General features: G+C 63.7%; 102 protein-coding genes (1 of these 102 running past the window's edge). 40 read left to right on the forward strand and 62 right to left on the reverse strand.

Going from position 1 to position 114,590, the window contains the following annotated elements; all coding sequences use genetic code 11:
• Positions 1 to 1,156 (reverse strand): ComEC/Rec2 family competence protein (locus JAB6_RS23410; RefSeq protein ID WP_139143488.1); only part of this gene is annotated, 1,156 nt, incomplete at its 3' end.
• 203 nt (positions 1,157 to 1,359) lie between these two features.
• Here JAB6_RS23410 and JAB6_RS23415 point away from each other — a divergent pair.
• The 3 genes from JAB6_RS23415 to JAB6_RS23420 all read left to right on the forward strand — a co-directional run bounded on the left by JAB6_RS23415 (position 1,360) and on the right by JAB6_RS23420 (position 5,310).
• Entirely contained in the window at positions 1,360 to 2,193 is an 834-nt protein-coding gene (locus tag JAB6_RS23415; RefSeq protein ID WP_070304948.1) for a class I SAM-dependent methyltransferase, read from the forward strand.
• A 149-nt stretch (positions 2,194 to 2,342) separates the two neighbouring features.
• Entirely contained in the window at positions 2,343 to 2,636 is a 294-nt protein-coding gene (locus JAB6_RS29145; RefSeq protein ID WP_139143489.1) for a hypothetical protein, read from the forward strand.
• A gap of 688 nt (positions 2,637 to 3,324) precedes the next feature.
• Entirely contained in the window at positions 3,325 to 5,310 is a 1,986-nt protein-coding gene (locus tag JAB6_RS23420) for a helicase-related protein (protein ID WP_070304950.1), read from the forward strand.
• Between the two features lie 3 nt (positions 5,311 to 5,313).
• On the opposite strand, the gene JAB6_RS23425 is transcribed toward JAB6_RS23420, so the two are convergent.
• The 11 genes from JAB6_RS23425 to JAB6_RS23475 form a co-directional block, all read right to left on the reverse strand.
• A complete protein-coding gene (locus JAB6_RS23425; protein WP_070304952.1) occupies positions 5,314 to 5,787 on the reverse strand; it encodes a T6SS effector amidase Tae4 family protein in 474 nt (157 codons plus the stop codon).
• A 180-nt stretch (positions 5,788 to 5,967) separates the two neighbouring features.
• Positions 5,968 to 7,200: a sorbosone dehydrogenase family protein gene (locus tag JAB6_RS23430; protein ID WP_070304954.1), complete on the reverse strand. Its 1,233-nt coding sequence runs from the start codon at positions 7,198 to 7,200 to the stop codon at positions 5,968 to 5,970.
• 7 nt (positions 7,201 to 7,207) lie between these two features.
• Positions 7,208 to 8,005 carry a TatD family hydrolase gene (locus JAB6_RS23435; protein ID WP_070305060.1) on the reverse strand — a complete coding sequence of 266 codons (798 nt, stop codon included), beginning with the start codon at positions 8,003 to 8,005 and terminating at the stop codon, positions 7,208 to 7,210.
• A 16-nt stretch (positions 8,006 to 8,021) separates the two neighbouring features.
• Complete coding sequence (lolD, locus tag JAB6_RS23440; protein WP_034788536.1) at positions 8,022 to 8,747, reverse strand: lipoprotein-releasing ABC transporter ATP-binding protein LolD; 726 nt, start codon at positions 8,745 to 8,747, stop codon at positions 8,022 to 8,024.
• Between the two features lie 16 nt (positions 8,748 to 8,763).
• Positions 8,764 to 10,029, reverse strand: a complete 1,266-nt coding sequence (locus JAB6_RS23445; protein ID WP_070304956.1) for a lipoprotein-releasing ABC transporter permease subunit — start codon at positions 10,027 to 10,029, stop codon at positions 8,764 to 8,766.
• A 65-nt stretch (positions 10,030 to 10,094) separates the two neighbouring features.
• Positions 10,095 to 11,372 carry a lipoprotein-releasing ABC transporter permease subunit gene (locus JAB6_RS23450; RefSeq protein WP_034755457.1) on the reverse strand — a complete coding sequence of 426 codons (1,278 nt, stop codon included), beginning with the start codon at positions 11,370 to 11,372 and terminating at the stop codon, positions 10,095 to 10,097.
• A gap of 105 nt (positions 11,373 to 11,477) precedes the next feature.
• Positions 11,478 to 12,776: a TolC family protein gene (locus JAB6_RS23455; RefSeq protein ID WP_254671767.1), complete on the reverse strand. Its 1,299-nt coding sequence runs from the start codon at positions 12,774 to 12,776 to the stop codon at positions 11,478 to 11,480.
• Positions 12,776 to 14,089 carry an HlyD family type I secretion periplasmic adaptor subunit gene (locus tag JAB6_RS23460; RefSeq protein WP_070304960.1) on the reverse strand — a complete coding sequence of 438 codons (1,314 nt, stop codon included), beginning with the start codon at positions 14,087 to 14,089 and terminating at the stop codon, positions 12,776 to 12,778. The genes JAB6_RS23455 and JAB6_RS23460 overlap by 1 nt, the downstream gene beginning before the upstream one ends.
• On the reverse strand, positions 14,086 to 16,239 hold the full coding sequence (locus JAB6_RS23465) for a type I secretion system permease/ATPase (RefSeq protein ID WP_034755452.1): 2,154 nt from the start codon (positions 16,237 to 16,239) through the stop codon (positions 14,086 to 14,088). The genes JAB6_RS23460 and JAB6_RS23465 overlap by 4 nt, the downstream gene beginning before the upstream one ends.
• A 103-nt stretch (positions 16,240 to 16,342) precedes the next feature.
• Complete coding sequence (locus JAB6_RS23470) at positions 16,343 to 17,014, reverse strand: PEP-CTERM sorting domain-containing protein (protein ID WP_070304962.1); 672 nt, start codon at positions 17,012 to 17,014, stop codon at positions 16,343 to 16,345.
• 115 nt (positions 17,015 to 17,129) lie between these two features.
• Positions 17,130 to 20,633, reverse strand: coding sequence for an SdrD B-like domain-containing protein (locus JAB6_RS23475; protein ID WP_070304964.1), 3,504 nt, complete (start codon positions 20,631 to 20,633; stop codon positions 17,130 to 17,132).
• Between the two features lie 388 nt (positions 20,634 to 21,021).
• Here JAB6_RS23475 and JAB6_RS23480 point away from each other — a divergent pair, with 388 nt between their 5' ends.
• The 8 genes from JAB6_RS23480 (at position 21,022) to JAB6_RS23515 (ending at position 26,689) form a co-directional block, all read left to right on the forward strand.
• Complete coding sequence (locus tag JAB6_RS23480) at positions 21,022 to 22,074, forward strand: hypothetical protein (protein ID WP_070304966.1); 1,053 nt, start codon at positions 21,022 to 21,024, stop codon at positions 22,072 to 22,074.
• Positions 22,071 to 23,771 carry a single-stranded-DNA-specific exonuclease RecJ gene (gene recJ / locus JAB6_RS23485; protein WP_034755437.1) on the forward strand — a complete coding sequence of 567 codons (1,701 nt, stop codon included), beginning with the start codon at positions 22,071 to 22,073 and terminating at the stop codon, positions 23,769 to 23,771. The genes JAB6_RS23480 and recJ overlap by 4 nt, the downstream gene beginning before the upstream one ends.
• A 198-nt stretch (positions 23,772 to 23,969) precedes the next feature.
• Positions 23,970 to 24,386 (forward strand): fosfomycin resistance glutathione transferase, encoded by a 417-nt coding sequence (gene fos, locus JAB6_RS23490; RefSeq protein WP_034755435.1) that lies wholly within the window; start codon positions 23,970 to 23,972, stop codon positions 24,384 to 24,386.
• Between the two features lie 80 nt (positions 24,387 to 24,466).
• A complete protein-coding gene (locus JAB6_RS23495; RefSeq protein ID WP_034755432.1) occupies positions 24,467 to 24,904 on the forward strand; it encodes an MbcA/ParS/Xre antitoxin family protein in 438 nt (145 codons plus the stop codon).
• A gap of 2 nt (positions 24,905 to 24,906) precedes the next feature.
• Positions 24,907 to 25,614 (forward strand): RES family NAD+ phosphorylase, encoded by a 708-nt coding sequence (locus JAB6_RS23500; RefSeq protein ID WP_034755430.1) that lies wholly within the window; start codon positions 24,907 to 24,909, stop codon positions 25,612 to 25,614.
• Between the two features lie 42 nt (positions 25,615 to 25,656).
• The gene (locus tag JAB6_RS23505) at positions 25,657 to 25,977 is read left to right on the forward strand and encodes a DUF2288 domain-containing protein (RefSeq protein WP_070304968.1); all 321 of its coding nucleotides are present in this window, start codon (positions 25,657 to 25,659) and stop codon (positions 25,975 to 25,977) included.
• A gap of 107 nt (positions 25,978 to 26,084) precedes the next feature.
• Positions 26,085 to 26,357 carry a type II toxin-antitoxin system Phd/YefM family antitoxin gene (locus JAB6_RS23510; RefSeq protein ID WP_034756273.1) on the forward strand — a complete coding sequence of 91 codons (273 nt, stop codon included), beginning with the start codon at positions 26,085 to 26,087 and terminating at the stop codon, positions 26,355 to 26,357.
• An 8-nt stretch (positions 26,358 to 26,365) separates the two neighbouring features.
• On the forward strand, positions 26,366 to 26,689 hold the full coding sequence (locus JAB6_RS23515; RefSeq protein ID WP_070304971.1) for a type II toxin-antitoxin system RelE/ParE family toxin: 324 nt from the start codon (positions 26,366 to 26,368) through the stop codon (positions 26,687 to 26,689).
• A gap of 72 nt (positions 26,690 to 26,761) precedes the next feature.
• Here JAB6_RS23515 and JAB6_RS23520 read toward each other — a convergent pair whose 3' ends face one another.
• The 4 genes from JAB6_RS23520 to JAB6_RS23535 form a co-directional block, all read right to left on the reverse strand.
• Positions 26,762 to 27,484, reverse strand: coding sequence for an ABC transporter ATP-binding protein (locus JAB6_RS23520; RefSeq protein ID WP_046682988.1), 723 nt, complete (start codon positions 27,482 to 27,484; stop codon positions 26,762 to 26,764).
• 10 nt (positions 27,485 to 27,494) lie between these two features.
• On the reverse strand, positions 27,495 to 29,438 hold the full coding sequence (locus tag JAB6_RS23525; protein ID WP_034755420.1) for an ATP-binding cassette domain-containing protein: 1,944 nt from the start codon (positions 29,436 to 29,438) through the stop codon (positions 27,495 to 27,497).
• Positions 29,439 to 29,445: 7 nt separating this feature from the next.
• On the reverse strand, positions 29,446 to 30,336 hold the full coding sequence (locus JAB6_RS23530) for a branched-chain amino acid ABC transporter permease (protein ID WP_010398938.1): 891 nt from the start codon (positions 30,334 to 30,336) through the stop codon (positions 29,446 to 29,448).
• A gap of 85 nt (positions 30,337 to 30,421) precedes the next feature.
• Positions 30,422 to 31,579 (reverse strand): ABC transporter substrate-binding protein, encoded by a 1,158-nt coding sequence (locus tag JAB6_RS23535; protein WP_034755418.1) that lies wholly within the window; start codon positions 31,577 to 31,579, stop codon positions 30,422 to 30,424.
• A gap of 377 nt (positions 31,580 to 31,956) precedes the next feature.
• On the opposite strand from JAB6_RS23535, the gene JAB6_RS23540 reads away from it, so the two are divergent.
• Together JAB6_RS23540 and JAB6_RS23545 are read left to right on the forward strand one after the other, a co-directional pair.
• A complete protein-coding gene (locus JAB6_RS23540; RefSeq protein WP_070304973.1) occupies positions 31,957 to 32,865 on the forward strand; it encodes a hypothetical protein in 909 nt (302 codons plus the stop codon).
• A 24-nt stretch (positions 32,866 to 32,889) separates the two neighbouring features.
• Entirely contained in the window at positions 32,890 to 33,303 is a 414-nt protein-coding gene (locus JAB6_RS23545) for a hypothetical protein (protein WP_070304975.1), read from the forward strand.
• A 1-nt stretch (position 33,304) separates the two neighbouring features.
• On the opposite strand, the gene JAB6_RS23550 is transcribed toward JAB6_RS23545, so the two are convergent.
• On the reverse strand, positions 33,305 to 33,793 hold the full coding sequence (locus tag JAB6_RS23550; RefSeq protein WP_070304977.1) for a tetratricopeptide repeat protein: 489 nt from the start codon (positions 33,791 to 33,793) through the stop codon (positions 33,305 to 33,307).
• On the reverse strand, positions 33,790 to 35,820 hold the full coding sequence (locus JAB6_RS23555) for a bifunctional 2',3'-cyclic-nucleotide 2'-phosphodiesterase/3'-nucleotidase (protein WP_070304978.1): 2,031 nt from the start codon (positions 35,818 to 35,820) through the stop codon (positions 33,790 to 33,792). Before JAB6_RS23555 ends, JAB6_RS23550 begins: the two co-directional genes overlap by 4 nt.
• Positions 35,821 to 35,911: 91 nt before the next feature.
• On the opposite strand from JAB6_RS23555, the gene JAB6_RS29450 reads away from it, so the two are divergent.
• The 4 genes from JAB6_RS29450 (at position 35,912) to lysS (ending at position 39,373) form a co-directional block, all read left to right on the forward strand.
• Entirely contained in the window at positions 35,912 to 36,106 is a 195-nt protein-coding gene (locus JAB6_RS29450; RefSeq protein ID WP_070304980.1) for a hypothetical protein, read from the forward strand.
• A protein-coding gene (prfB, locus tag JAB6_RS23565) for a peptide chain release factor 2 (RefSeq protein WP_115057524.1) occupies positions 36,023 to 37,127 on the forward strand; the annotation gives its coding sequence in 2 pieces (ribosomal slippage) (positions 36,023 to 36,103 and positions 36,105 to 37,127; 1,104 coding nt in all). Before JAB6_RS29450 ends, prfB begins: the two co-directional genes overlap by 84 nt.
• A gap of 2 nt (positions 37,128 to 37,129) precedes the next feature.
• Positions 37,130 to 37,825: an HAD family phosphatase gene (locus tag JAB6_RS23570; RefSeq protein ID WP_070304981.1), complete on the forward strand. Its 696-nt coding sequence runs from the start codon at positions 37,130 to 37,132 to the stop codon at positions 37,823 to 37,825.
• 18 nt (positions 37,826 to 37,843) lie between these two features.
• Complete coding sequence (lysS, locus tag JAB6_RS23575) at positions 37,844 to 39,373, forward strand: lysine--tRNA ligase (RefSeq protein ID WP_034755402.1); 1,530 nt, start codon at positions 37,844 to 37,846, stop codon at positions 39,371 to 39,373.
• 68 nt (positions 39,374 to 39,441) lie between these two features.
• Here lysS and JAB6_RS23580 read toward each other — a convergent pair whose 3' ends face one another.
• The 11 genes from JAB6_RS23580 to ppnN all read right to left on the reverse strand — a co-directional run bounded on the left by JAB6_RS23580 (position 39,442) and on the right by ppnN (position 49,971).
• Positions 39,442 to 40,443 carry a Gfo/Idh/MocA family protein gene (locus JAB6_RS23580; protein WP_070304983.1) on the reverse strand — a complete coding sequence of 334 codons (1,002 nt, stop codon included), beginning with the start codon at positions 40,441 to 40,443 and terminating at the stop codon, positions 39,442 to 39,444.
• Positions 40,444 to 40,455: 12 nt separating this feature from the next.
• Positions 40,456 to 41,478: a porin gene (locus JAB6_RS23585; RefSeq protein ID WP_070304984.1), complete on the reverse strand. Its 1,023-nt coding sequence runs from the start codon at positions 41,476 to 41,478 to the stop codon at positions 40,456 to 40,458.
• Entirely contained in the window at positions 41,475 to 42,464 is a 990-nt protein-coding gene (locus JAB6_RS23590) for a D-glycerate dehydrogenase (protein ID WP_070304989.1), read from the reverse strand. Before JAB6_RS23590 ends, JAB6_RS23585 begins: the two co-directional genes overlap by 4 nt.
• A 20-nt stretch (positions 42,465 to 42,484) precedes the next feature.
• Positions 42,485 to 43,432, reverse strand: coding sequence for a sugar kinase (locus tag JAB6_RS23595; protein WP_070304990.1), 948 nt, complete (start codon positions 43,430 to 43,432; stop codon positions 42,485 to 42,487).
• On the reverse strand, positions 43,429 to 44,175 hold the full coding sequence (locus JAB6_RS23600) for a sugar phosphate isomerase/epimerase (RefSeq protein ID WP_070304992.1): 747 nt from the start codon (positions 44,173 to 44,175) through the stop codon (positions 43,429 to 43,431). Before JAB6_RS23600 ends, JAB6_RS23595 begins: the two co-directional genes overlap by 4 nt.
• Positions 44,172 to 44,906, reverse strand: coding sequence for an amino acid ABC transporter ATP-binding protein (locus tag JAB6_RS23605; RefSeq protein WP_070304995.1), 735 nt, complete (start codon positions 44,904 to 44,906; stop codon positions 44,172 to 44,174). The genes JAB6_RS23600 and JAB6_RS23605 overlap by 4 nt, the downstream gene beginning before the upstream one ends.
• Positions 44,893 to 45,543 (reverse strand): amino acid ABC transporter permease, encoded by a 651-nt coding sequence (locus JAB6_RS23610; RefSeq protein WP_034755387.1) that lies wholly within the window; start codon positions 45,541 to 45,543, stop codon positions 44,893 to 44,895. The genes JAB6_RS23605 and JAB6_RS23610 overlap by 14 nt, the downstream gene beginning before the upstream one ends.
• A gap of 1 nt (position 45,544) precedes the next feature.
• A complete protein-coding gene (locus JAB6_RS23615; RefSeq protein ID WP_070304996.1) occupies positions 45,545 to 46,237 on the reverse strand; it encodes an amino acid ABC transporter permease in 693 nt (230 codons plus the stop codon).
• Between the two features lie 90 nt (positions 46,238 to 46,327).
• Positions 46,328 to 47,134 carry a transporter substrate-binding domain-containing protein gene (locus JAB6_RS23620; RefSeq protein ID WP_070304998.1) on the reverse strand — a complete coding sequence of 269 codons (807 nt, stop codon included), beginning with the start codon at positions 47,132 to 47,134 and terminating at the stop codon, positions 46,328 to 46,330.
• A gap of 222 nt (positions 47,135 to 47,356) precedes the next feature.
• Positions 47,357 to 48,406: a LacI family DNA-binding transcriptional regulator gene (locus JAB6_RS23625; RefSeq protein ID WP_070304999.1), complete on the reverse strand. Its 1,050-nt coding sequence runs from the start codon at positions 48,404 to 48,406 to the stop codon at positions 47,357 to 47,359.
• 194 nt (positions 48,407 to 48,600) lie between these two features.
• Positions 48,601 to 49,971, reverse strand: coding sequence for a nucleotide 5'-monophosphate nucleosidase PpnN (ppnN, locus tag JAB6_RS23630; RefSeq protein ID WP_046683005.1), 1,371 nt, complete (start codon positions 49,969 to 49,971; stop codon positions 48,601 to 48,603).
• 311 nt (positions 49,972 to 50,282) lie between these two features.
• Here ppnN and JAB6_RS23635 point away from each other — a divergent pair, with 311 nt between their 5' ends.
• The 3 genes from JAB6_RS23635 to JAB6_RS23645 all read left to right on the forward strand — a co-directional run bounded on the left by JAB6_RS23635 (position 50,283) and on the right by JAB6_RS23645 (position 54,309).
• Entirely contained in the window at positions 50,283 to 51,788 is a 1,506-nt protein-coding gene (locus JAB6_RS23635; protein ID WP_034755379.1) for a peptide MFS transporter, read from the forward strand.
• Positions 51,789 to 51,918: 130 nt separating this feature from the next.
• Positions 51,919 to 52,596 (forward strand): UPF0149 family protein, encoded by a 678-nt coding sequence (locus JAB6_RS23640; protein ID WP_070305001.1) that lies wholly within the window; start codon positions 51,919 to 51,921, stop codon positions 52,594 to 52,596.
• A 12-nt stretch (positions 52,597 to 52,608) separates the two neighbouring features.
• Complete coding sequence (locus tag JAB6_RS23645; RefSeq protein WP_070305003.1) at positions 52,609 to 54,309, forward strand: hypothetical protein; 1,701 nt, start codon at positions 52,609 to 52,611, stop codon at positions 54,307 to 54,309.
• Positions 54,310 to 54,332: 23 nt separating this feature from the next.
• Here the strand turns inward: JAB6_RS23645 and JAB6_RS23650 are convergent, their stop codons facing one another.
• Positions 54,333 to 54,560: a hypothetical protein gene (locus JAB6_RS23650; protein ID WP_034755374.1), complete on the reverse strand. Its 228-nt coding sequence runs from the start codon at positions 54,558 to 54,560 to the stop codon at positions 54,333 to 54,335.
• Between the two features lie 146 nt (positions 54,561 to 54,706).
• Between JAB6_RS23650 and JAB6_RS23655 the strand changes: the two genes are divergently transcribed.
• Both JAB6_RS23655 and JAB6_RS23660 read left to right on the forward strand, forming a co-directional pair.
• Positions 54,707 to 55,888, forward strand: coding sequence for a hypothetical protein (locus JAB6_RS23655; protein WP_083292941.1), 1,182 nt, complete (start codon positions 54,707 to 54,709; stop codon positions 55,886 to 55,888).
• On the forward strand, positions 55,881 to 56,807 hold the full coding sequence (locus JAB6_RS23660; protein ID WP_070305004.1) for an AAC(3) family N-acetyltransferase: 927 nt from the start codon (positions 55,881 to 55,883) through the stop codon (positions 56,805 to 56,807). Before JAB6_RS23655 ends, JAB6_RS23660 begins: the two co-directional genes overlap by 8 nt.
• Positions 56,808 to 56,818: 11 nt before the next feature.
• Here the strand turns inward: JAB6_RS23660 and hepB are convergent, their stop codons facing one another.
• Positions 56,819 to 59,632 (reverse strand): heparin/heparin-sulfate lyase HepB, encoded by a 2,814-nt coding sequence (gene hepB, locus JAB6_RS23665; RefSeq protein WP_070305006.1) that lies wholly within the window; start codon positions 59,630 to 59,632, stop codon positions 56,819 to 56,821.
• Between the two features lie 167 nt (positions 59,633 to 59,799).
• Positions 59,800 to 62,067 (reverse strand): OPT family oligopeptide transporter, encoded by a 2,268-nt coding sequence (locus JAB6_RS23670; RefSeq protein WP_070305007.1) that lies wholly within the window; start codon positions 62,065 to 62,067, stop codon positions 59,800 to 59,802.
• Positions 62,068 to 62,278: 211 nt separating this feature from the next.
• Here JAB6_RS23670 and JAB6_RS23675 point away from each other — a divergent pair, with 211 nt between their 5' ends.
• Complete coding sequence (locus tag JAB6_RS23675) at positions 62,279 to 64,606, forward strand: penicillin-binding protein 1A (RefSeq protein ID WP_070305009.1); 2,328 nt, start codon at positions 62,279 to 62,281, stop codon at positions 64,604 to 64,606.
• Positions 64,607 to 64,664: 58 nt separating this feature from the next.
• Here the strand turns inward: JAB6_RS23675 and JAB6_RS23680 are convergent, their stop codons facing one another.
• Positions 64,665 to 65,321, reverse strand: a complete 657-nt coding sequence (locus JAB6_RS23680; protein ID WP_070305063.1) for a TetR/AcrR family transcriptional regulator — start codon at positions 65,319 to 65,321, stop codon at positions 64,665 to 64,667.
• Between the two features lie 361 nt (positions 65,322 to 65,682).
• Between JAB6_RS23680 and JAB6_RS23685 the strand changes: the two genes are divergently transcribed.
• Positions 65,683 to 66,597, forward strand: a complete 915-nt coding sequence (locus JAB6_RS23685; RefSeq protein WP_070305010.1) for a triacylglycerol lipase — start codon at positions 65,683 to 65,685, stop codon at positions 66,595 to 66,597.
• Positions 66,598 to 66,607: 10 nt separating this feature from the next.
• Positions 66,608 to 67,528 carry a lipase secretion chaperone gene (locus JAB6_RS23690; RefSeq protein ID WP_070305012.1) on the forward strand — a complete coding sequence of 307 codons (921 nt, stop codon included), beginning with the start codon at positions 66,608 to 66,610 and terminating at the stop codon, positions 67,526 to 67,528.
• A gap of 3 nt (positions 67,529 to 67,531) precedes the next feature.
• Here the strand turns inward: JAB6_RS23690 and JAB6_RS23695 are convergent, their stop codons facing one another.
• The 4 genes from JAB6_RS23695 to JAB6_RS23710 all read right to left on the reverse strand — a co-directional run bounded on the left by JAB6_RS23695 (position 67,532) and on the right by JAB6_RS23710 (position 75,002).
• A complete protein-coding gene (locus JAB6_RS23695) occupies positions 67,532 to 70,318 on the reverse strand; it encodes a winged helix-turn-helix domain-containing protein (RefSeq protein WP_070305013.1) in 2,787 nt (928 codons plus the stop codon).
• Between the two features lie 51 nt (positions 70,319 to 70,369).
• A complete protein-coding gene (locus tag JAB6_RS23700; RefSeq protein WP_070305015.1) occupies positions 70,370 to 71,269 on the reverse strand; it encodes a bifunctional diguanylate cyclase/phosphodiesterase in 900 nt (299 codons plus the stop codon).
• On the reverse strand, positions 71,269 to 72,864 hold the full coding sequence (locus JAB6_RS29890; RefSeq protein WP_070305017.1) for a methyl-accepting chemotaxis protein: 1,596 nt from the start codon (positions 72,862 to 72,864) through the stop codon (positions 71,269 to 71,271). Before JAB6_RS29890 ends, JAB6_RS23700 begins: the two co-directional genes overlap by 1 nt.
• Before the next feature lie 356 nt (positions 72,865 to 73,220).
• Entirely contained in the window at positions 73,221 to 75,002 is a 1,782-nt protein-coding gene (locus JAB6_RS23710) for a methyl-accepting chemotaxis protein (protein ID WP_070305018.1), read from the reverse strand.
• Between the two features lie 340 nt (positions 75,003 to 75,342).
• On the opposite strand from JAB6_RS23710, the gene JAB6_RS23715 reads away from it, so the two are divergent.
• The 7 genes from JAB6_RS23715 (at position 75,343) to JAB6_RS23745 (ending at position 83,572) form a co-directional block, all read left to right on the forward strand.
• Positions 75,343 to 76,287: a 5'-nucleotidase gene (locus JAB6_RS23715; RefSeq protein WP_070305020.1), complete on the forward strand. Its 945-nt coding sequence runs from the start codon at positions 75,343 to 75,345 to the stop codon at positions 76,285 to 76,287.
• 87 nt (positions 76,288 to 76,374) lie between these two features.
• A complete protein-coding gene (mfd, locus tag JAB6_RS23720; RefSeq protein WP_070305021.1) occupies positions 76,375 to 79,818 on the forward strand; it encodes a transcription-repair coupling factor in 3,444 nt (1,147 codons plus the stop codon).
• Positions 79,819 to 79,873: 55 nt separating this feature from the next.
• Entirely contained in the window at positions 79,874 to 80,716 is an 843-nt protein-coding gene (gene serB, locus JAB6_RS23725; protein WP_070305064.1) for a phosphoserine phosphatase SerB, read from the forward strand.
• A gap of 109 nt (positions 80,717 to 80,825) precedes the next feature.
• Complete coding sequence (locus JAB6_RS29455) at positions 80,826 to 81,554, forward strand: nucleotidyltransferase domain-containing protein (RefSeq protein WP_175444607.1); 729 nt, start codon at positions 80,826 to 80,828, stop codon at positions 81,552 to 81,554.
• Positions 81,551 to 82,474, forward strand: coding sequence for a TIGR04222 domain-containing membrane protein (locus tag JAB6_RS23735; protein ID WP_070305024.1), 924 nt, complete (start codon positions 81,551 to 81,553; stop codon positions 82,472 to 82,474). The genes JAB6_RS29455 and JAB6_RS23735 overlap by 4 nt, the downstream gene beginning before the upstream one ends.
• Entirely contained in the window at positions 82,464 to 83,318 is an 855-nt protein-coding gene (locus JAB6_RS23740) for a DUF692 family multinuclear iron-containing protein (protein ID WP_070305066.1), read from the forward strand. The genes JAB6_RS23735 and JAB6_RS23740 overlap by 11 nt, the downstream gene beginning before the upstream one ends.
• On the forward strand, positions 83,315 to 83,572 hold the full coding sequence (locus tag JAB6_RS23745; RefSeq protein WP_070305026.1) for a hypothetical protein: 258 nt from the start codon (positions 83,315 to 83,317) through the stop codon (positions 83,570 to 83,572). Before JAB6_RS23740 ends, JAB6_RS23745 begins: the two co-directional genes overlap by 4 nt.
• Positions 83,573 to 83,576: 4 nt before the next feature.
• On the opposite strand, the gene JAB6_RS23750 is transcribed toward JAB6_RS23745, so the two are convergent.
• A complete protein-coding gene (locus JAB6_RS23750; RefSeq protein WP_175444608.1) occupies positions 83,577 to 85,469 on the reverse strand; it encodes a serine hydrolase in 1,893 nt (630 codons plus the stop codon).
• 86 nt (positions 85,470 to 85,555) lie between these two features.
• Here JAB6_RS23750 and JAB6_RS23755 point away from each other — a divergent pair, with 86 nt between their 5' ends.
• Positions 85,556 to 85,918: a membrane protein gene (locus tag JAB6_RS23755; RefSeq protein WP_034755352.1), complete on the forward strand. Its 363-nt coding sequence runs from the start codon at positions 85,556 to 85,558 to the stop codon at positions 85,916 to 85,918.
• A 36-nt stretch (positions 85,919 to 85,954) separates the two neighbouring features.
• Here the strand turns inward: JAB6_RS23755 and JAB6_RS23760 are convergent, their stop codons facing one another.
• The 4 genes from JAB6_RS23760 to phaC form a co-directional block, all read right to left on the reverse strand.
• Positions 85,955 to 87,121, reverse strand: a complete 1,167-nt coding sequence (locus JAB6_RS23760; RefSeq protein WP_070305027.1) for a cystathionine beta-lyase — start codon at positions 87,119 to 87,121, stop codon at positions 85,955 to 85,957.
• Positions 87,122 to 87,234: 113 nt separating this feature from the next.
• On the reverse strand, positions 87,235 to 88,590 hold the full coding sequence (gene rimO, locus JAB6_RS23765; protein ID WP_128143344.1) for a 30S ribosomal protein S12 methylthiotransferase RimO: 1,356 nt from the start codon (positions 88,588 to 88,590) through the stop codon (positions 87,235 to 87,237).
• Between the two features lie 194 nt (positions 88,591 to 88,784).
• Positions 88,785 to 89,348: a polyhydroxyalkanoate synthesis repressor PhaR gene (gene phaR / locus JAB6_RS23770; protein WP_010399000.1), complete on the reverse strand. Its 564-nt coding sequence runs from the start codon at positions 89,346 to 89,348 to the stop codon at positions 88,785 to 88,787.
• 224 nt (positions 89,349 to 89,572) lie between these two features.
• Positions 89,573 to 91,288: a class I poly(R)-hydroxyalkanoic acid synthase gene (gene phaC / locus JAB6_RS23775; protein WP_083292952.1), complete on the reverse strand. Its 1,716-nt coding sequence runs from the start codon at positions 91,286 to 91,288 to the stop codon at positions 89,573 to 89,575.
• Positions 91,289 to 91,393: 105 nt separating this feature from the next.
• Between phaC and JAB6_RS23780 the strand changes: the two genes are divergently transcribed.
• The gene (locus JAB6_RS23780; protein ID WP_254671768.1) at positions 91,394 to 91,627 is read left to right on the forward strand and encodes a hypothetical protein; all 234 of its coding nucleotides are present in this window, start codon (positions 91,394 to 91,396) and stop codon (positions 91,625 to 91,627) included.
• 16 nt (positions 91,628 to 91,643) lie between these two features.
• Here JAB6_RS23780 and pgeF read toward each other — a convergent pair whose 3' ends face one another.
• Positions 91,644 to 92,429, reverse strand: coding sequence for a peptidoglycan editing factor PgeF (pgeF, locus tag JAB6_RS23785; RefSeq protein WP_070305031.1), 786 nt, complete (start codon positions 92,427 to 92,429; stop codon positions 91,644 to 91,646).
• Positions 92,429 to 93,454 (reverse strand): RluA family pseudouridine synthase, encoded by a 1,026-nt coding sequence (locus tag JAB6_RS23790; protein WP_034755341.1) that lies wholly within the window; start codon positions 93,452 to 93,454, stop codon positions 92,429 to 92,431. Before JAB6_RS23790 ends, pgeF begins: the two co-directional genes overlap by 1 nt.
• A gap of 89 nt (positions 93,455 to 93,543) precedes the next feature.
• Here JAB6_RS23790 and JAB6_RS23795 point away from each other — a divergent pair, with 89 nt between their 5' ends.
• Complete coding sequence (locus tag JAB6_RS23795) at positions 93,544 to 94,347, forward strand: outer membrane protein assembly factor BamD (protein WP_034755339.1); 804 nt, start codon at positions 93,544 to 93,546, stop codon at positions 94,345 to 94,347.
• A gap of 37 nt (positions 94,348 to 94,384) precedes the next feature.
• Here JAB6_RS23795 and yaaA read toward each other — a convergent pair whose 3' ends face one another.
• A complete protein-coding gene (gene yaaA / locus JAB6_RS23800; protein ID WP_070305032.1) occupies positions 94,385 to 95,155 on the reverse strand; it encodes a peroxide stress protein YaaA in 771 nt (256 codons plus the stop codon).
• 30 nt (positions 95,156 to 95,185) lie between these two features.
• Here yaaA and JAB6_RS23805 point away from each other — a divergent pair, with 30 nt between their 5' ends.
• The 3 genes from JAB6_RS23805 to JAB6_RS23815 all read left to right on the forward strand — a co-directional run bounded on the left by JAB6_RS23805 (position 95,186) and on the right by JAB6_RS23815 (position 98,034).
• On the forward strand, positions 95,186 to 95,620 hold the full coding sequence (locus JAB6_RS23805) for a putative toxin-antitoxin system toxin component, PIN family (RefSeq protein WP_070305034.1): 435 nt from the start codon (positions 95,186 to 95,188) through the stop codon (positions 95,618 to 95,620).
• 83 nt (positions 95,621 to 95,703) lie between these two features.
• A complete protein-coding gene (locus JAB6_RS23810) occupies positions 95,704 to 96,882 on the forward strand; it encodes a pyridoxal phosphate-dependent aminotransferase (RefSeq protein ID WP_070305036.1) in 1,179 nt (392 codons plus the stop codon).
• A 48-nt stretch (positions 96,883 to 96,930) separates the two neighbouring features.
• The gene (locus JAB6_RS23815; RefSeq protein WP_070305037.1) at positions 96,931 to 98,034 is read left to right on the forward strand and encodes an HD-GYP domain-containing protein; all 1,104 of its coding nucleotides are present in this window, start codon (positions 96,931 to 96,933) and stop codon (positions 98,032 to 98,034) included.
• 89 nt (positions 98,035 to 98,123) lie between these two features.
• Here the strand turns inward: JAB6_RS23815 and JAB6_RS23820 are convergent, their stop codons facing one another.
• The 17 genes from JAB6_RS23820 to JAB6_RS23900 all read right to left on the reverse strand — a co-directional run bounded on the left by JAB6_RS23820 (position 98,124) and on the right by JAB6_RS23900 (position 113,478).
• Positions 98,124 to 99,221: a serine hydrolase gene (locus JAB6_RS23820; RefSeq protein WP_083292953.1), complete on the reverse strand. Its 1,098-nt coding sequence runs from the start codon at positions 99,219 to 99,221 to the stop codon at positions 98,124 to 98,126.
• 95 nt (positions 99,222 to 99,316) lie between these two features.
• Positions 99,317 to 100,219: an alpha/beta hydrolase gene (locus JAB6_RS23825; protein WP_254671769.1), complete on the reverse strand. Its 903-nt coding sequence runs from the start codon at positions 100,217 to 100,219 to the stop codon at positions 99,317 to 99,319.
• 26 nt (positions 100,220 to 100,245) lie between these two features.
• Positions 100,246 to 101,316 (reverse strand): tetratricopeptide repeat protein, encoded by a 1,071-nt coding sequence (locus JAB6_RS23830; RefSeq protein WP_254671771.1) that lies wholly within the window; start codon positions 101,314 to 101,316, stop codon positions 100,246 to 100,248.
• Positions 101,317 to 101,333: 17 nt separating this feature from the next.
• Positions 101,334 to 102,236, reverse strand: coding sequence for an ExeA family protein (locus JAB6_RS23835; protein ID WP_034755331.1), 903 nt, complete (start codon positions 102,234 to 102,236; stop codon positions 101,334 to 101,336).
• Positions 102,237 to 104,021 carry a pilus (MSHA type) biogenesis protein MshL gene (gene mshL, locus JAB6_RS23840; protein ID WP_070305074.1) on the reverse strand — a complete coding sequence of 595 codons (1,785 nt, stop codon included), beginning with the start codon at positions 104,019 to 104,021 and terminating at the stop codon, positions 102,237 to 102,239.
• 38 nt (positions 104,022 to 104,059) lie between these two features.
• Positions 104,060 to 104,449, reverse strand: coding sequence for a hypothetical protein (locus tag JAB6_RS23845; RefSeq protein ID WP_070305040.1), 390 nt, complete (start codon positions 104,447 to 104,449; stop codon positions 104,060 to 104,062).
• Positions 104,434 to 105,132 (reverse strand): type II secretion system protein GspM, encoded by a 699-nt coding sequence (gene gspM / locus JAB6_RS23850; RefSeq protein ID WP_070305042.1) that lies wholly within the window; start codon positions 105,130 to 105,132, stop codon positions 104,434 to 104,436. Before gspM ends, JAB6_RS23845 begins: the two co-directional genes overlap by 16 nt.
• Positions 105,132 to 105,794: a hypothetical protein gene (locus tag JAB6_RS23855; RefSeq protein ID WP_070305043.1), complete on the reverse strand. Its 663-nt coding sequence runs from the start codon at positions 105,792 to 105,794 to the stop codon at positions 105,132 to 105,134. The genes gspM and JAB6_RS23855 overlap by 1 nt, the downstream gene beginning before the upstream one ends.
• Positions 105,791 to 106,750: an agglutinin biogenesis protein MshI gene (locus JAB6_RS23860; RefSeq protein ID WP_070305045.1), complete on the reverse strand. Its 960-nt coding sequence runs from the start codon at positions 106,748 to 106,750 to the stop codon at positions 105,791 to 105,793. The genes JAB6_RS23855 and JAB6_RS23860 overlap by 4 nt, the downstream gene beginning before the upstream one ends.
• Before the next feature lie 131 nt (positions 106,751 to 106,881).
• Positions 106,882 to 107,334, reverse strand: a complete 453-nt coding sequence (locus tag JAB6_RS23865; RefSeq protein ID WP_070305046.1) for a hypothetical protein — start codon at positions 107,332 to 107,334, stop codon at positions 106,882 to 106,884.
• On the reverse strand, positions 107,331 to 108,233 hold the full coding sequence (locus JAB6_RS23870) for a prepilin-type N-terminal cleavage/methylation domain-containing protein (protein ID WP_070305048.1): 903 nt from the start codon (positions 108,231 to 108,233) through the stop codon (positions 107,331 to 107,333). The genes JAB6_RS23865 and JAB6_RS23870 overlap by 4 nt, the downstream gene beginning before the upstream one ends.
• Positions 108,230 to 108,787: a type II secretion system protein gene (locus JAB6_RS23875; RefSeq protein ID WP_070305050.1), complete on the reverse strand. Its 558-nt coding sequence runs from the start codon at positions 108,785 to 108,787 to the stop codon at positions 108,230 to 108,232. The genes JAB6_RS23870 and JAB6_RS23875 overlap by 4 nt, the downstream gene beginning before the upstream one ends.
• Complete coding sequence (locus tag JAB6_RS23880; protein ID WP_070305075.1) at positions 108,777 to 109,331, reverse strand: Tfp pilus assembly protein FimT/FimU; 555 nt, start codon at positions 109,329 to 109,331, stop codon at positions 108,777 to 108,779. The genes JAB6_RS23875 and JAB6_RS23880 overlap by 11 nt, the downstream gene beginning before the upstream one ends.
• Positions 109,332 to 109,475: 144 nt before the next feature.
• Entirely contained in the window at positions 109,476 to 109,955 is a 480-nt protein-coding gene (locus tag JAB6_RS29895; RefSeq protein WP_070305051.1) for a type II secretion system protein, read from the reverse strand.
• A 76-nt stretch (positions 109,956 to 110,031) separates the two neighbouring features.
• Positions 110,032 to 110,538, reverse strand: a complete 507-nt coding sequence (locus JAB6_RS23890; protein ID WP_070305053.1) for a type II secretion system protein — start codon at positions 110,536 to 110,538, stop codon at positions 110,032 to 110,034.
• The gene (locus tag JAB6_RS23895) at positions 110,538 to 111,773 is read right to left on the reverse strand and encodes a type II secretion system F family protein (protein ID WP_070305054.1); all 1,236 of its coding nucleotides are present in this window, start codon (positions 111,771 to 111,773) and stop codon (positions 110,538 to 110,540) included. Before JAB6_RS23895 ends, JAB6_RS23890 begins: the two co-directional genes overlap by 1 nt.
• A 1-nt stretch (position 111,774) precedes the next feature.
• The gene (locus JAB6_RS23900; protein WP_070305056.1) at positions 111,775 to 113,478 is read right to left on the reverse strand and encodes a GspE/PulE family protein; all 1,704 of its coding nucleotides are present in this window, start codon (positions 113,476 to 113,478) and stop codon (positions 111,775 to 111,777) included.
• Positions 113,479 to 113,691: 213 nt separating this feature from the next.
• On the opposite strand from JAB6_RS23900, the gene JAB6_RS23905 reads away from it, so the two are divergent.
• The gene (locus JAB6_RS23905) at positions 113,692 to 114,420 is read left to right on the forward strand and encodes an ABC transporter ATP-binding protein (protein ID WP_070305058.1); all 729 of its coding nucleotides are present in this window, start codon (positions 113,692 to 113,694) and stop codon (positions 114,418 to 114,420) included.
• Positions 114,417 to 114,590, forward strand: the 5' end (the start) of a protein-coding gene (locus JAB6_RS23910) for an ExeA family protein (protein WP_254671773.1). Its footprint extends 1,200 nt past the window's final position; the window shows 174 of its 1,374 coding nt (coding positions 1-174); it begins with the start codon at positions 114,417 to 114,419; its stop codon lies beyond the right edge, outside the window. Before JAB6_RS23905 ends, JAB6_RS23910 begins: the two co-directional genes overlap by 4 nt.

The following is a 114,590-nucleotide window of genomic DNA, read 5'->3' on the forward strand; positions in this document are numbered from 1 at the left end:
TGGTGCGGCCCGCCGTCGCGTACAGCATGGTGGCGACGGCACCGAACGACAGCCAGAAACCGGGCCACAGCACGGCCCACGGATCGAGCAGCACGACGACGCCCAGCGCCAGGCACAGGATATGGACGATGCTGGTGATGCGTCCCAGCCACAGGGCCAGCGCCACCACCAGCAACATATATAGAGTGCGCTGCGCTGGCACGCCGAAGCCGGCCAGCAGCACATAAAGAAAGGCCGCCAGCGCGCCAGCCAGCGCCGCCACCTTTTGCGCCGGCAGCCGCAAGGGCAGCTGCCAGTCGGTAAAGAATGAGCGGCGCCACAGCGCACCCGCGCCCAAGGCGAACAGTCCTGCGATCATGGTGATGTGCAAGCCGGAAATCGAAATCAGATGGCTGACGCCCGTGCGGTTGAACACTTGCCAGTCGGACTGAGGAATGGCACGCTGGTCGCCCACCACCAGCGCCACGATCACGCCCGCATACTGCTTGCCTTCCAGGCTGCGGGCGATGCGCGCGCGCAGCGCTGCGCGGCTGGCCTCCACCACGTTGCCGAAGCCGGGCACGAAGGCGACCAGGCGCGCATTGGGCGTATCGGCGCGCGGCTGCGGCCGCACGTAGCCCGTGGCGCGCACGCCCTGCTCCAGCAGCCACGCCTCGTAATCGAAACCCATGGGATTCGCATTGCCGTGCGGACGCTGCAGCCGCACCGTGAGGCGCCAGCGCTCGCCCGGCTGCACGTCGCCCACGGCGTTCGTCACTGCATCGCGAAAACCCGCGTACCAGGACAGGGCGATCAAGGGCGGCACCTTCGCCCCAACCGCCTTTTCCACGGCAAAGTTGAAGCGCACGCCCTGCTCGAAGCGGTAGGGCAAGCTGGCGATGGTGCCCGTAACAACAATGTCCTGCCCTTCGTCAGCCAGTGCCAATTGCGGCGCCATGGCCGCCTGGGCCAGCCACGCGGCCCAGTAAAAGCCGAGGCCTACGCCAGCGGCGAGCGCAACAACGCAGCGCCAGCGCGCGTGGCGGCGCAGCGCCAGACTAGCCGTCAACCCTGCACCAGCAATCACCCACAGCAGCGTGCCCGCCTGCACAGGCAAGCTTGCCTGCGTCTGCAACCAGGCGGCGCCAGCGGCAAAGCCGAGTATCAGGGTGCGCATAGGGAGGCAGAATCAAGACAGAATCAGCTCGCGGCGAAAAGGGCTCAGCTACTGTGATCGCTTTCGACTGTTTGCCATCTGATCTGGCGCAATGATGCCAAGGATAGAAGTTCAGCACACCATCCGGCACCACCGCAGGCGAAACTTCCCCCATGCTAAGATGGCCATCCGGCGTTCAGGCGCCACGAATTAGCGGATCTGGCATGACCCCACTGACAGCGGCCGAAACCTATTTGCAAGACTTTCACCAAAGACAAGTCGGCGCGACCAGCGCCGCGTTTGCCCACCTGCCGGCCAGTTCGCCTGCCGGGAGTTGGGCTTCGTCCTACGAAGTGTTGACCAGCCTGATACCGGCCGTGGACACGCCCTTGACCGTACTCGACCTCGCCTGCGGCGACGGCCATCTGCTGGGTTTGCTGGCAGCGCGGCAACAGGCGCAGCTGCAACTGCTCGGCGTCGACATGAGCCAGGGTGAACTGGCTGCCGCGCGCGCCGTCCTGCCCCCGTCCGTGCGGCTGCTGCATGGCCGCGGCCAGACGCTGGAACTGCCATCGGCCAGCGTCGATTATCTCGTCTCGCACATGGCGCTGATGCTGATGGACGACATCGAACAAGTCGTGCGCGAAATGCGCCGCGTGCTGCGTCCCAATGGCCAGTTCGCGGCCATCGTCGGCCGCACTTTCTTGCTGGGCGAAGTGAACGACGTTTTCATGCACGTGTTCAAGCCCATCGCCAGCACCGAACTGCCGCCGCTACGCTTTGGTGACCGGCGCACGGGCTCCGAAGCGGGCTGGCGAGAGCTGCTCGATGGCGCGTTTGCGGACGTCGAATTCGACGACATCGACGTACCATGGACGCCCACGCCGGGCGAACTGTGGACGGCCCTGCTGGACACCTACGATATCGACCGCCTGGACGACGGCGCCAGACAGCGCCTGCGCAACGCATTCCTGGATGCCGTGGCGCCGCTGCAAACCGGTGACGGCTTGATCGCCACCGGCTGGGGGCTACGCGCCGTACGCGCTCGAGCGGCCTGAACTGCCATCGTCGCCAGTGACTGCCGGCGTCACCGGCAACAGGCCGCGATAGTGGCTGCCACGGCGCGCAGCACTGCTACTGTCCATTGCAGGTTTGCTGGCAAGCGGACCGTTCGGCGTTGCACTCTGCTTGAGCGGTACCGCCAGCAATGCAAGCACGCCATTCGGCAGCACAAGCGCTAGCGCAGCTTGCAAAGGCTGGCGTCGCGGTCACAGCCAAACCAAGGCCTGACGCAAAAAGAAATGCAGCGAGCTTTTTATTCATGGTGTTCTCCAAAGTTGGATGGCTGATGAATCCCTGCGCGCGCCATCGACTGGCGCAGGGCCACATACACAAGTATGTCGGGTGTCATCGCAAGCTGGCCGTGCGTCAGCGCGAAGTGAAAAGTCCTGCGGCCGCCAGCGAATACTGGAGCACCGCCAAATCAAAGCCGTTCATATAAACGCGGCGTTCCCCAGCCAATAACCAGACCAGCAGCCAGAATAATGCCGTGGATCGCCGTCAATTTCCGATATGTTGAAAACATGCGAAAATTCCCCTCGCGAAATCTGAGGTCATGATCAGCCCGCCATTATTAATTGTCAAGACAATTCAATTCATTTCGTACTATCGAATAATTTCTCGCGCAATGAAAAATACGGTCGCAATAAAATCGATAGAATGGGAAGGTTCGCTCAGTCATGCCGGCTGCTGCTGGCGCATGGGAGCGCGACGACAACGACTCACTGCCTGGCAGACGCAAGAAAACAATCTGCTCGTGATACGAATATCATCACTGTGGATATCAATAGAAACTTACTCTTTGTCATTATCGGCAGTTAAATCTTCATAATCAAATTCACAGAATAAAACAAACTTAATAAAAATACATTCGCGAAATTTCCAAGCGAATAAAATTCATAAAAGAAACTGATAAACACAAAGAACCAGATACCACGCTCCGTGTTCAAGCAAATTGAATTCGACACAATGGAAGCGCCGCGCTGAATTCCAATCAGTTTTTTATCCGGGCCGGGGAATCAGCACTTTAAGAATCAGCGCTCCTGCCACAGCCACTCCGTGCGCCGCAAAAAATCTTTGCCCGGCGCACGGTATAATCGGCCTCGCTTACTTCAACACCCAGGCACGACATGACTTCCTCCCCGCTTCCTCCCGATACATCCACCGACATCTCCGACAGCAGCGACGACAATAACGACGCTACCCTCGTCGCGGAACTGGGGGAGCTGGCCGAGCATATCCGCCTCGTCAAGATGGAAGGCCGCGTCTTCGTGCGCTTTTCCGGCGTGGTCAAGGCGGGTCACCTGGTGGTGCCGTATGCGTTGGTGCCGGCACAGGGCGTGCTGGCGCGGCCGGCCAAGTGGCGCAAGATGGACCGCGAGGCCAAGCTGGCCCTGGTGCGCGAACGGGCCAGCGCGGCCGTGTTCGAGGAGCTGCGCCAGCACGTGATCGATTTCGTCGCCGATATCGCGGGCCTGAGCGAGGATGTGGACACGGACCCGATGGTCTTCCTGCACCCCCTGGCCGACATGCAGACGTCCGAGCCTGCCGGCATGGTGTTCGACCGTATCCGCCAGCGCTTCCATCACGCCATCGAACGCCAGCAGGAAGAGCAGCACGCGGCGCGCACGCGCCAGAGCATCAACCTGGCCGAATACCCCGCCTCGTTCGAGATGGCGCGTCGCCTGCCGCGCCGCTTCATCGCGCTGCTGGGTCCCACCAATTCCGGCAAGACGCACCGCGCCATGGAAGCGCTGGTCAAGGCAAAGAGCGGCATCTACCTGGCGCCCTTGCGATTGCTGGCCCTGGAAAACTACGAGCGCCTGCAGGAAGCGGCGCCGCACGGCAAACCGCTGGCTGTGAGCCTGATCACGGGCGAGGAACGCCGGGTCGTCGACGGCGCCACGCACGTGGCCAGCACGGTGGAAATGCTGGACACGAAAACCGTCGTCGAAGTAGCCGTCATCGATGAAATCCAGATGCTGGCCGACCCTGATCGGGGTGCCGCGTGGACGGCGGCCGTGTGCGGCGCGCCGGCCCACACCGTGTATCTGGTAGGAGCTCCCGAAGCGCGGCGCGCCATTGAGGCGCTGGCCGAGCGCCTCGAATGCCCGCTGGAAGTGCACGTATTAAAACGCATGGCGCCCTTGTCGATGGAGCCGACGGCCGTGCGCAAGGTGCGCAACCTGCGCCGCGGCGACGCCGTCATCGCCTTTTCGCGCCGCGAAGTGCTGATGTGGCGCGACATGATCACGGAAACGGGGCTGTCGGTGGCCACCGTCTACGGCAACCTGTCGCCCGAAGTGCGGCGCGCGCAGGCGCAGCGCTTCCGCGACGGCACGGCCGATATCGTTGTCGGCACGGATGCGCTGGCGATGGGACTGAACATGCCGATCGCGCGCATCGTGATGACCACCTGCGTCAAATACAATGGCCGCGAAGAGGAAGAGATTTCGGCCGCGCTGGCGCGCCAGATCGCCGGGCGCGCGGGCCGCTACGGCGTGCATGAAGAGGGCCTGGTGGCCGGCTACGACAACGAAACACATGAAGTGATGCGCGCCCTGCTGAAGGAAAAGCTGCACCCGCTGAACACGAGCGGCTTTGCCGTGGCGCCGTCGCTCGAGCATCTGCACCGCATTTCATCGGTGACGGGCGAACTGTCGCTGTCAAAACTGCTGCGCCGCTTCATCCACAATATCGACGTGCCGGACGGCTTCTTCTTCCCCCGCATCACGGAAGACCAGAAGGAGCGCGCTGTCTGGCTCGACACCCTGCCCCTGTCCGTGGCCGACAAGTTCACTCTGTCGCTGGTGCCGATATCGAGCAAGGTGCCGTCCTTGCAAACGGCGTGGGAACACTGGGCGAAGAATCTGTCGCAGGGAAAAGTCAGCACCTTGCGCCAGCATGCGTACGGCGGCGGCACGCAGAATCTGCAGCAGGTGGAAGACACTTGCCGCTACTACTCGGCGTATGCGTGGCTCAGCTACCGCCTGCCCGAATTCTTCCCCGATATCGCCGTAGTGCAAAACCTGTCGCGCGATGCGTCGGAACGGGTCGATTCCATCCTGCGCGCGCACAATGCAGCATCGCGCGGACGCTCGAAGAAATTCAGGTAAACGTCAACGGAGTGGCCAGAACCAGACCTCGCCGCAATCCCAGTAGCATTCGGTACCGCACACCTTCACGCCGATGGAGGGCAGCAGGATGTCGATATGCCCGCCTGCGCCGCCCAGGTAGCCGGGAATGCGGAAGAAGGCGACGATGCCCTGGCGCTGACCGATGCCTTCGATGGCCGCATCGGCAGCGAACTTTTCGGGCGCGCCAAACATCGACGGGCTGGCCAGCATGTGCGCGAGCTTGGCCTGTCCCGGTTCGATCAATGCATCCTTGAACGGTCCCTTGCGGATGGCCATGCGGCCCTTGACCTTCACGCCGGCCTTGATCAGGGCCAGGCTGACGCGGATGGCGCAGGTGTTGGCAAAGCTGTCCTTGCCGATCAAGTCTTCCCAGCCGATTTCGCGGAACAGGGCCGCCTGGTCGACGGCCGCCACGCTCGAGTAATTTTCACGCAGATTGATGAATGCAGGTTTCACGCCAGCCTCCCGTCGTCCCTGGTCGACAGGGAATATCAGGCCGATTGTAGGACGATGCGGCCGCCCCGCACTGAGCGAGGTCAAGCGTAAGCCGACAACACCTGTAACGCCAACAATGATGTCGGATTACGCGCGGCGTTGCCCCGCTAATCCGACCTACACGTACGAGACCGGTGAAAGTTATGGTTTGCCCGGCGCCGCATAATGCAATTTCAGCACCAGCCCATTATGGTCGTCAGCCATATAAATATCGCCGTCCTGCCCCAGCTTCACGTCGACGGGCGCGCCCCTGCCCTGCTTGCCCTTGCGCTCCCAGTTGCTGATCAACTCGACGGACTTGCCCAGCGGCGCACCGGCCTTGTCGGGCAGCAGGGCCACCAGGCGGTGGCCATTGCTGCGGTAGCCGTGGTAGCCGATGATCAGGCTATTCTTGTACAGCGCCGGGAAGCGGCTGGCCGTGTAAAAGGTCATACCCAGCGGCGCGGCGTGGCCTGGCAGCAGGCGCTCGGGCGCCGCATATTGGGCGTCGCAAGCCGTCTTCGGATATTCGGGACTGGCGACATTGTCGTCATAGCAGTACGGCCAGCCGTAGTGCCGGTCGGACTTGATCAGGTTGAGTTCCTCGTGCGGCAGGTTCTCGTCGCTTTTCAACTGCGGCATGGCGGCCTGGATGGCGTCGCGCGAGTTTTCCGCCTGCCACAGCTCGCCCGTCGCAGGGTGAAAAGCCAGTGCCATCGAATTGCGCAAGCCGCGCGCATGCGTGCGCCAGCTCGTCACCGTGCCAGCCGGCCAGGCCATCGTGTATTCGCGGATGGCGCCCAGCGCTTCCAGCCCCTCCGCCGAAGGACAGGCTTTGGCCGGATCGGGCGCCTTGCCGTCGTTCTCGCAATGGTCGGTGCTCGAGCCCACGTTCACGTACAGGTCGCCCTTGGGGCTGAAGCGCATATTCGTCAGCAGGTGCAAACCGAGGCCCGGCAGGCGCGGCGTCTTGGACGTGCCGCCGATCACGTCGGTGAGCTTGCGGGTGGTATCGCGCAGGTCGAAGCGGAAGATGCGCCCTACTTCGCCCACGTAGACCATGCCGTCCGGCCCCTGCACGATGCCGTTCGGGCGATCGAGCTTATCGAGCAGCAGCTTGCGCTCGTAGCCGCCACCGGCCGCCTTGGGCTGCAACAGCCACAATTTACCCTGCTTCGGCGCCCATCCCGTCATGTCGGTGACGAGGATGTCGCCATTCGTCAGCGGCAGCACGCCGCGGGGGAATTTCAGGCCGTCGGCCAGCACGGCCACGCAAAAGCCGGCCGGCGTAGCGACGTCGAGACGGGGCAAGCCGTCGCACTGGGCGCCGGTCGCCGCCATAACGGGAGCGAACGCACCGGACAGGCAAGTGGCCAGGATGATCTTGTTATTCATTGTGGTCTCATTCCATCAAAGGTAATCGGGGCATCACGGCGCGCGCGTTGGCGCTGGTGGCAATGGCCACGTCGGCCAATGCCAGGCCGCGCAGCTCGGCCAGCACGGCGCCGATGCGCGGCAATTCTTCGGGGCTGTTGCGGCCAGGGTGCACCCAGGCCGGGGAAATATCGGGCGCGTCCGTCTCCAATACGATGGCGTCCAGGGGCAATTCCGTGGCCATGCGGCGTATCTGCAAGGCGCGCGTAAACGTCATGGCGCCGCCAAACCCCAGCTTGAAACCGAGGTCGATATAGCCCTGCGCCTGCTGGAAGCTGCCATTGAACGCATGGGCGATGCCGCCGTTCGGACGGATCTGGCGCGCGTGCTTGAGGACGATATCCTGCGAGCGGCGCACGTGGGTGAGCACGGGCAGGTCGAAGTCGCGGGCGATTCTCAGCTGCTCGCGCAGAAAATGCTCCTGCTTGATGCGCATGGCCGGTTCGCACAGCATGGGAATGAAGAAATCGAGGCCGATCTCGCCGATGGCGACAAAACGCGGGTCATTCATGGCCAGCGCCACAGCCTCGCGCAGGGCGATCAAATCGTCTTCGGTGGCGTGCGGCACGTAGATCGGGTGGATACCCAGCGCATAGCAGGCGTTGGGCGCCGCTGCCGCCAGATCGCGCACGATGGCGAAATTGGTCCGTTCGACAGCAGGGATGACGATCATGCCCACGCCCTGCTGCTGCGCGCGCGCCGCCACCTGCAGCGATTCATCGCCGAATTCATGCGCGTCGAGGTGACAGTGCGTGTCGATCCACAGCATGGCGGTTCCTTAATTAATATTGGTACGGCTGCAGCCCTTCGTCCGTCAGGCGCAGCACACGGTCGCAGCGCTTGGCCAATTCGATGTCGTGCGTGACGATGACGAAGGCCGTGCCCAGGGTGCGCGACAATTCCAGCATCAGGTCGAAAATCTGTTCGGCCGTGGCGTGATCGAGGTTGCCCGTCGGTTCATCGGCCAGCACGCAGGCCGGTTGCGTGACGAGGGCGCGGGCCAGGGCTACGCGCTGGCGCTCGCCGCCCGATAATTCACCGGGCGTGTGCGTGACCCGCTTGGCCAGGTTCACGCGCGTGAGGATTTGCTGCGCCAGTTCGGTGGCGGGCGCGCGCTTCATGCGGCGGATCATCAGCGGCATGGCGACGTTGTCGAGCGCGGAAAACTCGGGCAGCAGGTGGTGGAACTGGTACACAAAACCCAGCGAGGCATTGCGCAAGTCGCCGCGCGCCTTTTCGCTGAGATTGGCGAAGTCCTTGCCCAGCAGGGTGACTTTGCCGCTGGTGGGCGTATCGAGGCCGCCCAACAAGTGCAGCAAGGTCGATTTGCCGGAGCCGGATGCGCCGACGATGGCGACCCGCTCGCCGCGGTGGACGTCGATGTCGATGCCGGCCAGCACCTGCACCTTGTAGCTGCCCTGCGTGAAAGTCTTGCCCAGGCCGCGGCAGGAAAGCACGGCGGAATCAGCGGAAGCGCCGTTGGAGGCAGGTTTGTTCAGATCGGTCATGGTCGTAGTCAGTGGTTTATTCATAGCGCAGGGCTTCCGCAGGTTTCACGCGGGCAGCCCACCAGCTTGGGTACAGGGTGGCCAAAAAGGCGAGGATCACGGCCAGCACGCCGATCTTGGTGACGTCGGGCCAGCGCAGGTCGGACGGTACGGTGCTGATGAAATAGATGTCCTTGGAGAGGAACTGCACGCCCAGCAGGTGCTCGATGAAGGGCACGATGACGTCGATGTTCATGGCCACCAGCACGCCGCCGCCCACACCGAGGATCGTGCCCAGGATGCCCACCAGCGCGCCCTGGATCATGAAGATCTTCATGATGGAACGGGGCGAAGCGCCCAGGGTGCGCAAAATCGCGATATCGGCCTGCTTGTCCGTCACCGTCATCACCAGGGTCGAGACCAGGTTGAAGGCGGCCACCGCGATGATCAGGGTCAGGATGATGAACATCATGCGCTTTTCCGTCTGCACGGCGGCAAACCAGTTGGCGTTCAGCTTGGACCAGTCGCGCAGCCACAGGTCGCCCGGCATGGTTTTTTTCAGTTCCGCCGCCACTTGCGGCGCCTGATTCATGTCAGCCAGGCGCAAGCGCAGGCCCGATGGGCCGTCGAGGCGCAGCAAACGCTGGCCGTCTTCGATATTGATGAAGGCCAGGCCCGCATCGAATTCATTGTGGCCGGCCTGAAAGATGCCGCTGACGGTAAAGCTGCGCATGCGCGGCAGCACGCCGGCCGGCGTGACCTGGCCCTGAGCCAGCATCAAGGTGACTTTTTCGCCAAGGTTGACGCGCAAGGCGCGCGCCAGCTCGATGCCCAGCACAATATTGAAGGTGCCCGGCTGCAGCGCCTTGAAGCTGCCCATGCGCGTCTGGCCGGCCACGTCGGAGACGTTCGGCTCTTCCTCGGGCAGCACGCCGCGCACGATGGCCGGGCGCAGCGCATCGTCGCGCAGCAGCATGCCCTGTGTTTCCACGAACGGCGCGGCGCCCTTCACGGCTGGATTCTTGAACGCTTGCGCAGCTTCCGCGCGCCAGTCCGGCATGCTGCCGCTGTTGTCGAACACTTCCACGTGGGCCAGCACGGACAGCATGCGGTCCGTCACTTCCTTCTGGAAGCCGTTCATCACGGACAGCACGACGATCAGCGCCGCCACGCCCAGGCCGATGCCGGCCACGGAAATGAGCGAGATGAAGGAGATAAAACTGTTGCGGCCAGTGCGCTTGCCGGCCCGCGTGTAGCGCAGGCCGACCAGCCATTCGAAGGGAAGATTTTTTAACATGCTCATTAATTCGTTAATTCTCAGGGGTCTGACCCGCCGGGTCTGACCCCGGCAGTTTGTTGATCAGTCAATTACTCATACCGCAGCGCCTCGGCCGGCTTGACACGCGCGGCGCGCCAGCTCGGGTAGATGGTCGCCACCAGCGCCAGGCCAAAGGCGATCAGGCCGATCTGCGCCACGTCCAGCCAGTGCACGTCCGACGGCACGGCGCTGATCTGGTAGATTTCCTTCGAGATGAAGTGCAGGCCGAAGATGCCTTCGATGAAGGGCACGATGACGCCCACGTTCAGCGCCAGCACGACGCCGCCGATCACGCCCAGCGCACTCCCCAGCAAGCCGACCAGCGCGCCCTGGATCATGAAAATCTTCATGATGGAGAACGGCGAGGCGCCCAGGGTGCGCAGGATCGCGATATCGGCCTGCTTGTCAGTGACCGACATCACCAGGGTCGAGACGAGGTTGAACGCGGCCACGGCGATGATCATGCTGAGGATGATGAACATCATGTTCTTCTGGCTTTGCACCAGCGCATACCAGCTGGCACTGGCGCGCGACCAGTCGCGCATCCACAGCTGGCCCGGCATCGACGCTTTCAATTCGCGCGCCACCTGCGGCGCCTTGTTCATGTCATGCAGGCGCAAACGCAGGCCGGACGGGCCGTCGAGCTGCAGCAGCTGCTCCGCATCCTGCATGTTGACGAAGGCCAGGCTGCCATCGAGTTCATTGTGGCCCGCCTCGAAGATGCCGGCGACCTTGAGCGCGCGCATGCGCGGCATGACGATGCCGTTGGCCGGATCGCCCGCCCTCGGCTCGCGTTCCAGCATCAGGGTGACGTTCTGCCCCACTTTCACATCAAGCGCCTTGGCCAGGTCGATGCCCAGCACGATGTTGTACGAGCCTGGCGTGAGATCGTTGAAACTGCCCTGCTTCATCTGGCTCGCCACGCTGGAGACGGTGGCTTCCTGCTGCGGCAGCACCCCGCGCACGACGGACGGGCGCATGGTTTCGTCGTTGAGCAGCATGCCCTGGGTTTCCACGAACGGCGACACGGCCTTGACTTGCGGGTTGGCGTAGGCGGCGCGCTCCTGCGCCTGCCAGTTCGGCATGGAGCCGCTGGTATCGAACACCTCGACGTGGGCCAGCACCGACATCAGGCGGTCCGTGACCTCCTTCTGGAACCCGTTCATGACGGACAGCACGACGATCAGGGCGGCCACGCCCAGGCCGATGCCGGCCACGGAAATGAGGGAGATGAAGGAAATGAAGCTGTTGCGGCCACTGCGTTTCCCGGCGCGCGTATAGCGCACGCCGACCTGCCACTCGAAGGGAAATTGTTTGATGATGCTCATGCGCTCCCGCGACAACGATGATATGCGAGCGCGCAGTGTGCCACATAATGGGCATTTCATGCATCAAGTCTGCGTGATCCATGTGTGAAACCGCGCACGCCTGCCCTATTTTGCCTCCTGCGCCAGGCCAAACACGGCCAGCAGCCGCCCCGCCAGCGCGTACTGGCGCATCTGTGCCACGGTCAGACGGTGCAGCTGGTCGCTGCGCCGCTGCTGTATCGTGAAATAGCTGTCGCGCGTCTGGATGACCTGCTGCAGGTTGCGCCGGCCCGCCTCGTATTGAATGGTCCCGCCACGCACGACGAAGGCCATCTTCTTTTCCTGCTCGTCGAGCAGGGCCAGGGTGCGCTGCGCATTGGCGATGCGCGGCAGCATGCTGGCCAGGTCGGCGCGCGTGCCCTGCTCGGCGCGCGCCACGTCCGCCTCGGCCGCCTGGGCGCGGCTGATGCTCTCGTCGCGTTGCGCCAGGCTGCCGCCCAGCGGAAATTCCCAGGAAACTCCCACCGACCAGCCCCGCTGCTGGATGGTCGACGGCGGCGGCGTGGTCTTGTTATTCAACAGGTGGCTGACATTCAGGTCCACTTTTGGCGCCAGGGTGGCCGCCACGCTGCGCACGCGCAGCTGGGCCGCCGCCGCCCGCTCGCGCGCGGCGCGCAACTGCGCGTGCTGCGTATCAGCATTCTCCAAAGCCTGCGCCGGCAGCGGCGCAAAGGCGAAATCGGCAAACTGCGCCACCGGTTCGAAGGCCAGCGCTTCGAGCTTGATGCGCGCCGCCTGCTGGTCCGTCAGCAAGCCGTCGTGCACCAGTTCCGCGTCCAGCTGCGAACTTTGCGCCAGTTCGCGGTCCACTTCCGACGCCTTGCCCAGTTCCGCCTGGCGCGTCACTTGCCGCACCAGCAGCGTCACGTCGCGCAGGCGTTCCTGCGACTGCAGCAGGCTGCGTTCCAGGCGCTGCATGTCGAAATATGCTTCGGCCAGTTTTTCCGCGCTGTCCGCGCGCGCGCGCTCCACGTCGAAGGCGGCACCCGCCATCTCGCGCTCGGCCGCATCGAGTTCGGCGCGGTCGGCGCCGCCGTTGTAGACATTCCAGCGCACACTCGCTTCCACCTGGTGCGTGCGACGTTCCACGTCCAGGGTGCCATCGAGGTCATTGCTGCGCCCCCGCGTGGCCTGCAGCGCCGCCGTCGGGAACAAACGCGAGCGGGCCTGCTTGTAGCGCGCTTCGGCGGTGGCCAACGCCGCCTGCGCCGCCACCACCTGCGGATCGCGCGGCACGGCGCGCGCCAGCAAGGCCGGCAAGCCCCGCGTGGACTGCGCCTGGAAAGTGGCCGGTGGCGCAGATTGGGCCGTTTGGGCCGCCGCGTTGGCGCAGGCGAATGCCATGCAAAGTAAAAAAGTACGCATCACCGCTCCTGCAGGGAAGACTGCAAGCCGCGCAGCACGGGTTTGAACACATATTGCAGCACCGAGCGGCGGCCCGTCAGGATGCCCACGTCGACGGGCATGCCGGGCGTAATCGGCAGCACCTTGCCGTGCACCGTCAGCTGGCTGCGGTCGGTACTCAGCTGCACCTCGAAATACGGCTCGTTGCGTTCATCGGGAATCGCGTCGGCCCCCACGCGCACCACCTGCGCCTGCATGCGTCCATACGTGGTGGCGTCATACGCCAGCACATTGGCCGACGCGCGCTGCCCCACGTGGATAAAACCGATGTCCGACGGCTTGACGCGCACGGAGATCAGCATTTCCGAATCGGCGGGCACGATTTCCAGGATAGGTTTCCCCGGCTGTGCCACGCCGCCGACAGTCGCCACCAGCACGCGGTTGACGACGCCGTCGACGGGCGCCGTAATATCGCGCCGGCTGACCTGGTCTTGCTGGCCCTTGACGGTGCTGGCCAGGGCGCCGGCCTTGGTTTCGTATTCGCTGCGCTGGGCGCCCCACTGGCCGCGCATGCGCGCTTCCACTTCGCCCGCCTGCGCCTGCGCCTCGGCCAGGGTGGCCGCCAGGCGCGGCACGGACGCGCGCAGGCCGTCGAGTTCCGTGCGCTGCTGCTGCACGCGCTGCTGCGCATTCAGATAATCGCCACGCGAACCGGCGCCCTCCTTGAACAGGCGCTCCTCGATCGACAGGCTTTCCAGGGCAATTTTGAGGCCCGTGTCGAGTTGCGCGATGCGGCCGTGCGCCTCGGCCAGCTCACCGCGCCGGCGCGTCACGCCTTCGCGCGCGGCCGTCGTGGCCGACGCGAATTCGCGCTGGCCATCGCGCCACAACTGCGTTTCCTTGGCGATCAGCTCGGGCGCCTCTTGCTGCCATTCCGGCGCAAACTGGGGCGTGCCGCCAGACAGCAGCGCGTCGAGGCGTGCCCTGCCCGCCAGCGCGGCCAGGCGGTTTTGCACGCTGGCGCCCAGGTTGGCGTCATATTGGGCCGTGTCCAGGCGCAGCAGCAAGTCGCCGCGGCGCACGCGCTGGCCCGGTTTCACGAGCATTTCACGCACGATACCGCCTTCCAGGCTTTGCACTTCCTGCAGATGCGATGGCGGCGTGATGGCGCCACGGCCATTCACGGACACGTCGAGCTGGGCGAAGGTGGCCCAGGCCAGGGTCAACACCAGCAGCACGGCGATCAGCGCAAGCATGCGCATGACGATGGTCTGCGGTTCACGTTCCGGGTCCGGGTGGGCTGTTGGCAGCGGGCGGGCGTTCAGGGCGCTCATGCCGCCACTCCCTGTTCCGCCGCAGGCCTGGCCGCCTGGCTATTGAGCACGCGCATGACCTCATCGCGCGGGCCGTCGGCCACGATGCGCCCCTTGTCGAAGACGATCAGGCGGTCCACCAGCGCCAGCATGGCCATGCGGTGGGTGACGAGCACGATGGTCGTGTCTTTCAATGACCGCAGGCGACCGATCAGGCGCTGCTCGGTGGCCGGGTCGAACATGCTGCTCGGCTCATCGAGCAGCAGCATGGTCGGTTTCGCGAGCAAGGCGCGAGCCATGGCCACAGCTTGCCGCTGGCCGCCGGACAGGCGTTCGCCCCGCTCGCCCACTTCCGTCGCCACGCCGTTGGGCAGCTGGGTGATGATGTCGTCGAGGCAGGCCAGGCGGATGGCGTCGAGCAGACTGGCGTCGTCGGGCTGGCTGCGTCCCAGTTCGATGTTTTCGCGCAAGGTGCCGTGGAACAGGGTCACGTCCTGCGGTACGTAGCCGATCTGGCGGCGCAGGCTCAAAGGTTCGAGCTGGGTGCTGGCCAGGTCGTCGAACAGCACGCTGCCGCTTTGCGGGCCGTACTGGTTCAGCAGCAAGCGCAGCAAGGTGCTCTTGCCGGAACCGAGCTTGCCGATCACGCCGACCCGTTCGCCGGGGCGGATGTGCAGGTTGAGTTTATCGAGCAGCGGCGGCGAATTCGGGTAGGCAAAGCCCACGTCGCGAAACTCGATGCGCCCGGACAGGGGCGGCGCCTGCAGGCTGGCCGCGTCGTCATCGGTCGGCGCTTCCATGATTTTATTCAGAGCGTGGTAGGACAATTTGGTCTGCTCCCAGCGCATGATCAGGCCCGCGATCTGGCTCACGGGCGCCAGCGCGCGGCCTGTCAGCATGCTCACGGCGATGATCTGGCCCAGGGTCAGCAGGTGTTCGCCCATCAGCAAGGCGCCCGTGGCCACCACGGCCACGCCGGACAGGGCCAGCACGGCCGTGTTGATGTAATTGACGCGGCTGACGATTTCGCGCGTCTCGACGCTGTTGGCGGCGATGGCCACCGTCAGGCTCTCCCATTTGCGCCGGCTCCACGCTTCGGCGCCCAGCGCCTTGATGGTGTCGAGGCCATTCATGGTTTCAAACAGGTGCGCCGTGCGCTGCGCGCTTTCCTGCATCGAGGCGGCCACGTGGCGCGCCAGGGCCGCGCGCGAAGCAAAGGCCACCAGCAGCAAAATCGGGATGACGGCCAGGGGCACGAGCACGAGCCAGCCGCCCACCAGGGCGATCACCAGCAGGAACAGCAGCAGGAACGGCAAGTCGCCCAGGGTCGTCAGGGTGGTCGAGGCAAAGAATTCGCGCACGGATTCGAAATCGCGCACGGTATTGGCCAGGGTGCCGCCGGAAGCGGGCCGGCTGGCCGCGCGCAGGCGCAAACACTGGGCAAAGATGTTCGACGACAACGCCACGTCCATGCGGCGCGACGCCGTTTCCACCAGTTCGCCGCGCAGCAGGCGCAGGGCCAGCTCGAAGCCCGTCAGCACCACGACGGCGATCGTCAGCACCCACAGGCTGGACGTGGCATTGTTCGGGATCACGCGGTCATACACGGCCATCGCATAGAACGGCACCAGCGCGCCGATGATATTGAGCACCAGGGTGCCCAGCAAGGCCCAGCGGAAGACCCAGCGGCTGCGGTTGAAGACATCCCAGAACCAGCGCCCCGCCACCGGCATGCTGTAGAGCAGGCTGCGCTGGTCGAAAAACAGTACGGGCCGCACGGCCACCCAGCGTCCGTCGGGCACTTCCCGCGCCAGCGCGGCCGCGTCCAGCCAGGCGCTGCCTTCGATGCCGGGCACGTGGCATTCGTATTTGCCGTCAGCAATAGTCAACACCACCAGCGCCTGCCCTTCCCCATTGAGCAGCAAGGCCGGCATTTCCGTCGGGCGACGCGGCGTGCCTGCTGGCAACGCGGTGCCGGCCAGGGTGGCTTGCGCCAGCGCCTGGTCGAGGAAATCGGCGGCGGCCGGGCTGGTCTGGGCCGCCACGCTGGCGCGCAGGCGCTCGGCCTGCACGGCCACGCCGAAAAAGCGCGCGAGGAAGACGATGGCATCGGCGATGGCATCGGTGGACGCGCCGGCGGAAGCGGTGGAAGTATCGGGGGGTGGGGTCATAATGGATTCACAATAAAACGCTGCGGCGCACCGGTCGGGCGCGCCGCAGCGGGAACGCTATCGCTTGCGCGATGAGCGATAAGCAATAATTAATGAGCAATAATTAAATCAGCGCGGAAGCGCCCTTGCGGCGGCGCGCCATGAAGCCCAGCAGGCCCAGGCCCGCGACCAGCATGGCCCAAGTCTGCGCTTCCGGCACCGGCGACACAGCCAGCAAGGTTTGCGAAGCCGGGTTGACGCTGCTCAAGCTCGTGTAGTTGTACAGGTTCTGGATGGCGCCATTGCCCGTGGCCACGCCCAGCATGGTGTTGGCCTGGCTGACGACGGCATTGCTCAGGCTTTTGAAACGCAGGTCGCCCGTCAGCAGGTTCGTGTTGTCGTTATTCAATTCCCACAGGGCCAGCTGGAAGGCGGCGGCGCTGTTGGCGCTGGTCGACACACTGGCGACGGACGAGGCGTAATAGCCTTCATACAGGCGCTTGACGGAATCGCTGGCGGCGAAGGCGCCGCTGCTGTAGCTGTTCGAACTGTTGCTCAGTGCGACATGGGGATCGAGGCAAAACGCGAGGAAGGTGTTGCTGTCGTACTTGACTTCCCACAAGGTCGGCGAGATGGCGCTGCCCGAGCCGAAGGCGCCGCCGGCAGCCGTAAACAGGCTGACGCTGTGCGAATCGACGACTTGCAGGTTGGAGGCGGCCAGGGCGCTGCCGCTGGCAAGGACGAACGTGGCGGCGGCGATGGCGCCGCGGACGAACAGGTGCATGGATTGTTTCATATTGGTTTCCCTATTTCTATTGTCAAGTGTGCAAAAAGCGTGGAAAGCGCCGGCGCCCCGTGACGGCTGCGCCGGTGCGGCATTGCCGGGCAGGATTACGGGCCGGCAAGGGACATCAGGCAGCCATTTCCTGGGGCTGGGTATTTGCGTGGGCCATGGCGCGGCGCAAGAGGTCGGCCATCTCGCACTGTGCCTGGGCTTCGGCAGCCGGGGCAGCCTGGGCGGCAGCGACCGTGTTGACCGTGCCGTCCTGGCCCAGCACCACGTCGAGCGTGCTGTCGTCGCGCAGCAGGTCGGCCATGCTCGGCAAGGCCACGCCGGCGGCGGCCGCATCCTTGGCGTCGACGTTGAAATACACGTCCGTCATGTCGACCGACTTGCCGTCGGCCAAGGTGGCGCTGCTGCGCTCGAGGTGCAAATTGCTGTTGGCGTCGAGGAACGGCAGTTCCGTGTAGCTGACCGTCAGGCTGGCCACGCCGGCGTCGTGCAGCGACATCAATTCGCCGTCGTCCGTCACGCCGTTGCTGTTGGCGTCGCGCCAGATGCGCAGTTCCGCGAACTTGTCATCGTGCGCATCGACCACGCCGTCGCCGTTCGAATCGTAGCCGGACAGCTTGGCAAAGCCCGTGCCCTTCTCGTTGCCGCCGAACAGTTCGGAGATGTTATCGATCTTGCCATTGCCATTGCCGTCGATGGCCAGCAAGCCGTCCTGGGCCGAGACCCAGCCCGTCTGGATGGCGCTGCCCGTGCCCAGCAAGTCGAAGCTACCGTGGAAGTCCGCGCGGGCGATCGTGTGCACGCCGTCACCGTTGAGGTCGATGACGATGGGCGTGATGGCCGCATCCCAGCTCATGTCGTTCTGGCCCGACGCCAGTTTCAATATGTCCGTGTAGACCACGTTACCCGTCGTGCCATTGCTGTTGACGTCCGAATCGATGTTGTCGTTCGTGCCCACGTTCTTCGCGCCCCAGCGCCATGTATCCATGGCGTAGCCCGCGTGATACACGCCCGACTTGTCGAATTTGAGCGAATAGCTGCCCGGATCGAGGTTGCTGAACAGGTAGTTGCCGTAGGCATTCGTGTAGGTGGTGGCCAGCAGCACGCCACTGCCCGAGTACAGCTGCACCTTGATGTTGGCGATGCCCGCCTCGTTGTAGTCCTGCACGCCGTCATGGTCGGCGTCGCGCCACACCTTGTCGCCCAGGCTGGCCTTGCGGTAGATGCCAGCATCCCAGCTCATGTCGTTCTGGCCTGCGGCCAGGTTGATCAGGCCCGAGCGCCCCGTGCTGACATCGACGTCGGAATCGGCCGTGTCAACACCCACATTGGCCTTGGTGTAGTAAAAGCCCGATGGACGGATGACTTCCACCTTGTAGCCGCCGGCCGCCAGTTCGCTGAACAGGTAATTGCCGCTGGCATTCGTCGTCGTCGTGGCGATGACCTGGTTGTACGCATTGAGCAGATTGACTTTCACGCCCGCCACGCCCAGTTCGCCCGCCTCCTGCACGCCGTTGTAGTTCCTGTCTTCCCACACGCGGTCGCCGATGGAAGCCGTGTTCAGTTTCACCAGGCCCGCATCCCAGTCCAGCTGCACGTCGCCCGACTTCAGGGTGGTCCACGTGGTGGTAAAGCCGGTGGCCGGATTGACGTCCGAATCGGTGGCGTAACCGCCGATGTCCGCCTTGGTGAAGCCGTAGCCGGCCGGCGGCACGAAGCCCAGATAGTAATTGCCTGGCACCAGGTTGCTGAACAGATAGTTACCGCCGGCATCCGTGGTGGCGCTGGCCACGACGGCCCCTTGCGCGTTGTACAGGTTGACTTTCACGCCACAGACGCCCGCCTCGCCCGCATCCTGCGTGCCGTTGCCGTTCGCGTCGAACCACACGCGGTCACCGATGGAGGCCGTCTTGTAGAGGCCGGCATCGAGATCCCTGTAGTTCTGGCCGGCAGCCACCGTCACCTGGCCGCTGTTGCCCAGCGTATTGATGTCGCTGTCGAGCGCATCGTTGCCGCCCGCATCCTTGACCGTCGTCAGATAGCCGGCTGGGGCGACGACGGCGATCGAGTAGGTACCGGGATCGACATTGAAGTTGTAATAGCCGGTGGCGTCCGTCAAGGTCGAGCCGATCACGCTGCCGGCCGCGTTTTTCAGCTGCACGGTGACGCCGACTATGCCCGCTTCGCCCGCATCCTGCACGCCATTCATGTTGCTGTCATGCCAGACCCGGTCGCCCAGGGTGGCTGGCAAGGCGACGATGCCGGCGTCCACGCTGTGGTTGCTGTCGCCCGAGGCCAGCAGCACTTGCGCCGTGCGGCCGTCGGCATTGGCGTCCGAGTCGCGCTGGTCATCGCCGCCCTGGTCCTGGCCCGTGAAGGCGTAGCCGGCTGGCAAGGTGGTTTTATCGAACTGCACGCTGTAGGCGCCCGGTTTCAGGTTCGTGAACAGGTAGTTGCCGTTCGCATCCGTCAGCAGCGGGCTGCCGATGGCGTTGCCCGATGCATCGAGCAAGGTCACTTTCACGCCTGCGGCGCCCGCTTCACCCGCGTCCTGCACGCCATTCCTGTTCGTATCGAACCAGACCCGGTCGCCCAGCTCGGCCGTGCGGTACAGGCCCGCATCAAGGCTCAAATTGGTTTCGCCCGGCGCCAGGGTGACGGACGCCATCTTGCCGGCCGCATCGATATTGCTGTCCTTGGCCGTGTCGCCGCCCTGGTTCGCTGCCGTCGGCACGTAGCCGGCGGGCGCCACCACGGTCACCGAATAGGTGCCCGGATTGACATCGAAGTGGTAGCCGCCGCTGGCGTCCGTCGTGGTGGAGGCCACCACATTGCCGGCCGTATCCTTCAATTGCACGACAACATTGGCGATGCCCGCCTCGCCCGCGTCCTGCACGCCGTTGGCGTTCTTGTCTTCCCACACGAAATCGCCGAGGTGGGCCATCGGCACCTTGAAGGTCAGGTAATGGGGCGCCAGGCTCAGGTCTTGCGCATTGCAGCCTTCCGTGCCGCCATCATCGCGCACCTTGAAACCGAGGTCGAAGTCGCCGGCCACGGTCTGGCTGGGCACGAAGACCAGGTGACCCGCGCGGATATCGTCGATGGAGACTTCCGTGCCCACCGCCACGGCCACGCCGTTGAGCAAGACCTGGCCCGCCGTGGTGGTATTGGTGATGACGATGGACTTGAAGCCGTCGTGCTCGACGTCGTCGTGGAAGCCGAAATCGCTTTCGCTCAGCACGACGCTGGCACCGTCGACCAGAGTGAAGGTCTTGTCGGCCGCATCGGGCGCATCATTGACGGGATCGATAATGACTTGCAGGCTCAGCTGGACGATGTCGCCATTACCCTTGTCGATCGTCACCTGGATGGTCGAGAAGCTGCCATTGTAGTTGGCGGCCCAGTCGCCGGGACGCACGTACACGGTGTCCGCGTCGAGCATGCCGAACAGCGGCGTGTTCTCCGTCGATTCCGTATCGTCCGGCAACAAAACCGTGAAATTCTTGATATTCAGTTCACCTTGCACCGAGTAGCCGGCCTGGATCAGCAGGTCGCGGATGTCGAAATTCTTGTTGATGTCTTCGCAGACGTGGACCGTGGTCGACAGGTTGTAGGTAGTCATGCGGCCTCCTGACGGCATGCCACGGTGGCAGGAGCGGAAATACGGGGGGCCAGGGCGCGATCAGCCTGGCCGCGCAAAGCGGCGAATGTATACATAGGTGGGCTTCCAAGAAGGGACTTGTTTAAAAATGAAGCCGGCAGATCTTGTATACAGTTTCGAGGGACACAGGAGCCAGACGACGCAACCACACAGCAGGGGGTGATTGTCTTTCTAATATTTAAGTTGTCGCAATTATATCCACTATATTTTCAAAAGCAAATTAATTTCCATCAATATCAATAAAATTTTTATAATTTTTTCGCATTTCCGGCGCGTCCGGTGTTGCCATCGCGGCCCTGAAAATACATGCGCCTTCTCGGCCCCCACTACAATCGCCTACAATCTCGGGATGAATCAACTTACCCTCGTCCTGCCCTTCGCCTTGCCCAATGCCGAACTGGCTGCCGACCTGCTCAAGGTCTTGCAGGCGCCCGCGCTGGCGGCGCTGCTGTCGCGCACCTCCACTTGCAATTTGGAAACTTTTGACAACGCCAACCGCCTGCTGCCGCACGAAGCGTGGCTGGCGCACGCCTTGACCCTGTCGCCCGCGCCCAACGGCGAGGCGGCGCAGGCGGCATTCGCGGCCCAAGCCATGCGCGGCTACGGCCTGGTGCCGGAACCGGGCGCGCGCTACTTCCTGCTGCATCCGGCCCACCTGGCCATCGCCCGCAGCCATATCAGCTTGGAAGACTTGCGCCAGCTCAAGCTGAGTGAGGCGGACGGCCGCGCCCTGTTCGACATTGCGGCCCCGTATTTCGACGAGATCGGCCAGCCCCTGGCGTATGGCGACGCGGGCACCTGGTTCATGCGCGCCGACGCCTGGTCCGACTTGCAGTGCGCCACGCCGGACGCCGCCACCACGCAAGACCTGTCCGTGTGGATGCCGGAGGGCGAGCATGCGCGCGCGGCGCGCCGCCTGCAAAATGAAGTGCAGATGCTGTGGCATGAACATCCGGTCAATGCGGCGCGCGAGGAACGGGGCTTGAAAGCCATCAATTCCTTCTGGATCTGGGGCGGGAGCCTGGCAACGGATGAACCCGCGCGCTGCGCGGCCAGCCTGCATACGAAGGACGCACCGGGCTGGCTGGCCGCGCTGGCGGAACCGGCGCAGCGCGATGCCAGTCCAAACAGTGTGCTGGCCAGCACACAGGACGCAATCGTCGTGCTGGGCGGCCTGACCGAAGCGGCGCAGGCCCAGGAATGGGGCATGTGGCTGCAGCAGTTGCAAGCGCTGGAAACAGACTGGTTCGCGCCCCTGCTGGCGGCCCTCAAGGATGGCCGTCTGGGCCAGCTGCGCCTGGTGCTGAGCCACCGCGACGCCTGGCTGGACTGCACCACCAGCAAGAATGCGCAGCGCAAATTCTGGCGCGCGATTACCCTGAACAAGTTGAAAGCATCATGACCCGTACCCGCATCGCCACCCGTCCCTGTCCCTACCGCGAATCCGAATTGCTGCGCCAGGGCGGCATCCACCCCGTGCTGGCCCGCTTGTACGCGTCGCGCGGCCTGTCCGACGCGAAAGAACTTTCGATCGAGCCGAAAGACTTGATACCGCCGTCCGGCTTGCTGCACATCGGCGCAGCCGGCGTCTTCCTGGCCGACGCGATTGCCGCCAAGAAGCGCATGGTCATCGTGGCCGACTACGATTGCGACGGCGCCACCGCCTGCGCCGTGGCCATACGCGGCTTGCGCGCCATGGGCGCCGACGTCGATTTCATCGTGCCCAACCGTTTTGAATATGGCTACGGCCTGACGCCGGAAATCGTCGAACTGACGGCGCGCGAAAAATCGCCCGACATCATCATCACCGTCGACAACGGCATCGCCAGCATCGACGGCGTGGCCGAAGCGAACCGGCGCGGCATCCAGGTGGTCGTCACCGACCACCATTTGCCGGCCGACACCCTGCCCGACGCGGCGGTCATCGTCAACCCGAACCAGCCCGCCTGCGGTTTCCCCAGTAAACATCTGGCGGGCGTGGGCGTCGTGTTCTACGTCTTGCTGGCCCTGCGCGCGGAAATGCGCCGGCGCGGCCTCTTTGATGCGCAAACGCAACCGAAGCTCGACAACCTGCTCGACCTGGTGGCCTTGGGCACGGTGGCCGACGTCGTGCGCCTCGATACGAACAACCGCATCCTCGTCGCGCAAGGTCTCAAACGCATGCGCAAGGGCCATATGCACGCGGGCGTGGCCGCCCTGTTCCGCGTGGCGGGCCGCGAAGCGCGCAGCGCCACGCCGTTCGACCTGGGCTTTGCCCTGGGACCGCGCCTGAATGCGGCCGGCCGCCTGCAAGACATGTCGCTGGGCATCGAATGCCTGGTCACGGACGACGAAGGCCGCGCCTGGGCGCTGGCGCAGCAACTGAACGACATCAATCTGAAGCGCCGCGAAATCGAAGCGGAAATGCAGGATACGGCCCTGCTGCACCTCGATGCTTTCGAACCGGCCAACAGCAGCACCATCAGCGTCTTTGATGAATCGTGGCACCAGGGCGTGATCGGCATCGTGGCATCGCGCCTGAAGGAAAAATTCTACCGCCCGACCATCACGTTTGCGCCGGGCGCGGACGGCTGGATCAAGGGCTCCGGACGCTCGATTCCCGGCTTCCACTTGCGCGACGCGCTCGACCTCGTGTCGAAACGGGCGCCGAGCCTGATCGACAAGTTCGGCGGCCACGCCATGGCGGCCGGCTTGACCATCCGCGCCGACGCCTTCGATGCGTTTTCCAAGGCCTTCGAAGCCGTGGGCCAGGCATGGCTCAGCCAGCAGCAGCTGGAACGGGTGGTGGAAACGGACGGCCCGCTGGAAGACGCCTACTACACGACGGCCTTCATCGAGCTGATGGATGGCCAGGTGTGGGGCCAGGGCTTCGCCCCGCCCGTCTTCTGCGACGAGTTCCGCGTCGTCAGCCAGCGCATTCTCAAAGAGCGCCATCTGAAACTGCTGCTGGAAAAGAACGGCGTGCGTTTTGACGCCATCTGGTTCGGGCATACGGATGCCTTGGGCGAACGCACGAGGGTCGCGTTCAGACTCGATGCGAATGAATACAATGGCACGACAAAAGTGCAGCTCATGGTGGAGCACGCCGAACCTGTGTAGTGACACCTGACAGTACCTACTGCGCGTCGGTATAGGCGGCCTGCGATGCTCACCGTACTAGAAGTACGGTTGCGCTTCTCGGCCACCTCTCCCTTCCGCTCGCTACGGTACTGTCAGGTGTTGCAACGTTTGTGATCTTATTCTTGCTAGGTACAACGATGGCTGGAACACCCCGAAACACCACCTGAAAGCAGCACCATGCTGACCGGCCTGAACCACCTCACCCTGTCCGTGCGCGACCTGGCGCGCAGCGTCGCCTTTTACCGCAACACCTTGGGCCTGCGTCTGCATGCGCGCTGGGACAGGGGCGCGTATCTGTCGGCCGGGGAGCTGTGGCTGTGCCTGTCGCTTGACGCGCAAGACACGCCTGTGCTGGCCAGCCCCGGCTACACGCATTACGCGTTCTCCATCGCGTCCGCCGACTTCGCCCCGTTTGCCGCCCGCCTGCGCGCCGCCGGCGTGCCCGAATGGCAGCAAAACCGCAGCGCCGGCGATTCCCTGTACTTTCTCGATCCGGACGGCCATCAGCTGGAAGCCCATGCGGGCAGCCTGGCGCAGCGGTTGGCAGCCTGCCGGGCGGCGCCCTATGCTGGCATGCAATTCTTTGACGGCTAAGGGTATTGGCGCGCACATTTGGACGAGGACAGCACAAATTCCCGAAAAGGAGTAATATTCTTCCATAAAAGGAGTTCATCATGAATCTTGCCTACGCCTACCCCAAGAGCCGCTTCGAACCGGCCGTGCTCGTCGACCTGAACGCCAAAGCCGAGCGCGAGCGATTGTCGCAGGCGGCCTTGAAGGGCTTTTTCAAGCTGGCCGCCGCCTGGAAACTGCGCGACGACGATGCGCGCGAATTACTGGGCGGCCTATCCAGCAGCGCCTATTACGAGTGGAAGAAACACCCGGACCGCGTGCTGGAAGTGGACCGTATCACGCGCATTTCCTACTTGCTGGGCATTTATAAAGCCCTGCACATCCTGTATGGCGACAAGCTGGCCGACGAATGGGTGAGTTTGCCCAACAAGAATCCCGTGTTTGGCGGCCGCACACCCCTGTCGCAGATGCTGGCCGGCGGCTTGCTGGCCATGCAGACGGTGCGCAAGCTGCTCGACGCGCGCCGCGGAGGACTGTAATTGTGCCTGCAGCCCCGAATACCCACCTGCCGCCGCTGGCCGCGCTGCGCCAGATCGACACTTGCCGGTTGATTCCATCGCGCTTCGCCGACATGGAAGACTCCGTACTGGCGCCGCTGGCCGAGGATGACGATCACCTGCGCGAGCTGTTCGAACTCGATAACGCCACCAACGCGCGACTGGTCGCCGAGTATGGCGGCGCGCCAGGAATTGGCGTGGACGAACTGGTTTTTGGCGTGCCACACTTTCGCATCATCAACGCCGCGTACACCTATGCCCGGCCGGAAGGAGCGCGCTTCAACGATGGCGAACGGGGCGCTTGGTATTGCGCCTTCGACATGAAAACGGCGCTGGCCGAGATCATTTTCCACAAGACCGTGGAATACCAGGAAATCGACTATTTCGCCGACAGCGTCAGCTACCAGTCGCTGCTGGCCGATTTCTCCGCCAGCTTCCACGACCTACGCGGCCAGGAGCGCTATGCGGCCTGCCTCGACCCGGCCAGCTACATCGCCTCGCAAGACCTGGCCGCCATCCTGCTCGAGGCCGGTTCCATGGGCATCATCTTCCCCAGCACGCGGCTGGCGGGCGGCACCAACCTGGCCTGCTTCCGCCCTGCTCTGGTCGGCAATGTTCGCAAAGGCACCGCCTATCGGTTAACATGGCGGGGTACGCCGATACCGCACGTGGAAGCCCTCCCAGGCAAATAAACCGCGCGCATCGGCACCCGACTCACCGCAACCTGATCTCACATGCAAACCAATCCTGAAAAAGACACCGAACTGCGCCTCAAAGTCAACAGCGAAACGGCCCGCCTGGCCTGGAGCGAACTGGAAAAGCACTTCGCCCAAGGCAACGTCGTCTGGGTCGCCAATGAACTGGACCTGGTCGAAGTAGCCGTGCGCATCTCGCACGACGACAAGGCCACCATCACGCAATGGATGGCCGATGGCAAGGTAGCCAAAGTCTCCGACCAGCAGGCGCTGGACTGGCAGGCAGCCGACGCGGCGCTATGGGCCGTCGTCGTCAGCCCGTTTATTCTGGTGCAGCAGGAAAAGCCCACCAAACACTGACGCTGACAGGCTGCGCCAGAAACCAGGAAAATATGCGACCAACTAAATTCGGTACGTAATTTGGTCATACGGTGCTATCATCGGCCTGCCAACTTATGGAGGTGAGTATGAATTTTCTAAACATTCAGCCAATTAGTTACTTGAAGACCAACACCAGCGACGTGGTCAAACAGGTACTGGAGACTCATGACCCGGTAGCCATCACGGTAAATGGCAGAGTTCAGGCAGTTGTGCTAGACCCCGTTAGCTATCAAAAGACCCAAGATCAGCTTGCCATGCTCCGCATCCTTGCTCTCGGCCGCAAGCAGATTGAGCAAGGTAAAGTCATCGGTCATGATGACGTTGTGGCCCTTCTGGAAGCTGAAGACGACGACAACTGATTACGCAAATGAAAATCATTTGGACTCAATACGCCCTGAACGATTTACAGGATATTCGCTCCTATCTGAAGCAGAGCGAATCCCTTGCTTTTGCCAGGAAGGTGACGCAAGAGATTCTGGCTGAAGTCAGTTCACTCAAAGATTGGAACATTAAAGGTAGCTTTGTTCCTGAACTTGAAGACCTTCACTTGACGACTCACCGCCAACTGTTGGCCGGCCAGAATCGTATCATCATCGAGTACGGACATAACGATATTGTCTATGTTCATATGATTGCCCATACCAGCCGTGACCTGGAAGCATTGATTCGCCATCGCCTGCTCAATTCGTAGCCGGCAAGTCCTGCCAGGCACACGGCTGTATTGGATTTGACAATGCGCAGCAAGCGCATTGTCAGGCCATCATCAATGCCCTCCCCCCAAATACGCCGCGATCACCTTCGGATCGGTTTTCAGGCTTTCCGCCGGGCCGTGCACGGAAATGCTGCCGTTTTCCAGCACATAGCCGTAATCGGCCACGTTCAGGGCGGCGGCGGCGAATTGCTCGACCAGCAGCATGGTCACGCCTTCGGCCTTCAATCGCGTGATGATGCGGAAGACTTCTTCCACCAGAATCGGCGCCAGGCCCATCGACGGCTCGTCCAGCAGGATCACTTCCGGGTTCAGCATCACGGCGCGGGCCATGGCCAGCATCTGCTGCTCGCCGCCCGACAAGGTACCGGCCAGCTGGTCGCGTCGCTCCTTCAGGCGGGGGAACAACTCCAGGGCCTTGTCCAGGTCGCGCTTGATATCGCCTTTCGGGCGCGCCCGCGTGAAGCGGGGGAAGGCGCCCAGCAGCAGGTTGTCCGTCACCGACATCGAGGCGAACACCCTCCGTCCTTCCGGCGAATGGGCCAGGCCGGCGCGCGCGATCTTGTGCGAATCGAGGCCCGTGACGTCCTTGCCGCCCAGGGTGACGGTGCCCGATTTCGGTTTGAGCATGCCGGAAATGGCGCGCATGGTGGTGGTCTTGCCGGCCCCGTTCGAGCCGATCAGCGTCACCAGCTTGCCCTTCGGGACGTCGAGCGAAATGCCGTGCAGGACTTCGACTTTGCCGTAGGCGGCGTGCAGATTACTAATGGTCAGCATGGTCTTCCTCTCAGTGCGCCGCTGGCGCCAGGGTTTCGGCGCTGCCGCCCAGGTAGGCTTCAATCACTTTCGGGTCGCTCTGGACAAGCGCGGGTGCGCCTTCGGCGATCTTCTGGCCGAAGTCCAGCACCGTCACCACGTCCGACAGTGCCATCACCACGTCCATGTGGTGCTCGATCAGGATGATGGTGATGCCATGCTCGCGGATCTTGCGGATGATGGCCATCAGCTCCTTGATGTCGGGCGCCGTCAAGCCGGCCGCCGGTTCATCGAGCAGCAGCAAACGCGGGTTGAGGCCCAGCGCGCGGCCGATTTCCAGCAGCCGCTGCTTGCCATACGGCAGATTGCGCGCCTCTTCGTTGGCCAGGTCGGCCAGGCCCACGAATTCGAGGATGCTGGCGGCCCGCTCGCGCGCGGCCGTCTCTTCGCGCTTGTAGCGCGGCGTATGCAGCATCACGTCGAGCACGTTCGACTTGAAGGTGTTGTGCAGGCCCACCAGCACGTTTTCCGTCGCCGTCATCTCGCCGAACAGCTGCACGTTCTGGAAGGTGCGCGCCACGCCGCCCAGCGCGATCTCGGACGGCGTGCGGCCGGAGATCACGGCGCCGGCAAATTCCACCTTGCCCGCCGTCGGCTTGTAGATCCCCGTGAGCACGTTCATCATCGTGCTCTTGCCCGAGCCGTTCGGCCCGATCAAGCCGTGCACGGAGCCTTGCGTGACGTTCAGGTCCACCTGGTTCAGCGCTTTCAGGCCGCCGAACTGCATCAGGGCCTGGTCCACACGCAGCAGGGTCGCGCCCTGCTGCCCGCCTTGTGCGTGGTCGAACGGCGCCACGCCGTGGGAAGCGACGGCTTGCACATGGCGCCGGCCCTTGCCGATAAAGCTCATCAGGAAGCCGACGATGCCGTCCTGCAGGTAGTACACGACGAACAGGGTCATCAAACCGAAGATGGTCAGGCGCCAGTCGACCATGTTTTCCAGTTTGTAGGAAAACGCGGCCAGGCCGATGGTGGCCACCAGGGGCACGATCACGCCGCGCAAGGTGGAGCGCTTTTTCGCCAGCATGAAGGCGGAACCGATCACGCCCAGCACGGCGGCGCCGACGGCGATCTTGCGGAACAATTCGATGTCCGACAAGAGGCTCGGCAGCATGACGACGATCAGGGCGCCGATCAGCGCGCCCGAACGGGTCTTGCGTCCGCCCATGATGACGGCCAGCAGGAACAAGATCGTCAGCTCGAAGTTGTAGGTATTGGGCGAAATATACTCTTCCGAATACGCATACAGGCTGCCGGCCAGGCCCGCGAAACCGGCGCTGATGACGAAGGCGTACACCTTGTAGCGGTACACGGACACGCCCATGCAGTCCGAGGCGATGGGGCTGTCGCGCAAGGCTTCGAACGCGCGGCCCAGGTTTGATTTCAAGATGCGGTGCACCACCACCAGCGAGATCACCAGCAGCGCGGCGACCATGTAGTAGTACTCCACTTCCGTCAGTTTGTGGCCGAACAGGACGGGCTTGTGGATCTTGATGCCCATCGGCCCTTCCGTCAGGAAGCTCATTTCATTGATCAGGATTTGCACGATGGTGCCGAAGGCCAGGGTCACCATGGCCAGGTAGGGGCCCGTCACGCGCAGGGCCGGCAAGGCCAGGATGGCGCCAAACACGGCCGCGCCCAAAATACTGGCGGGAATGGCCAGCCAGAACGACACGCCCAGCTTGAACACCAGCACGCCCGTGACGTAGGAGCCGATGCCGAACAGGCCCGCGTGGCCCAGCGACACCTGCCCCGTGTAGCCGACGACGATGTCGAGGCCGAACAGCAGGATGGCGTAGATCAGGATGGTTTCGGCCAGGTGGATGTAATACGGGTTCGGGATGACGATGGGGAACAGTGCGAGCGCGGCCAGTCCCGCCGCGCTCAGCGCCAGCATGGTGATTTTCTTGTTCATGTCGTCCTCAGACTTTCTTGATCGCGGCTTTGCCGAACAGGCCGGACGGCTTGACGGCCAGCACCAGCAGCAACAGCAGCAGGCCAGGCACTTCCTTGTAGCCGGTGGAGATGTAGTAGCCGGTGGTCGTTTCCGCGATGCCCAGGATCAGGCCGCCGACGATGGCACCCACGCCCGAGGTCAGGCCGCCGATGATGGCCACGGCAAACGCTTTCAAGCCCAGCGACGCGCCCATGGTGGCTCCGGTCAAGGTCAGCGGCGCCACCAGCACGCCCGCAAAGGCGGCCGTGGCCGACGACAGCGCGTAGGAGAACGTGATGACCATGCCCGTGTTGATGCCCATCAGGCCGGCCGCGTCGCGGTCGTTGGCGGTCGCCACGACGGCCTTGCCGTAGATCGATTTGCGGTTGAACACTTCGACGGCCAGCATGATGGCCAGCGCGCCGACGATGACGGCCACCTGCATCTGCTGCACATTGGCGCCAAACACCTGGAACGGCGCGGCCGACAGCGGCGACGGGAACATCAGGTCATCCTTGCCCCAGATGTTTTCCGCCACGTTCTTGAAAATGATGGCCAGCGCGATGGTCGACATGATCCAGCCGAATTCGGACTTGATCTTGATGGCGGGCCGCACGCCTATCCATTCGACGAACACGCCCTGCAAGGCGCCGAAGACGATGACGATGGGGATCATCAACAGATAGCTCATGTAAGGGCCGCCGTGGATGGTACCCACCAGGGAGAGGCCCACGAGCGCGCCCAGCATCAGGGATTCGCCCTGGCCGAAATTGAGGGTGCCGGAAGTGGCAAAGGTCAGCTGGTAGCCGAAGGCGATGACGGCATAAATCATGCCCAGCGCGATGCCGCTGAAGACGAGCTGCAGGAAGATTTCCATGGTATTCCCCGGAAGACGAACGATGAAAAAATGGCCAGTCCTGATTCCTCAAGGCTGGCCACTGCGCGGCGAATGTCTGCCAGGCTTATTTCGCGAGGACGACTTTGCCGTCCTTGACTTCACCGAAGACTGTCAGCTCGGCCGTGATCGCTTCATGGTTGGTCTTGCTGAACGGTTTGTTGTAGGTGGTGACGGCGCCTTCCACCTTCTCGTTGAGGTTTTCCAGCGCGGCCCGCACTTTCGGGCCGTCCGTGCCGCCTGCCTGCTTGAAGGCGGCTGCCAGCAGGTAGATGGAATCGTAGCCTTGCGCGGCCGAGACGGCCGATGGCATGCGTCCGCCCGATGGCTTGTAGGCGGCCACGTAGGCGTCGATGAAGGCCTTGCGTTTCGGCGTGCTGGCATCCTGGATGAAGGTTTGCGGCATGCGCGTGCCATTGCCGTTCTTGCCCGCGTTGTCGATGAAGTTACCCATGGCCAGGGTCCAGCTGCCGATCAGCGGCACTTTCCAGCCCAGTTTTTCCATGCCGTTGGCGATCTGCGCCAGTTCCGGGCCGATGCCGTAGGTCAGCACGACTTCCGCACCCGCCTGCTTGGCTTTCAGCAGCTGGGCCGTCATGTCGACGTCCTTGATGTTGTATTTTTCCACGACGACGGGCTTGATGCCCTTCTTGTCGAGCGCCTTTTCCAGGTCTTCGCGGCCCAGCTGGCCGTAATTGGTCGAGTCGGCCAGGATCGCCACTTTCTTGAACTTGCGGTTCTCGATCGCCTCATGCACGATCATCCCGGACTGGATGGTGTCATTGGCCGCATTGCGGAAGACGTAGTTTTCCGGCTGGTCGGCGAATTGTTTGGTGACGATGGAACCGGTCGCCACATTGTTCATGACGGGAATTTTCGCTTCCTGGTAGAAGCGCTGCGATGCCAGGGCCACGCCCGTGTTGATGTAGCCGACGGTGGCGGCGACCTTTTCCTTGTTGATGAGCTCTTGGGCGATCTGCACGCCGCGTTCGTTTTTCGCTTCGTCATCGCGCTCGATCAGCAGCAGCGAACGGCCCAGTACGCCACCCTTGGCATTGATTTCAGCGACGGCCAGCTTGACGCCGTCGCGCATCGACACGCCCATCGGCGCGGAACCGCCCGTGAACGGACCGGACACGCCGATCTTGATGGGGTCGGCTGCGACTGCCGCCTGCGAGAAACCCAAAACCAAACTTGCTACAAGCAATTTCTGTTTCAAATTCATTGTCATCTCCTCTGTTACAACGTTTTTAATGCCACTTATTTTTATTGTCGTACGCTGGATAACCGCCCCATCGATAAATCATTGTAGGTGAGTAAACATGCCCCAGCAACAACTACATATGACGCGTCGCAACATGCAGAAAAGAGGCAATTGCTGGCCCGATGTCAGTCTTTTGTAAGGAAAATATGAGGCAAATTGGTGCACCTTGCGCCATCGGGCAACACTGCTGTGGCAAAACGCGACAGGAAAAAGGCGAGCTCGGCGATTCATCAGGACGCTGATCTGGCGCAATACTGGCACTGCCCAGCATGCTAACGTCGCCCTTGCCAGCGCGTACGCGCAAGTCCGATCAGCCACTCCCACCGCATGGAGGCGATATGCAGCGCCCGTCGAACTCGTCCATTTCTCCCCTGCTACTTGGCGCCATCGCCAGCCTGCTGCTGGGCGGCTGCGCCACCAACCTGGCGCCCGTGCGCACGTTTGCCGAACAGACGCAAAAGATGTCGGTCCAGTTCGAACCCATGCTGGCGGGCGGCGTCCACAGCTGCATGGACAAGGCCATGCGCAAACGCCTGATCCTGGCCGAGCGTTTCGATGCGCAAGCGAGCGAACAGGCGGCGCGCACCGATTGCGCCGCCATCGCGCAAGCCAGCACCTTGATCGCCAGCCTGAACGACCTCCTGCTGCGCTATGCCCACACCATGGCGGCGCTGGCCGATGAGAAGCTGCCCGTCTACAAGGAAGAAATTGCCGGACTCGGCGATGCCCTGGGCGGCCTGGCCCAGCCGGGTGGCGGCGCGCCCCTGCTCGATGCAGGCAAGCTGTCGAAGGTCGTCAAACTGAGCGAACACCTGAGCCGCCTGGCCACGCAGCGCCTGCAGAAATCGGCCTTGCGCGAATTGCTCGACGAGCAGGAAGCCGTCGACATCGTCAGCAACGCGCTCAAGGAGTATGCGCAGCGCAGCTACCGCGCCGGCTTGCAGGATGAATTGCGCGACCTGGACCTGCTGCGTGGCGCCGTCGACAAGGCCGCGCCGCGCGAACCGCTGGCCGCCAACTACATCCGCACGCGACTGCACTTGGAAGGCCGGCAATTGCAGGAAAGGGAAAAGATCGTCGCCGCATACGTCGCCGCCGTCGACGCGCTGCAAGCGAGCGTGGCCGCGCTGCGGGCCAATCTCGACCACCTGCAGGCGCCCGAACTGGAGCGGCAGTTGGCGCAATTTTCACGTCAGGTCGAGACGCTGCAAAAACAGGCTGTTTTCTATGGCCCCGCCCGCTGGTAAGCGGCGCGCACACAGGAGTATCCCATGGCCCAACTGACCGAACTGACAAAAGACCAAAGCTACGCCATCGCCGACAGCCTGGCGCAGGCGTCGAGCCTGGTGCTGGAATTGCGCATCCGCGAACGCGAGGCGCTGGCGCCGGACGAGCGCGCGCTGCTGGAGCAATATGAAGACCACCTGGACCAGATGGTGTCCCTGTTTCGCGCGTATGGCATTTACCTGACGGCCGAAGGCGCGGAACAGGCGCGCGGCGATATCGAGGGTGCCATCGCCAAGGGAAAACAGCAGCTCAAGCGCATCGCCGACGTGAAGGCCGCCATCGGTGCGGCGGCCAAACTGGTCGACCTGGGCGCAGCCATCCTGTCGCGCGATCCGTTCGCCATCGGCGAGGCGGCAGCCAGCCTGCGGGCCAAGCCGAAGAAGGACACGCCGGCGTAACTCAGGGCTCGGGCGGACGGTGCCCCATGGCGTGCGTGGCCATCTTCAGGAACAGGAACGACTGCTCCTCGTTGTGCGCATAACCCATCTGCCCCTCGGCCAGGGCCACGGATTTCTGCTGCAGCGCTTCCGGGTAGTCGAGGTCGCAGGCGGCGTCGAGCCAGTAACGCGCCCCGGCTTCATCGCTATCGAGCAGCATGTTCGCCACGATGAACATGGCCGGCGCCACGCCACGTTGGGCGGCCTGTTCCAGCCAGCGCAGCGCGGCGGCGCTGTCCTGCTGCCCGCCCATGCCGTTCTTGTGCATCAGGCCCAGGTAATATGCGGCCGGGCCGCTGCCCTGCCCCGCAGCCTGCTCGAACAGGGCGCGTGCCTGCGGCTGGGTCGATTCTCCCGCGCGCATCAAGACCTTGGCCCGGGCCGTGACATCGGGCGCGGCCACAACGGGCGACGCCAGCGCGGCGGCCAGCAGCAAGTTTGCCAGCATCATTTCGACAGGTCGAGCTGGTACAGCGCAAAGCCCTTGCCCGCGCCGTCGTCAGCCTTCAGCTGCGTGACGTTGTCGATGCCGGCCGCTTTCGCCAGGTCGATCACGTTCGGCGCCGAGTGGAAGACCACGGGGCCTTTCGTGGCCACCCTGGCGAAGCGCCAGCTGCGCGCCGAACCGTTTTTCGCGCGCGACAGGTTCTTTTCCTTGGTCACGTAAGCGATCAGGAGCTCACGGTTGTTGTCGGGCGAAGCCACCACCGTCTTGCTGCCGTCCAGGCCAGGGAAATTGCCGCCGCCGCTGGCGCGGTAGTTATTGGTCGCGATGAGGAATTCCTGCGCCGCGTTCACAGGCTTGCCCTTGTAGCTGAGGCCCTTGATGCGCTGGCCCGGCGGCTGCGTGACGTCGATCTGGTAGCGCACGTCGGCGCTGGTGATCGCGTCGAAGTTGTAGCTCGGATGGGCCGTATTGACCAGTTCCTGCACGTCCAGCTTGTTCGGGTCGATGGTATTGAAACGCTGCGCCGACTGTTCCAGCCAGGCTTTCAGGTCCGCGCCATTCATCTTCACGCCGTACAGCGCGTTCGGATACAAATACAGATCGGCCGCATTATTGAGCGCCACATTGCCCGCCTTGACGTCCGTGTAATCGGACACGCCGGCCGAGCCGCTCTTGAACGGCGACGACATCGACAGCACGGGCAAGTGCGCAAACTGCGGCAGGTTCGCCTTCACATACGCGGCCAGGTAGCCCGTTTGCGCCTGGTTCACCACTTCGATGGCACTGACGTCGCCCACGTCGGCAAAATACGTCGACATGCGGAAGTTCGTCGCGCCCACGGGCGTCTGCACGTAGGCGATCGTTGCCGCATGCTCCTCGGCCACCAGTCTGGCGATGACAGGATCGGGCTGGACGTAACTCTTGTCCGCATTCTGGATGCCGCGCGCTTCCACCGTGGTGGCGCTCTTGTCGACCACCCACTGCTTGCCGTCGTGGCGCAGGCGCAAACCGATCACCCCCAGGTGCTTGCCCCACAAATTGGCCATCACGGTGGGTACGCCATTGACCAGGCCACGGACCTTGTCGACGCCGGGCAAATTAAACTGCGGCACCGTGCTGGCCGCGTTCGGGAACAGCTGGTGCGAGTGGCCGATCAGCATGGCGTCCACGCCCGGCACTTGCGACAGGTAGTAATTACCGTTTTCCATGGTCGGCGAATACGGGCTGTCATCGAGGCCGCCGTGCGAGATCGCCACCACCAGTTCGGCGCCCTTGGCGCGCATCTCGGGGATGAATTTTTCCGCCGTCTCGCGCACGCCCTGCGTGTAGACGCGGCCTTCGAGCCAGCGCTTGTCCCAGGCCATGATGGTGGGCGGCGCGAAGCTGATGATGCCGACCTTCACGGTGCTGGTGATGGCCTTGCCATCGGGGCCGGTGGCCGTGATCTGCTTGTCGATGATGTGGTATGGCGCAAACAGGGGTTTACCCGTCTTGACGCTGTAGACGTTGGCCAGCACTTGCGGAAATGCGGGGCCGGCGCAGCGCGGTTTGCCGGCGTCGACGCTGTCGACGTCGAAGCGGTTACCCGTCACCTGGCTCAGGAACGCCAGGCCGTAGTTGAATTCATGGTTGCCGATGCCGCCGCCGTCCACTTTCAGCACATTCATGGCCTTGTAGATGGCCAGGGTCTGGTCGCAGGCCAGCGGTTTTACCAATGCCTGGTAGTCGGCCAGCGCCGTGCCCTGGATGGTGTCGCCGTTGTCGAGTAAAAGGTTGTTCGGGAACTGCGCGCGCGCCTGGGCGATCAGGGCCGCCGTGCGTTCCAGGCCGATCGACGGCTCCGCCTGCAGCTTGTAGTAATCATAACTAAGCACATTCGCGTGCAAGTCCGTCGTCTCGAGCAGGGCCAGGGTGGCGCTGCTGCCGGCCGGCGCGGCCGATGGCTGGACCGGACCGGTGGCGGCGGGCGGCAAGGTGCCGCAGCCGGCCAGCAGCAACGGTAACAGGGCAAGACGGGGAGATTGAAGCATGATGTATTCCTGTGGAAAGACAATATCGCCAGCATCATACGCAGCACGGCAGCCCCTATCAAGGCAAAAATATTGTCGCAAATACAGCGAAATGATGATTTTATTGCCCTGTGCGGCATCGATTCGGCGCCCCCGGCATCAGAAACGCGCCGCGCTCGCGTATAATTCAGGGTTTGATTTCACCATAGAAGACCAGAACATTATGGAAGCCGAACGCATCAATATCATCTCCGCCCTGCTCAACGACCTGACGGTCCGCGAAGCCGAACTTCGGAGGTATCTTTGACTTCACTGTCAAGTCGGAGAAACTAGAGCAAGTCAACGAAGAACTGGAAGATCCTACCGTCTGGAACGATCCCAAGCGCGCCCAGGACCTCGGTAAAGAGAAGAAGGCGCTGGAAGCCATCGTCTTCACCCTGGCCAAGGCCGATGCCGACCTGCGCGACACCCGCGACCTGTTCGACATGGCCCGCGAAGAAGGCGACGACGACACGCTCGAAGCGATCGAGCAGGACGTGCAGGAAATCCGCAAGGTCATCGAAAGCATGGAATTCCGCCGGATGTTCAACAATCCGATGGACCCGAACAACTGCTTCATCGACATCCAGGCCGGCGCCGGCGGCACGGAAGCCCAGGACTGGGCTTCGATGCTGCTGCGCCAGTACCTGCGCTATTGCGAACGCAAGGGCTTCAAGGTCGAAATCCTCGAGCAGTCCGACGGCGAGGTAGCCGGCATCAAGACGGCCACCCTGAAGGTCGAGGGCGATCACGCCTACGGCTTCCTGCGCACGGAAACGGGCGTGCACCGCCTGGTGCGCAAGTCGCCGTTCGACTCGGCCAACGGCCGCCACACCTCGTTTACGTCGCTGTTCGTGTATCCGGAAGTCGACGATTCGATCGAGATCGACGTCAACCCGGCCGACATCCGCGTCGATACCTACCGCGCGTCGGGCGCCGGCGGTCAGCACATCAACAAGACCGACTCCGCCGTCCGCATGACCCATGCGCCGACCGGTATCGTGGTGCAGTGCCAGAACGACCGTTCGCAGCACCGCAACCGCGCCGAAGCGATGGAAATGCTGAAAGCGAAGCTGTACGAACATGAACTGCGCAAGCGCATGAGCGAACAGCAAAAGCTGGAAGACTCGAAGACGGATGTGGGCTGGGGTCACCAGATCCGCTCCTACGTGCTGGACCAGTCCCGCATCAAGGACTTGCGCACCGGTTTCGAGACGGGCAATACCAAGGGCGTGCTCGATGGCGACATCGACGACTTCATTTCCGCCTCGCTCAAGCAAGGCGTATAAGGATGAACGCACCCGCTCCAGCGCAGCGCGCCTTCCTGTTCGACATGGATGGCACGATCGTCGACAACATGGCCTTCCATACGACATCATGGCTGGCGTTCTTTGAACGCCACGGCCATGCGCTGGATGCGGACGCCTTTTTCCGCGACACGGCAGGACGGCAGGGACATGAAATCATCGCCAAGTACCTGGGCGAAGATGCCGACCACGTCACCCTGCTGGCTGAAAAGGAAGTCGTCTACCGCGAACTGTATGGCCCGCACCTGGCGACAGTCGCCGGTTTCGACCGGCTGATCGCCAGCGCGCGCCAGGCCGGCGTGGGACTGGTGGTCGGCACGGCAGCGCCGGCCGAGAACATCGCGTTCACGCTCGACGGCCTGGACCTGCGCCACCGCTTCGACGCCATCGTCGGCGCCGCCGACGTGGAACGGGGCAAGCCGCACCCGGACGTGTTCCTGAAAGGCGCGCTGCTGGCCGGCGCGCTGCCGCAAGACTGCATCGTCTTTGAAGACGCGCCCCTGGGCGTGGAAGCGGCGCGCCGTGCCGGCATGCGGGTCGTGGTACTCACCACCACCCTGCCGGCCGAGGCGTTTGCCGCCTTCGACAACGTCATTGCCATCGTGCCGGATTTCTCCTCGCTCGACGTCGACGCACTGTTTGCCAGCGTGGCGCCAGCGCTGGCACCACATCATCAATAATCACCAACGAAGAACACCATGACTACGGATATCCAAGAACAAGCCGCCGCACCCGATGAAAACAAGATCATCGCCGAGCGCCGCGTCAAGCTGGCAGCACTGCGCGAACAAGGCGTCGCCTTCCCGAACGATTTCCGCCCCGAGCACAAGGCGGCCGATCTGCACGCGCAATACGGCGGCAAGACGCGCGAAGAGCTGGAAGAAAACCCCGTACACGTGGTGCTGGCCGGCCGCATGATGCTCAAGCGCGAAGCTGGCAAGAAAGCCGCTTTCGCCACCTTGCAAGATGCTTCCGGCCCGAAGGCCGACGGCCGCATCCAGATCTACGCCACCTTGGACCTGACCGGCGAAGCGGCCATGGCCGCCCTGCACCACTATGACCTGGGCGATATCCTGGGCGTGCAAGGCACCTTGTTCAAGACCAAGACGGACGAGCTGACCATCAAGGTCACGGAACTGCGTCTGATCACCAAGTCGCTGCGCCCGCTGCCGGACAAATTCCACGGCCTGGCCGATCAGGAAACGAAGTACCGCCAGCGCTACGTCGACCTGATCATGAACGAAGAGACGCGCCGCACCTTCAAGGCGCGTACCGCCGCCATCTCGTCGATCCGCCGCTTCATGGAAAAGAACGAGTTCATGGAAGTGGAAACGCCGATGCTGCACACGATCCCTGGCGGCGCGGCAGCCAAGCCATTCATCACGCACCACAATGCGCTGGACATGCAGATGTTCCTGCGCATCGCGCCCGAGCTGTACCTGAAGCGCCTGGTCGTGGGCGGCTTCGACCGCGTGTTCGAGATCAACCGCAACTTCCGCAACGAAGGCGTGTCGATCCGTCACAATCCTGAATTCACGATGATGGAATTCTACGCGGCCTACACCGACTACAAATGGCTGATGGATTTCACGGAAGCCGTCATCCGCCAGGCCGCCATCGACGCGCACGGCACCGCCACCCTGACCTACGGCGGCCGCGAGCTGGACCTGGCAAAACCGTTCCACCGCCTGACGATCGTCGAAGCGATCAACAAGTACGCGCCGGGCTACACGCCGGAGCAGTTGAACGATGCGGACTTCATCAAGGAAGAGCTGAAGAAATTCGGCGTCAAGCCGTTCGCCACGGCCGGCCTGGGCGCGCTGCAACTGGCGCTGTTCGAAGAGACGGCTGAAGCGCAGCTGTGGGAACCGACCTACATCATCGACTACCCGGTCGAAGTGTCGCCACTGGCGCGCGCTTCCGACACGGTGGCCGGCATCACCGAACGCTTCGAGCTGTTCATGGTGGGCCGCGAAATCGCCAACGGCTTCTCCGAGTTGAACGACGCGGAAGACCAGTCGGCCCGCTTCCTGGCGCAAGTCGCCGCCAAGGACGCTGGTGATGAAGAGGCGATGTTCTACGACGCCGACTACATCCGCGCGCTCGAGTACGGCATGCCGCCAGCCGGCGGCTGCGGCATCGGCATCGACCGCCTGATGATGATCATCACGGATTCGCCGAACATCCGCGACGTCCTGCTGTTCCCGCATTTACGCCGCGAAGAGTAATCACGGAGGCAAGCCGATAAAAAGCCGCCTGATTTTGCGATCAGGCGGCTTTTTTACGTCTGCGGTCGTCAGCCAGCCAGGGTCACGCGCTGGTGGCTGCGGCTGGCCTGCTGCGCCGCCAATGCCGTGGCCAGCGCGCGCATGCCGTCGTCACCCGTGGCGGCCGGCTGTCCTTCGCCGCGCATGGTGCGCTGGAAGGCGCGCACCGAGCGCACGTACAGGTTTTCATGCTCGACGGGGATATCGATGCTGCCGCCGTCGCGCGTCAGGCTGATGGTGCCGACGGGGCGCTGCGTCATCACGCCGGTGGCGAAGATGGTGCCCTTGGTGCCGATGATTTCCACTCCGGACAGCGAATGCGGCGCGTTGAACGCGTCGTGCACCTGCACCAGGGCGCCGTTGTCGAACTCGATGACGGCCATCAGGCCCTCTTCCAGCCCGGCCACCGTCATGCCGCCGCTGGTGGCGCAAGCCGTGACGTGGCGCGGTTCAGAGTCGAGCAGGAAGCGCAGGGTATCGACATCGTGCACGAACATGTCGAGCGTGACGCCGCCCGACTCCGGCGCGTCCAGGCGCCAGCCGCGCAGGTGCTGCGGCAGATTGTTCGCGTGCAGCACGCGGCCATACAGGGGCTGGCCGATCTCGCCCGCGCGTATCAGCTCGCGCACCTTGCCGTGACTGGCCGCGTTGCGCAGGTGGTGGTTAATTCCCAGCACCACGCCCGCTTCGGCGCAGCCATCGACCATGCGGCGGGCGTCTTCCAGGTTCAGCGCCAGCGGCTTTTCGCACAGCACGTGCTTGCCCGCGCGCGCCGCCTGCAAGGTCTGCGCCATGTGCAGCTCGTTGGTGGTGCTGATATATACGGCATCCGCGCCCGGATGCGCGAGCGCCGCATCGAGGTCCGTGTAGCTGGCGGCGATGCCGAACTGTTCGGCAAAGGCGGCGCCGCGCGCGGCATCGCGGCTGACCACGGCCAGCACTTCGGCGTCGCCCTGCTGGCGGATCGCGTCGACCATCCATTCGCGCGCCACGGTGCTGGCGCCGACCAGTATCCATCCGATTTTCTTCATTCGATTCTCCCCTTAAAAAGTATGGCGCAGGCCGAGGTTCCAGGCCTGGTTGCCGGTACCGTTGTCGGTGGCGTTGCCCACCACATAGGCGGCGCCGTTGCGGTTGTCGATGTGCGCGTAGGCCGCATACAAGGTGCTGCGTTTCGACAGCGCATAGGTGTAGCCGATGCCGATCTGCGTAGCGTCGCCGTTGGCGGCGCGCCTGTCGTCGCGCCGCACGTACGAGAACAGGACTCTGTGCGGCCCGACAGGCACCGTGGCGCCCAGCATCAGGTCCGCGCTGTCGACCGTGGTGGCGGCGCCCGCCGTGCTCTTGCTGACGGCGACGGCACCATGCGCCTTGACCACGCCAAAGTCCCAGGTGGCGCCCAGCACCGTGTTCCTCGCCCTGCCCGCCACCAGCGCGGTCGACAGCGTATTGGCGTCCTGGTGCGCCATGCGCACATACAGCGGCCCGCTGGCATAGGTGGCCGCCGCGCCCGCGTAGCGTTTGGCCGAGGCGTCGCCCGGCACTTCGCCGAAGCCGTACGCCAGTTCGCCGGAAAGGCCGCCGCGCACGGGCGAGCTGTAGGTGATGCTGTTGTCGACCCGGCTGATGTAGCCGGCCGTGAAGACATTGCTTATCCTGCCCGCGAAACCCAGGTAAAACGGGTCCAGCGCCCCCAGACTGCTGTCGATGAACGTGTACTGGCGGCCCAGCCGCAGCGTGCCCGCCGCGCCGGCCAGGCCGACGAAGGCCTGGCGTCCGAACAGCAGGCCGCCCTGGGCCGATGCGCCCGTGTCGGCCAGGATGCCCGCATCGAAGGTAAATATCGCCGTCATGCCGCCGCCCAGGTCTTCGCTGCCCTTGAAACCGAGCCGCGAGCCGTTGGCGATGCCGCTCGTCAGCTTGAGCACCCTGCCACCGGGGCCGCCATTCTCGGACACCACGCCCAGGTCCGCGATGCCATACATGGTGACGTTCGACTGCGCGCTACACAGGCCGCCGCAAGCGCCCGCGCCAATGATGATTGCTCTTGCTACCTTGTTCTTCATTTTTTCCCTGTCTGTGGATACTGTTCTTGGCCGACCAAGTGGCGCGGACGCTCGCCGCGCAAGCCGGCCAGCAGGTTGTCCACGGCCTGCTGCGCCATGGCGTAGCGCGTTTCGTGCGTGGCCGAGCCGATATGCGGCAGCGCCACCACGTTGGCCATGTGCGGCAGCGGATTGTCCGGCGCCAGCGGTTCGCGCTCGAACACGTCGAGACCGGCGCCGTGGATGGCGCCCTGCCGCAGCGCCTCGATCAGCGCCGCCTCGTCGACGATGCGCCCGCGCGAACCGTTGATGAAGATGGCGCCGGGGCGCATCAGCGCGAACTCGCGCCGGCCCATCATGCGTTCCGTCTGTGCCGTCAGCGGCAGCACCACGCAGACGAAATCGGAACCGGCCAGCAAGTCGTCGAGCGCGACCTGGCGCGCGCCCAGGGCCGCTTCCACCTCGGGCACCGCCTCGCCATTCACGTACAGCACCTGCATGCCGAAGCCCAGCGCGGCGCGGCGGGCGACGGCGCGGCCGATGCGGCCCATGCCCAGCATGCCGATGGTCTTGCCGTGGACGTTGACGCCATACTGGCTCTCGCCCACGCTGCGCGTCCATCGCCCGGCCTTGACGAATTCGGCCAGTTCGACGACGCGCCGCGCGCTGGCAAGGATCAGCGCGAAGATCGTGTCGGCCGTCGTTTCCGTCAGCACGTCCGGCGTATTGGCCAGCAAGATGCCCCGTTCGCGCAGGTAATCGACGTCGAACTGGTCGACGCCCACGGAAATGGTGGAAATGATGCGCAGGTCGACGGCCGGGTCCAGCAGTTCGCGGTCCAGGCGCACGCTGGCGCCCAGCAAGCCGTGCGCGCTGCGGATGGCGGCGGCGAATGCGGCGCGGTTGCCCGCGTCGATCGCCTCGAAATACGTCACATCGCATTCGGCGCGCAGGCGCGCCAGCAGCGGTTCGGCCAGCTTTTTATAGACAACCACATGTTTTTTCACGAGTGTTTCCCCTGTACGGTTCAAGATGGGACCAGCGCGTCGAGCTGGGCGCGGGTCGGCAAGCCTTCCATGTCGCCGGCCACCTGAATGGCAAAAGCGCCGACCCGGTTGCCGCGCCCTACCGCCTGCGCCAGCGGCAAGCCTTCCAGCAAGGCGCTGACCAGGCCGGCCGCGAAGCCGTCGCCGGCGCCCACCGTGTCGACCACGTTGGCCACGCGCTCGCCCGCCACCATGCCGCTGTCGCCATCGGCCGTGCGGTAATAGGCGCCCTCGGCGCCCAGCTTGATGACCACGAGGCGCGCGCCCTGCTGCAGATAAAAGCCGGCGACGTCGTGCGGCAGATCGTGGCCAGTGAGGATTTTTCCCTCCCCCAGGCCGGGCAGCACCCAGTCCGCCTTGGCGGCGAGGCGGTTGATCTGTTCCACCATGACGGCTTGCGACGGCCACAGCGAGGGCCGCAGGTTCGGGTCGAACGACACGGTGCGGCCGTTGGCGCGCATGAAGTCAAGCGCCTGGCTGGCGAACGCCAGGCTGGTCTCGGACAGCGCCGCGGCCACGCCCGTGGCGTGCAAGTGGCGCGCGGACAGGAAATAGTCGGGGTCGAAGTGTTCGGGCGCCAGCCGGCTGGCGGCGGAACCCTTGCGGAAGTACTCGACCAGCGGATCGGCGCCGTTCTCGGCCTTCTCCTTGAGCAGGAAGCCGCTGGACTGGCCGGCGACGGCGACGACCCGGCTGCAATCGACGCCCTCTGTCTGCACGCTGGCGCGGATGAAGCGGCCGAACGAGTCGTCGCCCACGCGGCTCAGCCAGCCGACTCTCAGGCCCAGGCGCGCCAGGCCGATGGCGACATTCGTTTCGGCGCCGGCCAGGCGGCGCGTAAAGTGCGCCACGGCCGCCAGGTCGCCCGTTTGCTCGGCAACGAACATCGCCATCGCCTCGCCGTAAGTAACAACGTCAAGCTTCATCATGCAGCCTCCAGTATCTGAATATAGCGGCCCGTTTCGGCCACCAGGTCGGCGCCCTCGAGCGGGAATTCGATGGCCCGTTGCACGCCCTGCGCAAAGTGCGCGAAGACGGCGCGCCAGGATGGATCGGTGTCGGAAACGGCACACGCGGACAAGCGCCCCCCGTCGTCAAGAACCGCCTTGCAATGCACGTAGCGCACGTACGGCGCCAGCAGGCGCGCCGCCTGCTGCGCATCCTCGCCCACCCAGCGCCAGTTGCCGATATCGAAGGTCAGCCCCACGGGCAGCCCGATGTCGCGCGCCGTCGCCAGGAAGCGCGCCATCGTCGCGAGCTTGCCGCCGTGGGCCGTCTGGTCGTTTTCCACCAGCAGCGCCACGGATGCTGCCTCCAGCTGGGCCTTCAAGGCCGGCAAGTCCGGCGCGGCCGGGTAATGGCCCAGCGACACCTTCAGGTAGCGCGCGCCCAGGCGCGCCGCCTCGTCCAGCATCTGCCGCAGCAGTTCGTGCTGCAACCGCCCGTCCGTATCCCACAATTCGATGGGCGTGGAATACACGCAGTACAGGCCGCGCGCAGCCACCGCCGCGCCCATGCGCGCCAGGTCCGGCAAGTCGGACGTGAACAGTTCGCGGCGGATCTCGATGCCGGCGCCGCCCGCATCGGCCACCACGTCGATGAAATGGCTCTGCCCCAGCTGCCTTACCCTGCTTGCGCCGTAAGCCGACGCCGCCACCAGGACGGGGCTCACTTGATCGCTCCCGCGCCGACGAACTGGCGCGCTTCGGGCGTTTGCGGGTTGCTGAAGAAGGCTTCCGACGGCCCGCTTTCCCACACCAATCCCTGGTGCATGAAGACGGTGACGTCGGCCATGCGCCGGGCGAACTCCATCTCGTGCGTCACCAAGAGCATCGTCATGCCCGCCTGCGCCAGCTCTTCCATCACCTTCAGTACTTCCTGCGTCAGTTCCGGATCGAGCGCCGACGTCACTTCGTCGAACAGCATCACTTGCGGCTCCATCGCCAGCGAACGGGCGATCGCCACGCGCTGCTGCTGGCCGCCCGACAGCTGCTCGGGATAGGACTCGCGCTTGTGATCCAGGCCCACCTGCTTGAGCACGCGCAGCGCCGTGGCGCGGCCCTGGGCATCGGGCACCTTCTTGACGATGCGCGGCGCCAGCATGACGTTTTCTTCCACGGTCAGGTGGGGGAACAGGTTGTAGCTCTGGAAGACCATGCCGACATCCTTGCGCAAGTCGAGCAGATGTTCCTGGCGCGCCGTCAGCGTGTGGCCGGCCACGACGATGCTGCCGCTGTCGATGGTTTCCAGGCCGTTGATACAGCGCAGCATGGTGCTCTTGCCGGAGCCGCTGCGGCCGATCACGGCGATCACCTGGCCCCGCTCGACGGCGAACGACACGCCCTTGAGCACGTGGTTGGCGCCGAAGCTCTTGCTGATATTGTCGATTTCAACGATGGGCATGGAATTTCCTTTCCAGTGAATGGCTGTAGCGCGACAGCGGATAGCACATCGCGAAGTAGATCAGGGCGACGATGGGGAAGACGATGAACGGCAGGAAGGTCGCATTGCTGACCAGCTGCCCTGCCCGCGTCAGTTCCACCACGCCGATGATCGAGGTGATCGAAGTGTTCTTGATGATCTGCACCATGAAGCCCACGGTCGGCGGCAGCGAATGGCGCAGCGCCTGCGGCAGGATGACGTAGCGCAGCTGCTGGTAGCGGTTCAGCGCCAGCGCGGCCGATGCTTCCCACTGCTGCCGCTGCACGCCTTCGATGCAGCCGCGCCAGATCTCGCCCAGGTAGGCGCTGGCAAAGATCGTCATCGCCGCACCGGCAGCGATGACCGGCGACAGCTTGTAGCCGAACAGGGCCAGCCCGTAATAGGTCAGGAACAGCACGATCAGCACGGGCGTGCCCTGGACCAGCTGGATGTACAGGGCGCTGATGAAACGCAGGAACGGGCTGCGCGCCGTGCGCAGCAGCGCCACCGCGAAGCCGGCGATGCCGCCCGTGATGAAGACGATCAGCGACAGGCCGATGGTCCAGCGCGTGGCCTCGAGCAGGAATTGCAGATTATCCCAGGAAAAATCACTGATCATGTCATGCTCCCATGCGCACCGCGCCCAGACGGCGGCGGCGTTTGAAGACGATCTGGCCCAGCACCCAGAAGCTGAAGCGGAACAGCAGAGCCAGCAGGATGTACAGCACCATCACGACGATGTAGATCTCGAAGCTGCGGAAGGTTTCCGAGTCGAGCAGGTGCGCTGCGGCCGTCAGCTCTTCGGCGGAAATGGCCGACACGACGCTCGAGGCCAGCATCATCAAGGTGAACTGGCTGGCCAGCGCCGGATAGACTTTTTCCAGCGCCGGCAGCAGCACTACGTGGCGCATCACCTGCCAGCGCGTCATGCCCAGCGCCTGCGCCGCCTCGAGCTGCGACGGATGCACGGCGCCGATGCCGGCGCGCACGATCTCGGCAGCATAAGCACCCAGGTTGACCGTCATGGCGACGAGCGCGGCGCCGTTCGCGTCGAGCTGCAGGCCCAGCGACGGCAAGCCGAAGTAGATGATGAACAGCTGCACCAGGAACGGCGTGCTGCGGATGATCTCGACATAGGCGCGCACCACCGCGCGGGCATAGGCGGGACCGTTCTTCAGGATGACGGCGGCGCACACGCCCACCGCCAGCCCCAGCACCATCGACAAGGCGCTCAGGCGTATCGTCAGCGCCGCGCCCCACAACAGGCGGTCCAGCGATTGCATGACGAGTTCGAAATGAAATTCATACGGCATACTCAACTCCTTTCTACGTGTGCGTCCCCGGCCGCGCCACCATGGCGGCGCGCCGTGCGGACGAGCACTATCGCTGTGCGGGTTGCGGTATCAGAAGGTCGGCAGCGCCGGCAGCGGCGCGCCGCTCCACTTGCGCGCGATGGCGTCGAGTTCGCCGTTCAGCTTGACGTAGTAGATGAAGTTGTTGAGCCACTGGTGCAGCTCGAAGTCGCCGCGGCGCACGGCCATCGAGTTCGGTTGCAGCGAGTACGAGAAGCGGACCTCGATCTTGCCCGCGCCGCGCGTCTTGATGATGTCGAGCGCCATTGTGCTGGGAATCGAGACGGCGTCGACCTGCTTGCTGAGCAAGGCCTGGGTGACGGTGGCGTCATCCTCGAAACGCACGATGCTGGTGCCGGCCGGCGCCATGCGGCTCAGCGCCGTGTCATTCGTGGTGCCGCGCGTCACGCCCACCTTCTTGCCCTTCAAGTCGGCCAGGGCCTTGAATTTTCCGCCGACCGGGGCGACGATGGCCAGCTCGAACGCGCTGTAGGGCATGGTGAACATCAGGGTCTTGGCCCGTTCCGGCGTGGGCGCCAGGGTCGCCACGAGGAAGTCGACCTTGCCCGATTCCAGCGACGGCACGCGCGACGGCGCCGTCAGCGGGACGATTTCCACGGGCAGGTTCAGGTATTTGCCGATCAGGTTGGCGACGTCGACGTCATAGCCGACGGGCACGCCCTTGGCGTCGATGCTGCCAAACGGCGGCGTGCCGCTGACCACGCCGATGGTCAGCTTGCCCTTCTTGATCAAGTCGCCAAGCGTCTGGGCACCGGCATCGGCCGCCGCACCCAAGGCGCATGTTGCTGCCAGCGCGCAGGCCACGATTTTCGCGTAAAACAGTGTCGTCATCTTCATGCTTCAGTCTCCTGTGATCCCGGTACCGGCCTCGTCGAAGCACTTCCGGGAATATTGTCAAATGGACGATTTATTTCGTCTCTTGCCGTGTCATTACAACTTCATGCCAACTTCGTGCAACCATTGCCCTGCCTGACTATCCATACCCCTTTCCTGGCTGAATACAATCTATGAAACCGGTTCCATAACTTTCCAAAAAAAAGGGCAAGGCCCTCTTCCCCGTCAGTCGCCGCCCCGGGTGGAGTTGCGCACGATCAGCTTGCCAGGCAACAGCACCTCGCGCGGCGGGCACTGTTCGCCCTGCAGGCGCGACAGCATGCACGTCATCGCCGAAAAGCCGATCTCGTATGTCTGCTGCTCGATCGTGCTCAGGCCCGCCAGCGGCGACCATGGCAATTCGTCAAAGCCCAGCAAGCCCACGTCCTGCGGCATGCGCAATGCGAGGCGCTGCAGCATCAGCGCCAGTTCCAGCGCCACCATGCCGTTCGAGGCCAGCAGCGCCACCCGGCGGCCGCGCCATTGCGCCAGGCATTGCCGCACCTGCGCGTCGATGGCGGGTCTGTCGTCCAGGTCCACCGCCAGCACTTCGCCCACGCAGCCCGGATGCTCGGCCATCACGGACTGGAAACCGTCGGCGCGCATCAGGCGCGAACTGACGCCCGTCAAGGGCGGCGCGACGAAGGCGATGGCGTCGAAACCCTGCTCGATCAGGTGCGCCGTGGCCAGCCGGCCCGCCTGCACATTGTCCAGGCCCACCAGGTCGAAATCGGCGCCCTCGATGCGGCGGTCGACCAGCACGATGGGCATGCCCGCCTGCTGCAAGTCGGACGACTCGATATTGCGTCCCTGCGTATTGACGATCAGCCCTTCCACGCTGTACGAGCGCAGCGCGGCCAGCGACTGGCGTTCGCGCTGTTCGTCATTGCCGGTATTACATAAAATCAAGGTATAGCCATGCTGCTGGCAAGCCGCTTCCACGCCTTGCAGCACGGCCACCGTGTAGGGATTGAGCATGTCCGCCACGACCATGCCGATCAACCGCGTGCGTCCCCGCTTGAGGCCGCGCGCCATCTGGTTCGGCTGGTAGCCGAGGCGTGCGATGGTGCTGGTGATCTGCTGGCGGATGTTCTCGGACAGCGCATCGAGTTCGCCGCCGAGAAAGCGCGACACGCTCGTCTTCGATACGCCCGCCTCGCGCGCCACTTGGGCGATGGTCACGGGCCGCGCCGGCTCGCCGGAAACTGTTTTTTTATTGCCGCTTACTGAATCCAAGCTTGTTCTCCACGACCTGTTGACCTGCATATTTTTATTTTGGAACCGGTTCCAAAGATAGCACCCACGAATCGATGACGCAAGCGATTTGATTGCTTGTGGCGGCGAAGGAACAAGATGGGGGCATCAATGGAAAAGCGCCGCCCGCCCCCGGCAAACGCAGGGAACGGGTGGCGCGGTGGTTTCAAGACTGTTTACTGGACCACGGTGTAGCACGGCACGTAAGCCGTACCCGCCAGTTTCATGCGGTGCTGCGCCACGAAGGAAGCGAGCAGCGCATCCATGGGGCCGGCGATGGATTTGTCGCCGTGGATCTCGAAGTTGCCGTACTTTTCGATCGAGCGGATGCCGTCATCCTTGACGTTGCCCGCCACCACGCCCGAAAACGCGCGGCGCAACTGGGCCGCCAGCAAGTGCGTGGGCTGGTTCTTGTGCAGGCTCAGGTTGCGCATGTTTTCATGCGTGGGCTGGAACGGTTTCTGGAACTCGTGGTCTATCTTCAACAGCCAATTGAAGTAATACGCGTCGCTGTGCGCCTTGCGGAATTCGCGCACCTGACGGATGCCTTCGAGCATTTCACGCGCCACCAGTTCCGGGTCGTCGATGATGATCTTGTAGCGCTGTTGCGCTTCCGGGCCCAGGGTGTCGTGGATGAACTGGTTGATTTGCACGAAGTATTCGCGCGACGTTTCCGGGCCCGTGAAGATCAGCGGGAAAGGAATCTCGGCGTTGTCCGGGTGCAGCAGGATGCCGAGGATATACAGAATCTCTTCGGCCGTGCCCGCGCCGCCGGGGAACACCACGATGCCGTGGCCGGCGCGCACGAACGCTTCCAGGCGCTTTTCGATGTCCGGCATGATGACGAGGTCATTGACGATGGGGTTCGGCGACTCGGCCGCGATGATGCCCGGCTCGGTGATGCCCAGGTAGCGGCCATTGTGCAGGCGTTGCTTGGCGTGGCCGATGGTGGCTCCCTTCATGGGGCCCTTCATGGCGCCCGGGCCGCAGCCGGTACAGATGTCGAGGCCGCGCAAGCCCAGCTGGTAACCCACTTCCTTCGAGTAATTGTATTCGGCGCGGTTGATCGAGTGGCCGCCCCAGCACACGACCAGGTTCGGGTTGAGCTGGGTTTGCAGCACGTTGGCATTGCGCAGGATATGGAAGACGGCGTCCGTCACGCCTTCCGTGCTCTGCAAGTCGAATTTCGGGTTGCCCGTCACTTCATCGCTGACGAAGATAATGTCGCGCAACACGGCAAACAGGTGCTCGTGGATGCCCTTGATCATCTTGCCGTCGACAAAGGCGATGGCCGGCGCGCCCTTGATGTCGAGCTTGATACCGCGCTCGCGCTGGATGATCGAGATTTCAAATGACTGGTAGCGCTCCAGCAGGGCGCGGCCATCGTCGATGGTGCTGCCGCAATTCAAGACCGCCAGCGCGCAGCGGCGGAAGGTGTTGTACAGGCCGCCCTGGCTGGTGTCGAGCAGTTTGTTGACTTCAGTCTTGGAGAGCACGTCCAGGCGGCCTTCCGGTGAAACCAGAGTATCGATAACGTCGTGTTCCATAATGCGAAAAATCCCTTTAAAAATCGATGCTCGAAGGTCTTGCAGCCTTAATATACGACAAGTCAGGCAAGTTGTGCTGTGCCGCCGCAAAATCGCCGGGCCCGCCCTTGCCTGCAAACCGGTTTGACTAATATGAAACAGTCATTCTTGCTAATGCGAATCGAAACCTTCGCTCAGCGCAATTTGTAGATTAGAATGCCAGCCTATTGGAATTCCCGTGCGTGAGGTTCTTCATGAGAGTCCCCGCCGCCCGCAGGCTTCCATAAGTTCGTTGTATCGATTGACTATAATAATTTTTCAGGAGGAACCGCATGAGCGGTGCGACTACGCCCAACAAGGAAGCCGTTATTCCCGAGTTCAAGCAGATTATGGGCCATCCAAGCCCATTGTGGATGTTGTTCATGACTGAATTCTGGGAACGCTTCGCGTTCTACGGAGTTCGCTGGGCGCTGGTCCTGTACATCGTGGCCCAGTTCCACGCTGGCGACGGTTCGGGACAGGCAGCGGCCAACCTTACCTACGGTTCCTTCCTCGCGCTGGTGTACGCCGGCGCCCTGTTCGGCGGCTACATCGCCGACCGTGTCATCGGTTACCAGCGCTCGATCCTGCTGGGCGCCGTCTTCATGGCTGCCGGCCTGTTCTGCATCTCGGTACCGAACCAGGACATCTTCAACCTGGGCCTGGCCACCATGATCGTCGGCAACGGCATGTTCAAACCGAACATTTCAACCATGGTCGGCAAGCTGTACACGACAGCCGATCCGCGCCGCGACAGTGGCTTCACGATCTTCTACATGGGTATCAACATGGGCGCCATGGTCGCGCCCGTCTTCACCCAGTGGCTGGCCGAGTCGATCTTCGGCACCAGCGCCATGCCGTCGTACAAGATGGTCTTCATGGCATCCGGTTTCGGCATGCTGATCAGCCTGGTATGGTTCGCCATCGGCCGCCGCGCCCTGAAAGGCATCGGCGCTCCTGAAGCCGGTTCCGGCAACCCGATGCGCGTCGTCTGGGTGGCCGTCGGTTCCCTGTGCGTGATCCCGCTGATGTACTTCCTGCTGACCGTCGGCGCTGAAAAGCTGCAAATCGTCCTGACCGTGCTGTTCGTCGGCCTGGCCGTGATGCTGATGATCGAAGGCATACGCAACGGTAAAGTTGCGCGTGACCGCGTCATCGCCATGCTGCTGATCTTTGTCTTCAACATCCTGTTCTGGATGTTCTTCGAACAGGCAGGCAGCTCGTTTACCTTCCTGGCCGACAAGATCGTCAACCGCGACCTGGGCTTCTGGATCTTCCCGACCGCCTACTTCCAGACCGTCAATTCGGTCGCCATCATCGTCTTCGCGCCGATCATCGCCGCCATCTGGGTTTTCCTGGCGCGCCACAACGTCAATCCTTCGATTCCGCGCAAATTCGGCCTGGGCTTGCTGGGCAATGCGCTGGCCTTCGGCCTGCTGATCTTCGCTCTGTCGAGCCTGGTTGGCGCCGATAACAAGATCCCGTTCTGGACCCTGACCACCGTGTACGTGCTGCAATCGATCGGCGAGCTGTGCCTGTCGCCTATCGGCCTGTCGATGGTCACCAAGCTGGCGCCAGTGCGCCTGGTCGGCCTGGGCATGGGCGGCTGGTTCCTGTCGACCGGTATCGGCAACAACCTGTCGGGCATCTTCGCCAGCCACGTCAGCGGCACCAGCGGCATGTCGGTGCAGTCGGCCCTGTCCGGCTACACCTTCGGCTTCTGGTCCCTGCTGGGCGCCGGTGTCGTGCTGTTCCTGATCGCACCGCTGATCAACAAACTGATGCACGGCGTGAAGTAAGCTTCTGCCTTAGCTGACAACGGCGGCCTGCGGGCCGCCGTTTTTCATTCCAGCGCCAGTTTTTGCCCGGCCGGGCGGTACAATACGGCCAGGGCCGCCGGCCACTCCACTCACATCACCAAAGAATATTATGTCCAGCATCTCCACCACCACGCCCCTCTCCGACGACGAATACGCCGAACTCGACACCCTGCTGGCCGCGCCTGCGCTGGAAAGCCGCGCCATGGACGTGTCGATGCTGGAAGGTTTTCTCACGGCCGTCGCCCTGAGCCCGAAACAGATCGCGCCGGAACAGTGGCTGCCATGGGTGTGGGACAAGGCGGCCGGCAACGCCTTGCCAGCGCAGGACGAGGCCGGCGAACGGGCAGCCAGCCTGGCGCAGCGCCACCACGCCTACATGGTCGAATGGCTGGCGAAGGACCCGGACAGCTTCGAGCCCATCTACGTCTGCGGCCCCGAATGGAGCGTGCCCGCCTGGTGCGCCGGCTTTATCCTGGGAACGAGCCTGGACAAGCCCCAGTGGGCGGCCCTGGCCGTCAGCCACCCTGAGTACCTGGCGCCGTTCCAGCACCTGGCCACGGCCAGCGAACTCGATGACGATGCAGCCGAAACGGCCATGGATGGCGTGATTCCCGCCGTCATCGCCATCAACGCGGCCTGGGCGCGCCAGCGCCACCTGAAACAAAGCCAGCCCGGCGCCACCGTGCTGCGCGAACTGCCGAAGACGGGCCGCAACGACCCGTGCCACTGCGGCAGCGGCAAGAAGTACAAAAAATGCTGTGCCGACGCCGATAGCGCGGCCGCCTAAGACGGTATCTCCTTGCGCCAGCTGCTGACGGCCATCCTGCGCTTCCTGCTGCGCCACGCGCTGCAGTTCGCCCTGTTCATCGTCATCCTGCTGGCCGGACGCCTGCTGCTGGCCGAATGGCGCGCCTACAGCGCCGGCAGCGAGGCCGTGGCCGCACTGAGGCTGGCCGCCGACGGCGCCGATCATCATGGCGCCGGCTTGGCCGCTGCCGCCACGGCGCAGGTCAACGCCTTGCAAAAGGCCTCGCAAGCGGCCATCGCCACGCGCCTGGCGCAAGTGCAGGTGCAATTGACCACCTTGCGCGCGCGGCAGCAACCATCGCTGTTTACGCTTCCCCTGCCCGACACGACCACCCTGGCCCTGCACGCGCAGGAGGAAGCCACGCGCCGCGTGGAGATCGAAGTGCTGGCGCAGGAAGCCCGCTATCTGACGGCCCTGCAAGCGGCGATCAGTGGCGAAGATGCGCGGCAGACCCTGGCGCGCCTGCACGCGGAACATGTGCGCGCGTATGCGGCGCTGCAAGCCAACCTGCGCCAGCGCCGGCAACTGGAAGCGCGGCACCCGCTGGCCACCCGCCTGCCCGGCAGCGACGCCTATGCGCAGCTGTCGCAGCTCGAAGCGCAAGGCCAGCGCTTGCGCGAGATCAACCTGCAAGCGTATCAGGCCTGGACAGCGCAGCGCGCGCGCAGCAGCGCCAGCCACTCTGCCCGCCCCGCCCCATTCGCCATCGACACGCAAGCCTTGGCCGGTGCGCTGGCGCCCGTGCAAAAAGCCATCGCGGCCGGCGAAACGCAGCTGGCGCGCAACTGGATCGCCCGCTGGCGCGCGCCCGTCATGGACGTGGCGCCCACGGCCGCCCTGCTGGTGCTGTCGGCCATTTTGCTGCCCGTGGCGATCAAGGCCTTCTTTTACTTCGTGCTGGCGCCCATCGCTGCCCGTTTGCCGCCGCTGTCGATCGCGCGCGAGCTGCAGATGGCGGGCAGCTCCCTCCCCTTGCCGCCGCATGGCGAATCGCGCATTTCCGCCGTCTCGCAGGGCTTGCTGCTGCAGCGCGGGCAGCGGATGCTGATCCACCCCGAATACCTGCAATCGTCGCCCGTCAGCACACGCAAGCGCACGCAATGGCTGCTGGACTGGCGCTTCCCGTTCACCAGCCTGGCCGCCGGCATGGTGGCGCTGACCCGGCTGGAAAGCGGCGAGCCGGCATCCGTGACGATATCCGCCAGCGACGACCCGCTGCTGGAAGTGGCCATCGTCCACCTGCCGGCCGGCAGCGCATTGGTATTCCAGCCGCGGGGCCTGGTCGGATTGATTGCCGATGCGGGCCAGCCTCTGGCGATCAGCAGCCACTGGCGCCTGGGCAGCCTGCACGCCTGGCTCACCCTGCAGCTGCGCTTCATCGTCTTTCGCGGCCCCGTCACCCTGATCGTGCGCGGCTGCCGCGGCGTGCGCCTGGAGCGGGCCGGCCAGGGACGCTCGATCAGCCAGTCCGCCACCCTGGGTTTCAGCACCGACGTGCTGTACTCGACGATACGCAGCGAAACCTTCATCCCCTATCTGCGCGGCCAGCAGGCGCTGCTCAACGACCGCTTCGACGGCGGCAACGGCGTCTACCTGTACGAAGAAACCCCGCGCCACGGCAAGCAGCCGGGCAAGGTGGGCAGCTGGTTCGAGGGTTTCACGGACGCGATCTTGAAAGTGTTCGGCATCTAGCCGGAGAAACAATGCGCTGCCGGCTACGCCGCAATCGAATGCGACACCGTCAGCCACTCGCCCGGCTGCAGATTCGCCGCCGCCTCGCGCGTGGCCAGCACGCTGTCGGGGTCCAGGTCGGAGCGTTTCAGCTTGTAGGAATAGGCGAAATCATCGGCATCGAATGCTTGCCCCGCCTTGACGTAATACTTGAAGCCGACAAAGGAATCGGGATTGGTGACGACCGAGTACTCAAGCGTGACATTGTTCATGGCGGGCCTCGTCAACGGTGGTGAGACATCCATTATGCGTCAATTCCGGTCGCGGCGATGCGGCGGCTGATCCTTGCGGCAAGTCAATAGCCGTGCCGGCTGCCGGCGCTACAGTAGCCGGAGCCCACCACTACGCCATCACTGCCATGCGCACCTTGCTCACGAAAATCCGGAACACACTGGCGCCGCAGGCAAGCCTGCCGGCGGCCGCGCGCATGGAGCGGCTGTCGGACCGGCGCGGCCTGCCAGCCCTTGACCCCGGGCCGCAAGCCGTCGTCAAGGCTTGCACGGCCTGGCTGTGCGCGGCGCAGGACCATTCCAGCTCAAAGGACGGCGGCGTCGCGCGCGACTACAGCCTGCTGACAGGCTGGTCGAGTTCCTACCCGGAGACCACCGGCTACATCATCCCCACGGTCATCGCCCTGGCGCAGCGCACGGGCGACGAGGGGTTGCATTGGCGCGCGCGGCGCATGCTCGATTGGTGCGTGGCCATCCAGTTCCCGGAAGGCGGTTTCCAGGGCGGGAAAATCGATTCCACGCCGCGCGTGCCGGTCACCTTCAACACGGGCCAGATTTTGCTGGGCCTGGCCGCCGGCGTGGCAGCGTACGGCGCGGCCTACGAGGACGCCATGCACCGTGCGGCAAGCTGGCTGCGCGACAGCCAGGATGGCGACGGCTGCTGGCGCCGCCATCCGACGCCCTTCGCCAGCGCCGGCGACAAGGCCTACGAAACGCACGTGGCGTGGGGCCTGTTCGAAGCGGACCGCGTCGCGCCGGGCCACGGCTATGGCGCGGCCGGCCTGCGCCAGGTCGACTGGGCGCTAACCAAGCAGCGCCCCAACGGCTGGTTCGCCTCGAACTGCCTGGACAACCCGCTGCTGCCCCTGACCCATACCATCGGCTACGCCTTGCGCGGCCTGCTCGAGGCGCACCGCTTTTCGGCGCGTGCCGGCCTGCTGGACGCCGCCGCGCGCACCGGCACGAGCGTCGCCAAGGCCGTGAGGGACGACGGCTACCTGACAGGTCGCCTCGGCCCGGACTTCCAGCCGGGGGCCGGCTACGCCTGCCTCACGGGTTCCGCGCAGAACGCGCATTGTCTGTTCCTGCTGTACCAGCTCACGGGCGAGCGGCGCTACCTCGACGCAGGGCGCAGCCTGAACCGCTTCGTACGGCGCTCCATCAGCATCGACGGTCCCGCGCATGCGCGCGGCGGCGTCAAGGGCTCGTTTCCCGTCGATGGCGACTACGGGACATGGGCCTACCTGAACTGGGCGGCCAAGTTCTGCATCGATGCCAACCTGCTGGAAATGGAAATCGGAGATGCTTGACGAGGCCAAGCGCGCCGCCAGGGCCGCACTGGAAGCATGGCGCCGCGCCGCCAGCGCCCGGCAGGTACGTCACAGTGCGCCCCACGTGACGCGTGCCGGATTGGCCGCCGATCTGGCGCGGCTGGGCATCGCGCACGGAGATACGCTGTTCATCCATTCATCGCTGAAAAGCCTCGGCTACGTGGAAGGCGGCGCGCTGGCCGTGATAAACGCCCTGCAGGACGCCGTCGGCCCGCAAGGCACCCTGCTGCTGCCCACCTACTATCTGCCGGGCGGCACGGTGCGCGCCACCTGCGCCATGCCCGACTATGTGTTCGACCCGCGCCGCCATGGCACACACATGGGACGCCTGCCCGAAGCCTTCCTTGCCAGCGCCAATGTCCGGCGCAGCATCCACCCTACTCACTCCGTGTCCGCGTGGGGCCGCCATGCCGCTCACCTTACCGAGGCGCATCACCACGCGCCCTCGATCTTCGGCATGGACTCGCCGTGGCAGCGTTTCATCGGCTGCGATCAAGCGAAGGTGCTGGGTCTCGGCATTTCCATGGGACCGGTGACGTTCTATCACGCGCTGGAAGACGACATGGGCGACGCCTTTCCCGTGCCCGTGTGGGAAGACGATACCAAGCTGCTGCCCTGCCTGGACCACGCGGGCCGGCGCTGGGAAGTGCCCGTGCGCCCGTTCGATCCGGCAGTCGCCCAGCGCCGCATCGACCATCCCGGCCGCGCCGACCTGCGCGACTACTTTCACCGGGAATTCGACGCGGCCGGCCTGCGCGTCAACGGCCAAGTGGGCGACGCGGCGTCGTGGTGCATACTGGCGCAGGCATTTTATGCGCACCTGGGCCGGCTCGCGTCCGACGACGTGACGATCTACGCCACAGCGGCGCAGCTGGCGGCACGGCCGGTGAGGCCGTGACACGCCAGCGACTACTTGCGCTGCAGATCGTACACACCGCCTCCATTCGCAACAAAATACAGGGTGCCGCCGCCGTCACTCACCTCATCTTCGATGGGGCCATCCGTGCCACGCTTGCTCACCGTCCAGCTTCCCGCCTGCAAATCCGCCACCAGCACCTGCATGGATGCGCTTTGCGCCGGCAACTCGACGGTGACAGTCCCGCCCAGCGGCAAGCCGCTTTTGGAAAACAGCACCACGCGGTCCTGGATTTTCACGCCAGCCAGCAGGGCCGAATCGATGGCCGTCGTCGGCAGCGCAGGCAGCGTGCTGCTGGCATCCATCACCTGCATCACGTTCAGGAACACATCCGTTTCGTTCCCGCTCGGCGGCGACACTTCCAGCCGCCACGCGCCCGCTTCCTCGGTCGAATAATCGGCTTCAGGCTGGATAGGATAGTTCGTGCCGCCAACGCTGAATTCATTGCCGCTGCCGCCGACCTTGGCCAGCAGCGCATTCGCCGGCAGCAAGGTGCGGTTGATCAGCTTGCCGTTGTACTGCAAGGTGCTGTTGTAATCCCAGTCCGTGCGCTGGATGAGCACCGTGTCGCCGCTGATTTGCGGCTCAAACTGGCTGTGCAGCAGCCAGGTCTTCTTGAACCCCGCGTCGCTGGCGCTGACTTTGTCGAACACGATCAGGGCCGCCGGGTGATCCGTATTCTTGAGATTCAAGAACACGAATGAGCGCTGGAACTGGCGCACCTTGCTGCTGTACGCGGCCGTCAGGTCGCCCTTGATGTAGCTGAAGTCGGGCGCCCCGGCCGCGCCGCCGACCTGCTGCTGGCGCAGGACAGTGGCCACCTTGTAGCCATTGGCCAGTTCCGCCACGGATGACGGCTCGTCGCCCGGGAAGCGCTGCCCGCCGTCATTGGCATAGCCGTCGAAATTCTCGTCCGGGTCATGCACGAGCATGGTGTTGTGCGCGATGCTGCGCTTGTGATAATTCATGTCGTGCGCACTGCCGTATTCCAGGGGGATGCTGGGATCGGCCACATCCCTGCCGCTATAAATGCCCGAATCGATGGCCAGGCCGCCCTTGTAGTAAATCTGAAAATGCCCGGCGTCATAATGCTCGTGGTTGCCGAACCAGTCGCCGCCGAGCTTCATCGTCGCCACGACATTGCCTGACTCCACATGTATGCCATCGGTCCACCCCGTGCGAGCGATCATCAGGCCGGCGGGATCCGGAAAATATTTGGTCAAGGGCAACGCAGCTGGACTCGGCGTGCTCCCCATGGTCGTATTGCCCAGCAGAATAGGCCAGATGCTGTCCTTGGGGTGGATAAAACTGGTCGACGGCTGCAACGACTGCTTCAAATACTCATGCTTCAAGGTGGGATTGTTGTAGTAGGTGGCGGGCAGCATGAAGGCCAGCGGTTCGCTCCAATACTCCCTGCTGTTGGTGTAGGAGGAGTGATAGACGTCGCCATCACGCATCCATTGTCCGTCGGGGCGGCGCGTGTACAGCCAGTGATACGGCGTCATCTGCTGCACGGGATCGAACACGGGCGCGGCGCCCATGCGCCGGAATATCCATGCGGCGTACATATCCGCCAGGAAACGCACCGTGCCATACGACGCACCCTGGTGATACGCTTGCGCGGCGTAGGCATAGTTACGCGGCGCGATATAGTCGGCAAAGAAGCGCCCGGCAACGATGTTGTAGACCAGCGGCGCCTCGTCATAAAAGGCGATGGCGGCCGACAGTTGGTCGCGCAGCAGCTGGTTGTCGCTGCCATGGCCGACGACGGGGCCTTGCCGCGATGGCGGAAAGCCGATTTCCATCGTGGCTGCCAGCTGCGTAAAACGCGCGACGACATAGGCGCGCTGCTGCGCACTCATCAGATGGAAGCACCAGTCATACACCATGGCGCTGGCCAGGATGATATCGCCTTTCTCGTTCGGGTGATTGTAGCCGGGCGCAAACTGCACGGCCGCCAGGTAGTCGAGCAGCATCTGCACGGCTTCCCGGCCCCGCTGCGCCTGCGCCGGCGAACCGTCGCGTTCGTACAGCAGAGAGTACAGCGCCTTCGCCTTGATCGCGCTCACGGCATCGACCTGGTGGTTGCTCCTGGCCGGGCCGCCAGGCACGAACACGGGCAACGCCACCACCGCCGGTGCCGCGACAAACCCATTCAGGACAGCGCGATGCTGCACCATTTCCTGCGCGCCGGACTCGAAACGGCTGCGTATCGCGGCCAGGTCCCCCACCCGGGCAAACACGCGCGGATGCTCGCCGGCGGGCGGCAGCACGGTGGGCAGCGGATACACGCCATAGCCTTGCGGGACAAAATCGGCCAGCGCCGTGACCAGCAAGCAATCGATCCCCAGGCCGCCTTCGCGGTACTGGAGTTTCAGTTCGCGCTCGCCAGCGGCGAGCCAGCGCGTGACGGGCAGCCAGGTCCACTTCGGTGGCTGGCCGGCGGTGAACGGCACGGATGCACTGGCATAGGCGCCATTGTCGACCGCCAGGTACAAGGACGCGGCGTTCGCCGCCGGCGCCAGCACGCGCAGCCAGATCGTATAGTTGCCATCGCGGGGCACGGTCACGCTGTACGACAATTGCGCCGCCGCGCCTGGCGACTCGGCACGCGCCAGGTCAGCCGGCGTACTCAGATAGCCGCCGCCGGAAACCACGTTGCCGCCCTGGCTTTCCAGCCCCCATGGCGCGCCAGGCGCCGTACTTTCCGCCTCAAACATGGCCTCGACGGGAAAAGGCGTGGCATGCAGGGCAGGACTGGCTGCCAGCAAGGCAAAAGAGATAAAACCGCGTCGCAGTGGGGACATCAGGAGGACTCCAGATTGTTGTATTTTAAACAGCAACAACAATACACTACTTGGCGATATTTGATTCCATTTTTATAACAAAAATACCTGAGCCGGCCGGCGACGGGCAAAAAAAACCGCCCGGATCGTCATGACACCGGGCGGTTTTCATTGGAGCGCGTAAAACATCAAGCCTGCGAACTGCCCGCTTTCTTCTCGCGCGCCACGATATACAGCAGCACGATGATGACGGCATACGGCAGCAGCGACAGCGCGTCCGAGTGCAGGCCCGCGTAGAACGGGTTGCCGTGCTCGGCCCAGTCGGCCATCATCTGGTCGAAGTGCGTGAGCACGCCGGCCGTGATGGCGATGATGATGCCGGCCAGCGCGCCGCCGGCGATGTAGCCGGAGGCCAGCAGCACGCCCGAGCTGCGGTCGCCCGCCAGCTGGCGCTCTTCCTCGTTCAGCTTTGCGTTGTGTTCCAGCTTGTTGTTGCGGCGGTCCGCCAGCCAGCGCACCAGGCCGCCGACGAAGATCGGCAAGGTCGATGACAGCGGCAGGTACACGCCGACGGAAAACGCCAGCGACGGGATACCGGCCATTTCAAGCACCACGGCGATCATCACGCCGAACAGCACCAGGGTCCACGGCAGTTGCTGGTCGAGGATGCCCTTGATGATGTAGGACATCAGCACGGCCTTCGGCGCATCGTATTTCTTCACTTCCGAACCGTCCGGACGCTTGCTGTAATGGCCGTTGATGCCCGGATCGACCAGGTAAGCCAGCTGGCCATCTTCCTTGACGAAATACTTGCCGGCCGGGCCACCCACGGTGTCCGTCTTTTGCCAGACTTTATACGTATTGTGGTCGGTATCGGCTTGCGGGCCATGCAGCTCGCCCGTCACCGTCAGCTTCGACGCATCGACCGTCAGGCCGGGCGCCACTTGCGCGGCCGGCACGTAGACGGTGCTCGCTTCATTCAGTTTCAGCAGAATCGGGCCGAGGATCAGCGCGGACGACAGCGCGCCTGCCAGAATCGCGTATTGCTGCAGGCGCGGCGTGGCGCCCACCAGGTAGCCGGTTTTCAAGTCTTGCGAGGTGGTGCCCGCATTGCTGGCGGCGATGCAGACGATGGCGCCCACCGACAGGGCCGTCACATAGTAACGCCCGCCCGTCCAGCCCATGATCAGGAAGATCAGGCAGGTAAACAGCAAGGTGGCCACGGCCATGCCGGAGATCGGGTTCGACGACGAGCCGATTTCACCGGTCAGGCGCGACGACACGGTGGCGAACAGGAAGCCGAAGACGAGGATCAGCAGCGCGCCGAGGAAATTCATGTGCAGCGGCGTGGCGAAGGTGATCACTGCGATGATGGACAGGCAGCCGATGACGACCCATTTCAGGGGGATGTCCTGGTCGGTGCGCAAGGTGGAATTGCTCTTGACGCCCTTGCCGATGCCTTTCAGGCCGGCCGACAGGCTGCGCCAGATCATGGGCATGGCGCGCACGAGGGAAATCAGGCCGCCGGCGGCCACTGCCCCCGCACCGATGTACAGCACGTAGGCGCTGCGCACGTCGTCCGCGCCCATTTCGCTGATCAACTTGGTGCCAGGAGACAGCACGGTGGTCAGGCTGTCGCCGAAGAACTTGATCATCGGGATCAGCAGCAGGTAAGACAGCACGCCGCCAGCCGCCATGGTGGCGGCGATGCGCGGGCCGATGATGTAGCCCACGCCCAGCAATTCAGGGGAAATCTCGGCGCCGATGGAGCCGCCCTTGAGCGGCGCGGCAAATTCCACGCCCGGCGTATCCTTCCAGCCCTTGAACGAGATATTGAACACCTTGTACAGCAAGCCGACGGCAAAACCGCCGAAGATGATCTTGGCGCGGCGCTTCGCGTCCAGCGCGGCGGCCGAATCCTTCTCGATGCTTTCGCCGGCGGCGATGCGCGATTCTTCCGTGGCGGCAGCCTTGAGCACTTCGGCGCACGCCGTGCCTTCGGGGAATTTGAGTTCCTTGTGCTGGTCGACGATCATGGTGCGGCGCATCGGGATCATCATCAGGATGCCCAGCAGGCCGCCGAGGATACCGACCAGCATGACCCGCGAGATTTCCAGGTCGAAGCCGAGGATCAAAATGGCCGGCATGGTCACGCCCAGGCCGAAGGCCAGCGATTCGCCGGCCGAACCGGCCGTTTGCGTGATGCTGTTTTCCAGGATCGACGAATCCTTGCCGCCCACCTTCTTGGCCAGGCCGAACAGGGTGATGGCGATCACGGCGACGGGGATCGACGCGCTGACGGTCAGACCCACTTTCAGCACCAGGTACAGCGAGGAGGCGCCAAAGACCATCCCCAGGATGACGCCCATGAATAGCGCGCGGAAGGTCATCTCGGGCAGCTTCGCATCGGCCGGAATGTACGGCTTCACGACGCTCGGTGTTGCATCTTTTGCCATGGATATTTCCTTAATTTTTAAAAATAAACAGCCCGGATTGACGCCCGGGCTATTTTCTTGAAGCCGAGACTATCGCACAGCCGCGTTTCGATGAAAAGGTTTTTTGCTCCCGGTCCCGGCGGCCAGCCCTGGCACCCGCCCGCGCCGGAACGGCTGGCGCATTGGTCTATAATCGCTGCCACCGTGCCCTGCACGCTCACGTGAGACTGCCTTGACTGCCAAACGAACCGGATTCCCCTGGCCTTCCCGCCGCGCCACCGTGCGCGGCTTCATCATCGCCGGCTGCGCCGCGCTGGCCGCTGCCCTGCTGCTGGCCGCCTACCTGTTCCTGTACGTGCGCCCCCGCCTGCCCGAACTGGGCGTCATCACCGACTACCAGCCGAAGATACCACTGCGCGTGTACACGACCGACAATGTGCTGATCGGCGAATTCGGCGAAGAGCACCGCGACTTCGTGCCGATTGCGCAAGTGCCGGAAATGATGAAGAAGGCCTTGCTGGCCATCGAGGATGGCCGCTTCTACGAGCACCACGGCATCGACTTCGTGCGGGCCGGCGGCGCCGTGCTGTCGAACCTGCGCCACGGCTTCGGCCACGGCGGCGGCTCCACCATCACCATGCAGGTGGCGCGCAATTTCTTCCTGACGCGCGAAAAAGTCGCTTCGCGCAAGCTCAACGAAATCATGCTGGCCCTGAAAATCGAGTCGGCCCTGTCGAAAGAGCAGATTCTTGAGCTGTACATGAACCAGATGTACCTGGGCCAGCGCTCGTTCGGCTTCGGCAGCGCGGCGCAGACGTATTTCGGCAAACCGCTCAATGAACTGTCGATCGCGGAAATGGCCATGCTGGCGGGCCTGCCGCAAAACCCGTCGCGCCACAACCCGATCAGCAATCCGAAAAAGGCGCACGCGCGCCAGCGGCTGGTCTTGAAACGCATGCGCGAACTCGATTACATCAGCGAAGGCCAGTACCAGCAAGCGCTGGCCCAGCCGCTGCATATCAATAGCCGCGGCAAGCAGGGTTTCGATACCCACGCCGAATACGTGGCCGAACTGGCGCGCCAGGCCGTCTACGCGAAGTTCAAGGAGGACAGCTACACCAAGGGAATCAGCGTCTACACGACGATCCTGAAAGCGGACCAGGACGCGGCCTACGCCTCGACGCGCCGCAACGTCATCGCCTACGACCAGCGCCACGGCTACCGCGGCCCGGAAACCTTCATCGACATGCCGGCCGATCCCGAGCAGCGCGACGACGCCATCGACGCGGCGCTGCAAAAACGCCCGGACAGCGACGGCCTGATCGCCGCCGTCGTCACGGACGTGGCCAGCGGCAAGGTGGTGGCCGACACGGGCGACGGCGACGCCAAGACGATCACAGGTGATGGCTTGCGCTTTGCCGCCCCCGCCCTGTCCGCCAAGGCCAGCGCCGGCATCAAGCTGCGCCCGGGCGCCGTGATCCGCATCACCAGGGATGGCAAGGACAACTGGGCCATCACGCAAGTGCCGCTGGTGGCCGCCGCCTTTGTCTCGCTCGACGCGGACACGGGCGCCTACCACGCCATGGTGGGCGGCTTCGACTACAACCTGCAAAAGTTCAATCACGTGACGCAAGCGTGGCGCCAGCCCGGTTCGGCGATGAAACCGTTCGTGTATTCGGCGGCGCTGGAAAAAGGCTTTTCGCCGGCCACCCTGATCAATGACGTGCCTTTGGAAATGCAGGCGGGCGGCAAGGTGTGGGCGCCGCAGAACGACGACTTCAAGTTCGACGGCCCCATCACCATGCGCTATGCGCTGGCGCAATCGAAGAACGTGGCCTCGGTGCGCATCCTGCGCGCGCTGGGCGTGTCGTACACGCACGACTTCATGGAAAAATTCGGCTTCGACCCGGCCCGCCAGCCGAACAATCTGACCATGGCGCTGGGCACGGGTTCCGTCACGCCCGTGCAGATGGCGGGCGCCTACGCCCTGTTCGCCAATGGCGGCCACCAGGTGGAACCTTACCTGATCGACCGCATCGTCGATGCCAAGGGCGCCATCCTGATGCAGACCAAGCCGCCCGCGCCGAACGACGACAAGACCCTGGCACTCGACCCGCGCAACGCCTTCGTGATGGACAGCATGCTGCGCGAAGTGGCGCGCACGGGCACGGGCGCGGCGGCGACAAAAAAACTGGGCCGGACTGACATCGCCGGCAAGACGGGCACCACCAGCGACGCCGTCGACGGCTGGTTCGCCGGCTACAGCGGCGGCATCGTGGCCGTGGCGTGGATGGGCTACGACGAGCCCAAGTCCCTGGGCGGACGCGAATTCGGCGCCACCCTGGCCATGCCGATCTGGATCGACTACATGCGCACGGCCCTGTCGACGCGCCCGCAAATCACGCGCGCCGTGCCGGAGGGCCTGAGCCAGGTCGACGGCGAGTGGCTGTACGATGAATTCATCGACATGAACGGGGTCAAGACGCTGGATATGGACGTGGAGACGCCGACGGATCCGGCGGCCGTGCCGGAGACGCTGCCCATAGAAACCACGAACTGATCAGTAGGTCGGGTTAGCCGGAACGGCGTAACCCGACAAGCCGCCGTCGGCGGCGTTTTTACGGCGCCTTGACCATGCTCAAATACCCGCGCGCCGTACTGACGACGCTATCGGCGAAATCGTCGACATTGACCTTCGCGGCGCGGTACTTCCAGCGTTTCACGTACCAGTCCTGGAACAGGGCCAGGCAGTGCGCGGCCAGCAAGGTCGGATCGCCCTGCGGCTTCGGTTCGATTTCGGCGATGGTGGCCGCGATCAGGGTCTGCACATACAGTTCCGAATTCTTCGCCATGCTGCGCTGCTCGACCTGCAGCACGCGCGAATCCATGAAGACGAAATAAAACCACGGCTGCAGCACTTCGGACAGGTAGATCGACGAGCGTATCATCGCTTCGAGGCGGTCCAGCGGCGACTTCACGTCGACGAACAGCTGCGGCAAGGCTTGCGTGGCGTGGCGCACCACGTCCTCGATCATTTCGGCCAGTTGATCCTTGCTGGTGATGTAGCCATACAGGCCGCCCATCGACAGCCCCGTCTCGCGGCACAGGTCGCGCAAGCTCATGGCGCGAAAACCCACGTCATTGGCCAGGCGGAAGGTGGCGACGAAGATGCGTTCAAGATTTTCCAGCGCCGGCTTGCGGCGCTTGACGCCGATACGTTCCGCGTGGCGGTCAAGAATATATTCCCAGATGTTTTCGCCATTTAAAGGCGTCATCTGCTGAAACTGTTCAAAATTAAAATGGGTCGACAAGTGCATTCCCAAATAACGGTGTAAGAGCGATATCCATGCAATGCCTGGGCAAGGCACTGCAAGACGGCGGGACGGCTGATGCGGGGCCGATTATAGCTCAGGAAAACAACTATTTTACTTTTCAACTATGCAATGGGCGCATAAGCCACGCCAAATACCCACAGTTATTGCGCTGCATCATGCAATTCAAATGCAATTTACATCGAGCGGTGCTACATTTAAAAAACCGAGCGCTCGCTATTTTTAATGCATCGAGAATGCAAGGAGTGCACGGTTCACCGCTACAGCATCGACATTTCCATATTATTCAAATAACGGAGACAAAATGAAGACTCGCTTTTGGCAACTGCTATCCACCCTGCTGTTCACCCTCGCCATCCTGCCCGGCAGCGCCAGCGCCGCCGGCTACACGCAAACGAAGTACCCGATCGTGCTCGTGCACGGCTTGTTCGGCTTCGACAAGCTCGGTCCCGTCGACTATTTTTATGGCGTCTCCGACGCCTTGCGCAGCGGCGGCGCACAAGTGTATGTGACCACCGTGTCGGCCGCCAACAGCACGGAAGTGCGCGGCGAGCAGCTATTGTCGCAGGTGCGGCAAATCCTCGCCGCCACGGGGGCGGCCAAGGTCAATTTGATCGGCCATAGCCACGGCGGCCCCACGGCCCGCTATGTCGCTTCCGTGCGCCCCGATCTGGTGGCGTCCGTCACCAGCGTGGCCGGCGTGAACAAAGGCTCCAAGGTGGCCGATATCCTCAGCGGCGCCATTCCCAACACCAGCAACGCGTTGGGCAATGCGCTGGCCTCCCTGATCGGCATTTTGTCGGGTAACAAGGGCTTGCCGCAAAACGCGGGCGCCTCGCTGGCGTCGCTGTCCACGGCCGGCTCGCTCGCTTTTAATAGCCGCCATCCGCAAGGTGTGCCCACCTCCGCCTGCGGCGAAGGCGCGTACCAGGTACAAGGCGTGCACTATTTTTCCTGGAGCGGCGCGCAACCGTACACGAACGTGCTCGACGTGGGCGACCCGGCACTGGCAGCCATCAGCCTGGCCTTCGGCGGTGCCAAGAACGATGGCCTGGTCAGCAGCTGCTCCAGCCACCTGGGCAAGGTAATCCGCGACGACTACGCCATGAACCACCTCGATGAAGTCAACCAGTTCGTCGGCATCGTCAATCTGTTCGAGACCAGCCCCGTCACCGTCTTCCGCCAGCAAGCGAACCGCCTGCAAGGCCTGGGACTGTAAGGAGAAGCGCATGTACGCGAAATGGATCTTCGGCGGCAGCCTGGCGGCGCTGGCCCTGTACCTGGCGCTGCGCCCGGGCGAGGCGCCCGCCCCGCCGCCGGAAAAGGCGGAACCGGACCTGTTCGCGTTCGTGCGCTCGATGGAAGGCACCCGGCCCGACGGCAACGTGACGGTGGCCGCCGGCGACAAGCTGGTGGTCGACGCGGAACTGGCCCACCTGTTCGACTACTACCTGGCGGGCCTCGGCGAAAAGCCGCTGGCCGCCATCCGCAGCCAGATCGAGGCGGAACTCGACAAGCGCCTGGCGCCCGTGCCCGCCCGCGAAGCCAAACGCCTGCTGGGCGCTTACCTGGCTTACAAGCAGGCGCTGGCCGGCGCGGAACAGGCCTTGCCGGCGCAAGCCGATGCGGCCCTGGCGGCGCGCGCGCGCCTGCAAGCCATGCGGGCCTTGCGCGGCAATTACTTTACAGCCGAGGAAAGCACGGGCCTGTTTGGCGCCAGCGACGCGTATGACGACGACGCCGTGGCGCGCATGGCCATCCTCGGCGACGCGTCCCTCGATGAAGCGCAGCGCCAGGCGCAACTGGCCGCGCTGGACCAGAAAATGTCGCCGGCCCTGCGCGCCGCGCGCGACGCGCCGCTGCAAGTGGCGCAGCTGGACGCCTCCGTCAAGGCCTTGCGGGCACAGGGCGGCGGCGAGAATGAAGTCTACCGCCTGCGCGCCAGCACCTTCACGCCGGCGGCGGCGGCGCGCCTGGCGGAACTGGACCGCGAGGAATCGCAGTGGCAGCAGCGCATCATCGCGTACCAGGCTGCCAAGGCACAGCAGGCCAGCCTTCCCGGCGGCGCGCAGGATGCGGCAGCCCTGCAGCAGCTGCGCGACGCCAGTTTCACGCCGGAGGAACAGCGCCGGCTGGGCGCCTACGAATAGCGCTCAGGCCAGCCGCGCCAGCAAAGCCGCCGCCGCCATCACGTCAGAAGTGTCGCGCCCCTGCCGGTAGTCGGCATGGATCGGGGCGAGCACGGCATGCGCGGCGGCGGCGCGGCCTTGCGCCTGCAGCACGGCCGCCAGACTGGTGGCGCAGCGCAGCTCCCAGCCCGGCGCCTGCTGGCCCCTGGCCAGCAGCAGCGCCTCTTCCAACTGCACCCTCACCGCTTCCAGGCCGGCCGCATCGTCGTGCGCCAGCGCGCGCCAGCGGTGGTGCGCGTCGCGGCGCAGCACTTCCGGCGCGCTCCACGGCGCCAGGCCCATGCGCGCGCGCCGCAGCGCCTGGCTATCGGCGGCCGCGTCGTGCAGGGTGGCCATCAGATCGACCTGTATCGGCCAGCTGCGCACCGACGGCCAGGGGAACTGCGCCAGCGCCTCGCCCCCGTCGAGCAGGCGCTGGTAGGCGGCGCCCCAGGCGCTCCAGTACAGCAAGCCATAGCGGGCCGCGTGCTCGCACAGCAGGCAAATCCACGCATGCGCCAGTTCCCGCTGCCCGCACCACAGGGCGACGGGAATGGCATTGATGGCCAGCGCCACGCACAGCGTGACGCCATTGTGCTCGAAGCCCACCGTCACCGCCTCGCGCGCCAGCGCCAGTGCGTCGTCGGGGCGGCCCTGCATCCACAGGCAGCGCGCCAGCGTGCCGCGCAGGCACACCTGGTGATCGGCCAGCAAGGCATTGTTGAAGCCGAGCTGCGCGGCACCCTCGGGATGCGCGAGCACCATGCGCGCCAGCGCCGCCGACTGCGCGTAGCGTCCCTGCACATACTCGCCCACGGAGCGCATGCGCGCCAGTACCAGCCGCATCGGCGCGTCATCGCGGGCCTCGCGCGCGTCGCACAGGACGGCAAGCTCGGTGGCGTAACTGTCGGCGCGCTGGAAATCGGCCAGCTTCAGGCAGCAGATCCACATGCCGCAAATCGCCTCACAGCGGCGGCTGCCATCGTCCGTGCGCATGGCCAGCGCATAACCGTGCTGGAACGAGCGCAGCATGGTGCCGGTGATGCCCTGCGTATGCAGCAGCAGGTGCGCCTGCGAGGCATGCAGCCGCATCTCGCTGTCCGGGTCGTCCAGCCCACGCGCGGCCATGCGCTCGAGCGCCCGCCCGACGCGCACGCGGTATTCGTCCATCAGCGACAGCTGGTAGAACAGGGTTTGCGCGGCCAGGGTCAGGGACACGCCCAACGCCACGTCGCCCTCCTCGCCGAAAGCCCAGTCGATGGCGGCGCGCAGGTCGTCGACATGGCGGCCGTAGCGCGCGCTCCAGCTGGCCGGCGGCATGCTGCCCCAGTCGGCCGCGATGCGTTGGGCCAGGCCCAGGCAATGGCGCGCATGGCGCAGCAGCACGGCGCCCGCATCCCCGCCCGCCGACAGCAACGCGCCGGCATAGGCACGCGTGGTGTCGAGCAGCCGGTAATACACATGCTGGCCGCAAAACTCGATGCTGACGAGGGACTTGGCCGCCAGGTCGGCCAGGGTGTCGAACACGTCGCATCCGGCCACGGCGCTGGCCGACTCGAGGCGGAAGCGGCTCCTGAACACGCTCAGCGCCTGCAGCACCTGGCGCTCTTGCGCGTCGAGCAGGCCATAGCTCCAGTCCAGGGTGGCGCGCAGGGCCTGGTGGCGCAAGGGCATGTTGCGCGCGCCCCGCGTGAGCAAACGAAAGCGGTCATCAAGCTGGCGGCGCAATTCGTGCAGGCCGAAATGGCCGATGCGACCGGCCGCCAACTCCAGCGCCAGCGGGATGCCATCGAGCCGCCGGCAGATGTCCACCACCACGGGCACGTCGGCGTCGGCCAGCACGAAAGCATCGTCGACGGCCGCGCAGCGTTCGCAAAACAGCTGTACCGCGGCGAAATGGCGTACTGCCGCCGCATCGGGCACGGCATCGGCCGGCGGCAATTCCAGCGCGGGCAAGCGCTGCAACTGCTCGCTAGTGAGGCGCAGCGGCTCGCGGCTGGTGGCCAGCACGTGCAGCAGCGGCGCACCCTTGAGCAAGGCGTCGGCCAGCGCGGCGGCCGCGCCGATCACATGCTCGCAGTTATCGAGCACGATCAGCATGTGGCGCGGACGCAGGTAGGCCAGAAGCACCGGCATGGCATCGCCGGCCGCCACGGCCACGCCCAGCGCCGTGGCCAGCGCCAGCGGCACCAGACGGCCCTCGTCCAGCGGCGACAGGTCGACGAAACACACGCCGTCGGCATAGCGGCGCAGCACGCGCGTGGCCAGGGCGACGGCCAGCGTGGTCTTGCCGATGCCGCCCGGGCCGGCAATGCACAGCAGGCGCAATTGCAGCAGCTGGTTGGCCATCGTCTGCAGCACCTCGGCGCGACCCAGCATGCGCGTGAGCATGACGGGCAGGTTGTGCCGCGGCTCGGCGCCTGCCGCACCGGGCGCCGGCCGGCCCGTGTGCGCCAGCGGCGCCAGGAAGCCGTAGCCGCGCCCGGGAATGGTGGTGATGTAGCGCTGGCCATCGCGGCCGTCGCCGAGCGCCTTGCGCAGCGCCGCCAGATGCACGCGCAAGGTCGCGTCGTCGACCACGGCATTGGGCCAGACGATGGCCACCAGTTCATGCTTGTCGACGATGTCGCCGGCGCGCTCCAGCAGGGCCAGCAGCAAGTCCATGGCCCGGCTGCCCAGGCGCAGCGCGCGTTCGCCCTCGAACAGCACGCGCTCCAGCGGCAAAAGGCGAAACGGGCCGAAGACATAGGCCGGGGCAGGACTGTTTATCATTCTTGCGTGGGGAAGTAGGTGTTAAAGCACGCGGCTTGCAGTGGCCATATTCTACTGAGCATCCGCGCCATGCCGCATGGCGCCATGTTTCGGCACTGTTACAGGGCCGGCCGGCGCGCCAGCGGCCAGCAGCGCGGCCACGTCGGCCGCGGGCGCCGGGCGGTGCAGGTAAAAGCCCTGTACCTGGGGGCAGCCCAGCCGCCGCAGCTGCGCCAGCTGTTCACCGTTTTCCACGCCCTCGGCCAGCGCCTGCAAGCCCAGGCCCCGCGCCAGCGCAATGGTCGAGGCGACGATGACAGTGTCACAATCTGCGCTGCCACCGCTGCCCAGGTCGTGGATGAAGGAGCGGTCAATCTTGATGGTGTGAATCGGCAGCATCCTGACATGGCTCAAGCCCGAATGGCCGGTGCCATAGTCGTCGAGCGAAATGGACAGGCCCAGCGCGCGCAGCCGGCGCAATCCCTGCGTCGCCTGCGCCATATCGTCGATGCAGCAGCTTTCCGTCACTTCCAGCTCCAGCAGGCCGGGCGGAATGGCGTGACGCCGCAGGCAGCCCAGCACGAAGTCGGGTAACTGCGGCTGGCACAGCTGGCGCGCCGAGACATTCACCGCGACCGGCACCACCGGCAGGCCCTGCGCGCGCCACTGCGCCAGCTGACGGCAAGCCGCGTCGATGCCCCAGTTGCCCAGCGCGGCGATGGCGTTCGTCCGCTCGGCCAGGCCGATGAATTCGTTCGGGTAGACGAGGCCATGGCGCGGATGGTTCCAGCGCAGCAGCGCTTCCAGGCCGACCAGGCACAGCCGCGCCGTATCGAACTTGCCCTGGTAATGAAAGCAGAATTCGCCGTCGACGATGGCCCTGTCCAGGCGCCCCTGCAACTCCCGGCTGCGCACCGGCGCCCGGCACAGCAGCGCCAGCGCGCCGTGCCAGAACCTTGCCAGGCGCGCCACTAAGCCAGCAGGCGCGGCACGGCAGGCGCAGGGCGGCCCGCCAGAACCGCCGGCCCCTGGCGCAGGCGAAACACGCTGACCACCTGCAGCAGATTCGCCGCCTCGCCTTCCAGCGATTGCGATGCGGCCGCCGCTTCCTCCACCAGGGCCGCGTTCTGCTGCGTCACTTCATCCATCTGCACGACCGCCTGGCTGACCTGGCCGATGCCCGTGCTTTGCTCGGCGCTGGCCGCCGTGATGTCGGCCACCATCTGGCTCACGCGCCCCACGGCCGCCACCACTTCCTGCATCGTGGCGCCGGCCTGCGCAACCAGCGCCGCGCCCGCGTCCACCTGCTGCGTCGAGGTGGCGATCAGGGCGCGGATATCGCGCGCCGCCGCCGCGCTGCGCTGCGCCAGGTTGCGCACTTCCGTTGCCACGACGGCAAAGCCGCGCCCCTGCTCTCCCGCACGCGCCGCTTCCACGGCTGCGTTCAGGGCCAGGATATTCGTCTGGAAGGCCAGCATGTCGATCACGCCGATGATGTCGGCGATCTGCGCAGACGACGCACTGATGGCGTCCATCGTATGGATCACCTGGCCCACGGCTTGCCCGCCAGCGCCTGCGATGTTCGCCGCCTCGACGGCCAGCACGCTCGCATGGCGGGCATTGTCCGCGTTCTGCTGCACCGTGGAACTCAGTTCCTCCATGGCCGATGCGGTCTGTTCGAGCGAGCTGGCCTGCTCCTCCGTGCGCGAGGACAGGTCGATATTGCCGGCCGCGATCTGCGACGAGGCCGTGGCGATGGTGTCGGTGCCGCTGCGCACGCGCTGCACGATGTCGAGCAGGTTGCCGTTCATGATGCACAGCGCGTCGAGCAGCTTGCCCGTTTCATCGCCGCCGTGACGGCCAAAGGCCGACGTCAGGTCGCCGGCGGCCACGGTCTGCGCCACGTTCAAGGCATGGCGCAGCGGATCGACGATGCTGCGCGTGACCAGCCAGGCGGTGACGAGCGAAAAGAGCACGGCCAGCGCGCTCAGCGCCAGCATCATGTTGCGCGCCGTCGTATATTCGTGATGCACCTGGTCGCCCGCCTCCTCCATCAGCGCATGCTGGTACGCGATCAGGCTTTCCAGCGCCGCCATGTAGCGCAGCTGCTCGCCGCGCACCGTACCGAGCAGCAAACCGGTCGCTTCATCGCGCGCGCCCTCTTCCAGCAGGGCCAGTACCTTGTCGCGCCCGCCGTTGAACGCGGCGCGCGCCTGCGTCACGGCCGCCATCAGCTCGCGGCCCTGCGGCGACTGCACCGCCTTTTCCAGCTGCGCCAGTCCTTTTTCCGTGTCGCCGCCCGCCCTCGCGATGGTGGCGCGTTCCTGCGCCAGCTGCTGCGGCTCCGTCATCAAAAGCAGGTTGCGCGAGGAGCGCGCGATGATGTTGACATTCTTGATGATATCGTTGGCCAGCACGGTTTTCGGATATTTGTCATCGATCACGTCGCGCATGCGCAGTTCCAGGCTGGACAGGCGCAGCATGCCCAGCACGGCGGTCGCCAGCAGCAGCAAGGTCAACAATGCAAAGGCACAGCGCAAGCGCGTGCCGATTTTCATATTTGCCATCTTTATTCGCATCCTTCAGTGTGGTACATCGGTCATCGTGCCGGGCTCGCATGCAAGGCTGACGGCAATGGCTGCCGCCTGCCAGGTATGGCCGGACGCAGCAGGCGGAAGGGTCAGCCGGGATGTGGCCGAGGCGGGAACAAGGGCGGTACGGCTGGCAGTGTGAGTTATCTCACAAGCAATGTCGCGTTAAGTTTTGCAAAGATTTGCTTAGATGGCAAAACAGCTATTTTAATAACGCTGTTTTTTTAGTAAGTAGTAACCGCAGTTCGAACCGGAGTGCGCCCCTGCGCACGCATGTGAAAACGGCCGCGCAAGGCGGCCGTCCGGTAGCGCATGCGGGCGCCGTCAATCGATCAAAACACTTCCCACTCGTCGTCGCGCGGCGCGCTCTGGCGCTGGGATGGCACGGCGTGCAGGGCCGGGCGGCCCGAATTGGGGTGTGATACGGGGCGCGAAGCTTGTCCCGGTGCCGGACGCTTCAGCGCGGCGCTGGCCGCCACGGTGCGCGGCGCGGCCGGCTTTGCGTTTGCGTGCGCGGCAGGCGCCTGCGCGCCATCGAGCTTGAAGACGCTGACCACCTGGGCCAGCTGGCCCGATTGCTCCTGCAGCGATTCGGCCGCGGCGGCCGCCTCTTCCACCAGGGCCGCGTTTTGCTGCGTCACCTGGTCCATCTGGCCGATGGCCTGGTTGATCTGGTCGATGCCCGAGCTTTGCTCCTGCGTGGCCAGGCTGATTTCCGCCATGATGTCCGTCACGCGCTGCACGCTGGCGACGATTTCAGCCATCGTGCTGCCCGCCTCGGCCACCAGCTTGCTGCCCGTGTCGACGGCCACGACGGAGTCGCCGATCAGCGTCTTGATTTCCTTGGCGGCGGCTGCGGAACGCTGCGCCAGATTACGCACCTCGGTGGCCACGACGGCGAAACCGCGTCCCTGCTCGCCCGCGCGCGCCGCTTCCACGGCGGCGTTGAGCGCCAGGATATTCGTCTGGAAGGCGATGCCGTCGATGACGGAAATGATGTCGACGATCTTGCGCGACGAGTCGTTGATGGCGTCCATGGTCTCGACCACCTTGCCCACCACGGCGCCGCCCTTGACCGCCACGCCCGAGGCGTTCAGCGCCAGCTGGTTCGCCTGCTGGGCGTTGTCGGCGTTCTGCCGCACGGTCGACGTCAGTTCTTCCATCGACGACGCCGTCTCTTCCAGCGAACTGGCTTGCTCTTCCGTGCGCGAGGACAGGTCCAGGTTGCCGCTGGCAATTTCCGACGACGCCGTGGCGATGGTCTCCGTGCCGCTGCGCACTTGGCCGACGATGCTGACCAGGCTGGAATTCATGTCTTTGAGCGCCCGCAGCAGCTGGCCCGTTTCTTCCGTCGTGTGCACCTCGATCTGGCTCGTCAGGTCGCCCGAAGCCACCGTCTGCGCCACCTTCACGGCCGCGTTGATCGGCTGGGTGATGGCGCGCGTGATGTAGGCGGCGCAGCCGATGCCCAGCGCGGAGGCCAGCAAGCCGAGTATGACCATCAGGCTTTCCGAGCGGATCACGGCCGCGCTGCCGTCCTTGACGCTGGCATCGGCCACGCCGTTATTGAGCTTGATGATTTCGTTGAGCGTGCCTTCGGCCTTGCCGAACAGCGCACGCGAATCCTGGTACTGCTTGTAGAACACCGCGAACAACTCTTTCTGCCGCGGCTCGTCGCGGTTGTCGGCCAGCTGGCGCAAGATGGCGCGCACCTTGTCGTCATCGCCCTTCCAGGCCGCCCACTCGCCCTGGAAGCGCTGCCACAGCACGGCTTCCTCGGGGGTTTGCGGCAGCGGCTCGTACAGCTTGCGGCCCGCCTCGATATTCGTCCATGCCTTGGTGCGCAGCTGCAGCGCTTCCGCGAACTTGTCCTGTGCCTGGTAATTGTTTTCATACATGGCGGCCGTCAGGGTGGCGGCGGCAACGGCCGTCTGGCCTTCGCTCATCATCATCAGGCCCTGGATCGATGGCAGGCGCACCACACCGATTTCATTGACGGCGCGCCCGACGGTGGCGATGCCCGAATAGCCGCTGACGCCCACCACCAGCAAGGCCGTCATCATCACGGCGACAAGCGTCGCCAGCTTCCATTTGATCAGTAAATTCTTAAACATGGCTAGGTCCTTTATAAAGTCACGAAGACTGCTGGCGAAGTCGGGGCTGGCATGTTCGAGTAAAACAGCTGACACTTGTATAAAGGTGGCGGGGATAGGGCGTACGCTTCGTTACAATTGGCGAGATTTCATAAGTGGAAGCATAGTGGAAAACAAGCGTGCTGGCTGTCAAATACTTGATACAAGACAAGATTTATTTCTTTACTGTGGCGCGTATTGCACAGCGGTCAAAAAAAATGACAGGGCGCCCCGCTTTGGTGCAAAAAATCCCCGTGCCTCACTATTGGCTACGCAGTTGATAGTCGTATAAGATGAGCAACAAGCAAACAACAGGCAGACCATGGCTTATCCTATCGAACACAAACTGGTGATCGGGGTCGCTTCCAGCGCCCTGTTCGACCTGGCCGAATCGCACCAGGTCTACCTCGACAACGGTCCCGAGGAGTACCGCAAGTACCAGGAAACGCATATCGACACGGTCCTGCCGCGCGGCGTGGCCTTCCCCTTCATCCGCCGTTTCCTGAACATCAACAAGCACTATCCGCGCCAGTCGCCCGTGGAAGTGGTGCTGTTTTCGCGCAATTCGCCGGAAACGGGCTTGCGCGTCATGCACTCGATCGTCCACTACGGCCTGGATATCTCGCGCGCCGCCTTCATGACGGGCAAGTCGCCCTACCCCTACCTGCCCGCCTTCAACGCTTCGCTGTTCCTCAGCGCGAATGAAGGCGACGTGCGCAGCGCGCTGGCCTGCGACTACCCGGCCGGCCTGGTGCTGCCGTCGCGCACGGAAGACGACGAGGACGACGAGGAATTGCGCGTGGCCTTCGATTTCGACGGCGTGATCGCCGACGACGAAGCGGAAACCGTCTTCAAGCGCAACAACGACGTCGATGAATTCCACGCCCATGAAACCCTGAACGTGGGCACGCCGCACCGCCCCGGACCGCTGGCCGGCCTGTTCCAGAAGCTGGCCACCATGCAGCGCCTGGAAGAAAGAGCCCAGCGGCGCGACCCCGGCTATAAAAAGATCCTGCGCATCGCCATCATCACGGCGCGCAACGCGCCTTCGCACGAGAGAGTCGTGACGACCCTGAAAAGCTGGGGCGTGGCGGCCGACGAGACGTTTTTCCTCGGCGGCATGGACAAGTCGCGCGTACTGGCCGTGTTCAAGCCGCATATCTTCTTCGACGACCAGTTGAGCCACCTCAAATCGGCGGGCGGCACCATCCCGATGGTGCATGTTCCTTTCGGTGTCGCGAATATGCGCACGGGCGATGGTCTATAATCCTGCCTGTCAGCGCCGTCACTGGCGGCGCGGCGCGCACCACAGCTGTCCCATTCAACTGCCTCTGCCACTAGTGTCATCGCCTGCATGTCCTTAGACTTAACAAAAGCCCTCCCCAAGCCCGGCAACCGCTATGCGTTGCCCGCCCTGTATGGTTCATCCGACGCCTATGCCCTGGCGCTGGCCGCTTTGGCCTTGAAAGCGCGGGGCCAGATGCTGGCCGTGGTGGTGGCGCAGGCCAGCGACGGCCAGCGCCTGCTCGATGAAATCCCGTGGTTTGGCGGCAAGGAACTGCGCTGCCATCTGCTGCCGGACTGGGAAACCCTGCCCTACGACGCGTTCTCGCCGCACCAGGACCTGGTCTCCGAGCGCCTGGCCACCTTGCACGAAATCCAGACGCGCCAGTGCGACGTGCTGATCGTGCCGGCCACCACGGCGCTCGTGCGCCTGGCGCCGCCATCATTCCTGGCCGCCTACACCTTCTTCTTCAAGAAGGGCGAAAAGCTCGACGAAGCGCGCCTGAAGTCGCAGCTGACCCTGGCCGGCTACAGCCATGTATCACAAGTGATGTCGCCGGGCGAATACTCGGTGCGCGGCGGCTTGCTCGACCTGTTCCCCATGGGGTCGGCCCTGCCCTACCGCCTGGATCTGTTCGGCGACACCATCGAGACCATCCGCACGTTTGACGCCGACACCCAGCGCTCGCTGTATCCCGTGCATGAAGTGCGGCTGCTGCCGGGCCGCGAATTCCCCATGGACGAAGCGGCGCGCACCACCTTCCGCAACCGCTGGCGCGAACAGTTCGAAGGCGATCCATCGCGCTCGGTCGTGTACAAGGACATCAGCAGCGGGATCGCCTCGGCCGGCATCGAATACTACCTGCCCCTGTTCTTCGAGCAGACGGCCACCCTGTTCGACTACCTGCCGCCCGACGCCTCACTGGCTCTGGTAGGCGAGATTGACGCTGCCATCGGGCGTTTCTGGACCGATACGCAGTCGCGCTACCGCTTCCTGAAGGCGGACCGCGAGCGGCCTATCCTGCCGCCCGAATCGCTGTTCCTGTCCGACGAGCAGTTCTTCGGCCTGGCCAAGCCGTATGCGCGCCTGGCGATCGCCAAGTCGAACGATGCGCTGGCGTCCGAACTGTCGGCGCCCGTGCCGAACATCGCCGTCAACCGCCGCGCTGACGATCCGCTGGCCAACCTGCGCAGCTATTTGCTGCAATCGGGGCGCCGCGTGATGATCTGCGCCGAATCGAACGGCCGCCGCGAAACCTTGCAGCAGTACTTCAGCGAATACGATCTGCACCTGACGCCTGTGGAAGGCAGCGATGGCTTTTTGCAATCCGACGCCAAGCTGATGCTGGGCGTGGCGCCGCTGCACGCGGGCTTCGAGCTGTTTACGCCGGACGGAAATTTATCCTTCATCACCGAGACGGAGCTGTACGCCGGTTCCGGCCGCCGGGTCGGCACCAAGAAACAGGAAGGCGTGACGCAGGTCGAGTCGATGGTGCGCGACCTGTCGGAGCTGAAAATCGGCGACCCCGTCGTGCACATCAACCACGGCATCGGGCGCTACATGGGCCTGACCAGCATGGACCTGGGCGAAGGCGAGACGGAGTTCCTGCATCTCGAATACGCGAAGGACACCAAACTGTACGTGCCTGTGTCGCAGCTGCACGTCATTTCCCGCTATTCGGGCGCGTCGCCGGAAGACGCGCCGCTGCACTCGCTCGGTTCGGGCCAGTGGGAAAAAGCGAAGAAGCGCGCGGCCGAACAGGTGCGCGATACGGCCGCCGAGCTGCTCAACCTGTATGCGCGCCGCGCGCTGCGCCAGGGCCACTCGTTCGAATTCTCGTCGCACGACTACCAGCGCTTCGCCGACAGCTTCGGCTTCGACGAGACGCCGGACCAGGCCGAGGCCATCCACAACGTCATCAAGGACATGACCTCGGGCAAACCGATGGACCGCCTCGTCTGCGGCGACGTCGGCTTCGGCAAGACGGAAGTGGCGCTGCGCGCCGCGTTCATCGCCGTCATGGGCGGCAAGCAGGTGGCCATCCTGGCGCCCACCACCCTGCTGGCCGAGCAGCACGCGCAAACCTTCGCCGACCGCTTCGCCGACTGGCCCGTGCGCATCGCGGAATTGTCGCGCTTCCGCAGTGGCAAGGAAATCACGCAGGCGTTCAAGGGCATGGCCGACGGCACCATCGACATCGTCATCGGCACGCATAAACTGCTGTCCGATGACGTGAAGTTCACGCGCCTGGGCCTCGTCATCATCGACGAGGAACACCGATTTGGCGTGCGCCAGAAGGAAGCGCTGAAAGCCTTGCGCGCGGAAGTGGACGTGCTGACCCTGACGGCCACGCCGATCCCCCGCACCCTGGGCATGGCACTGGAAGGCTTGCGCGACTTTTCCATCATCGCCACGGCGCCGCAAAAGCGCCTGGCCATCAAGACGTTCGTGCGCAGCGAAGGCGAAGCCATCATCCGCGAAGCGTGCCTGCGCGAACTCAAACGGGGCGGCCAGATCTACTTCCTGCACAACGAGGTGGAAACCATCCAGAACCGCCTGGCCATGCTGACGGAACTGCTGCCCGAGGCGCGCATCGCCGTGGCGCACGGCCAGATGCACGAGCGCGACCTGGAAAAAGTCATGCGCGACTTCGTCGCCCAGCGTTTCAATATTCTGCTGTGTACGACGATCATTGAAACGGGCATCGACGTGCCGACAGCGAACACCATCATCATGCACCGCGCCGACAAGTTCGGCCTGGCGCAGCTGCACCAGCTGCGCGGCCGTGTGGGCCGCTCGCATCACCAGGCCTACGCCTACCTGCTGGTGCACGACGTGCAAGGCCTCACCAAGCTGGCGCAGCGCCGCCTGGACGCCATCCAGCAGATGGAAGAACTGGGCAGCGGCTTTTACCTGGCCATGCACGACCTGGAAATCCGCGGCGCCGGCGAAGTGCTGGGCGAGAGCCAGTCGGGCGAGATGACGGAAATCGGCTTCCAGCTGTATTCGGACATGCTCAACGAAGCCGTGCGCTCGCTGAAAGCGGGCAAGGAGCCGGACCTGGCCGCGCCGCTGGCGTCGACCACGGAGATCAACCTGCACGTGCCGGCCCTGCTGCCGGCCGATTTCTGCGGCGACGTGCACGAGCGCCTGTCGATCTACAAGCGCCTGGCCAATTGCGCCACGCAAGAGAAGATCGACGATATCCAGGAAGAGCTGATCGACCGCTTCGGCAAGCTGCCCGACGCCGTCAAGGCGCTGGTCGAGACGCACCGCCTGCGCATCGCGGCGAAAACCGTGGGCATCGTCAAGATCGACGTGCATGGCGAGGCGGCCACCCTGCAGTTCATGGCCAAGCCGCCGATCGATCCGATGCGCATCATCGACCTGATCCAGAAAAACCGCCATATCAAACTGCATGGCCAGGACAAGCTGAAAATCACGGCCGCCATGCCGGACCTGGCCGCGCGCGTGACGCAGATCAAGACCACCATCAAGCAATTGACGGTGTAGACCATTTCGACCATTTATGCAGGACTGTCCCATGACCAATACCAAGACCATCACCATGAATCTGATCCTGCAGGGCCTGGACGGCGATAGCGCCCGCCTCGAACGCATCGCCGCGCTGGCCGCGCCAACGTCCGTCACGCGCCTCGGCCCGAACGCCGTGCGCTGCGAACAGATCGCCTATTCGCCCGCGCTGCGCCCCACGATCGAAGTGGCGGCCCAGGCGGCGCAGCTGGACGCCACCTATATGATGGGACAGCGCGAACTCAGCGAATTCAAGCTCGTGGCGATGGACATGGATTCGACCCTGATCACCATCGAGTGCATCGATGAAATTGCCGACATGCAGGGTTTGAAACCGCAGGTGGCGGCCATCACGGAAGCGGCCATGCGCGGTGAACTCGATTTTGCGGCCAGCCTGAAACAGCGCGTGGCCCTGCTCGAAGGCCTCGATGCGTCGGCCCTGCAGCGCGTCTACGACGAGCGTTTGAAGCTGTCGCCGGGCGCGGAAGCCATGCTGGCGGCCGTGCAAAAGGCCGGCCTGAAAACCCTGCTGGTGTCGGGCGGCTTTACCTTCTTCACCGAACGCCTGAAGGAACGCCTGGGCCTCGACTACACGCATGCAAACGCACTGGAAATCATCGACGGCAAGCTGACGGGCAAAGTCTTGGGCGGCATCGTCGACGCCGAGGAAAAACAGCGCACAGTGGAGCGCGTGTGCGCAGAGATGGGCATTACGCCATCGCAGGCCATCGTCATGGGCGACGGCGCCAACGATTTGAAGATGATGGGCATCGCCGGCCTGTCCGTCGCTTTCCGCGCCAAGCCCGTGGTGCGCTCCCAGGCCGACGTGGCGCTGAACTTCGTGGGACTCGATGGTTTGCTCAACGTCTTGAGCTGAGTCGGCGCCAGCTTGGCGCTATCTGGCGGGCGGTGCGCGCACGGCGGCACAAGTTTGCTATATTGCAAACTTGTGATCACCCCGCCAGCCCATCGTGAAAGAACACCGCATGCCGCCACCGCTGCCAGAAGAAATACAACGCCACCTCGATATATTCGTCGCCGCCGCGCAAACGGCCTTCGGCGCCGACCTGACCGCCGCCGTGCTGTTTGGCTCGGCCGCCGATGGCCAGCTGCGCGCCACCTCCGACGTCAACCTGCTGTTGCTGCTCAAGCGCTTTACGCCCGCATCGGCCGATGCGCTGCGCGGCCCCTTGCGCCTGGCGCACGCCGCCATCGATTTGCAGGTGATGTTCCTGCTCGAAAGCGAATTGCCCCAGGCCGCCGACGCCTTCGCCGTCAAGTTCGCCGACATCATCGCGCGCCACCGGGTGCTGCATGGCGTTGATCCTTTCGCCAGCCTGCACACGAGCCGCGACGCCGTGCTGCGCCGCCTGCGGCAAGTGCTGCTGAACCAGCAGCTGCGCATGCGCGAACGCTATATGCTCCTAAGCCTGACTGAAGAACAGCTGGCCGGCGCCATCGCCGATGCGGCCGGTCCCCTGCGTTCGGCGGCAGCCTCGCTGGCGCAGCTCGAGGGCAAACCTGCGCAGTCCGGCAAGCAGGCGCTCGAAGCATTTGTCGACCAGCTGGGCGACCCGGCCCTGCACGTGGCTTTGCACACCATGTCGGCCGCGCGCGAAACGGCGCGCCTGGCGCCGGGGCAGGCCCTCCCCGCCTTCACAAGCCTGATGGCGATTACCGAACGCCTGCGCGAACACGCGGAGCAGATGCGGTGAACGGCTACAATCCTTTTGACTGGAGCGGGCCATCGTTCCTGCTGGCCTACCTGATCTTCGGCACGCTCGTGTACTACCTGGCGCGCGAGCTGCTGATCCGCATGGAATTGCGCAATCCGCACGCCCAGCTGTCGCTGGCCGATGATCCCTACCGCATTGCTTTTTTGCGTGGCGGCGCGCTCGAAGCCGTGAAGATCGCCGCCATCGTGCTGGTCGACCGCGGCTTGCTGCGCGCCGACGGCCCGCTGCTGGAAACGGCCAGCGCCGACAGCCTGCGCTTTGCCAGCCACGACATCGAACGCGACGTGCTGCGGCTGTACCTGGGCCGCCAGGGCCACAGCAAGGAACTGGCCGTGCAGGCCGACATGCTGCCATCGTGCCGCGCCTACCAGGAGACGTTGACGCAGCAGGAATTGCTGGTCGGCCCGCCGCTGCTGCGCCGGCGCGAACGCATCACCTGGGCCGCGCACTGGCTGCTGGTGACGGTGGCCGGCGTCAAAGCCGTCATCGCCATCAGCCGCCAGCACTACAATCTGCTGTTCCTGGCGGCCCTGCTGGCGATTTTTCTCCTCATGCTGCGCGGCTTGCGCACCCAGGCGACCAGCTGGAGCGCGCAGCGGCTGCTGACCGACCTGCGCATGCTGTTCGGCCGCCTGAACATGCGCTCGGCGCGCCTGCAGGCGGGCAGCAGCAGTGCCGACATGGCCCTGCTGGCCGCCATCTTCGGCATCGGCGCCCTGCCCTTGTCCGTGTACGCCTATGTCGCCGAGCTGTATCCGGCGCCCCGGCAAAATGGCGGTGGCGACTCCTCGTCCAGCAGCACGGGCGACTCGGGCGACTCGTCATCGGGCGGCGGTGGCGGTGACGGCGGCGGCAGCGGCTGTGGCGGTTGCGGCGGTGGCGGCGGCTGTGGCAGTTAGCAAGGACGCCACGCGCGACCGCGTCGGCCTGGGCTGGCGCGGCGAACTGGCTGCCGGCATCCTGTCCAACCTGGCGCGAATCGACGTGCTGGAAGTGATCGCCGACGATTATTACGGCGCCTCGCGCGCCGGCATTTCGGCCTTGCGCAGCCTGGCGCGCCAGGTGCCGGTCAGCCTGCATGGCGTGGGCATGGGGCTGGCCTCGACGATTCCCGCCAACCCGCGCCGCCTGCATGCGATGGCGCGCCTGATGCAAGCGGTGCAGGCGGAATCGTGGTCCGAGCACCTGAGTTTCGTGCGCGCCGGCGGCATCGAGATCGGCCACCTGGCGGCACCGCCGCGCACGCCGCACAGCGCCGCCGGCGCCATCGCCAATATCGCGCTGGCCACGCGCATCGTCGGCAGCGCGCCGCTGATGGAAAACATCGCCACCCTGGTCCAGCCGCCTGCCAGCACCATGGACGAAGCCGAGTGGGTGGCGCAGATTATCCACGGCGCGCAAGTGCCGCTGCTGCTCGACCTGCACAACCTGTATGCGAATGCCGTCAATGCTGGCGAGTCGCCGCAGGAACTGCTGCTGCGCCTGCCGCTGGACAGGGTCGGCGCCGTGCACCTGAGCGGCGGCCACTGGATCGCTGCGCCGGGCGGTGGCCAGCGCTTGCTGGACGACCACCTGCACGACGTGCCGCCCGAAGTCTTCGATCTGTTGACCGTGCTGGCGCGCCATGCACGGCGACCGTTGACGGTAATCGTCGAACGCGACGGCAATTACCCGTCGTTCAAGCATGTGCTGGGCCAGCTGGAACTGGCGCGCGCGGCCTTGCGCGCGGGGCGAGCCGCATGAGTTCCCCCGCACTGGAAACCTATCTGGCAAGGCTGTACACGGACGACGCCTTGCGTGCCGCCTTCCTGCTCGATCCCCGCGCGCAAGCCTTGCTGCATGGCTTGTCGCCGCAGGAAGCGGAGGCGATGGCGGCAATGGACCGCATCGGCCTGCAAATGGCGGCAGCGAGCTACCGCGCCAAGCGGGCGGCGCACAGTGGCCAACCCAGGCCGGCGCAACGCTGGTGGCGCAAGCTGCTGGCTGCCTGGACCTGACAGCTTACAGCTGCCACATACGCAGCGGCAGCAAGCCCCACCAAGCCAGCACCAGCAGCAGTTGCAAGGCCGCCAGCAAGGCCACCCAATCCCATTTCGCCAGCGAGCCCGCCTCGGCCGCCGTGCCGCGGCTGCGCCAGCAGCGGGCCAGGCCGAACGCCGTCGCCAGCGGCAGCGCGCCCGTCGTCAATGCCAGCAACACGCTGGCGATGGTGACGTCGCCCAGGCGCAGATAAGACTGGAAATAGAAAAACGGCAGCGGCAAGAGCAGCGCCAGCATGGCCAGCAAAGGCGCGAACAGATGGTCGCCCCGTTCCAGGCTGCGCCGCGCGGCCCGCCACACGCCCACCAGCAGCACGTACAGCAAGCCGGCCGCCCCGAGGGCCAGGCTGCCCCACAGCACCAGCATGCGCAGCATCGACGCGCGCTCATAGCTGCGCAAGCCGTCGCTGAGCACATGCTTGCCATCCTCCTGCATCAGCACGTGCGATGGCGTGCTGCGGTCGCTGGCGCGGAACAGCAGGCCGCCCACCGGTTCCAGCTCCTTCGGCTCGCCCTGGAACGGGATCAGGAACAGCGACTCGCCATCCCATTTCACACGCGTAAAGCCGAAGACGGCGTCGACCCAGGCCATGCTGGCCATGGGGCTGGGCGACGGCACGTAGACGCCCTGCCAGTTTTCCACCGTGGGCGCGGGCGTGCCGCGCGGGGCCGGCGCGCGCAGCGGCAGTTCCAGGTCGCGCAGCAGCAGGCGGTTGAAGCGCTCATAGTCGGCCTGCTCTGCATCCGTATTGAAGGCCACGAAGAAGGCGCTGTCCTGCTCCGGGTAGATGCACAGCATGGCGCGAAAACCGACAGTCGTGCCGGGATGGCAGGCACCCACCACGTTATGGCGGTCGCGTACGGCCAGCGCCAGGCCGTGACCCGTTGCCAGGCCCGCCTGCGCCGCATCCGTGCCGGCCGGTTCGGACAAGGCGCCCATCAGCGCCAGGTCGATGAACTGCGCGCCCTGCAGCTTGCCATCGCCCATCAGGAACTGCGCCAGCTTGGCCATGTCGGCCGCCGTGGTGGTAAATTGCGCGGCCGGACGCAAATACTGGGGCACGGCCGGCTGCGCCACGCCATGCTCGAAGTGGCCCATGGCCAGGCGCGGGTCCGCATGCGCTCCCGCCTGGGTGCTCATTTGCGTACTCATTTGCGTAACATAGGCAAACGTGCTGTCCGCCATGCCCAGCGGTTGCAGCAGCTGCGCGTCGAGGTAGCGTTCATACGGCTGGCCCGTGACCTTCTCGATCACCATGCCCAGCAAGCCATAGCCCATGTTCGAGTACGCATAGCGGCTGCCGGGCCGCGCGCGCACGCGCAGCAGATTGCGCCCACCGTCAAAGCCCTCGGCCAGTGGCGTCTCCGGCGCCGGGTTCAGGCTGAAGGCCTGCCAGAAGCGCACGTTATCGAGGCCCGACGTATGCGCGAGCAGGTGGCGGATGCGCACGGGGTCGCTGCCTTGCCACGGGTTTTTCAGCGCCAGTTCCGGCAGCACCTGCTGCAATGGCGTGTCGAGCGTGAGCTTGTCTTCGCTGACCAGGCGCAAGACGCCCAGCGCCAGCGCCACCTTGCCCACGGAGCCCACCTGCATGCGCGTGTCGGTCTGCATCGGTATGTTCTTGGCGGCATCGCGCAAGCCGGACGCGCCGACCTTGACTGTTCCGTCAGGCAAGACTTCGCTCCAGACGGCGCCCGCCAGGCCCTCGTCCTTCAAGCCGGCGGCGAACTCCGCCTCCAGGGTGGGGCCGGCAGCATGAGCCACGGTGGCACAGCACAGCAGCAAGGCTGGCACGGCGCGCTGCAGCCATGACCTCGCGCGCGCGGCCACAGTGGGATATCGATCTCGTTTCAACAATGTATTCTGCCTTTTTCCATGGACTGCGCTGCTGCGCCGCTTTGCTTGTTACAATTAAAAATTGAGCAACGACGGGAGCTTTCATGTCACAAGATATTATTTTGGATACCCAACTCCAGCAGACCAAAAACCTGGCCTGGTGGTTGTACCTGATACATGGCGCCAGCTTCGTGTTTTCGCTGGGCGCGTTTTCCTTCATTCCGCTCATCATCAATTACGTGAAGCGGGACGAGGCGGCCGGGACCTTCGTGTACAGCCATCACAGCTGGATGATCCGTTCCTTCTGGTGGTATGTGGCCTGGGTCGTCGTCGGCGCCATCCTGTGGGTCACGCTGATCGGCATTCCGCTGGCCATCATCGTGTGGGGCGTGGCCTGGCTGTGGAAAGCGTACCGCTTGCTGCGCGGCTTCCTCGACCTGAACAACAACAAGCCCGTGCCCATGTAACAAGTGCTTCGCGGCAAGCCAACGGCTTGCCGCCGCCTACATCGCCGCGAACGCCCGTTCGATATCGGCGATCAAGTCCTGCGGATCTTCCAGCCCCACGTTCAGGCGCACCAGCTGTCCCGGCATCTGCCAGCCCTTGCGCATGGCCGCGATGCGGTACGGCATCACCAGGCTGTTCGCACCACCCCAACTGTAGCCAATCTTGAACAACTGCAAGGCATCGACGAAGCGGTCCGTCTGCGCCTCCGTGTAGCGGGCATCGAACAGTACGGAAAACAGGCCGCCCGCGCCCGTGAAATCGCGCTGCCAGATGGCGTGGCCCGGGCAATCGGCGAACGCCGGATGCAGTACCGTGGCGATCTCGCCGCGCCCCTTGAGCCAGGCGGCCACCGTGCGCGCGCCCGCGTCGTGGGCGTCGAAGCGCAGCTTCATGGTGGGCAAGCCGCGCAGCACCAGGTAGGCATCGTCCGCCCCCACGCCCATGCCCAGACGCATGTGCGCCTGCGCCAGGCGGTCGTGCAGCGCCCGCTCGCGCGTGATCAGCGCGCCCATCAGCACATCCGAGCCGCCCGACTGGTATTTCGTCAGCGCCTGCATGATGATGTCCACGCCCAGGTCGAAGCCGCGCAAGGCCAAGCCCGCCGACCAGGTGTTGTCCAAGGCCACCAGCACGCCGCGCGCATGGGCGGCCGCGCAGATGGCGGGCAAGTCCGGCACTTCCATCGTCACGGAACCTGGCGCTTCGGTCCAGATCAGTTTGGTGTTTGGCTGGATCAGGGCGGCGATGCCTGCGCCGATCAGCGGATCGTAATAGCGGGCCGTGATGCCGAAGTCCTGCGACAGCCAGCGCCCCAGCTCGCGGTTCGGATTGTATATATTTTCCGGCAATAAAACGTCGTCACCCGTTATCAGCAACGCAAAGTCCGCCATGGCAATGGCCGCCAGGCCCGACGGCGCCAGCAGGCAGTATTGTCCCCCTTCGATTTCGGCCAGCCGCGCTTCCAGGGTGAAGGTGGTGGGCGTGCCGTGCAAGCCGTAGGTGTAGGCGTTCTTGTCTTTCCAGTCGCCCGAACGCATGGCCGCGACGTCCTTGAACAGCACGGTCGATGCGTGATGGATGGCGTTCGGGAACGCGGCAAAGCCTTGCGGCGCCTGGTAATCGCTGTGGATCAGCGCGGTTTGCGGAGATTTGGGTGTGGTCATGGCGTCGGGAAATAAAAAAAGGCGGATCAGCCTGTGCTGGTCCGCCTTGATTGTAAGGGCTTATGCCCTTGCCTGCCGTACGTATGACAGAGTGTTACACCTGCATAAAATTTTTATTCCGCAGCGCCCCACAAGTCATGCGCATCCGCGGACGTGATGGTCACGTCGACGAATTGGCCCACCGCCAGCTTGCGGTGCGGCTCGAACGGAGGCTTCACATACACGACGCCATCGATTTCCGGCGCATCGGCGGACGAGCGGCCCACGCCGCCGGAGCGGGTGACTTCATCGATCAGCACGCGCACGGTCTTGCCGACCTTGGCTTGCAGGCGTTTCTTGGAGATTTCTTCCTGCAGCAGCATGACGCGGCCGCGGCGCTCTTCGCGCAGCTCTTCCGGCACGGGGTTGGCGATGGCGTTGGCCGTCGCGCCTTCGACAGGCGAATAGGCGAAGCAGCCGAGGCGGTCGATCTGCGCTTCCTTGAGGAAGTCGAGCAGGTACTCGAATTCCGCTTCCGTTTCGCCCGGGAAACCGGCGATAAAGGTCGAGCGTATCGTCAGGTCCGGATTGATGGCGCGCCAGGCCTGGATGCGGTCGAGGTTTTTCTCGCCGCTGGCCGGACGCTTCATGCGTTTCAGGACGTCAGGGTGCGCATGCTGCATCGGAATATCGAGGTAAGGCAGGATGTGGCCGCCGCTCATCATCGGGATGATCTGGTCCACGTGCGGGTACGGATACACATAGTGCAAGCGCACCCAGGCGCCGTAGGACTTGGCCAATTCGCCCAGCGCTTCCGTCAGCTGCGTCATGTGGGTCTTCACGGGACGGCCATTCCAGAAGCCGGAGCGGAATTTCACGTCCACGCCATACGCCGACGTATCTTGCGAAATGACCAGCAATTCCTTGACGCCGGACTTGAACAGGTTTTCCGCTTCGATCATCAGTTCGCCGATCGGACGCGAAACGAGGTCGCCGCGCATGGACGGGATGATGCAGAAGCTGCAGCGGTGGTTGCAGCCTTCGGAAATTTTCAGGTAGGCATAGTGCTTCGGCGTCAGCTTGACGCCTTGCGGCGGCACCAGGTCGAGGAATGGCGCATGCGGCTTCGGCAGGTGCAAGTGGACGGAGTCCATCACTTCGGCCAAAGCGTGCGGGCCCGTGACGGACAGCACTTTCGGGTGCACCTTCATGATGATGTCGTCGCCGGCAGCATCTTTCTTGGCGCCCAGGCAACCGGTGACGATCACTTTACCGTTTTCAGCCAGCGCTTCGCCGATGGCGTCGAGCGACTCTTGTACGGCGGCATCGATAAAACCGCAGGTATTGACGATCACCAGATCGGCGCCAGCGTAGGATTTCGCCGTTTCGTAGCCTTCGGCGCGCAGTTGGGTCAGGATTTGTTCGGAGTCGACCAGCGCTTTCGGGCAGCCGAGCGAGACAAAGCCCACTTTCGGCGCCGCACCTGGCATGGCCAGCATGGCCTCGGGCTGGGCGGAAGGAACAGGAATACGGTGAATTTCAGACATAGTTGGCAGCTAGTAAAATGGTGAGGCGAATCGGCTATTGTACCCCGAGCCGCTCCTTGCTGGCAGAACTATGCTGTTTTGATGACGCCGATACAACTCACGGGCGATCAAATCGCCCGGTGAGCGTGTGGCATAGACTATTTCTTGTCCGTTGGCGGGACAGGCGGAACAAACGGGAACGTGCCGAACAGATTCTTGCTCTGGCTTTGCATCTGCTCCTGCATCTGCACGAACAGGCTCTTGCTCTGGTCGATGTAGTTGTTCATCATGCCTTGCATCATCGGGCCCTGGACATTCATGAACTGGGTCCACATTTCAGGGCTGAATGGCTTGCCTTCGAAGCTGCCGGCCGAGGTGCCCGTGAATTTGTGCTGGATATCGGTGAACGCTTGCACGTTCTTTTCCAGGTAGGATCCCATCATGCCCTGCATGGCGTGGCCATAGTAGCGGATGATCTGCGACAACACGCTGCTCGAGAACATCGGTGCGCCGTTCGCCTCCTCTTCCAGAATGATTTGCAGCAAGATGCTGCGCGTCAAATCTTCATTGGATTTGGCATCGACGACGGTAAACACCTCATTGTCCAACACCAGCTGCTTGACGTCCGTCAAGGTGATGTAGGAACTGGTTTGCGTGTCATACAGACGGCGGTTGGGATATTTTTTAATCAGGCGGTCTATACTTTTTTTTGCACTACTCATCACAAGTTCCACTTATTGCGCCGCAGCGCATACTGAGTTGATTCGAAAAAAAAGCGAACCAGGGTCCGCTTTCGCACCTGCCTACTTTTTGCATTATAGAGTGGAAAACAACTCCATTGCACATCAGGGTAGTAGATTCCCGCATTTATTGCAACGCAACTAAAAGTAGATTCCTGACAAGACCGGAGATTACGCCGGTCTTGTCAGCAAAAACGCTTTGTGAATTAATCCGCTCTGACTTTAACATACCGGCCCGGCGCCGCCTCGATAGCCGCGTGGCGCTTGTTGCCTGGCTTGCCCGGTGCCTTCACCTGGGCGCCGCCGTGTTCGGCCAGGAAGGCCGCCCATTCGGGCCACCAGCTGCCCACGTGCTCGGTCGCGCCTTCCATCCATTGCTCGGCAGTCAAAGGCTTGGCTTTCGCCGTGCGTGGCTTGTCATTGCTCCAGTAACTGCGCTTTTTCTTCGAGGCAGGATTGATCACGCCGGCGATATGGCCCGAGGCACCGAGGATAAAGCGGTTGGCTTTCGGGTTTTTCGGATTCAGCAAGGCCGTGCTGGCGTAGGCCGCGCCCCAAGGCACGATATGGTCTTCGCGCGAACCGTAGATGAAAGCGGGCGCGTCGATGCTGCTCAGGTCGACCTTTTCCCCGGCCACCGTCAGCTTGCCCGGCACTTTCAGGCTGTTTTCCAGGTACGTGTTGCGCAGATACCAGCAGAACATGGGGCCCGGCAAGCCCGTGCCGTCGCCGTTCCAGTACAGCAAGTCGAACGCGGGCGGCTCCTTGCCCTTCAGGTAATTCGACTGCACGTAGTTCCACACGAGGTCGTTCGGCCGCAAGCTCGAGAAAGTGCTGCCCAGGTCGCGGCCCGACATCAGGCCGCCCTTGGCCAGAGACTGCTCGCGCAGCGCCACTTGTGGCTCGTCGATAAAGACGTCAAGCGCACCCGTGTCGCAGAAATCGAGGAAAGTGGTCAACAAGGTCAGGCTGGCGGCCGGATTCTCGCCGCGTGCCTTGAGCACGGCCAGCGCCGTCGAGACGATGGTGCCGCCCACGCAAAAACCGAACATATTGAGCTTGTCCTGGCCGGAGATTTCCTGCGTCACCTTGATCGCCTCGATCACGCCTTGCTCGACGTAATCGTCCCACGTCAGGTGCTGCATGCTCATGTCGGGATTGCGCCAGGACATGAGGAACACGGTATTGCCCTGCTCCACCGCGTAGCGCACGAGCGAGTTTTCTGGCTGCAAGTCAAGGATATAGAATTTATTGATGCACGGCGGCACCATCAACAGCGGCCGCTGGTGTACCGTGGCCGTCGTCGGCGTGTACTGGATCAGCTGGAACAAGGCGTTTTCAAATACCACCGTGCCTGGCGTGGTGGCCACGTTGCGGCCCACTTCGAAGGCCGATTCGTCGGACTGCGAAATGCGGCCCTTCTGCATGTCAGCCAGCATATTGCTCAAGCCCCTGGTCAGGCTTTCGCCCTTGGTCTCGATCAGGGTTTGCTGGGCATCGGGATTGGTGGCAAGAAAGTTGGCCGGCGACATGGCGTCGACGATTTGCTGCACGGCAAACGCAATCTTTTGCTTCTGGTGCGGCGTCGCCTCCACGGCATCGGCCATGGCGCTGAGAAACTCCGCATTGAGCAGGTAGGCGGCCGCATTGAAGGCCGACAAAGGGCTGGCGTGCCAGGCGGGCGCGGCGAAGCGGCGGTCTTTCAATTCCGGCGCCTTGCCGGCCATAAAGTCGGCCCACAAGCCCGTCAGCTTGGCTACGTAGGCGTTTTTCAGTTGCTCGATCGCTTCCGGCTTGATGCTGGCGCCCGCATCCTGCAAAATGCCGGCAATCGGATTGCCCTGGGGCTGCGGTACCATGTTGAACCACGTCTTCCACTGCTCAGGATTGCTGATCTGCGCCATCCATTCTTTGGTCATCATTTGAGGATCGGGCATATTCATAGGTATATGTAAGTCCATTCAAGAATTAATAAATAATTACTTCCGGGCCACCTGCATGCAAACTTTTACTGACTGGCAATACCAATGATGCTCATGACCGCTGTTGCCTGGATCTATGTCGTTGGCCTCATGGCGCTGACGGAACCGTCCATCGTCGCCGGGGTGATGACCTTCTTGCTGTACTGCGTCATCCCACTGTCCATCCTATTCTATCTGACGGGCTCGCGGCGACGCAAACGCAAGGCCGTGCGCATCGCGGAACAGAAGGCGCGCGCCCAAGCCTCAGCAGACGATAAAACAAAAACGGCAGACACATAAGTGTCTGCCGTGCAGATTATTTGCGCCAGATCAAGCTGGCCTGTCTTCCCGTGACGCCATCGCGCCGGTACGAGTAAAACTGCGCCGCATCGCTGACGGTGCAGTATTCCCCGCCTGCCACTTGCGCCACGCCATCGCGCAGCAGCATGGTACGCGCCAGCGCATAGATGTCGGCCAGGTATTTGCCCGGCTTGCCAGCGATGGCGACGAAGGCGGCGCTCAATACTTGCCGTTCAACATCATCACGCGCGCCGTCGCGTAACGCTTGCAGCACGTCCTGACCCACTTCGAATTGCTGCGGACCAATGGCCGGCCCCAGCCAGGCGAGGATGTCCGTCGCGCCCTGCTCCCGCATTGCCGCAACCGTGCGCTGCAAGACGCCGTTGGCCAGGCCGCGCCAGCCCGCGTGGGCCGCACCGACGACGAGGCCATCGGTCGAACAGAAGAGTACCGGCAGGCAATCGGCCGTCATCACCACGCACACGGCACCAGGCAAGGCGGCGATACTGGCATCGGCGTCCGGCACATGGCCGTCCAGCTTGCCAGCATCGGCCACAACCACGCCATGCACCTGCGACAGCCAGGCCGGCTCGGCGGGCAAGATGGCCGCCAGCCGCGCGCGGTTGGTGGCCACGTGCGCGGGTTCGTCGCCCACGTGCGTGCCCAGGTTCAAGCCACCGCCGCCCTGCCCGTCACCATACGGACCCTGGCTCACGCCGCCCGCGCGCACGGTCGCCAGCGCGCCCACGTTCGCGGGCAAGCCGGGCCAATCGGGTATAAGGCAAGGCAACGGCGACGTCATCAGACCTGTTCCGGCTCGGGAATACCGGCGGTAGCGATCAGCTCGGCGAAATCATCGGCCAGCGGCACGATCCATTCGCACGCTTCCAGGGTGCCCGGATGCACGAGGCCCAGGCGGCGCGCCTGCAATGCCTGGCGCGAGAAGACGGACACCAGGTGCTGCTTGCCGTACACGTAGTCGCCGACCAGCGCGAACCCCAGATGCTGCATGTGCACGCGGATCTGGTGCGTGCGGCCTGTTTCCAGGCGGCATTGCATCAGGCTCACGGGACGGCGGTCGAGTTCGCCGCTGCCGATCAATTCATAGTGCGTGATGGCGGGTTTGGCGGTAAAGTTTTCCGAGACGGCCATCTTGACCCGGTCGCGCGGATGGCGCGCGATCGATGCATCGATGGTGCCCGCCATTTTCGGCGTGCCCCACACGAGCGCGAAATATTCGCGCTTGACGGTGCGCGCCTGCAACTGGCGCACGAGATCCGTTTGCGAAGCGAGGGTCTTGCCGACGACCATCAGGCCGCTCGTATCCTTGTCCAGCCGGTGCACGATGCCCGCGCGCGGCACGCCAGCCAGCTGCGGACAGTGGTGCAGCAAGCCGTTGAGCAAGGTGCCCGACCAGTTGCCGGGGCCCGGATGCACGACCAGTCCGGCCGGTTTGTTGATGACGATGATATGCTCATCTTCGTGCACGATGTTCAATTCCATCGCTTCCGGCTTAAAAGCCTCGTCTTCCGGCGCGCTTTGCGGCAGAATGACGATCTTTTCGTCGCCATAGGCGGTCATGTTGCGTTTGGCAACTTTTCCATCGACGGTCACGAAACCGGCTTCCAGCCACAATTGCAAGCGGCTGCGCGAGTATTGCGGCACCAGCTTGGAGATGACTTTATCGAGGCGGTGGCCGCAGGCGTCCGGCGTCAGTTCCAATGTAATCGGGGCCATTTCCTCGAAGACGTCGTCGGCGGCAAAATCGCCGTCAAACGCCTCTTCGGCAGCATGGTCAGAAAGGGAGTCAAACGCGGGGTCAGCCAAATTAGGCTTCGGAGTTAATATCACAGCATTCCCATCGGCTATAATCAGCCTATTGTAAAATCTTGGTTAAAACCTTCTTGCAAAACGTCATGCAAAAAAAATTATCGTTGGTAGTCGCTTCAGTCGTTCTGCTCGGCATGTCCGCTTGCAGCTTGTTGCCTGAAAAAGTGGATGAGACCAAAAACTGGTCCGTTACGAAATTATACTCGGAGGCGCGTGAAGAAATGGCCGGGCAGCACTATGAAGCTGCAATCGGCCTGTTCCAGAAGCTGGAGGCTAACTATCCTTTCGGCAACTATGCTCTGCAAGCGCAGATGGAGATCGCTTACGCGTATTATAAGTCGGGAGACCAGGCGCAGGCACTGGCTGCCGTCGAACGCTTCATCAAGTTGCATCCGAACCACGCCAATGTGGACTATATGTACTACTTGCGTGGCCTGATCAGCTTTAATGACCAGATCAGCTTCCTGAACTTCCTGTACGAGCAAGACCCGACCGAGCGCGATCCGAAAGCTACGCGCGAAGCGTTTGCCGCCTTCAAGCAACTGGTCGACAAGTTCCCGAATAGTAAATATGCGCCCGATTCGCTGGCCCGCATGAACTATCTGATCGATGCCATGGCGAAATACGAAGTGCACGTGGCGCGCTATTACTACCGCCGCGGCGCCTACCTGGCCGCCGCCAACCGCGCGCAAACGACGGTCAGCGACTTCCGTGCCTCGCCGGCCATCGAAGAAGCGCTGTTTATCATGTACCGCTCGTATGACAAGCTGGGCTTGACCGACCTGCGCGACGATGCCTTGCGCGTGCTGACCAAGAACTACCCGAACACGGCATTCCTCAGCCCGGAAGGGGTGAATAAGGAACGCAAGTGGTGGAAATTCTGGCAGTAAGCTGCAATAAAAAACCGGGCTAGCCCGGTTTTTTTACTTATTCGCCCACTTTGCGCCGAAACACCCAGTTAGTATCGTTCGACGCCTCCGGCACATACGCATAACCATCGACGTCGAACTGCTTCAGCTGCTCGGGATCGCGGATCTGATTGACGGCCGCATAGCGGGCCAGCATGCCGCGCGCGCGCTTGGCGTAGAACGAGATGATTTTGTATTTGCCGTTCTTCCAGTCCTCGAACACGGGCGCGATGACGGGCACGTCCAGCTGGCGCGGCTTGACGGATTTGAAATATTCTTCGGAAGCCAGGTTGACCAGCACTTTCGCGCCCTGCTCCTTCGCCGTGCGGTTCAGGCCGTTGGTGATGGTGTCGCCCCAGAACGCATACAAATCCTTGCCGCGCGCGGTCGACAGCCGCGTGCCCATTTCCAGGCGGTGCGGGTGGATCAGGTCCAGCGGGCGCAGCAAGCCGTACAGGCCCGACAGGATGCGCACGCGCGACTGGGCATAGTCGAGCTGGGACGGCTGCAGGCTGCGCGCCTCGAAACCGGCATACACGTCGCCATTGAAGGCCATGATGGCCTGGCGCGCGTCATCAAGCTGGGGTGTCCAGGACGCGTAGCGGGCCACGTTCAGAGCCGATAAGGCGTCGGAAATGCCCATCAGGCTGCCCACTTCGGCGGGCGAAAACTGGCGCATGCGGGCTATGAGCTGGGCGGAATGGTCGAGAAAATCGGGAGTGCTGTGCAACGAGGTTGTTGGCGGCGTCTCCAGGTCGAGACTCTTGGCGGGCGAAAGCACGATCAACATAAATTATCACTACAGAATAGAATTGCCGACATGATACCTGCTCCACAAAAACTCGTCCTCGACACCAACGTTTGCCTCGACCTGTTCGTCTTCAACGACCCGCGCTGGGCGGGCTTGCTGGCGGCCATGGAAAGCGGCGCCGTGCATGCCATTACGCGCGAAGATTGCCGCGCGGAATATCTGGTCGTGCTGCACTACAAGCATCTGCCGCTCGATGAAGCGAGCCGCGCCGTTGCCGCCGCCCGCTTCGACGCCCACATCAAGGTCGTGGCGCCGCCCGTCTCAGGCGTACGCCTGCCCGTCTGCACGGACAAGGATGACCAGAAATTCCTCGAACTGGCGCGCGACGCCAACGCCGACATCCTCATCACCAAGGACAAGGCGCTGCTGAAACTGGCCCGCAAGACGGCCAAAGCCGGCATGTTCAAGATCATGGTGCCGGAAGGCTGGGCATTGCCAGGCTGAGCCTTTAAAGCCCCGCACGCAACGGGGCGCGCTGCGCTAGAATGGGACACGATTCCACTTTCCGCACCGCGCCCCTACCGTTCATGAACAGCCCGTCCCTGCCCTACACGACTCCCGCCCTGACCACCCGCTTGCCTGCTGTCGGCACCACCGTGTTTACCCGCATGTCCAGCCTGGCGGCCCAGCATGGCGCCGTCAACCTGGGCCAGGGTTTTCCCGACTTCGATTGCGCGCCTGAACTGGTCGACCGCGTCAGCGACGCCATGCGCGCCGGCCACAACCAGTATCCGATGATGACGGGCGCCGCGCCCTTGCGTGAAGCGATTGCCGCGAAGATCGCCAGCCTGTACAGCCATAGCTATGATGCCGGCACGGAAATCACCGTCACGGCCGGTGCCACGCAGGCGCTCACCACGGCCATCCTGTGCTGCGTGCATCCGGGAGACGAAGTCATCGTCATCGAACCGGCCTACGACAGCTATCTGCCCGCCATCGCGCTGGCCGGCGGCGTGCCCGTGCTCGTCTCCATGGAGGTGGGTGAACACGGGTACAGCGTGCCGTGGGACAAGCTGGCCGCTGCCGTCAGCAGCAAGACGCGCCTGATCATCATCAATACGCCGCACAACCCGACTGGCACGATCTTGCGCCCCGCCGATGTGGCCGCGCTGGCCGACATCGTGCGCGGCACGCAAATCTTGATCCTGTCCGACGAAGTCTACGAACACATGGTGTACGACGGCGTGCCGCACGCCTCATTAAGCCGCAACCCGGAACTGGCGGCGCGCAGCTTCATCGTCTCCAGCTTCGGCAAGACGTATCACGTGACGGGCTGGAAGGTCGGCTATGTAGCCGCCCCGGCCGCACTGACGGCGGAGTTTCGCAAGGTGCACCAGTACAACGTGTTTACCGTCAACACGCCGATGCAGCACGGCCTGGCCGGCTACATGGCCGACCCGCAGCCCTACCTGGACTTGCCCGCGTTCTACCAGCGCAAGCGCGACTTGTTCCGCGATGGCCTGGCGGGCAGCCGCTTTACCCTGTTGCCAGCCGACGGCACGTATTTCCAGTGCGTGCGCTACGATGCCATTTCGCAAGAGAGCGAAGCGCAGTTCGCCGAATGGCTGACGACGGAAATCAAGGTGGCCGCCATTCCCGTGTCCGCGTTTTATGCGCAGGGCAAGGAGTCGGGCATCGTGCGCTTCTGCTTTGCCAAGAAAGACGAAACCTTGCGCCTTGCGCTCGAGCGCCTGCGCAGCATATAACCGAGCACTGAACATGGCTTCGCTGCGGCGGGGCAAAGGATGACAAGCATGGTACAGCGTCGCATCGGCCCAGCCGACCTGGTTCCCGGCGAACCCCTGCCCTGGGATCTGTTTCTGGCCGACCACAGCGCCGGCCCGCAATTGCGCAAGGGACAGATCATCACGGACGGCGCGCAGCTGGGGCGGCTAATGCAGCTGGGCCTGTACGTGGGCGCACCGGACCAGCCACCCGTCTTGCGCTTGCTCAACGAAGCGGCGCAGCGCCTGGAGCGCTTGCTGCTGGCCTTGCGCAGCGAAAACAATGCCGAGCGCGACGTACGCGACATCGCGCGCGAACTGCTGCGCGCACTCGAGCACGATGCCGACATCGCCCTGGCCAGCATCCTGCTCAACCAGATCGCCGGCAGCTACGCCGTGCGCCACTGCATCGAAACGGCGCTGCTGGCCATGCTGGTAGGACGCAGCATGCACAAGTCCCACGACGAATTGCTGTTGATCGGCGCGGCCGCGCTGACGATGAACGTGGGCATGCTGCGCCACCACGACAGCTTCCAGGACCGGCGTGGCCCGCTGAATGACGAGGAAATGCGCATCGTGCGCCAGCATCCGCAGGAAAGCACGGAATTGTTGCGCTGCGCCGGTGTCGACGACGAGGAATGGCTGAGCTGTGTACTGCTGCACCATGAAAACGACGACGGCAGCGGCTACCCGCAGGGGCGCACGGCCGATGAAATCCTGCAAAATGCCAAGCTGATCGGCCTGGCCGACCGCTATTGCGCCCGCGTCTCGGCGCGCAACTACCGGCGCTCCATCGTGCCCGACCAGGCGCTGCAGCACATCTTCCTCGACCAGGGCGTACCTATCGATCCGCTGCTGGGAGAACAGTTCGTCAATCTGCTGGGCAAATATCCACCGGGCACTCTGGTGCGCCTGCGCAGCGGCGAATTGGGCGTCGTCACGCAACGGGGCGCCGGCCAGGTCCACCCGCTCAGCGACCCGCTGGGCGCGCCGCTGGCCGCCGCCCAGCTATCGCAGATGACGCCGCGCGACACGGGCGACAGCCAGTTCGCCATCGTTTCCTCGCTGCATGAAGATGATGCGGGCGTGCGCTTCAGCATGCGGCATGTGTGGGGGGATGAAGCGCGGTTGTAGCGCTTATTGGCATGGGTCGCAATACGCGAATGCCTTGATGACAAGTTTCGCAGGCAGCCTGCAAAATTGATGATTCGAAGTGATCTTTACTATCTCAAAAGATTGCTATTCATCACTATTTCTCTTATTTTTATTTCAAAATAGTAATGAAGGGCGCTGTCTTCGCTGAACTGATTTTCCAGGACAACAACGTCGACATCTTTTTCAGGGAAATACATTTTGATTGATGCAAAGCCCAAGCCTTTTCCGGAGTGGCCGATGTATTTAATCGGCGTCTTGTCACTGACATAGACACCATAACCATAGCCATTTTTTTCAGCACCGAAAGCGACGTGCTGACTGGATATGTCATAATTTGTCATCAGCTTGTAGGTTTCCGGCTTTAAGATTTTCCCCTTATGAAGTTTTTCATCCCATGCATTCAAATCCCTTGCATTTGAAACAATGCCTCCAGCGGGAATAAAATCAACCCAGCCTTGCCCCTGAACAGGATGCATTTTCAATGCGAATACATTTTTCGAATTGACATAGCCATTGATAACGTTATTCTTCTTGCCTTCCTCATAGCAAAAACTATTGTCCATTGCCAGCTCTTTGAACAAGTCATTTGCCGCTTCGATATACTTTTTCCCGCTTACTTTTTCAAAAATATGTCCCAGCATGGCGTACGTTGTCACGCCGTATAAAAAATCCGTTCCGGGCTGGAAGCTCAGTGGCTGGTCAATCTCAGTGATTCCTGCCGAAAAGTTGAGCAGCTGATGCACGGTCACTTTGTCGGCCCACGCCTGCGGCAAATCAGGCAAGTATTTTCTAACGGGACTATGCAAGTCGATCCTGCCTTTTTCAACTTCCCGCAAAATCAACGCTGCCGTGATCTGCTTGCTATTCGACATGATCCTGAAGTTGTCGTCCAGTTTCAACGGCACCTTATTTTCAAAATCCGCATAGCCATAGGCTTTTGAGTATATTGTTTTCCCATGTTGCGTGATGAGAATGACCCCATTGAAACTTCTTGGACTTATTTCCTTGATCAAGCTGTCAATTTCAGCAGCGTAGTCACCCGACTTGTCTGCAGGTGAATGACTTTCAGCATGGGCATTGGCGAATACAGCGCCTGTCAATAGAAATGAAATCGCCAATATTTTCAGTGGCGAAGTCGCTTTTTTATCAGCATCAGAAGTTTTCATGGTGATATTGTCGTTTGGTTTACAACCTTCAACTGGGAAAATTATACCCCCGCCCACTGCGTGGCTGCGAATTCAAACGGCCAGCAACAGAACCGTCAGTTTGAAGACTTCAAATACGCGCGCAAGCCATGCGTCAAAATAAAGGGAAACACGCTCGCATGGTCTTCATCCTCGAACACGCGCAAGCGCGTCTTCAGGCCCGGGTACTTGTGCGATTTCAGCTTGCCATCGAACTCGCGCAGGTCGGCCAGCATGTCGGCCTCTTCCTCCAAACGCGAACGCTTCTTGCCCGCCGCCAGCTTTTCCAGGCCGCCGATGCCGAAGAACACGGATGCAGGCAAGTCCTTGTGGCTGGCCGCATATGCCTGCTCGCGGTCGAACATGACACCGGCGTCGTACCACAGCGACGGGCTGCCGAGAATGTAGTGCTCGAAGGTGCGCGGTTCCGTCAGCAAAAATTGCAGACCCAGCAGGCTGCCGTAGGAATGGCCGATGAAGACCTTGCGCTGCATGTTGACGCGATAGTTACTGGCGATAAAGGGAAACACCTCGCCCGAGATGAACTGGCCATACGCCTTCGCTTCACCAAACGCTGGTTGCCGCCCCGGCATGTCCGAGCGGTAATCGTGCTTGCGCGGCGTGGTGGGCGTGTAGTCGCGGCGGCGGCTGTACACCCCGCCATCGCCGTTGGCGTACGACAGGCCGACCACCACGACTTCTTCCATCCCCGCATGCTTGTTCAGACGCTGCGCGATATTGCGCACGATGGGGAACGAGTAATTGGCATCCACGACGAACAGCACCGGATAGCGTTTATTTCCCTGCCGATAGGAATCGGGCAAGGCGACATATAGCTGATAGTCGCGTTTCAGGGCTTGCGCACGGATGTCGCGCACTTCCGTATTTTCCAGCACGTAGCTGGCTGGCGGGCTGGCGGGTGCGGCCAGGGCGCTGCTGGCCAGGCAGCACAGGACGACGAGCAGATTGCGAGGTTTCAAGCTGGTTTCTTTCATTGAGGTAAAAGTTACTTCGACACAGCCGCCGTCAGCTGCACCAATTTTCGCTCGACAAACGCCTGCAATTGCGGCGACAGGGTTTGCAAGCCCTTGGCCCGCTCGAACGCCTGGCGCGCCTGGGCTTGGTGGTTGTCCGCTTGCAAGGCGATGCCCAGGCCCATCCACCAGACGCTGTTGTCGGGCGCCGTCTGCAGGGCCTGCTGATACTGTTCCGATGCTTCGCGGTAGCGCTGTTCGCGCTGCAGCACGCCGGCCAGGAAGGCGCGGTATTCGCCGTTGTCGGCGGCGTACGGCAAGCTGCGCGTGAGGGTATCGAGGGCGGCCGCGCCGCCGTTGGCCTTGTCCAGCTGCAGACGGGCCAGCATCATCGCTTGCGCCGGCTGTTTCGGGTCCAATGCCAGGCTCAGCTGCAACTGGCGGGCCGCCTCGTCGGGGCGCTGCGCTTCGAGCAGCAGACGCACCAGGGTTTCGCGCGCGCCCTGGTGGCGCGGGTCCAGCTGCAGGGTCTGCTGCAAGGCCAGCATGGCGTCGGAGACGCGGCCATCCTGCAACTGGGCCAGCGCGCGCCGGTATTCGTTCTCCACGCGCTGCTGGGCAGTGACGTGCTTGCCGTCGATGATGCGCTCGCTGGCGGCCGGTGCGGGCGTTTTTACCACGGACGCAGCGGCAGGCTTGGCCGCTTTTTCCACGATGCGGCGCATTTCGGCGGGCCGCGCCTTGGCGGGCGCGGGAGCAACTTTCTCGGCCTGGAACACGGGTTCGGGTTCAAGCGCCACGACGGGCGCAACTGGTGCAGCCACCACGGGAGCCGGTGCAACGACAGGCACCGGCACTGGTAAGGGAGCCAGAACAGGCGTACTGGCCACATTGATCAGCACGGGCGGCACGGCCGGGCGCTTCAGGTAGACCCAGCCCAGGGCGATGGCGGCGGCCGTCAAGCCGGCAGCGCCGCCAAAGACCAGCGCGCGCGGCAGGCCCCGCTCGCGTTCGGGCACGGAGCGGATACCGGCCGCGTCGCCGCGTCCATCGGGGGTGCCGCGCGCATCGAGGTCTTGCAACATCTTGTTAATCAGGCTCATCTACAGGCTCATCTTCGTCATCGGTTCAATAAAGTCCAGCTCACGCCGCAAGCGGCGGCCAGCACGCCGGCGCCGGCCAGCCATGGCCAGGGCTTCTGCCAGAAGCGCGGCTTGCTGGCCAGGGTGTCGCTGGCGGCCAGCGCCACGTGGCGCCCGCTGACCTGCTGCCGGCCTTCGCCATACGCCACCATCAGCGCCTTGTGCGCCATGATGTTGATCAGACGCGGGATGCCGCCGGAAGCCTGGTACAGCTTGCGCACGCCGCCACGGCTGAACAGGCGCGCGCCATCGAAGCCGGCCACGCGCAGGCGGTGCGCCACATAGAAATCCACGTCATCGCGCGACAGCGGACCCAGGTGGTAGTGAAAGGTGATGCGCTGCGCCAGCTGGCGAATTTCCGGCAGGGCCAGCTTGACGTCGAGTTCCGGCTGGCCGAATAGCACGATTTGCAGCAGCTTGCGCTTTTCCGTTTCCAGATTCGTCAGCAGGCGCAGCGCTTCGAGGCTATCGACGGGAATCGCCTGCGCTTCGTCCAGGCACAGCAGCACGCGCTTGCCTTGCGCCGCCAGGTTGAGCAGGCGCAGGTTGAGGGACTTGAGCAACTGATGCTGATCAGCATCTTTCTCCAGCAGCACATCGAGGTCGTCCGCCAGCGCCAGGATCAGCGAACGGGGCGGCAAGTTCGGATTCGGGATGTAGGCCGTGACGAAATCCGGCCCCAACGATTGCATGAACTTGCGGCACAAAAAGGTTTTACCAGTCCCCACTTCGCCAGTGATCTTGATGAAGCCCTCGCCATTGCGCGCCGCCACCAGCAGGGTGTTGAGCGCCTTTTGCGACTGCGGGCCGTTGAAGAAGAAACTGGTATCGGGCGTGAGGCCGAACGGCGCCTCGCGCAAGCCGAAATGGGCCTGGTACATTTAGCGCCGCTCCGACGGTCGGCGCGGGTCGAGCGCCTCGATGCGCTTGCCCGAATCGAGCAAGTCCTCGTTCCAGCTGTTGGCGCCATCGACGATGGTCGGCTTGATCAGCACCACCAGCTCGCGCTTCTGGATCACCTGCCCCGTGTTGCGGAACAGCGCGCCCAGTACGGGAAGGTCGCCCGCGCCCGGCACTTGCGAGCGGTCCGACGTCGTGGCCTGGCGCATCAGGCCGCCGATGGCGACGATGCGGCCATCCTGGCTGCGCACCATGCTGTCCATCTCGGACGTGCTCGATGCGGCCAGCGGCAGTTTCAGCGAACCGGCGCTGCCCAGGTCGATTTCCTTGCTGATGGTCGACACCTGGCTCACGGACGGGTGCACGTGCAGGATGATGTTGCCATCCGCATCGATCTGCGGCGTCACGTCCAGCACCACGCCGGAAAAGAAGGGCTGCAAGGTCACGTTGGGGCTGGTCGTCGCGCCGCTGGCCGTCGTGTTCGTCGTGGTCGACACGCCCGTCACGTAAAACTCGTCCGTACCGATCTTCAGCACGGCCTTCTGGTTATTCATGGTGGCGATGCGCGGGCTCGACAGTACATGCACGGAACCCTGCGATTCCAGGAAAGAAATCATGGCGGCGAAATTGGCCGTCTGGAAAGCCAGGCCGAACATAGAACCGGCCGCGTTGGCCGCCGAACTGAGGCCAAAGCCGCTGCTGGCCGTCAAGCCATTGCCGGTGGTCATGTTCGGCGGCTGGCCGCCGTTGAACGGCAGCGGCGCCAGGGTGCCGCCCGGCTGGATGAAGCCGGTCGAGATGCGGTTCGTGTGGCCGCTCTTGATCGAGGCGAACGAGGCCCAGTTGATGCCCGTCTGCGTATTGTCGTTGAGCTCGACTTCGAGGATTTTCGCTTCCAGGATCACCTGGCGGTCGACGGACAATTGCGTGGCCTTCAGGTACATGTCGACATTGCGCAACTCTTCCGGCATGGCGCGGATGACGATCACGCCCGACTGCGGGCTCAGTACCACTTGGCGCCCGCCTTCGCTGCTGCCGACGATGGCTTCCAGAGCCGCTCTCAATTCCGGCCAGAAATCGGCCGTCGACGAGGTGGTCAGGTTGCTGCTGTCCAGGGTGCGGCCGCCCTGGCCGCCATTGGTTTGCTGGTTCTGCTCGTTATTCTGGTTATTGCCCTGGTTGTTATTGCCGCCATTGCCCGAGCCGCCCGAATTGGTCGAGCCCACCGAACCCACGGACGTCGACGAGACGCGCAGGTTGGAACTGCCGCGGCGCGCGCCCGTCAGGTAATTGACGTGGAACAAACGCGTCTGCATGGTCAGGGGCTTGATGTAGATCTGCGTGCCCTCGACCTTGTAATCGTAGCCATACAGTTCGCGCACGGCGTCGAGCGCCTGGAACAGGGTCACGTCCTTCAGGTTGGCGGAAATCGTGCCGCCGATGTCAGGGTGGACCAGCATGTTGTAGCGCGTGCCGGCCACGATGGAAGTGAAGAACTGGCGCGCCGGCACATTGTTGAAAGCCACGTTGAAGCGCTCGTCGAGCGCGGCGCGGGCCTTCGGCAATTGCTGGGCCAAGGCCGCCACAGGTGGCAGCAGCGCCGCTTCCACGGCATCGGGCTGGGCCGCTGGCGCCGTGGTGGCCGCCGCGCCCTTGACGGCATCGGAGATCGCATTGTAGGTGTCGCGCTTGACGGGCGCGACATTGCAGCCGCCCAGGCCCAGGCTGACGCTGATGACAGCCGCCATCGTACTGATCTTGAACATGCTCGCCTTGTGTTGATTGAGTTGCTTGGCCACTTCTTCTACTCCTGCTTGCTGCCGGTCTTGCTATCGGTCTTGCGATCGGTCTTGCTGCTCGGGTACAGCTTGAAGGTTTCCAGTGATTTGCCACGCCGCAACAGCACTGCCGTGTCGTGGATTTCCGTCACCACGGCGTCGCCCACCCTGCTGCCGACCTTGACCGTCTGGCCATCGATGACGGCCAGGCGGCGTCCGCCCGGCTGGGTGGAAATGAGCACCGATTGCAGCTGAGGCCGGGCCGCAACGACGGGCGCGGCGCTGGCGGGCGCCCACAGGGCCGCGGGCGGACGCGTCGGATCATCGAGCGCCTGCGCCTGCGCGCCAGGCCATGCCAGATTCAGCATGAGCAAAGGCGCCAGCAGCGCGGGACCAAAGGTCAGAGTGCGATCCATGTGTCGTCCATGCTGAGGGTATGTAAAGTCAGGGTCAAAGTGGCGCTTGGGTAGCTGGCCGCATCGAGGTGGGCGGCGCCCCAGAAGACGCGCGTCGGCATCGCTTGCAGCGCCTGCATGTATTGCACCATGTCCGCATAGCTGCCTTGCAGCACCACTTCCACGCCATGCTGGTGCAGCAACGGCGCCGGGGCCGGCGCCTTGGTGGCATCCGCCTTGGCCGCCGCATCGCCGTTTGCGGTTTCGGCCTGATGTGCGCCGACTGCGCTGCCGGGCAAGGTTTTCAGCGACACCAGGCGCAATCCCGCGTGCCGGCGCAGCAGGTGCTCAAGCAAGGTAACCATGCGCTCGGGCGCCACCAGGCCATGCTGCTTCTCGCGCAGCGCCTGCGCCAGGGATGCCGTTTCCGCCTGCAGGGCCAGCAGGCGCGCGCGCGCTTCCTTGTCGGGATCGGTGGCATGGGCGAGCATGGTCAGCTCGATTTCCTTGTTCGTCGCGGTCAACAGGCTTTGCTTTTGCGCAATGCTCGCTTCCAGCGCTGCATGCTTCGCCAGCAAGGGATTGAGGCTCATGAAATAAAATACGAACAGAACGGCGGCCGCACCGGCGCCAAACACCATCAGCCGCTCGCGCCGGCTGAGGGCATCGAAGGCGGTGGCCCATTTCTTCAGCAAGGGCAGCATCAGCGTGTTCCTCCCGCAACAGGTTTGGGCGGCGTGACAGCACGCTCCGCCGACTGCAGGCTGAACGCGACGTAAGGCAGGCTGGCCGCCTTGCCCTCGGCCACGGCCGGCTGCTCGGGCTGGCTGATGTCGAGGCTGGCAAAGCTCTTGCCTTTGAGTATTTCCTGCTGGCCCAGGCGCGTGATGTACGCGGGCAGCAGCGACGCGTGCAAGGCGCGGCCCTGCAAGCCAAAGTCATTGCCGGCGCCGGCGATGTCCACGCCCGTCAGCCATACGCCTTCGACCCTGGCCTGCGCCAGCGCGCGGAAATAGCCGGCATAGCCGAGGGTATTGCCCAGCTTGCCGCTGTCCAGCATGCTAGCCGCGTCTTGCAGCAACTGGCGCTGCGCCTCGACGGCCGCCAGTTCCTGCGCCAGGGCCGGCTCTTTCTTGCGTGGCGGGTAATCGCGCAAAATCTGGTCGCGCTTCGCCTCGACTTGCGCCAGTGCCGCCTTGACGCCCGCTTCGCGCTGTTCCAGGCCGGCCATTGCCTGCCGGGCCAGCACACCCAGGACCAGCAAGACGAGTGCCAGCGCGCTCAGGCCCAGGCCGGCCGTGCTCGCCGACATATGGTGTTTTTTCAGTTCAAACTGGGGATTGAACAGATTGATCTGCTGGCTCATGCGCCCTTCCCTTCATGCTTGCCCGGGTGCGGGCCAAGCTCGCGCAAGGCCGCGCCGATGGCCAGGAAGTAGCGCGCCTGCATGGCGGGGTCGCGCAATTCGGCGGCCTGCGACAAGTCCAGCACGGTAGCCAGGTCCAGCTGCTCGACGGGCATGTAGAGATTGTCGGCCAGATAGGCGTGCAAGCCATCGCTGGCGCCCGTCATCAGCATCAACCGGGCCAGCGAAATGAAATGGAACTGGCGGTCGAAGTGGTCGAACGAGCGCTGCAGTTCCAGGGTGACGCGGTCATAGTACTGGCTGGCATCGGGCGACTGCAATTGCGACAGGGTCACGTCGATGCGGCGCGCCTGGTACAGCTCGCCATTGAAACTCATGGTCAGCAAGCCGCCGTCGCCATCGAAAAACAGCACGGCGATGCCGCGTCCCGGCGTTTCCAGCAAGGTGGCGATATTACGCTGCGCCATTTCGGGGATATCGATCACGGACAGGCCGATCTTGCATTCGGCGTACTGCGCCTGGCGGCGCGACACGGCGCTGTTGCGCGCGGCGACGGCAAACACGCTGCTGCCCCGCTGGGTGCCGTTCGGATCGCCGGGAATGTCGAACACGTCGATAGTGGCGTCGGCCAGTGGAAAGTCCAGCATATCCTTCAGGCGCCAGCCCACGGCCGTCTTCAACTCCTCGCGCGGCACGGCCGGCGCTTCCAGCGACAGCAGCTGGTATTCGCCGCCAGCCAGCACGCTGGTGCAGTGGCGCGAGGGGGCCTGCAGCTCCTTGCCCAGTTTTTCCAGCACCTCGGCCGGCGCCGGTCGTGCGGCCGCCTGGTAGCTGGCACGCAGCACGCGCGGCATCCCGCCGGCGGGACGTTCGACAACGACAGCGCTGACGCCCTCGCGGCCAAACGCCGTGGCCAGCCAGCCATCGTACTTCTTTGCTCTTGCGAATAAACCCATGCGAACTATCCAGTGTAAGTGCCTGCCCGATCTTGTCGCGCAGTTAATGCATCCAGCCAATTTTAATTCATGAAGCCAACTTTATTGTGTAAAAACAATAAATTAGCGATCTTTTTTTCACGCAGTTGACCTTACTGCGACAACACGGCTTGCAGGCGGCGCTGGACGTAATCGGGGTTATTGCCCGCGTTCGGGCAGCCGGCAGGCCCAGGCTGGTTGCAAGCCGTGGCCGTGATGGTCCAGCTGGTCAAGGTGCCGGGTCCCGTGGCCGTGTTGCATTGCACGCTGACGCTGAACGCCGACAGGGTCGTGCCAGGTGGCAAACTGAACGTGGTGGCGCCGATGCACGCCGCACCGGCGGTCAGGCCGGCGCTGATCTGCCGCTGCAAACCCCATTCAAGGCCGGCGCGGGCGGCCTGCTCGGCGCGCACGCCCTGCACGTCCAACGCCGATTCCGTCTGCTGGAAGGTGGACATATTCACCATCACGGCCGCCAGCGCGGCCAGCACCACGAGCAGGAAAATGGCCGTGACAAGGCTGAAACCGCGCATGCGGCGCGCGCGGTGGCGCAGCAAGTGCGTCATGGCGTATTCCTCGCCTGCACCTGTTGCACCAGGCGCAGCACGCCAGTATTGCTGTTCGCCGCGCCCAGGCTCAGGCTGATATTCACCAGGCCCCGCTGCACATTGGCCAGCACCGTATAGCTGAAAGCGCACGCCGTCACCTGGCGCGCCAGCAGGGCGCCATTCGCCGCCACCAGCGGCGCGGTGCCTTCCACAGCCGGCTGGGCGGCCTGGATCACATAACCGTCGTAACGGGTCAGGGTCCCGGTCGCCAGATTGCAGGCATAGGTGACGGGCGTCGACACCACCTGAAAACGGTTCGACGGCGACGGCAGCGGCGCAGGCGCCGTCGTGAAAGGATAGCTGCCCAAGGTGACGACACGGCCGGCCACGCCCGTGACGGGCGCGCGGTTGCAGCCATTTGCCGCGCTGCAGAAATAGGCATCGTTCGGCGTGTAAGCTCCGCCCAGGTTGTAGACGACGATCTGGTCGCCCACGCTGATCGCCTGGCGCGCGCCCAACGCATTGGCGGGCATGGCGCCGACGACGGTGAAGCTCGCCGGAACGCCGGCGGCGGGAGGGGTCTCGAAGCTCAACACATTGCCCAGACCGGCCGGATCGCTGTCGCTCAGGTAGCGCCCGCCCGTCTTGGTCAGCAGCAATTCCAGGAACTGGCCCCCGCCCGTCACGCGCACGCTGTTCGGCAAGGCGAGGCGCACGTCGCGCGTCAGGCGGCGCGCCGCCGTATCGGCCGTATCGGCCAGCGCCGCGCGCGCGGTGGTGTCGATATAGCCTTGCACGGGCACGCGGATGAAGACGGCGACCATGGCGCCGATGATGCCCGTGATGACGATCACGATGACCATCTCGATAAGGGTAAAGCCGCGCGGGCGGCGCCTGGTGTCAAGGAAATTTTTCATGGAATACTGTTCGGCGCATAGCGCACGCGATAGCCGTCGAGCACGACCTGCTGGTCGGCATACGGCACGACCACCTGGATACGCAGGCCTTCCGTGGCAGGTAAGCCATTCAGGGCTACGGGAGTGATCGTTACCGATGCAACATATGTCTGGGGGGAGCCAGCAGCCCAGACGGCGCCCTGCGCATCCGTCTTGTAGTCCGTGGCTGCGCCATACGCGCCCACGTAATCGTTGACGTTATCGAAAGGACGCCCCGCGCCGCCCGCCTCTTGTCCGGCCACTTCCGGGATAGCGCAGCCGGCGGGGTTGGCGGCCGTTTCCGCGGCCGGGTCTTGCGGATCGCAAAACGTAAACCGCGCCAGCTGGATTTCTTCCAGCATGCTTTCGGCAATCGCCAGCGCCTGCTTGCGCAGCTGCGGGTCGGCGCTGTGTTGCGTCGTCAGGCTCATCACGCCCAGGATGGCGGCCGAAGCCAGGCCGACGATGACGATGAATAGCACCAGTTCGATCAGGGTCACGCCACGTTCACGCTGGCGACGCTGGCTAATGGACATAGCCGGTCTCCCCTTCAACCGTGACGGTACGCGTCAGGCCATTGCTCTGGATGCTGATTTGCAGCGGGCCCGGGAAGGTCGATGCGTCAGGAAACACATTGGCCAGCGCATATGGCTGGCCCAGCGCGTCGAAATAAAAACTTGCCGACTTGACGGGATCGGTGGACATGGTAACGCCGGAAGGACGGCCTTCGCACAGCCAATTGCTACCCAGGCAATGCTGTAGCGTCTCCTTGCTGCCGCTGTTGTTGCCCGTCGGCGGCACCACCTTCTGCTCATCGCTGCAGCCGGCGTCGAAGCACAGGGCCACCTTGTTGGCATCGATGCTGACAAACACGGCACGGTTTTGCGCCACAGCCAGCTTTTGCCCGTAGCGCACGATATTCGTCACCTGGTCGGCAAAACCGCGCGCGTCGAACGTGTCGCGCTGGAAAAACCGGTTGACGGCAAAGGTCGCCAGCAAGCCCGCGATCACCATCACGGCCACCAGTTCGATCAAGGTGAAGCCGCGCGCAGGCGTACGCCTCAGCGAGCCTGGCGGCACTGCGTGGCGATGCGGAAAGACTGTCGGTGGCTGCTGCAATGGATGGCCCGTAAAAAAGCCCAACGGGCTGGCGCCTGGGGTTGGGCTGGTGGTGCGCAAGGAAGGCTGGCGTGGCCTGACTTTCCTTGTTGTGTGCTTATATGTTTAGCCGCAATTTTCGGCTTTTGCATTGACCGTGATAACAGGTGCTCCGCCTGCAGCGGCAGGCGCCGTGTACACTACCGAGCAGCTGGCGCGTGTCGTGGCCTTGTCTACCGCAACGGTCATGACGGAGCCGGCAAAGGTGACATTGTAATCATCAACCGACAAGCCAGCAGCTTCTTGTATGCCGTCAGCACTGGCCGCAGGATAGCCAAACGCATCCTTGATGGTCTTGCCTTCCATCACGACCGCTTTAGTCGAGTCGCCGTTGACCAGGTATTGCGCATGGTACAGCGCCGCACCCGCCTTGACGGCGCCAGCGGCCGCATTCATCTTGGCCACGCGCGCATCAGTCGACATGTCGATAAATTTAGGAATCGCCGTCGCCGCCAGGATGCCGAGGATCACGATGACGACGATCAGTTCGATCAGGGTAAAACCTGCCTGGGCGCCGCTTTTCATACTACGTAAAGACTTATTCATACCTGCTCTCCAAAATCAAATAAAAACATTAAAACCAACGCCATGAAACTGTCGCCGCACCAGACCAGGAAGCGCGTCAGTTTGCTGCCGAGTCCGGCGATTTCCACACCACGATATCGGGCTCCCGGGAGAGCTTGTCAAGATCGGCGTCCGCACCCGGCAAGGTTACCTTAAATTTCACTGAATCAACCCTCGTAGTGGGAAAAATATTGCCATTACTAAACAAATAGATAATTTTTTGTTCTTTTTTGTCGTACAACCAATTCCCTGCCTGTAATTTTGCAAGGTCCGGCTGCGCGAACTCGCCCAGGTAGTTGGCCGGTTTATCCATCAACCAGTCGAACGGGTTTTGCCGCGCCAGCGCCGGCATTTTGTCGCGCCGGTCCGCCAGGTACAGCTGCAGCACCTGCACCCGCAAGCTGGTGCGCAAGACGCCGAGCATCTGGGCCACGGCCACCTGCTGCGCCTGCTGCTGGTAATAGCCGACCCGGTTCAACAATACCGCCACCAGGATGGCGAACACGCCCGCCACCACCGCCAGCTCGAACAGGGTGAAACCGCGCTGGCGGAACGGCTTTGCCATCAGTGCAGGGCCGCCCGGCCCAGGTCCCAGATCGGCAAGAAGATGCCCAGCGCCAGCACCAGCACCATGGCGCCGAGGAAGACGATCAAGATCGGCTCGATCTGCGCCGACAGGGTCTTCAATTCATAGTCGACTTCGCGTTCGTACATGTCCGCGATCTCGTCCATCAGGTCGTCGAGCGAACCGGATTCCTCGCCCACGGCGATCATCTGCAGTACCACGGGCGTAAACACGCCGGCCGCGACCGAGGTGCGCAAGATGCTTTCGCCCCGCTCGACACCGTCGCGCATCTGTTCCACGCGCGCGCTCAGATAAGTATTGTCGACCGTTTGCGACACCACGGTCAGTGCCTGCACGATGGGCACGCCGCTCGTGCTCGACAAGGCGAAACTGCGCGCAAAGCGGGCCATCGTGCCCTTCAGGATGATCTTGCCGGCGATCGGCAGGCGCAGCTTGGCGCGGTCCCATTTGTATAAGCCCTCTTTCGTGCGCAGCCAGGCGCGCCAGCCGAAAAAGCCGCCCACGCCCAGCATCAGCAGGATGGGCCAGTACGTCACCGTGAAGCGCGAGGTACCGATCAGGATGCGCGTCATCAGGGGCAGTTCCGCGTGGAAGCTGGCGAACACTTTCTCGAACTGGGGAATGACGAAGATATTCACCACGATCATGGCGGCGAGCATGGCAAAGACGACGAAGGTCGGGTAGCGCGTCGCCGTTTTCACGCGCGCGCGCATGTCGCGGTCGAATTCCAGGTGGTTGAACAGGCGCAGGAACACTTCGTCGAGGCGCCCCGTCATTTCGCCCACGCGCACCATCGACAAGTAAAACGGCGTGAAGATCGTGGGATGGCGCGCCATGGCGGCCGACAGCTCACGGCCAGCGTCGAGCGATTCGCGCACATCCTTGATGATGCGCCCGAACGCGGGGCTGATGGCGGACTCCTGCAAGCCGGCCAGGCCGCGCATGATGGGCACGCCCGCCTTGAGCAGGGTGTACAGCTGGCGGCTGAACAGCTGCACGTCCATGGGCGTGACTTTTTTCTCGGTCAGCCTGGCCCACCAGCCCAGTTGGTTGGCGCCGGCCTTCGTCACCGTCTGTTTCGTGGCGCTGATATCGACGGGCGTGCTGCCGCCCGCCATCAACTGGTCGGCCACGGCGCCGCTGTCGGCGCCTTCCATCACGCCGGTCAGCAGTTCGCCGCTGGCGCTACGTGCCTTGTAGGAGAAAAACGGCACCTCAATCCTCGCTCTGGTTGCTGATGCGCATCGCTTCCATCACCGTCGTGCGGCCCTGTACCACCAGTTGCACGGCGTGGCGGCGCAAGGTTTCGCCCGCCATCTGCGCCGTCGCCACCTTCATGAAATGCGATGGGTCGGCATGGTTGGCGGCATCGGCCACGGCGCGCGTGATTTCCAGCAATTCATACACGCCCGTACGGCCCCGGTAACCCATGCCGTTGCAATGCGAACAGCCCTTGCCGTGGAAATACTGGTTGCGCTCGACCAGCTCGCCCAGTTCCAGGCGCAGCCATTCGTATTCGTTCGGCGTGGGCTGGTATGGCGTGCTGCAGCTTTCGCAGATCACGCGCACCAGGCGCTGCGCCAGCACGGCTTGCAGCGAGCTGCCCACCATGTAGCGGGGCACGCCCATGTCCATCAGGCGCAGCGGCGTGCTGATGGCGTCGTTCGTATGCAGGGTCGACAGCACCAAGTGACCCGTCATGGCGGCGCGCAGGCCGATCTGCGCCGTTTCCTGGTCGCGCATCTCGCCGACGAGCACGATGTCGGGATCTTGCCGCAAGGCCGAGCGCAGCACCCTGGCAAAGTTCAGCTCGATCTTCTCGTTCACTTGCACCTGGTTAATGCCGGGCAAGCGGTACTCGACGGGGTCTTCCACCGTGATGAGCTTTTTTTCCACGGAATTGAGTTCGGACAAGGCGCAATACAAGGTCGTCGTCTTGCCGCTGCCGGTTGGCCCCGTCACCAGCACGAGGCCGTTCGGGCGGCTGACGATGGCGCGGAACTGCTGCACCAGCTTGGGCGGCATGCCGATGGCGTCCAGGCGCAAGGTCGTGCCGCCCTGGTTCAGCAAACGCATCACCACCGATTCGCCATACTGCGTCGGCATGGTGGAAATACGCACGTCGATGCGCTGGTTTTTCACGCGGATGGCGAAACGGCCATCCTGCGGCAGGCGCTTCTCGGAAATATCGAGGTCCGACATCAGTTTCAAGCGCAGCGCCAGCGAACTGGCGATCTTGCTGTCCGCTTCCGTCTGCAGGTGCAGCACGCCGTCGATACGGAAACGGATTTGCAGCCGGCCTTCCTGCGGCTCGATGTGGATGTCCGAAGCGCGCACCTGCGTGGCATCCTCGAACACCGATTGCAGCAGCTTGACGATGGGCGCCTCTTCCAGGCCCGGATTGGCGGCCAGCGCGCCGAAGTCGACGGACACGTCGCCCAGGTCCTGCTCCAGCTCGCGCGTCAGGGTCGAGATATCTTCCGTGCGGCGGTAGATGCGGTCGATGGCGGCCAGCACTTCCGTCTCATTGACCACAGCCAGTTCGATCTGGCGCTTGACCAGGCGCGAAATTTCATCGTACGCGAACAGGTCGGTCGGATCGGACATGCCGACCAGCAAACCCTCGCGGCGGTCTTCCAGCACCAGCGCGCGGAAACGGCGCGCCTGGGTTTCCGGCAGCAGCCGCACCAGTTCGGGATTGATGTTGAAAAACTTCAGATTGATGTAGGGAATGTCGAGCTGGCGCGCCAGCGCGCCCGAAATCTGCTCTTCCGTAACGAAGCCGTGCTCGACAAAAACGCGGCCCAGCTTGCGTCCCGAACGCTTCTGTTCCGTCAAGGCCTGGCCCAACTGTTCTTCCGTCAGCAGTTTCTGCTGCACCAAAATTTCACCGAGCCGGACTTTCTCTGGCCTTGCCATTGCATACTCCTCGACAAACAAATTCCACAGACGATACACGCCAGCGGCGCGCGGGGGTATTTTATTCCAGAACCTGTTGTTTCTTAAAGAAAATACATTCCAACGTTTGATTTTTGCGCATTTCAACACACTGCAAGGAAACGCTTGCCGCCCACCTGCGCCCGTGGCAATAATGGCGGTCGTTCACCGCCTTTCCTGCCGACCATTGCCCCTATGAACGCCTGCGCCATCGAGTTCCACAACGTGCATCTGCAACTGGCGGGCAGCGCCGTGCTGCGCGGCGTCGATCTGCAAGTGCGCGCGGGGGAACTGTTCGGCCTCGTCGGCGTGAATGGCGCGGGAAAGACGAGCTTGCTGAAATGCCTGCTGGACTTTTGCACGCCAGAGCGGGGAGATATCGCCATCTTCGGCCAGCCGCACCGGCACGGCGCGGCGCGCCAACCGCTGTCGTTTCTGCCGGAACGCTTCCAGGCGCCGTATTACCTGACGGGCGGCGACTTCCTGCGCTACCTGTCGCGCCTGCACGATGTGCGTCCCGATGCGCTAGCCGTGCAGCAAGCCCTGGACGCGCTGGAGCTGGCGCCGGACGCCCTGCTGCGCCCCGCGCGCGCATATTCGAAAGGCATGATGCAAAAACTGGGGCTGGCCGCCTGCCTGCTGTCGGGCAAGCGGCAACTGGTGCTCGATGAACCGATGAGCGGACTCGACCCTAAAGCGCGCGCGCAGTTCAAGCAAGTGCTGCGGCAAGCGCGTGCGCAGGGCCGCGGCGCCCTGCTCACTTCGCATGCGCTGGCCGACGTGGAAGAATTGTGCGACCGCATGGCCATCCTGCATGCGGGCCGCATCGTGTTTACAGGCACGCCCGCCGAATGCCGCGCGCGCCATGGCGGTGCTGCCGGCGCCAGCCTGGAACAGGCTTTTCTCAATTGCATCGCGGCATGAACACCGGCACGCAGGTTTCCAGCCACTACGCGCCCTCGCCGCACGGTATGTATCTGCGCCATTTCGGCTTGCGCACGGCGCCGTTCGGCATCACGCCGGACCCGGCCTTTTTTTATACGGGCAATACACGGGGCGAACTGCTCGACGCGCTGCTGTATGCCGTCACGCAA

This window comes from Janthinobacterium sp. HH104, assembly GCF_001758715.1.
GTDB lineage: Bacteria > Pseudomonadota > Gammaproteobacteria > Burkholderiales > Burkholderiaceae_D > Janthinobacterium > Janthinobacterium aestuarii.

What these genes read in the sequence shown, in the direction of transcription:
- JAB6_RS23745 (WP_070305026.1), top strand. Translation starts at nt 83,315, where the DNA reads ATGAGTTCCCCCGCACTGGAAACCTATCTGGCAAGGCTGTACACGGAC.
- JAB6_RS23415 (WP_070304948.1), top strand. Translation starts at nt 1,360, where the DNA reads ATGACCCCACTGACAGCGGCCGAAACCTATTTGCAAGACTTTCACCAA.
- JAB6_RS23680 (WP_070305063.1), bottom strand. Translation starts at nt 65,321, where the DNA reads ATGACGCCTTTAAATGGCGAAAACATCTGGGAATATATTCTTGACCGC.
- JAB6_RS23875 (WP_070305050.1), bottom strand. Translation starts at nt 108,787, where the DNA reads ATGTCCATTAGCCAGCGTCGCCAGCGTGAACGTGGCGTGACCCTGATC.
- JAB6_RS23690 (WP_070305012.1), top strand. Translation starts at nt 66,608, where the DNA reads ATGTACGCGAAATGGATCTTCGGCGGCAGCCTGGCGGCGCTGGCCCTG.
- JAB6_RS29455 (WP_175444607.1), top strand. Translation starts at nt 80,826, where the DNA reads ATGCCGCCACCGCTGCCAGAAGAAATACAACGCCACCTCGATATATTC.
- JAB6_RS23620 (WP_070304998.1), bottom strand. Translation starts at nt 47,134, where the DNA reads ATGAAGATGACGACACTGTTTTACGCGAAAATCGTGGCCTGCGCGCTG.
- JAB6_RS23870 (WP_070305048.1), bottom strand. Translation starts at nt 108,233, where the DNA reads ATGAAAAATTTCCTTGACACCAGGCGCCGCCCGCGCGGCTTTACCCTT.
- lolD (WP_034788536.1), bottom strand. Translation starts at nt 8,747, where the DNA reads ATGACCGATCTGAACAAACCTGCCTCCAACGGCGCTTCCGCTGATTCC.
- JAB6_RS23805 (WP_070305034.1), top strand. Translation starts at nt 95,186, where the DNA reads ATGATACCTGCTCCACAAAAACTCGTCCTCGACACCAACGTTTGCCTC.
- JAB6_RS23715 (WP_070305020.1), top strand. Translation starts at nt 75,343, where the DNA reads ATGGCTTATCCTATCGAACACAAACTGGTGATCGGGGTCGCTTCCAGC.
- pgeF (WP_070305031.1), bottom strand. Translation starts at nt 92,429, where the DNA reads ATGACGTCGCCGTTGCCTTGCCTTATACCCGATTGGCCCGGCTTGCCC.
- JAB6_RS23820 (WP_083292953.1), bottom strand. Translation starts at nt 99,221, where the DNA reads ATGAAAACTTCTGATGCTGATAAAAAAGCGACTTCGCCACTGAAAATA.
- JAB6_RS23530 (WP_010398938.1), bottom strand. Translation starts at nt 30,336, where the DNA reads ATGGAAATCTTCCTGCAGCTCGTCTTCAGCGGCATCGCGCTGGGCATG.
- JAB6_RS23650 (WP_034755374.1), bottom strand. Translation starts at nt 54,560, where the DNA reads ATGAACAATGTCACGCTTGAGTACTCGGTCGTCACCAATCCCGATTCC.
- JAB6_RS23580 (WP_070304983.1), bottom strand. Translation starts at nt 40,443, where the DNA reads ATGAAGAAAATCGGATGGATACTGGTCGGCGCCAGCACCGTGGCGCGC.
- JAB6_RS23660 (WP_070305004.1), top strand. Translation starts at nt 55,881, where the DNA reads ATGCTTGACGAGGCCAAGCGCGCCGCCAGGGCCGCACTGGAAGCATGG.
- JAB6_RS23510 (WP_034756273.1), top strand. Translation starts at nt 26,085, where the DNA reads ATGAATTTTCTAAACATTCAGCCAATTAGTTACTTGAAGACCAACACC.
- JAB6_RS29890 (WP_070305017.1), bottom strand. Translation starts at nt 72,864, where the DNA reads ATGGCAAATATGAAAATCGGCACGCGCTTGCGCTGTGCCTTTGCATTG.
- JAB6_RS23865 (WP_070305046.1), bottom strand. Translation starts at nt 107,334, where the DNA reads ATGACGCACTTGCTGCGCCACCGCGCGCGCCGCATGCGCGGTTTCAGC.
- JAB6_RS23755 (WP_034755352.1), top strand. Translation starts at nt 85,556, where the DNA reads ATGTCACAAGATATTATTTTGGATACCCAACTCCAGCAGACCAAAAAC.
- JAB6_RS29450 (WP_070304980.1), top strand. Translation starts at nt 35,912, where the DNA reads ATGATGATTTTATTGCCCTGTGCGGCATCGATTCGGCGCCCCCGGCAT.
- JAB6_RS23605 (WP_070304995.1), bottom strand. Translation starts at nt 44,906, where the DNA reads ATGCCCATCGTTGAAATCGACAATATCAGCAAGAGCTTCGGCGCCAAC.
- JAB6_RS23550 (WP_070304977.1), bottom strand. Translation starts at nt 33,793, where the DNA reads ATGATGCTGGCAAACTTGCTGCTGGCCGCCGCGCTGGCGTCGCCCGTT.
- JAB6_RS23475 (WP_070304964.1), bottom strand. Translation starts at nt 20,633, where the DNA reads ATGACTACCTACAACCTGTCGACCACGGTCCACGTCTGCGAAGACATC.
- mshL (WP_070305074.1), bottom strand. Translation starts at nt 104,021, where the DNA reads ATGTTCAAGATCAGTACGATGGCGGCTGTCATCAGCGTCAGCCTGGGC.
- fos (WP_034755435.1), top strand. Translation starts at nt 23,970, where the DNA reads ATGCTGACCGGCCTGAACCACCTCACCCTGTCCGTGCGCGACCTGGCG.
- JAB6_RS23610 (WP_034755387.1), bottom strand. Translation starts at nt 45,543, where the DNA reads ATGATCAGTGATTTTTCCTGGGATAATCTGCAATTCCTGCTCGAGGCC.
- JAB6_RS23900 (WP_070305056.1), bottom strand. Translation starts at nt 113,478, where the DNA reads ATGGCAAGGCCAGAGAAAGTCCGGCTCGGTGAAATTTTGGTGCAGCAG.
- JAB6_RS23695 (WP_070305013.1), bottom strand. Translation starts at nt 70,318, where the DNA reads ATGATAAACAGTCCTGCCCCGGCCTATGTCTTCGGCCCGTTTCGCCTT.
- phaC (WP_083292952.1), bottom strand. Translation starts at nt 91,288, where the DNA reads ATGATGACCAAAGAATGGATGGCGCAGATCAGCAATCCTGAGCAGTGG.
- JAB6_RS23780 (WP_254671768.1), top strand. Translation starts at nt 91,394, where the DNA reads ATGATGCTCATGACCGCTGTTGCCTGGATCTATGTCGTTGGCCTCATG.
- JAB6_RS23430 (WP_070304954.1), bottom strand. Translation starts at nt 7,200, where the DNA reads ATGAATAACAAGATCATCCTGGCCACTTGCCTGTCCGGTGCGTTCGCT.
- gspM (WP_070305042.1), bottom strand. Translation starts at nt 105,132, where the DNA reads ATGCTGCCCTTGCTGAAGAAATGGGCCACCGCCTTCGATGCCCTCAGC.
- JAB6_RS23585 (WP_070304984.1), bottom strand. Translation starts at nt 41,478, where the DNA reads ATGAAGAACAAGGTAGCAAGAGCAATCATCATTGGCGCGGGCGCTTGC.
- JAB6_RS23830 (WP_254671771.1), bottom strand. Translation starts at nt 101,316, where the DNA reads ATGAGCCTGATTAACAAGATGTTGCAAGACCTCGATGCGCGCGGCACC.
- JAB6_RS23460 (WP_070304960.1), bottom strand. Translation starts at nt 14,089, where the DNA reads ATGAGCGCCCTGAACGCCCGCCCGCTGCCAACAGCCCACCCGGACCCG.
- JAB6_RS23640 (WP_070305001.1), top strand. Translation starts at nt 51,919, where the DNA reads ATGTCCAGCATCTCCACCACCACGCCCCTCTCCGACGACGAATACGCC.
- recJ (WP_034755437.1), top strand. Translation starts at nt 22,071, where the DNA reads ATGACCCGTACCCGCATCGCCACCCGTCCCTGTCCCTACCGCGAATCC.
- JAB6_RS23455 (WP_254671767.1), bottom strand. Translation starts at nt 12,776, where the DNA reads ATGCGTACTTTTTTACTTTGCATGGCATTCGCCTGCGCCAACGCGGCG.
- JAB6_RS23420 (WP_070304950.1), top strand. Translation starts at nt 3,325, where the DNA reads ATGACTTCCTCCCCGCTTCCTCCCGATACATCCACCGACATCTCCGAC.
- JAB6_RS23860 (WP_070305045.1), bottom strand. Translation starts at nt 106,750, where the DNA reads ATGGGTTTATTCGCAAGAGCAAAGAAGTACGATGGCTGGCTGGCCACG.
- JAB6_RS23855 (WP_070305043.1), bottom strand. Translation starts at nt 105,794, where the DNA reads ATGAGCCAGCAGATCAATCTGTTCAATCCCCAGTTTGAACTGAAAAAA.
- JAB6_RS23905 (WP_070305058.1), top strand. Translation starts at nt 113,692, where the DNA reads ATGAACGCCTGCGCCATCGAGTTCCACAACGTGCATCTGCAACTGGCG.
- JAB6_RS23815 (WP_070305037.1), top strand. Translation starts at nt 96,931, where the DNA reads ATGGTACAGCGTCGCATCGGCCCAGCCGACCTGGTTCCCGGCGAACCC.
- hepB (WP_070305006.1), bottom strand. Translation starts at nt 59,632, where the DNA reads ATGTCCCCACTGCGACGCGGTTTTATCTCTTTTGCCTTGCTGGCAGCC.
- JAB6_RS23835 (WP_034755331.1), bottom strand. Translation starts at nt 102,236, where the DNA reads ATGTACCAGGCCCATTTCGGCTTGCGCGAGGCGCCGTTCGGCCTCACG.
- JAB6_RS23795 (WP_034755339.1), top strand. Translation starts at nt 93,544, where the DNA reads ATGCAAAAAAAATTATCGTTGGTAGTCGCTTCAGTCGTTCTGCTCGGC.
- mfd (WP_070305021.1), top strand. Translation starts at nt 76,375, where the DNA reads ATGTCCTTAGACTTAACAAAAGCCCTCCCCAAGCCCGGCAACCGCTAT.
- JAB6_RS23555 (WP_070304978.1), bottom strand. Translation starts at nt 35,820, where the DNA reads ATGCTTCAATCTCCCCGTCTTGCCCTGTTACCGTTGCTGCTGGCCGGC.
- lysS (WP_034755402.1), top strand. Translation starts at nt 37,844, where the DNA reads ATGACTACGGATATCCAAGAACAAGCCGCCGCACCCGATGAAAACAAG.
- JAB6_RS23635 (WP_034755379.1), top strand. Translation starts at nt 50,283, where the DNA reads ATGAGCGGTGCGACTACGCCCAACAAGGAAGCCGTTATTCCCGAGTTC.
- JAB6_RS23810 (WP_070305036.1), top strand. Translation starts at nt 95,704, where the DNA reads ATGAACAGCCCGTCCCTGCCCTACACGACTCCCGCCCTGACCACCCGC.
- JAB6_RS23520 (WP_046682988.1), bottom strand. Translation starts at nt 27,484, where the DNA reads ATGCTGACCATTAGTAATCTGCACGCCGCCTACGGCAAAGTCGAAGTC.
- JAB6_RS23470 (WP_070304962.1), bottom strand. Translation starts at nt 17,014, where the DNA reads ATGAAACAATCCATGCACCTGTTCGTCCGCGGCGCCATCGCCGCCGCC.
- JAB6_RS23545 (WP_070304975.1), top strand. Translation starts at nt 32,890, where the DNA reads ATGGCCCAACTGACCGAACTGACAAAAGACCAAAGCTACGCCATCGCC.
- JAB6_RS23495 (WP_034755432.1), top strand. Translation starts at nt 24,467, where the DNA reads ATGAATCTTGCCTACGCCTACCCCAAGAGCCGCTTCGAACCGGCCGTG.
- phaR (WP_010399000.1), bottom strand. Translation starts at nt 89,348, where the DNA reads ATGAGTAGTGCAAAAAAAAGTATAGACCGCCTGATTAAAAAATATCCC.
- JAB6_RS23890 (WP_070305053.1), bottom strand. Translation starts at nt 110,538, where the DNA reads ATGGCAAAGCCGTTCCGCCAGCGCGGTTTCACCCTGTTCGAGCTGGCG.
- JAB6_RS23535 (WP_034755418.1), bottom strand. Translation starts at nt 31,579, where the DNA reads ATGAATTTGAAACAGAAATTGCTTGTAGCAAGTTTGGTTTTGGGTTTC.
- JAB6_RS29895 (WP_070305051.1), bottom strand. Translation starts at nt 109,955, where the DNA reads ATGAATAAGTCTTTACGTAGTATGAAAAGCGGCGCCCAGGCAGGTTTT.
- JAB6_RS23445 (WP_070304956.1), bottom strand. Translation starts at nt 10,029, where the DNA reads ATGAGCATGTTAAAAAATCTTCCCTTCGAATGGCTGGTCGGCCTGCGC.
- serB (WP_070305064.1), top strand. Translation starts at nt 79,874, where the DNA reads ATGAATCTGATCCTGCAGGGCCTGGACGGCGATAGCGCCCGCCTCGAA.
- JAB6_RS29145 (WP_139143489.1), top strand. Translation starts at nt 2,343, where the DNA reads ATGCAAGCACGCCATTCGGCAGCACAAGCGCTAGCGCAGCTTGCAAAG.
- JAB6_RS23670 (WP_070305007.1), bottom strand. Translation starts at nt 62,067, where the DNA reads ATGGCAAAAGATGCAACACCGAGCGTCGTGAAGCCGTACATTCCGGCC.
- ppnN (WP_046683005.1), bottom strand. Translation starts at nt 49,971, where the DNA reads ATGGAACACGACGTTATCGATACTCTGGTTTCACCGGAAGGCCGCCTG.
- JAB6_RS23525 (WP_034755420.1), bottom strand. Translation starts at nt 29,438, where the DNA reads ATGAACAAGAAAATCACCATGCTGGCGCTGAGCGCGGCGGGACTGGCC.
- rimO (WP_128143344.1), bottom strand. Translation starts at nt 88,590, where the DNA reads ATGCCAGGTGCGGCGCCGAAAGTGGGCTTTGTCTCGCTCGGCTGCCCG.
- JAB6_RS23685 (WP_070305010.1), top strand. Translation starts at nt 65,683, where the DNA reads ATGAAGACTCGCTTTTGGCAACTGCTATCCACCCTGCTGTTCACCCTC.
- JAB6_RS23760 (WP_070305027.1), bottom strand. Translation starts at nt 87,121, where the DNA reads ATGACCACACCCAAATCTCCGCAAACCGCGCTGATCCACAGCGATTAC.
- JAB6_RS23515 (WP_070304971.1), top strand. Translation starts at nt 26,366, where the DNA reads ATGAAAATCATTTGGACTCAATACGCCCTGAACGATTTACAGGATATT.
- JAB6_RS23465 (WP_034755452.1), bottom strand. Translation starts at nt 16,239, where the DNA reads ATGACCCCACCCCCCGATACTTCCACCGCTTCCGCCGGCGCGTCCACC.
- JAB6_RS23710 (WP_070305018.1), bottom strand. Translation starts at nt 75,002, where the DNA reads ATGTTTAAGAATTTACTGATCAAATGGAAGCTGGCGACGCTTGTCGCC.
- JAB6_RS23450 (WP_034755457.1), bottom strand. Translation starts at nt 11,372, where the DNA reads ATGAGCATCATCAAACAATTTCCCTTCGAGTGGCAGGTCGGCGTGCGC.
- JAB6_RS23595 (WP_070304990.1), bottom strand. Translation starts at nt 43,432, where the DNA reads ATGATGAAGCTTGACGTTGTTACTTACGGCGAGGCGATGGCGATGTTC.
- JAB6_RS23655 (WP_083292941.1), top strand. Translation starts at nt 54,707, where the DNA reads ATGCGCACCTTGCTCACGAAAATCCGGAACACACTGGCGCCGCAGGCA.
- JAB6_RS23540 (WP_070304973.1), top strand. Translation starts at nt 31,957, where the DNA reads ATGCAGCGCCCGTCGAACTCGTCCATTTCTCCCCTGCTACTTGGCGCC.
- yaaA (WP_070305032.1), bottom strand. Translation starts at nt 95,155, where the DNA reads ATGTTGATCGTGCTTTCGCCCGCCAAGAGTCTCGACCTGGAGACGCCG.
- JAB6_RS23570 (WP_070304981.1), top strand. Translation starts at nt 37,130, where the DNA reads ATGAACGCACCCGCTCCAGCGCAGCGCGCCTTCCTGTTCGACATGGAT.
- JAB6_RS23845 (WP_070305040.1), bottom strand. Translation starts at nt 104,449, where the DNA reads ATGGATCGCACTCTGACCTTTGGTCCCGCGCTGCTGGCGCCTTTGCTC.
- JAB6_RS23615 (WP_070304996.1), bottom strand. Translation starts at nt 46,237, where the DNA reads ATGCCGTATGAATTTCATTTCGAACTCGTCATGCAATCGCTGGACCGC.
- JAB6_RS23480 (WP_070304966.1), top strand. Translation starts at nt 21,022, where the DNA reads ATGAATCAACTTACCCTCGTCCTGCCCTTCGCCTTGCCCAATGCCGAA.
- JAB6_RS23505 (WP_070304968.1), top strand. Translation starts at nt 25,657, where the DNA reads ATGCAAACCAATCCTGAAAAAGACACCGAACTGCGCCTCAAAGTCAAC.